We start from the raw sequence: 113097 nt of genomic DNA on the forward strand, positions 1-113097 counted from the left end.
GACAACACAATAAGAAAGCCTATTGAAGATATTGGGTTAGAATCTTTATCTGGAATACCATTTTTAAAACCAGAAATACAACTTCTTTATAAAGGTGGAAGTTCTGTCATTAGAGAGAAAGATGTTATCGATTTAGGAAATATATTACCTAAATTAAATGCTAGCAACCGTGATTGGTTAAAAGAGTCCTTGAATATACAGTACCCTCAGGGACATGAATGGATTGAACTAATAGATTCTTATGCAAAAGTTTGAAATTAGGTAAGGTGAATATGCTTGAATAAAGTTATTGATAAACTTAAAGAAATAGATACCGGAGAAATAGGAATCATATTATTTTCCAGCAAAGAGCAAAGGTATGATACTGCTTTAAATAGTGAACTCACAGTCCCCCTTGCATCAGCAGCAAAAGTGGCAATAGCATTTTGTGTAGCAAAATGGGTAGAGGAAAATACATATAATTGGGAAGACCTAGTTAATGAGATTTCATTTAATCCAGAAGAAGATAGCAAGGAACTTTATCCTCATCTACAAAATAGAAAATCGCTTCCTTTAAGGGAGGCGGTTGAAGTAATGATTGCTTGTCATGATAGCTATGTTGCTAAAAGTATTGTGAATTTTTGTGGTGGATGGAAAAAGTTAAACAATTCTATCCAATCTTATTTTCCGACAATAAGTGTTACTGAAAGCCCAAGAGATATTGAAAACAAAGGACAGCTAAATCAATTACTTGAAATAGTAATCCAAATCTTTCAGGGCTACAAAACACAACCTCTCCTTTGGACACCAATTATTAATGGCCTGGTTAGACAAAAAGGAAATGTAAACCATATTCCAACACACCATCTAAATCATATGACAGGTGGCTTAGACAATGTTGTGATTGATATTGGCATAATCGGTGACTTCAATAAAGATCCTTTCATTTTTGCAGTAGGGGCTATTAATTTACCTAATAGATTCACAAATCAGGCTGCTGATAAAATAATTATGGAAGCTATGAATCTGCTTTATGATGAATATTTAAAGAAACTAGACAGCCGTACTTAATTATAAAGAGTGAGAAGCTTTGTACATGTTCAAGAATAGGGCAGGATTGTCAAATAAGGTTTGACTGAAAATCGATAAAAAGAGAGGAGACTAACTATTGGGATATATTGAAGATTTAAGAGGAATTGTGGGTCATAGACCTTTAATTTTTGTAGGTTCGGTTACTATTATTGTTGATGAACTTGGGAGATTATTATTGCAACAAAGAAAGTTCCCACTTGGATCGTGGGGCATAACAGGTGGTCTAATGGAATTAGGAGAGTCTACTGAAGATGTAGCGAAACGTGAGGCTTTTGAAGAGACTGGTCTAATTGTAGATAAACTAAACCTTATCAATGTTTATTCAGGTTCTCAGAACTATATAAAAGCTGAAAATGGAGATGAGTTTTATGTTGTAACAGTTGCATACTATTCAGATGCTTTTGAAGGAGAGTTAAGAGTTGATGAGGCTGAATCTATTAAATTTGAGTTCTTTTATCCCGATGGACTGCCTAAGAACATAGTGAAAAGCCACAAAATTATACTTGATGAATTTTTATCAAAACATTATAAGAAAAAAATTACGACTTGATATTATAATTTTCAACAAAAGGGTGCTTTCCTGTAACAAGGTCAGCGCTCGTTTTTATGTTGGCAAGAGAAATATTTTATTGAAGGAATTTTTGGATTATGAAATAATTGGAATTAAACAAACGGGCAGGATTGTTCAATAAGGTATTTTAATTTTAAGTATTTCATTTGAGTTAGGTATAGAATTGGGGAGCACTTTTATGAATTGTAAAGTTAAAATGGGTAATATTTTTTATGAAGTTATTGGTGAAGGGTTTCCGATAATAATTCTTCATTCTATTGGAACTGATCACCGTTCCATGAAAGAGTGGATAGAGCCAATTTTCAAGAAGATTAATGGGTACCAAAGGGTCTATATAGATTTACCAGCCCATGGAAATAGTGATATTGATATAAATCTAAAATCAACAGATGATATGCTTACAAATATTTTAGATTTTATAGATACATCATTTCTTGGGATGAAATTTTCATTGATAGGTTCTTCATTTGGAGGTTATTTAGCTCAGGGAATTTTGCACTTTAGGCAAAACCATGTAAAGAGTATATGTTTACTTGCACCCGTTCTTCATTTAATAGAAAGGACGCTACCTGAAAAAGTGGTCATAGAAAAGGATGGAAATTTACTAAGTGCATTGGACTCGGATTTAAGGAGTGCATTTGAAACACTATTTGTTTATCAAAATAAAGAAAGTCTCGACTGTTTTTTGAGTGAAATTCAACCTGGGCGTATATTAGCTAACAAAGATTTCTTAACATCAGACTGGAGAGAAAAGGGGTACTTTTTCTCTGAAGAACCTTTTCAAGGTGTATCAAGTTTGAGGCAACAAGCATTAATAATTCTTGGAAAACAAGACAACATCTGCGGATATAAAGATTATGATTATTTACTTAATAAATTTCCTTCTTCAACATATGTTATTTTAAATAAAGCAGGACACATGCTTCATATTGAAAAACGTCAGGTAGTACAACAACTAGTTGAAGACTGGTTATGTGAATGAGTTTGTTCTTCCACAATCGGGAGCTAATCTTGAATAACACCAGGCATTGATCCAAGCAGGGTCAATGCCTATTTTTGTAGAAGTATAGAGGTAGGTTACTTTAATAATATAGTATTGGAGGAAAGGTATGAAATTTGAAAGAAGTAATGTTCAAAATATAAAAATTAGACCTTTAATCATAGATGATTTTGAATATATTTTAGAATGGAGTAAAGATGATACATTTTGTTCAGCAAATGATTGGGAAAAAAATAGAGACGTGCAAGAATTATATAGATGGTGGCAACACTGTGTAAATAATGTATCTGAAGATTTTATTCGGTTGGGAATTGAATTGGATAATAAGTTAATTGGATATGCAGACCTGGCTTGTATTAGAGTAAATACAGCGGAATTAGGCATTGCAATTGGTGAAAGTATACTATGGGGAAAAGGAATCGGATTTAATGCTAGTATATGTATGATGGATTATGCTTCTAAGCAATTAGACATTACAGTTTTTAATGCAGAGACACACGAAACGAATACTCGTTCAAGAAAAATGCTTGAGAGAATAGGGTTTAAGGAAGTTAGTAGAAATGGAAGCGAACAATACTTAGGAACGGAAAGCCAACTAATACAATACAGGCTTTCATTATAGAAAAGTTTGTTTATTGAAGTAAACCAGCTAATAGAAGCTACTCAGTTATTCCATTAAAGGGCGCTTATCAGTAAAAAGATAAGTGCTTTTTAAGTAGAAAAAAATTGAATTTGTCTAATTGTTTTGAAATAGCTGGTACTAAACAATCGGTTAACTTTATAATAAAAAGGATATTTAGATAACCAAATAGAATATAGTGGAAAACAAATTTTAAAGATAAGTGGTGGTGTATTGAAAAAGATTCTACCTAATAGAATACATATTATAGGTTCAGTTGGAAGTGGAAAGACAACATTAGCAAGAGAATTATCTTCTCAATTTAATATTCCTTTTTATGAATTAGATAATGTTGTTTGGAAAAGGCATGGAGGGCATGGGGAAGTACGAAGAACTGAAAAAGAAAGAGAAGATTATTTAAATACCCTAATTGCTTCTGATAGTTGGATTGTAGAAGGCGTTCATAATGAGGAATGGGTGTCTAATAGTTTTCGAAATGCCGAAATAATAATTTTCTTAGATATAAATTATTCGGTTAGAACTTACCGAATTATAAAGAGATTTATTTTACAAAAACTTAGATTAGAAAAATCTAATTATAAACCAACATTAAAGATATTCTTCAAGATGTTTAAATGGAATAGATATTTGAAGAGGTGGGTAAACCGAATTTCTACAATAAATTTGGGAAGTATGGTGATAAAATATTAGTTGTAACTAGTAAGAAAGAGATTGAAAGTTACTTCAACTAACGGGCGCGATCCAGGAACAAGGATCAGCGTCAGTTTTTATATTGCCCAAAAAGATATAATTGAAGCAATTATCAGAGTATGAAATAATTGGTATTAAATAATAGGGAAGGTTTGTGAAGTAAGAAGTAAGCTGCACGGTTTAAATTTACAGTTATGATAATTTGGAAGAGGTGAATTGATGAGGCAAATTATAGCTTTGGGTGGAGGAGGTTTTTCAATGGAACCTGAGAACCCACTACTTGATGAATACATTTTATCACAGGCAAAAAAAGATTTACCCAAAGTATGTTTTGTTCCAACCGCTAGCGGAGACCAATCAAATTACATAGAGAGATTTCATAATGCATTTAACCTACTTCCTTGTCAACCTTCTCACATATCTTTATTTGAGCCTGAATTTAATAACTTAGAAAAGTTTGTTCTTGAGCAAGATGTTATATATGTAGGAGGAGGAAATACCAGGAATATGCTTCTTTTATGGAAGGAATGGGGATTAGATAAAGTATTAAAAAAGGCTTATGAACAAGGTGTTATACTAGCTGGTTTAAGTGCTGGAGCAATTTGTTGGTTTGAAGAAGGATTAACTGATCCATTAAATGCACCGTTGTATAAACTAGATTGTTTAGGCTTTTTGAAGGGAAGTAATTGTCCCCATTATGATGGAGAGAACAAAAGAAAGCCTTCATATCACAAATTAATCCTAGAAGCTCAAATGAAAGAAGGATACGCAGTAGACGACGGAGCAGCTCTTCATTTTGTTAATGAAATACTATCAAAGTCTGTTAGTTCAAGACCAAAAGCAAAGTCTTACTTTATTAAATTAATAAATGGTGAAATTACTGAAAATGAGATTAATACAACCTATTTAAGCATTTGATAGCCAATGCCTTAATCAAGAATCTAGGGCTATAGTTGAATAAGCAATTAGAAAAAACAATAGATATATATTTGCTGCGCAGTACAAGGATACTCTGCAATAGAATATATTCTTCCACAAAAACGGGCGCAATCCTGTAACAAGGATTAGCGCTCATTTTTTTGCTAGGATGAAAAATAACTTATTGTAGGAATTTTTAGAATATGAAATAATTGGTATTAAAACAATATGGTAGCAATCAAGTTGAAGAATGCACTAAATTAAAAGGGGGGATAAACAAAATGATAGTACTTTTGGGGTACATAGTACCAACAATAGTAGCAGCATTTTTTATTGGATTTTTCGCACCTTTAGTTGGAATTGTAGTGGGTTTTTTAATTCATATAATCGTATTACAAATAAGAATTTCAAATAAAATAGACCGACTTATAGATAGGTTAGATGCTAGTGAAAAGATTAATCCTTAGATTCATCTTTAGGTAACTGGAGCTATAAATGTATTCTTTGGTGAAAGAGGAGTTTTCCGGAGTGTAAACAGGGAGGGGATTTTTTTGAAATACTACTTTGAAAAAATAACGGATCATGTGTATGGCTTTCTCTTATGGGATGAATCGTGGAATTCCTATAATAACTGTTATTTGGTTATGGGAGATAATGGCTACACACTTATTGATTCTGGTAAAGAGGAGCACTTTGATTACCTAGAAGCCTCCATGAAAGAAATCAATCTAAATAAAGAGGAGATTTTCGCATTCATAGCTACGCACGGTCATAAAGACCACATCGGCGGACTTTCCTTTTTAGAAAACATAAAAAGTTATATTCATAGTGAAGATCTCAGCCTAGTGCCGGAAAAACTGAAAACCAATCTTACAGGAACGCTCCCTGAAAATGGTGCAGCTTTCAACGGGTTGGAGTGTATCCTCTTAGGTCATCATACTCCAGGCTCTGTTGCTCTTTTTCATCAAGAAAGTGGTGCGCTATTTTGTGGCGACCACCTTTGTTTCTTTGGTGAGCCTTTGCCAAATGAAAAAGTTGCGGGCAATGGGAAAGAAATGAAGGATAAATATGTAAAGTTCATCTCGGACTGGGCAAAAAACGAGGAGATGAGAAGTAAGCACCATTTTGAGTTGTTTATGGAAGGGCTTAAGAAACTTAGGGAGATCAGGCCAAGTATCCTCTGTACAGGGCATGGGGTTGTAATTAGGGATGATGTGGATTCTTTCTTATCAGGCCTCATCCAGAGCCAGTTTGTATAGTTGAAGAAATGTATAATTATCTTGAAATCGAGTCTTCAATAATCGGGCGCATTTCTGTAATAAGAAATGTGTCTTTCTATATTTAATCGTATTGTTCCTGGATCTGGGACTAGAGAATACATAAGAAAATCACTTTGTAACATTATTGTAATGTTTGTAACATTATATTGATGCTGTTAATATTCGAGGCGTGTTTAAATGTGCCTTACGCCTATTTAGAGCTTATTTCATGAAAGTGTGTACAGTCCCTTTGAAAGATATTTTTAAAGGGATTTAGGTATGTTAGTAAAGCTTTAATAGGTAATTAAAATCTACTTCTAGGTTTGTTTTAATATTATTAATAATCTGATTTTAATAGTTCTTTAACAAAGAAGAAGGGAAATGTTGGTATAATTAGGCGTAATCACAAATTTTGTTAAAAAGGGGACTGTTTTAATGGAATCTATTTATAATAATGATGATTTGTTGAAAATGCTAGATCAATTACTAATTGAAAATTCTAGTTTTAACTGGGATAACTTTTATACCGATCGTGATAGGAATGTCCCTTTCTTTGCTAATTATCCTGATGAAAACCTTGTAGAATACTTTGAGAAAGGTCTATTCCAACCAGGGAAAAGAGTTTTAGAATTAGGTTGTGGACCAGGACGGAATGCAATTTTCTTTGCTGAAAATGGATGTGTTGTTGATGCTGTTGATTTATCAGAAGAAGCATTGGAGTGGGGAAGGCAACGTGCAGAAAAGAAGAACTTGACGGTGAATTTTAGTAAGGACAATATATTTAATTTAAACAAAAATGAAGAAAGTTACGATATAGTTTATGATTCAGGATGCTTCCATCATATTGCACCCCACAGAAGAATGAGTTATTTGAATTTAGTTAGAAAAGCATTAAAGCCTAATGGCCTATTTGGCATTACTTGTTTTAAGCAAGGTGGTAAATTTGGAGGAAGCGATATTTCAGATTGGGATGTTTATAGATTGCGAAGTCTTCAGGGAGGTTTAGGTTTTACAGGGGAAAAATTAAGGAGTATTTTTAATGATTTTAGAGAAGTAGAAGTGCGTGATATGAAAGAAATAGATATGTCCAAAAAAATTTTTGGTGTATCAGGTTTGTTAACTGGTGTTTTTCGAAAATATTAATAAATTTAACGGATGTGTATTCTTCACCATTATTGGATTTATACGGAGTAGAAACAGAAGGAGAAGGAAGGAGATGGTAGAAAGTAATGAGCCTTACGAAGGAAAGAATTGAAATTTTGCAAAAAAGAATCTTGTTGGTTTTGAATAAACAAGATAATTGGAACGTTAAAATGATTAAGTTTCTAAACAATGGTGTTGTAAATGCAGTATTTATTTTGAAAGAGGAGAGTCGAGGAATCTTGATTGCCAGAACTCCATGGAGGCTGGACGAGTCAATTGGAAATCTCCATTCGAATGAAGATGTAGCTTCGCTAAATAAAGAAGCAACTATCGCAAAACATTGTTTCAATCATGGTTTAAAAGTCCCCAGAGTAATTTATCTTCACTTGAGCAAAGAAATTAACTTTCTTGTTTCAGAATATATACACGGTGATGAAAGTACGATCTCTGCAGCTGATATCGGAAATCTCGTCTCAGCTATACATAAAACACCGCTTAAAGGCTTGAGCATAATTGATCAGGAAAACCGTTCCTTTTATAATATTGTGTCAAGCAGGATTGTGGAAAGAGTCAGCACATTAAATAAACTCCTATCAACTAATTTAACTGTACCATCCATAAAAGAAATTGAGGAAACTTTGGTTATGACAAAAACAGACCATTGCCTCATTCACCTTGATATAAGAACTCCAAATATTATTAGATACAAAGGGGAAATAAAAGCAGTCATAGATTGGGATAATGCATTTATAGGTGATCCGTTAATGGAGTTAATGAGAATTTTAGAAACGCGTGAAATAGACATCTTGGAATTTCAAAAAGGGTATAATAATGATAATATACTAATTTCTTCTTCACTGCCAAATAGTACTTTATATCGACTTGATACGGCTTTAATGCTTGCAATTTTATTTACAACCTACATTAAAGATAATGTTAAAGGACAGTATTACCTTCAAAGGTCTTATTATTTAAGTAACTCATTAAAAAGAAGTCTATAAAAATCCGGTAATATTTCTAGTTGTTTATAGTGGAATAATCTTCCGCAATCGGGCGCGATCCAGGAACAAGGATCAGCGCTCGTTTTTATATTGGCCAAAGAAAATATCTTATTGAAGGAATTTTTAGATTATGAAATAATTGGAATTAAGCAAACGGGCAGGATTGTTTAGAAAATCGTCTGAATTAAAGGACCAAAAAAGAGGTATGAATTTGAATTTTATTAATGGAGGGGAATAACTTGTATTATGAAAGTATCACTTCTGCACTATACACAATTATTTTTTGGTGGCTAATATTTCTCATATTCCAAAGAATAAACAACCGTTACCCAGAAAGGAACTCTTGGAAAAAAGATATTACAATCACTTTTTTTCAAAGCGTAATTATTTCCTTATTAGTAGCACCTATTGCTTTCTTACTTATTAAATAAGTAAAAAAGCCACACGTTGTACTATTCAATTAAATAGGGCGATTGTTAAATAGTGAATTGCTCCTTTCTTACCTATTGGTGCAGGATTGTTTAGTAAGGGATATGAATAGTTTAAGATAATATTATGAAATTAAGGAGTTGATAATTTGAAAAAATATGTACTTCTTCTGATAGTTACTCTGTTTTTGGGAGGATGTAACAATGCTAATTCAATGGAAGATGTATTTCATAAAGAAATGAAAAGTCTTGAAGATGTTGATGATTATAGTTTGATTAAGAAAGTAGAAGAGGATAATATCATTCTTTTCACTTCCTATATTCAAGAAGATGAGGAAAACAACAATCAAATAAAGATTGGGCATTTCAATAAAACCGATAGTGGATGGGTTTGGGACAAAACCGCTAATTGTAATGGCAAGTGGTCAGGTACATTAGAAAATATGCCATATCTTTGGTGCGGAACGTTAACGGAACCAAGACACGAAAAAGTGTATGTTGGTGATACTGAAGCGAAAATGATTGAAGTAGATGGGGGAGTTAAACGAGTTTGGTATCATCTAAGTGAAAACGAAAACGAGGAGATTAAAGTAGTTTTTACAGATGGTTCAGAGGAATGGCTTAAGGAAGTGATAAAATAATTTTATTGTGCTAAAGGGCGCTATTGTTGAAAAAGCAATTAGAAAAAACAATAGATATATATTTGCTGCGCAGTACAACGATACTATTCAATAGAAAAAAGAAATAATAGCCGGAGCTTATTTGGAATAAGCACCTTATTTTAAACAGGTAAACACCACTACATCAAAGAATTGTCTGCGATCACAACTCAAGCCACGTCGAATGTGTCAGCCATTTAATTTTAAAATAAATTTGTCAATCTCTCCATAAGGAGCATGTGTATGAGCACAAGTTTAAATGACTTTGTACAAAAGACAGTGGAAGCTATGGACCACTTTGATAAAAACAATATGGACTGCGTCAAAGATGTAGTAAGAGACGCCATTAACTTCTATAAGCTAAACTCTTATGAAGAAGTAGAAGAAACGAATGAAGGTACCACGAGATCTTTGTATATACACTCAATGGTAGAGGAAAATCTTCTATCTAAGGTAGTAGAACTCTCTGTAGGAACCGATAGAGACTTATATTTAGAAGAAGTCTATCAAAGTTTTGTAATAAGACAATATTAGGTGGGACTAACGGTACATTACAGCACTTTTCTGAGAAGGATGAGAGCTGCTGTAATGTGCTTTTTGTTGTCTTTCGAAATGTCCCAGATATTATTACTGTTGGAAACCAAAGGGACTGTTCTAGCGCTTCCTTCGGGTTTCGAAGGATCATTTGAATGCTAACATGGAAAATACGAAAAAAACCTTCCATCTTATCCAGGAAAGGTTTTTTGCTATGATCATTTTTTTACTTATATCATCAAATAACATATATGATTTCAGCCTTTCCGTTTACTGTATGTTTTCTTTAAATCCAGTATTCTTTTGACATTTTATGTACAAGATAATGTAGATAAAATAAAAATGGTGGCTGATATGAAAACATTGTGGTTTTTTCTAATTTTAGCGATATTATCCTTTATTTCCCTATACATACTGATGAAGAAAATGAACGTCACTAACGTCTTGGGCTGTTATTTTTTCTCCAATATTCTTATTACAAATACAGGTCTAATCATTAATTTAAATTTAGAACTTACAAAACAAGAGCCAGGTCAGTTAATTTTTTGGGCACAAAAAATTCCTGAGTTGTCACTTAAGCCAGCGCTACTTTTATGGATTATTTATATGTTGTTCTCAAATAGAACTATTTTTAGTAAATTTATTCATCTTCTCATCTTCTTAACAGCACTCATTTCAATTGAACTGCTTTTTGTTCATATTGGATATTTGAAGTGGGTGGATTGGAATGTATTTTATTCATATTTAAGGTACACTCTGATTATTTTATTATTGGCTATTTACTCATTTTATTTTGAAAAACTTATTTGTAGAGGCAAAGAGGTGAATACGTCATGATGTTACCTCTTCCTGAGAAATTTGATTCAAATGAAATATTTATTATTTTTTCCACAGTACTTTCTTGGACGCTCATGTTTATATTACCTAGACGCTTGCCTGCTGTTACCATCACTATTATTTGGACATTCAATGTTTTTCTTGCTGTGTTAGCTGATATTACCCTTAGTGTAAAACCATATGAATTATACTTTACGATTGATCATAAAAAGCATGAATTATTTGATGTATTATTGCACTTTGTCACTTACCCTACGCTTTCTTACTTTGTAGTAAACTTCTATCAATATAACAAGCCCAAAGGCCTGAAGTATCTATTTTATATAATTTTTTGGGCAGGGATAGCGATTTCTTTAGAATGGATTTCAGTAAAGTTTCATGTTTTTACGTATACAGGTTGGAAATTGTATTTATCCTTTATCACTTATTTGTTTGTTTTTGCTGCTACTATTTGGCTTGCGAACTTTGTTGAAAAGAAAGGATAGTTACGTACGAGAAATATAGTAAGTTTTTTGTAATGAGGTCATTCTCGTTAAAATGGATACTTTTCTTTTAAAATACTATTTCTACTGTTAGAGGAAACCCATATATATAAGGTAAAAGCTAACAGGAGTAGGATAATATGGACAAACAAAATAGTAATTTCAGATGGGTTATATTTACTTCTGTATTGTTTACATACTTAATAATGTCGAGTCAACGAACGGCTCCAGGATTAATTACAGACCAATTAATGAACGATTTTAGTGTAACAGCAGCAACGGTTGGATTAGTGACAAGTATTCAGTTTTTTGTATACACCGGTCTGCAAATTCCTATGGGCATTTTAGCTGATCGTTATGGACCTAATTTTCTTCTAATTTTAGGGGCAACTCTTACAGGCATAGGTACCATGATTTATAGTTTTAGCACACATGAATTGGTCCTGTTTGTTGCCAGAATCCTAACGGGAATAGGCGATGCGACCATATGGGTAAACATGGTGTTGATTTTAAGCCTATGGTTTAATAAAAAAGAATTTACTCGATTAATTGGGTTTGCAGGAATGACAGGAAGCCTAGGTTTCCTTTTGGCAACTGTTCCTTTCTCTGTATTGGTAGCCTTACTTGGTTGGAGGGGAGCATTTCTTATAGCTGGGATACTCTTATGCTTATTAAGTATTTTCCTTTATTATGTGCTTGTTAAAAAATCACAGCAATCGTTAATTGCAGCCCCAAAAATACAACGTGAAAAAACATCGGTTATAATGCGGAGAATACTTTCGGATCGGCAGGCATGGGCCCTGTTTTTTTGTCACTTTGGGATTGTTGGAGGGTATATAGGGTTTATCGGTTCGTGGGCAGTGCCATATGTAATGGATGTGTATGGAATGACACGCATAGTTGCAAGTCAGCTTATTATGATTAGTCTCATTGGGGCACTCATTGGGGCACCACTAATTGGTTGGATTTCAAGTTGTTTAGAAACTATAAAACGGCCATATATTGTTTTTCATATTACGGTTTTATTGTGTTGGTCCATTTTTCTTTTATTTAAAGAGCATCCACCTTTTTACTTACTGATTATCCTTTTCTTTATTATTGGCTTTGGCTTTGGATCAAACTCCTTAACTTTTGCAGTTGTTCGTCAGTCTTTTCCTATAACAGAAACAGGCATTGTTACTGGGTTTGCGAATACTGGTGGATTTTTAAGTGCAGTATTACTACCAAGTATTTTCGGATATCTGTTGGATTATTTTCAGTCAACTTCAGGTAGTATTAGTGGTGGGTACTACTATGGTTTTCTCACTCCAGTCATCTTCTCTATATTTGGCTTAATTGGAGTGATTTTTATGGAGGAAAAGCGTCAAAATGCAGGACGAAGATCAAATGCAACTGGGGTTCCTTTATGATATAGAATATTAAGCTTGAAATAGCAAATAATGACCCTCACGGATGATGGATTTAAACGGATTTGTATTAGCAGAGAACAAAGAACCCATTCTTTTTGGGCAAGAAGAAAAGAAGAAGATTAAAGGAAAAGGATAAGTTTATATCACAGATAGCATTCTGCACATATGAGCTTGAAACTCTTAAAAAGAAGGCAACTAACCCTGATGGGCGTTGCCTTTTTACGTTACTTCTAGTGGAAAGTGGAACTTTTATCATAGAAACTTCCAACCAGAGAAGAAAAGGTATCTACTGGAATTTTGTTTAAATAAATTCCATTCAGGAACGAATTTCGTTAAAATATATATTGTCCATTTTTCGCAAGTTTAAAGTACTTGTATTTGATAAAGAGTAAAGAAACATGATATAAGATATAAGTGTAAATTTTTGATCGGGAATTTTAGTACTTTATATTTTGAGAGGATTTGAGTTTGACATGATAGATAATTTTTGGCGTGAGTTACCGAAACCGTTTTTTGTGTTGGCGCCGATGGAAGATGTGACGGATGTAGTTTTCCGCACGGTGGTAAGGAAAGCCGGAAGACCGGATGTGTTCTTTACAGAGTTCACAAACTCTGACAGCTATTGTCATCCAGAAGGAAAAGACAGTGTGCGCGGTCGTTTACTTTTTACAGAAGAGGAACAGCCGATGGTGGCGCATATTTGGGGCGATAATCCAGAGTATTTCCGTCAGATGAGTATCGGGATGGCGGAGCTAGGTTTTAAAGGAATCGATATTAACATGGGTTGTCCTGTACCGAATGTGGCGACGCGAGGGAAAGGAAGCGGCCTTATCCAACGTCCAGATGTTGCTGCGGAATTGATCCAGGCTGCAAAAGCTGGTGGACTGCCAGTCAGCGTGAAAACACGACTCGGCTTTACGGAAGTAGACGAGTGGAAGGAGTGGTTAAAGCATATTCTAGAACAGGATATTGCGAATCTTTCTATTCATTTACGGACCAGAAAAGAAATGAGCGAAGTGGATGCGCATTGGGAGCTGATTCCGGAGATCAAGGAGCTACGTGACCGGATTGCGCCGGAAACGTTGCTAACCATTAATGGAGACATTCCTAACCGTCAAGTTGGGCAAGAGCTTGCCGAGAAATATGGCATTGACGGCGTGATGATTGGACGAGGTATTTTCAAGAATCCGTTCGCTTTCGAAAAAGAAGCGAAAGAGCACACCAGCAAGGAATACCTAGATCTCTTAAGGTTGCAGCTGGACCTCCAAGATCATTATGCTGAGATAGTACCACGCAACATGTCTAAGCTTCACCGCTTTTTCAAAATCTATGTCAAAGGATTCCGTGGAGCTGGGGAATTAAGAAACCAGTTGATGAACACCAAATCCACGGATGAAGTCCGTGCATTGCTTGATGAGTTTGAAAGTGGGTTGTAGGGACAGGCAACGTGACCCACTGTCCCAAGCATAAAAACGAAGTAAACCCGAGAATACAAGCTATTCTCGGGTTTTTGCGTGTGTGCACATAGAAAACGGGTCAGCGTGCCTGTCCCCTCGACGCCTCTTTCTGATCCAGATAATAACTCAAGAAAGTAAGCAGACTAGCGCATACTGCCACAATGCCGCCGACCCACGTTACATGTATAAGACCGACTTGGTGGTAGACGAGTCCACCGAGGGCAGATCCCATTGCTATTCCGACATTGCTTGCAACCGGCATGAGGGAAGCAGCGAGCCCTGTTGCACTAGGCTGATAGATCTTAGCTAGGTCTATGAGGTAAAGCTGGGTAGATGTAGTTAATAGAATGGCCATTAACGACATCAATCCAATGTTAACAAGCCCCAACCCGAAATGATTAATGGTCCAAAATAAGCTAATCAATACAACCGCCTGCACGAGAAACACAAACCGAAGGCGGCCAATCGGATTATGGCTAGCAATTTTACCTGCTAAGATATTACTGAAAATGGAGATGAATCCGTATATGAAAAGAATCAAACTAATGGAATAGTTAGGTGCTCCCATTCCCTTCAAGATAGGAACAAGGTACGTAAAGACGACATAGGTTGCCCCAAATCCAAGCGCTGGAATGAAAAAGGCAATCAGAATTCGCGGGTTGGTTAAGAGCGAGAACTGATCACGAATCGAGCTTCGAACTTGGCTCAGCTTGCTTGGTAGCACGAAATAAGATGCAAGGAAAGCCACTCCTCCAAGAATAGTTGTTAGCATAAAAGTGGAATTCCATCCGAACCACGAAGCTACGACAGTCCCAATCGGTACTCCCACCACATTCGCAAGGGTGAACCCTCCGAACACAAATGAAATGGCAAGGCCGCGCTTGGCTGCTGGCATCGTCTCACTTGCTACAATCATGGCGAGTGAGATCAGCACACCCGTCACAATTGCCGTCAGGATTCGAAAAGAAAGCAGCATCGTGTAGGATGTTGAAATGGCGCACAACGCATTGAAAATAATGAAAGCACCTATTAAAAACAACATCCATTTCCGCTTAGGAAAATGACTTGTTGCCGACATCACGATAGGTGTGGCGATGGCAAACGTAAGGGCAAATGCAGAAACAAGGGTGCCTGCTTTTGCATTAGACATATCAAGGCTTGAAGAGATCTCCGTCAAGATTCCAACTATAACAAACTCGCTTGTACCAAGGACAAACGTTAATAAAGAAAGGGTTATAATGAGCAACCAATGTTGCCTCGTTAATTTATCAGATTGCATAAATACCTCTTTTCTAAGCTGAATGGAAATGTGTTATGTGGTAAGTAAACAACCTAAATATCATAACATAATGATTCCCATTTTAAGAGGTTTTCTTGCATTCTCTAGTTTTCTTTCATCACAAGCTTTGCAACTTTAGCCGCCGTTCGTCGAGGTAGAAACTTGGCTGCCAATGCCCCAACTTTATTAAATCCTCCAGTTATGACAACACCTTTTCCTTGCATCAAAGCATCATACCCTTTTTTTGCTACAACATCAGAAGGCATGGCATTACTGAACATTTTTGTGTTCTCCACTTTTGCAACAGAGCTGAAGTTTGTTTTGGTTGCACCAGGGCATAGAGTGGTAACCGTTATATTATCTTCTTTCAACTCCTCAGCCAATGCTTCTGAAAAGGATAGAACATAAGACTTTGTTGCATAGTAGACAGCCATGCTAGGTCCTGGTTGGAATGCTGCAGTACTTGCCACGTTTAATATTTTCCCGGATTTACTCTTTTTCAGATCTGGCAGCAAATGATAGGTTAATTCGGTTAATGATGAAACATTGAGGTGAATCATATTTAATTGCTGCTCAATATTGAGACTTTCAAAAGATCCTAATAACCCAAAACCTGCGTTATTTACTAATACATCCACGAAAATTTTCCGTGTTTTCATTTCATCCACAATTTCTTTGATTGCATCAGGCTTGCTTAAGTCTTTAGGAATTACTGTAACATCCACATATGGAAAATCTCTTTTTATTTCTAGAAGCTTTTCTTCATTACGTGCTATTACTACCAAATTATAGCCATCCTTGGCGAAAAGTTTAACAAATTCTAATCCAAGTCCGCTAGACGCTCCTGTTATTACAGCTGTTTTAGTCATATATAAAGTAATTTTAAGGCGTTGTATGAACAGATTTTTGCGGAACCGGCGAGTATTGGCCAGTGGTTGGATGGGGATCCGCCTGAAGAGTGGCTGGGGATCTGTCAGGGTACAATTGAAGCGCTGGCGGAAAATAAACTGATATATGAGGACGCAACACCATTTTTACTTTTAAAAGAATTGATTCTTGGTTTTCAAATAAACAGCTCAATCAAGCATATCGTCGTGGATGAGGCGCAAGATTATTCCCCATTTCAATTTGAGTTCATGAAACGACTTTTCCCTACGGCCAGAATGACCGTGCTGGGCGACTTTAATCAGGCGATCTTTGCCCATGCGAGTGAAGCGGTCAACTTTGACGTGTTGGAGGGTCTCTATGGGCCTGAAAAAACGGAAATTATCAACATTACGAGGAGCTACCGTTCCACAAGGCCAATTATCGAGTTTACGAGAAGGCTTGTTCCAAACGGAGATAAAATCATCCCGTTTGACCGGGACGGCGAGGAGCCGGTGATGACAGAAGTGGCTGATTTTGATAGCTTGCACTCGGGAATCACTGCGCGGGTAGAGAAGCTAAAGGGACGTGGCTATCAAAGTATTGCCATCATCTGCAAATCGAGTGAAGAGAGTGGTCGTGCTTTTGAAGCACTTTCACCTGGGATTGATGATTTGAAACTGTTGAAAAAGAACTCCATGGAGTACGAACAAGGCGTGGTTGTCGTGCCGTCCTACTTGTCAAAAGGCATCGAGTTTGACGCGGTTATTATCTACAATGCATCAGATGAAGTATACGGTGATGAGAGTCTGAGAAGGGTGTTCTATACAGCATGTACCAGAGCCATGCATTACTTGGAGGTTTGTAGTGTAGGGACAGGTTCCTTAACCCGGTTGTGCGTTAATGCGAGAAAGTTTGATTTGTAGGAATACTGTTTTGAGGTCTTCATTTAGAATGAAGACCTCAGTTAGTTCAGAATGGAAGAAAAGATGTCTTCATCGCCTTTATGAAGACATCAGTTGCTTAGGAAAGAGAGAAGAGATGTCTTCATTGTCCTTATGAAGACGTCAGTCACGTAGGAATGGGAGGAGAGAAGTCCTCATCGCCCTGATGAAGACATCAGTAACGTAAGAAACGGGAGGAGAGAAGTCCTCATCCAGCAAACAGTTACCCAAAATAATTATGAAAGCTCCAAACAATAAGCCCCATACTAACTATTCCCCACGCTGTGGCGCTATATATCCACCAAATTATAGATTTAGCTTTTGTTGGACTTTCCTCGCTTTCCTCATTCGCTTTAATAAAAGCGAGCTTACTTTCCATCCCTTTTTTCAAAGAAGCGAGAACAACAAATCCGATTACGATAAAACCGATCGTTATCCAGAGTAATAAATTCACTAGTTTCACCTCACTTTTTTGGTAAAATATATCACTTAAAGAATAGTGAAGCATACTGATATATTGCGTGTGGATTGGCTATTAGTCGTGGGTCGCCGCCCATTGCCTGTCCCCAAGACTCTCCCCACCCCTTCTAGTCACTGAAGTGGTACAAACGCGACAGCCCAGCTACCGTCATTTTCCTGCACCATCTGAAAACCCCATTTTTGACCATAAATATTGGTGTAGCTGATATGGCCATATCCATCTCCGTCGTCATGAAAGGTACCGTCTTGTATGCCAAAGAGGACATCTTTATCAGGAAAGACCATTTCTCTAAAATATTCCTCTTTATCAATTCGTCTTACGTCCTCGTGATCTGTGTAAAGCTCGTATTGTAACTCCCATTCTTTGTCGTTTGTAGCTTGCACAAATAACTTCGCAATGCTGATAGGGGAGAGGTCTAATAGTAGTTGCTGGTTGAAGCCCGTTTTCAACTGTTGATAAACATCGAGTTCCTCGGCAGTTAATTCAAAATTTGCTGCTTCAGGATTTACTTCTTCTAAAACAGGAGAGTTTCCAAATGCAAAAAGCGTATCGATAGAATAGATTATTTGACCATCTCTCGTTAATCCGTGTATTTCAAACATTTCGTCTGGTTTTATATCTGCGAAAGTAAACCAATATCTCTCTCCGCTCTTTGAAACAATTTTCTCGGTCTTAATATCTTGTTTAGTATCAACCTTTCTCAAAAGCACTTCTGAAATATCTGAGCTAATGATTTTTCCGAAAACTAGGGGAAAGGGAGAATCTTCATTAATAGGAGATATAAATTCATGACTTATATAGGTCTGGTCAATTATCGCATGTTCTCCACCCTCTGCAGGGTCCTCCCAACCGTACTTCGTTTGCTTAACGAACATGGCACTTACCATTTCAATATTTATTTCTTTTTTATTATCGTAAGTAAAAAAAACAACCACACCTGACTCTACTTCTTCTATATGAAGTATTTCATAATTATTGTAATGAATGAGCATTTCCTCTAATCTTTCACGAGGAATTTCATCTGCAGGCAATACACTATCACTGGATTTCTCAGGATTATTAATAATCGCCGGTATCAATATAAGCATAAATATCATCGCCGCAGAAGCTAATGCAACATAGTACTTCCGAGGTGTGGAGGTTTTTCTGACCTCAGGCGAACCATTCATTCTAAAATTCATCTGCTCTTGAACTCTTTCGCTTTCCTTGTCACTCATCGTAATTTTTTGGTTTAAGGATTGGAAGTCATTAGATTGCTTCATATCGGAATCCCTCCTTCTCCAATTCTTTTCGCAGGACCTTCAGGGCTCTGAATAAATCCACTTTGACCTTTGCCTCCGAACACCCCAGAATTTCAGCAGTCTCCCCAATCGAAAACTCCTTAATTTTTCGTAAAATAATGACATCCCTAAAGGAAGGTTTGATTTTACTGATAGCTAGATAGAGCTGCTTTTCGGACTCATTTAATATGGCGATGTCCTCTGCTGACATTTCATCATGCCTCCCAAAGGGGAGAAAGCTCAAATAGTTTGCTATTGTTCTATTTTTTCGTATATAGTCAATCGTCAAATTGCGGGCAATCCGAAACAACCAGCTTTTCTCTCGTCCGCCTTGAAAACTTTCAAAATGGTGATAAGCCCGAATAAAAGTATCCTGCACAATATCCAACGCCTGCTCCCGGTCCCCGATCATAAAAAAAGCATAATTAAACACATCATTACTATAAATCTCATACCAATCATTAATCCGCTGCTTCCTCCCAAGATGATCCATTGCCCCACCCCTTACATATCTCTTTACTATTACAACGAACTGGGGGAGGAAAAGTTACAAAAAAGAATCGAGGGGACAGGCACCGTGACCCCTCAAAAAAATGGGTCGGCGTGCCTAGTATAGTAAATAGTCATACAACAATAAAAAAACCACCGTTTTCATTGTAAAATAGAAGGACCTATCACAGAACTTCCAAATTACATTCCCGACCAAAGGAGATGAAAACAGTGGTATATTCAACATTTAATCATATTCAAGGAAAGATTGGAAGTCGATGGGCGCAACTGGTGAGAGAGACTGGACCTGAAAACTTATTGTTAGTGGCGATCGATGCAGCCAAATATACACCTAAAGTTATTATAACTTCGTTCTACGGGGATATATTGGTAAAACCATTTGATATAGATTCCTCTATGTCAGGATTTCATAAGCTTAAATCGCTAATAGAGAGTACAAAGAGTAGTCACAATTTGACGAAAGTGGTTATTGGTATTGAGACTACAGGACACTATTACGAACATCTCGTCTATAAATGCCATTTAGAAGGGTATCACGTTCGAACTGTTAATGCGGCCACTACCGCAAAAGAAAGGGAAACATTATTAAACTGGTCTAAGACTGATAATTTAGATTTGATGGCCATCATACAATCTGTCATCCATGGTAGGGGTACCTCTAACGAGCTACCATCCGGTGATATTCATAACCTTCGGAAGTTGACTAGAGCTAGACGGGAATTAGTCTCGGAGCGTACGAAAACGAAGAACTTAATTCTTATGCATATGGATCATATTTTCCGTGAATTTCAGGGGAAAACGGTGTGGATGAAAGGAAAAAGATATCTATCCAAACCCTTCTCAAAAGTATTTGGGAAAGGCTCTATTTACTTGATGAGGCATCATCCCCATCCTTCTGACATCTTAGAGTTAGGCGTAAAAGGGTTGAGAGAGATTTCTCAACGAGAAAATTTAAAAATTCGTGATAAGACAATTCAAACCTTGATTGAATTTGCCAAGGATTCCATCACTTTACCAAAGGAACAAGTAGAAGCAGATATTTATTTACTAAACCAGAAGTTAGATAGATTGGAGTTCTTAGAGAAGCAAATCAAAAGGTTAGAGATGAAAATAGAGGAGTTATTTGTTACTACGGACGGAGCCGTTATCCTTTCCGTTCAAGGGATTGGGTTAGTAACTGGTGCGGAACTGGCTGCAGAAATGGGAGACATTTCTGATTTTGATCAAGCTGGTCAACTTATTAAGCTCGCTGGAACGAATCCAATCGTAAAACAATCTGGTGGAAACCAACCTGCTTATTATGGGGTTTCTAGACAAGGCAGGAGGCCTTTCAGGAATATTGTCTATCAAGTAGGAAAATCGCTAGCTGTTAATAACCCTGAGATGCATCAACGCTACCTAGCATTGAAAGAAAGAGGAAAGCATTCGCGTCAAGCCTATATTGCCTTAGGCAATAGAATGGTTAGACTTGCATTCTCTATGATCCGCAACCAAACGCTTTACCAAACCAAGGCAGAGAATTACACTCTCTTTGATGAAATAAGCAAGAAAATACGGAAAGCAAATGTAGAGAAATTCTTTAAAGCTCATGTTTTATCCATCCAGTAATTGCGCTAGATAAGAATTAATAAAATGGTTAGCAAGACTAGTTAAAGGAGCTATAAAATGGGGCTTTTCTAGGACGTTAGATTACATTGTATTTCGTGCATGAGGCTATTAGACCTCGCGGGACAGCGTTATGGATCTTGTCCTATAAATACGAATAATACGTGAAATTCTTAGTTTATATTCGCTAGGCGGTATCCCTGTAGGATGAAAAAGCAGGATCCTTTCACGCCCTAGAAAAGCCCTTTATACATTTCTGTGATAGTTGAACCTGAAAAAAATGGAAATTAAGCAGGTTTACTTAAAGTTGGATTTTTTTAATGATATTAACCGTTTGACTTATTTGCCATTATACGCTGTCCCCTCGGCTCCATCCTAAAATACGTCCTTAACATTTTCCCAACCATATACAACTTCCGTAAGTTTCTTCCCCGCAATCTGCACTTCAAGTTCATCTATCTTTTTACCACCTAGTGCTTCATAAAACAAACACGAAGCATTATCTTTCAAGACAAGAACAAGCAGGGAGTTCAATCCCAATCCTTTGAGTTCTTCTATGATTGGTTGAACAAGTGCTTTTCCAATACCTTGACCCTGATACTCCTTTAAAATATAGATGGCGTATAATTCCCCATCATAGCCATCATATTTACCACTTCGTTCTTTCCCGCCGGAAGAAAAACCAACTATCTCACCTTCATTATTTTCAGCTACATATACACCGCCATTAGGAATGCTGTTAATCCATATTTGTTCCCGACTTTCATAAGTTAAATTGTTCAAGTATTCTTCTGGCACAATATGGGCATATGTTGTTTTCCAACTTTCGACGTGTACTTTAGCTATCCCTTTTGAATCTGATAAAATTGCTTTTCTGATTTTAATAGCCTTATTATCCATTTGCTTTCCTCCGTAATTCTAATCGAAAAACTCCATATGTGTTTTCTCTTTTGCGTAGTAATCCAATCTATCCTGTAGTGTACCTGTATGAAACTCAAATTTATGACCATCAGGGTCTGTAAAATAAATGGACTTCTTATCGCGTTCATCTCTTGGACGACCTGATAAAATGTTCACATTCAATCTCATTAGTTTCTCGTAGATTTCATCAAGCTCCTCTTCTTCAATGGAAAATGCAATGTGTGTATAGGATTGGTGTATTTCGTTACGAGGTATATCTTCCTCTACATTGAGAGCTAGCCACATTCCATTTAAATCAAAGTATGCAGTGTTTCTGCCTTTTACCAACAAATTAGCATCAAATACATCTTTATAAAATTTAATAGAATCTTCTAAATCAGAAACGGAAAATAAAAAATGATTAAGTCCTTTTATTTTCATAGTGTCACCTCTATAAAATAGTATCCTTAACATAAGGAATGTGTCGCACGAACTTCTCCAAATCTATCTGGAAATAGTTCTCTAGATCCCTTTTAAGTCTAGCCTCTAGCTCCATTAGCTCGGAAACGGCATAGGATTGATCGAAGACATTATAAATGTCGACTTCCGCCCAAACGGTTGTAATCCTTGCCTTGTCTGCAAAAGGTAGCATGGAAAGAATTGCACCGTCCTCGTAATCGTCATGCTCGATGGAATAGTAATGAAACGCTGGAATGTGGGAAGTGGTCACTTCTTGTTTCCATTTTAATAGAGCCTTATAGAATTCCAGAATAGCAATGTCTGCCTTAAAATAAACTTCATCTATAATTTTAACAGTGAGTGTTGCATCAATAGAGAGGATGGTAGCTACATTCTTAGAATCTCTGTTTGAAATAGCAGTGGGTTCATTTATGATTTCATAGGTAAACTGAAGATTGCTCATTTTTCCTCCTGTATAGTAGTTGCTAGTCATTCTTCCATAGTCTTTGATTACTTTCGACTATACCACACAAGGGTGGGGTGCCTGTTCTCATGATTTACTAGATTGTTTTACTAGCTTCTACGTTCCTTAGGCAATTTAGTTTCACAAAAGTCACGAGATATTGGTAAGATAATACTAAAATATTAAAGAACGGTGAAAAGAATGCAACTAAAAACTTACAAAGATATAGATATAACCAATCCAGCTCCGCCTTACTTTCAAGTAGATGATAGTCAAAGGATACGTTTTGGGTGGACGGTGCTGGAAGAGAACCCAGGAATGCTTAAGAGAATTTTCGAAAGCTTGAAGCTTGAAAAACAAATTGCAGTGGATTGTACCTTTCTTTCCGCCTATGAGTCTGAAGCGTTCAAGCAAAAAGAAAAGCTCCATTTAGGGAGAAAGTTCGTCATCACCAACTGGAAAGAAAACAAAATTTGGAGTGACGATTTAGAATGCACCTGTGTGTATACGACAATCACGAACTTAAACGGGGAAAGTTTATATCGTTACATGATAGGGCTAATGAAAGGTCATCAAAGACAGTTGCATATCTGCTTTTATAATGAATCGTATCTTTTGTATACAAGCTCGGATGTACTTGATATTGTCTCTAGTGATTCAAATATCAGCATTCTTAAAGAAGCTTTCAGGGAGTATTATGATACATATCATGCAGAGTAAAAGGAAATTGGAGGCGATAAACATGACCTACCCCACTAAAGAAACCTACAACATGCTAGCGCAAACCTATCAAAATGATACAGATGAAGGAAGCCCTTATAACGCTTACTACGAACGGCCGGCTATGATGGCTGCTTTGCCGTCTAACTTAAAAGGAAAAAAAGTGTTGGACGCCGGTTGCTCGGCTGGTTGGTACAGTGCTCAATTGGTGCAACGTGGTGCCGAGGTTACAGGAATCGACCTTAGTCCGGACATGATAAAAGCAGCAAAAGGGAGAGTGGGGGACGATGCGACATTTCTTTGTCACGATCTCCAAGAACCACTGCCGTTTGAGGACGATTCCTTTGATGTACTAGTTAGCTCTCTTACACTTCACTATTTAAAGGATTGGACATCCACTATCCGCGAATTCAACCGCGTGTTAAAACCGGGTGGAACATTTTTGTTTTCAGTGCATCACCCATTCATGGACTATACGAGATTCCATTGTGAAGATTACTTTAAAACCAAACTACTAACAGAAACTTGGCAAAAGCCAGCCATTACCATAGAGGTCAGCTTTTACAGGAGGCCAATGGAGGATATCGTCAATGAAACTACTCGATTTTTCATGCTAGATAAGCTAATGGAACCTAAGCCCCACGAAAAGATGAGGGAAGTTAAGGAGGAGGCATATCACTATCTGATGACAAGCCCGCATTTCCTTATTGTGAAAGCAATGTCTAAAAAAGTGCCCAGAGAATAGGATCTCTGGGCACTTTTGTGATAAAGGTCGTCTGTTTAGTGGGAATGGGTTGCAGTGCCTGTCCCCTTAACCCGCATCACCATCTTGCTCTCTGGCAAGCTTGGAATTTGAGACATACTGAAGCTCAAATCTTGTTCTGGTATGTCATATTCTAAATCATTCACTAGGAAGTCCAGGCTGACATTCATAATGTCAACAGTCAGCCATTCGCCGGCGCAGCGGTGACCGATATCGTATTCCCCGCCACCTTGTGGAATAAAATCAAATGGACTTTTATCCCATGTTTTAAAGCGATCGGGCTCAAAGCGGTCTGGATTTTCCCAATCTTCCGGATGATGGTTTGTTCCGTATAAGTCTAAGAGGGTAAGGGTGTCTTTTTCAAACTTATAGCTATTCCAAGTAAAGTCTTCTTTTACTCTTGCGGCGGTAAAGGGGAAGAATGGATAGAAGCGACGGACTTCCTGCACAAATCGTTGGAGACTTGCGGTTTCTCCTTTGTGCAATTTTGCAGCTTCCTCTGGATACTGATGGACAGCCAGCGCGGAAAAGCAAACATAAACAGAGATGGCCACAATCGGACGCAGGAGATTCAATAATTCCACTGCAACAATCTCTTTATCAAGAAGTTCGCCGTTGAGGTCGCGATGCATAGAGAATTGATAGAGGGCTTTGTCTATTGGTACCTCTAATTTCTCTTCCCTAACTTCTTCCACCAGGTCTTCTAACCAGCTCTCTACACTGGAGCGGGATCTGCGTCCTTTCCAATGCTTTAACCCGATTGCAGCAGCGGATTCATACATATCTCCCAGTTGAACAGCGAACTTTTCCACTTTATCTTCCGAGAGAGGGACGCCCGTCCACTCACATGCAACCTGTGTGAGAATTTTCTTTGCTTCTATGTATAAAACAATTTCGTCCTCGCGCTCCCATGTTAGGGCGGCATTTTTCCATGCTTTTCTTGTAAGTACGGTAATCTCCTTTAAACTCTTTTTCGTCATAAGGGACATAAACATTGCTTTTCGGTGGTGGTGCGCTTCACCGTCCATCGCCTGCACGCCACCTTCACCGAAGAGCGTCTTTTGCAAACGTTTAGGAGCTGCACCTTTTCGTTTAAACTTTTCATTATCATAGAAAATTTCTGCAGCTTCTTTACCAGTCAGGCAAATTGCTTTTTCTGCTAGAAGAGTTGTTTCAAAGATATTAGAGTGAAACATATGACGGCGGTTCATAATGAACTGGTATCCTTCTGACAATAATTTCAGACTGTGATCCAGTCCTTCTTCCTTAGGCATGGAATGATTACTTTTCAAACAAATCCCTCCTTAATGTATATATACTTTGTATATTTACTTCTTTCTTCCAACCTAAACGTAAGACATGGAGGGGGATTAATAAGGAGTCAACTAGGTGGATGTGGAGCACCAGGTGGACTGTATTTCGGGGGAACCCTTAACCATCCCCTGGACTTCATTAAATTCTTCAGTGGTGCGGCAAACTTCATTAGATGAACCTGTATGGAAAAGAACAAAAGGCCAACATCGGTTCGAACCGTTTTGGACATTGCTTGGGCACAAAAGGTAATGGAAGTGGCAACTTTAGCTGCAATAAGATTTGCAATCTCATCTTCGGTCAATTTTACCCCCTCGGGAACAGCGCTTGGTTCGGATACAGGCTTATTGGGATTAACAAGGGGTAATGGGACGCCTTCTTTGACGAGGAAATCTTCTATCCGTTTTGTATCAGACAGGCTGCCGTCCAAAGCATCTTCCAAAATGGCTTTCAAGTCTCTATCAATGGTGCTGTTGAGTGCAACCTGATAAAGAGTATGCGATTCCTTAAACGCTGTAAAGGCCGTCCAAAGATCCATTACTTCCCCAACATGTAAAGGTAGTTTAGGCTCTTCATCTGTGAAATTTTTTAAGATGGCTGCTATAGTTTCTATTGCACTAGTCATGATGAAACCTCCAAAATCTAATTTTGTATATTTTTACCGTAAGACTAGTAAATATTCCTCTCTACTCTTCATTTAACAGTTTCAAGTAACTCTAAAGGTTGGTTCTTTCTCAGTGCTACATAAAAGAAGAAGGATGAGGGAACATACGGATAATAGGCTTTTTCAAAGGAGAACAACATGGAGAATTTTAGTAATGACAACACAGCAAGAAGGTATAGAGCGCATGTCAGTATACTGGGAACAACTCAACTACATCTTAGAAATCCTTATATCATGGCTTGGTGGAGTGCTGCTTTTCCTGGATTCGGACATCTGCTTTTGTCCAAATATCTTCGGGGATTTGTGCTGTTTATCTGGGAAGTGTTAATCAATATCAAATCACATGTTAATTTAGCCATGATCTATTCTTTTCAAGGAGACATCGATAAAGCTAAAGATATTCTAGATACACAATGGTTATTAATTTATATTCCAGTCTATATATTTGCAATCTGGGATAGCTATCGTACAACGGTTGATATGAATAGAGTCTTTGTGTTGGCAGAGCGGGAAGAGCATAAATTTAATTCCTATAGTATAGGTGCACTTGAAATAAATTATTTAGATAAAAGAAGCCCTGTTATGGCAGTCCTTTGGTCTCTTTTTATTCCAGGATTAGGGCAACTTTACTTACATAGAATTGTGACCGCATTTTTCGTTATCGTTTGGGTGATTGTCTTTTTTTATTTCTCTGACGGCCTGGAAGCTGTATCTCTATTGTTCTTAGGGGAAATCGAAAAGGCTACGTCGGTTATTGATCCAGAGTGGCTCCTTTTCTTTCCATCACTTTATGGTTTTGCGATTTTTGATTCATATATTAACACGGTTGAAAATAATAAATTATATGATAAAGAACAACGTGGCTTTTTTAAGAAAACGTACCAATCTTCATCCTTTCGGGTATTAAAAGGGCAAAAGGTGGACTAGACCATGCAAATATATTCTACATTCAAACATTCCATTCATATTGAAATGGCCGTTTCCACTCTTGAGAAGAAAGGTATAGAAAGAGAAAATATATTTATCGTCCCTCTCGATAACAGAAAAGAGGAACATAAACTATTTGATACCATTCATCATTCCGATGGAACTTCTCTTATTGATGTCGGAGCAGCACTTGGGACCGCTTTTGCAGTAATTGGTGCCAGTATAGGTTTTAAATTGGCATGGGGGCCAATATATTGGGGTTTAATAGGTGCATCTGTCGGGTTTGTTTTAGGTTTTGCCATACGTCTCTTTACGGAAAAGATCTTAAAAAAGAAACAACGGTTGTTAAAAGGCGCCCACTCGGAATTGATTATGATTGTTGATTGTGAAGAGGCTCAGGGAGAACTTATTGAAAACATTTTGTTTGACCACTTTGCATTCGGAGTGGCGAAAATAAAGTGAACGAACATTCTGCTTCTATTTAATAAGGTGATTGGAAAAAGAGGATAGGTGGGGAAAGTGCTCTTGAAATTCCCTCCCCTTGCCCCAATGTTGGATGGTAGAGAATGCCCTCTCCTCAAAAACCAAACTGATCCTTGATGACCTGAGCCACTTCCTTTGCACTCATGTCAGTATTATTGATCTTGATATAGTTAGGGAAAGTAATCTCCCCATCCATTGAATTCAATCGATGTTTCTCTAATGTTTGCATCAAATCATTTTCAGACCACTCCAAATCTCGTTTTTTCGGCTTGTGTTCCAGGCGGTTTGGCGTTTTGTTTCGCTCCAACCGCTCGCCTAGATCTGCTTCTAATTCCACGTAGTAAACCGTCGCCCCTCTGGATTCAAACAGTTGAGTGAGGTTCCTCACATACTCCCAATCTGACTCCATATCAAACATCCACACATACGTGAAGATCATGCCATACAGGTCACTTTTAGAAACCTCTTCAAATATCTCCTGGCGGAACAAATTCACTAACCGCTTGGCTTCCTTCGTGCTGTAATCAAAAAAATTCCCAACCAAATCAATCGTCATATGGTTATGGAAAAGCTTCAAATCTGTTATTTTCGCTAATTCTTGGCCAACTGTCATCTTTCCAACTGCTTGTGGGCCAAATATGTGTACAAATTTCATAGAGATCTCTCCTTGGTGGTCTAAAAGGACAGACACCGTGACCCACAATTTAAGTGGGTCAACGTGCCCCTCAGCCCTGCAAAATAATTAGGATAATTTTAACATGAACTCAATATGTGTAGTCAGAAAAATGATTTATTTCTGAAAATAACTTTATTGTTTGGGATAATCTGTTAAATTAATGATAAGAGGAATGGCGGAGGGGGAGTCAGAGTGCTATTTGGAAACTTTGGTGCATTAATTTACGGATTTTTGATTTGGTGGGCGATACTACTTGCTTTTAGTCGGTTTCCAAGTAAATATCCTAAAAATAATACTTGGAAAAAAGATATCATCATAACGTTTGTTCAAAGTGTAATTTTGTTTGCTGTTTTTCAAGGTATTCAATATTTTAGTAGCTAAACATATTGAGGAGATGTGAAGTTAGATGGACAATTTCAAATGGTTCAAGGTTAGTGCTATTTTGTTGGGTTTGGTTTTCCTTATATATGGGTGGACGCAATCTTGGGTAGTTGGGGGAGAGTATTCGGGAGGGATGGATTATACCTACGTAGAACGTACTGTCCGAACCTATGCTTTTATTATAAGTGGAATAATTTTTTTGTTTATTGGAGTTTTTATATCAGCATTAGAAAAGCGATTACGGATGCTCGAGGCTCTTATTTATGAAAATCGTAAGAATCTGCGATGAAGCTTACGAATGTTTTATTTATAAGTTTTTTTATACTCATGGTTGGTTGTGCGCAAACAGAAGAAAAATCATGGGAATCCAGCTTGATCATCGACGCTGTAATACTTGAGGTTAAAGATGGAAGAATGTTAGTTGCAGAAGATGTAACTAGTAGTGAGTATGCTGAGATTAGTAATAAAACCATTCAAGAACTAGATAAAGAAAGAATTTCGCTAATCTATTTAAGCTATGATAAATTGGCTGATGTAAAAGCGGGAGATGAAGTAAAAATCTGGATTGACGGTGGATTGGATCACTCCTATCCCGCCCAAGGTCATGCGAAAAAGGTAGAATTGAAAGAAGAATGAATGACAGTATTCAGTGGCGCCGACCTGTTACAAGGGTATGCGCTACTTTTATTTTAAAGGAAGCTGTTGATTTAAAACCCTATTATTCTTACAAAAACTATGGAAAGTTATGTTATTTTAATAGTAGAGGTGACATCAATGAAAAGAGAGCCGATTTATGTAGAAATTCCGATTGAGGCTGGTATAGATGAGGTGTGGGAGAAGACGCAGGATCCTAGGCTTCATGAGCAGTGGGATTTGCGTTTTTCTTCTATTACCTATTTACCGAAGGAGTCAGAGGATTCTCCGCAGTCTTTTTTATATGAAACGAATATAGGGTGTGGACTGAAGGTTGCTGGTTGGGGTAAAAGTATTGGTTCGCATGATAAGAAGGATGGGTCGAAAACTTCTTCTCTTCATTTTGGTACAGATCAAAAGATTTCTCCTATTAGCGAAGGGAAAGGTTATTGGCGATACATACCCAAGGAGAACGGAATTACTTTCTTAACCCAATATGACTATGAGATTCGTTATGGAGTATTTGGGCGGTTTTTAGATTTATTTTTCCGACCTGTCATGGGTTGGGCCACGGCTCTAAGTTTTGATGTGTTGAAGCGTTGGGTAGAAAAGGGGGAAGCGCCGCGAACACAGTATGTGCGTTTCTTTAGTACCGCATTAATTTCGGTCCTCTTTTTCTTTGTATGGTTTTATCAAGGGTTAGGTCCAAAGTTGATCGCGAAACATCCCGAGGAAGTGTCCTTGTTTTCTAGTTTAAGTTCCATAGAAGGAGCTGCTGCGGTAAAGGCTGTGGGAATAATAGGCTTACTCGAAATCTTATTTGCGGGACTGTGGATTCTGTATCGTAAAAAAAGGCATCTACACGTATTGCAGATATTCGTTTTTCCTATCTTAACGGCAAGTGCCTTGGTTGCCAGTCCTTCGATTGCGACGCACCCATTTAATCCTGTTACGTTTAATTTAAGTCTCTGGGTGCTTTCCATAATCGGCTTTTTACTAGCAAAGGACCTGCCAACAGCAACAAGTTGTAAGCGCACAAGAAAGGGCGATTCCCAATGACCATCTATCAAGAATTATTAGGAGAGGATTTTCATCGACTTCATCCAAAACTTCAAGAGCGTTATGCGCTTCCAATGGGCAAGCCCTTTTATGCGGTCGGTACGATGAAAAAGATAGAAAGCGGCGCATTATGGCTTAAGCCTTTTTTAACACTATCCACACGTTGGCAATTTCTTTTTCCCGAGAGCGGAAAAGATGTGCCATTTACAATCAAGAATACCTGTCGCTCCCTGCCGTCCGGTGAGACGGAAATATATTGGGAGCGAACCTTTCATTTTAAAAAAATTACCCGGAACTTCAACGCATTCATGACGATTGACCCGATGCGGAGGGTGGTCAAGGATTACTTAGGAGAGCCAAGCTTATTCTATTCGGATTTATCGGTGAGGGTGACACCGGAAGGCCGAATGCAAATAAGCTCTGGATCTCAACGGTTTCTATTAGGTAAACGAGAAGTCCCCATTCCTCAGATACTTGAAGGAGTAGTAACTGTGGAGGAAGGGTACGATGATACCCGCGAAGTGTTCACGATTCAAGTGGATATCAGAAATCGAATCGTCGGGAGGGTAATGGCTTATGAAGGCGAATTTAACTCGGCGTCTATTTAACTCCATTACTCTTGCAGGCATGTTCTTTTTCCTAGCAAGCAGCCTGTTCATAGCTGAGCCCTACCTGTTAATGTTGACAGCTGCCCAGTTGATTTTCGTTCCTCTCATGCTTCAGTTGCTAGTGGAAGTTAAAAAGAAACATATTGTTATCACTTGGATTGCTATGCTTTCTGTCTTTTTGTTACAAGTGGTTACGTCGGGCGCAGGACAAGTGGCATTAGCTTTTATCTATTTGATTTTCACTTTTTTTGTGGCGTTATATGGGGCGAAACGTTTTTTCAAACGTGGCTTTACCAATTGGGCGGAGATTTCGATTGATATTGGGTTGATGTACTTATTTGTTGGCGGACTTTGGTTCTTCGCGTACATTGCGGGAATCGACACAGGTTTTAGTCCGCTCATTACCTGGTTAACAGCCATTCATTTTCACTACTCCGCCTTTTTATTTCCGGTATCGTTAGGATTCTTTGGGCGGTTACACAATTCAAAATGGTATCCCTTCATTGTCTGCGGTGTTTTAGCCGGTCCGATGCTTGTTGCCATTGGGATTACCTTTTGGCCGCTATTGGAATTTATTTCGGTACTCGTGTACATTTTTGCCATCTATAGCTTAATCTTTCTGACTTTTCGAACCCGATTTGCGTCCAAGCTGCAGGCAATGTTAATAAGGATTTCTTATAGTGCGCTGGGCATCACGATCATCTTTTCCTTGTTTTATGCGGCCAATAGCGCGTTTGGAAGCTGGTTTGTTAGCATTGATTTTATGCTGCTTTTCCATGGCTTTTTTAATTGTGTGGTCTTCGGGTTGTTAGGGGTTCTTGGCTGGGTGATGGCGTCGCCTCTATCTAAGCAAAAGGTGTGGGATTTTCCTGTGAGCCGAATTCGTGGAAAGGTAAAAGGAACAGGTGAGCCGCGTCCGGGGTTAGTAGACAATATGGCTGATTTTGTAGATGTAAAAGTTTTACCTGAAACCATCGTTCAATTTTATGAGCAAACAGAACGGTACCAACTAGTTGCATCTGTAAAATGGTCGACTTGGTTTAAACCATTGGCTTGGTGTTACAAATGGGTGAGCACGCAATTGCAACAATTAAATCTGCCAATCTCCAGTAAACCTACTGAAATGACGTATACGATACGTGCGGTAGATCCAGTGCTTGATGGTAGGAAAAGTCCACGTGCCTGGATTCGCAAGGTGAAAAACAACACGGTATTTGTGGCCATCTATTCACAGCACAAGACAGAAGGGAGAACCTATATGAATATAGCGCTTCCTCTTCCTTTTTCTAGTATGATAGGCATTTTGCAGCTTGATGTTGTGAATGGTAAGTTGGTTCTCTCGAGTGATGGTGATCAGGATTCAGGCATTTATTTAGCGGTGGGCAGCACTATTTTTAAGCTACCACTATCGGAGTACTTTGTTATTAGTGAACAAAGTAGAGGGGTGCTCACTGCTGAGCATAAAATGAAGATATTTGGGGTGCCTTTTTTGAGGGTGGATTATAGGATTGGTGAGAAAGAACTGTGAACAAGGGGAAATTGGAATGGAAGTGGGAGGGGGGGAATGGGTCGGCGTGCCTGTCCCCTCAACCCACCCCTCCCCAAATCAATTCCAGTTTACAGGTGGCTTATCCAGTTGCGCTTTTAGTCCAAGCTCTTCTGCGGCGGCCAAGATGAGTTCTTTTCGGAAGAAGTAGCTTTGGTGGCTTACTATTTTTCCGTTTTCGATTTCTTGAATTTGTATGTCATGGATTTCGCCATTGGCTAGCACGATAATGACGGGTTTATTCCATAGAATGAATTCTTGAGCGGTATGGCCGGGTAACCCGAATTTAAGAGAGCCTTTCAGCATTTCGGATTTAGAAAATTCCTGGAAGCCGAAGAACGCTTCGTTTTGTGCTTGATCACTGAATAGTCTCAGCATACTATCCAAATCTCCATTATTAAAAGCTTGTAAGTATGCTTGAATGGTTGGGTTTTGGACTTTTGTATCCCGTTGCGTCTTGGATTGTGAAAAATCCAAAGATGCTATTTTTCTTCTCGCCCGTTGCACAGCTGAATAGATACCGCCAGGAGTGCTATGGACAATCCCGGCTATTTCTTCTGCACTAAATTGAAAAATGTCCAATAGCAGGAATGCAGCTGTTTGTTTTGGGGTCAAATTCGATTCCAACGATGTTAGAATTTCTTCTAGTCTTAGATGATCAGAGAAATCAAGATTAGCTTCAGCTGTTTCTTCTAACGTTCCTACTTCCCGTTTTTGCTTCCTGCACTGATCAAGCCACGTATTTGTTGCCACTCTAAAAAGATAATATTTCTTATCCGTAATATCACTCCATCTCTGGGGTAGTAACCCAAAAGCTTTAATCATCGTCTCTTGGAAAAGGTCTTCGCCATCCCAAGGAGAACCTGTGACATACTTACAATAATTCCACAAATCTGTTGAATAGACAGAAACTATATCTTCAAATTCATTTCTTAATTTCCGCGCTTCTTCCACCAATCCCTTGCTTATGGTACTTGCCTGTTCCATATTAGTTCCCTCCTAAAGTGCTACACTATAAAGACGTTTCCATTTATAATAATTATACGGATAATTTTAAATTTATTAAAATTATAAAGGAGCTGACTTTATGGAATTGGGTGTTGGTAGTGTAGAGGGTGTTCTGGAAACTTACAAACTGGCTATCTATGAAAAAGATGTGGAGAGATTCCTGTCTGTCTATGATGCTGACGTACATATTTATGACTGCTGGGGAAAGTGGGAGAGTAAGGGTATTGCTTCTTGGAGAGAAAACGTAGTGAACTGGTTTAATGGTATGAGGGAAGAAGGCGAAATACTGAAAGTGGAATTTAATGATGTAACCATTGAGGAAAATTCGAATCTTGCATTTGTTCATTGTGCGGTGACATTCGCTGCATATAGTGGGAAATCGGAAGAGAAACTTCGTCAAATCACCAACCGTTTTACATTTGGGTTGAAGAAAGTGAATGAATCTTGGATGATAACCCATGAACATTCCTCTTTGCCAATCGATATGGAGACTGGAAAAGGGATGTTTGAATAAGCTGGAGGGAAAAGTAGTTAGTAGTATGCTTGACCCATTCATCTAAAATAAAATTATTGCTCAGAGATTAGATCTCTGGGTATTTTTATGTTCTTTTGAAAGTTTCTTGAAATAACGATATTTAAACAATCGTTTGTTTAAAGGGGAATTCCGTATTGTTGTATAAGGGGTAAAATTCGTTCGTGATTTTTCAACCATTTTCGCAAGGTATATCAGGATAAAAAAACGTTGTAAAGACTCCTTACCTCTAAAAAAACAAATGGTAAATTATACATTAATAGTGTAAAATTACACAAAAGGAAAAGGGGGATATTTATGACAATGCTAACAATTGCTATATGTCTCATACTTGGTGTTTTCATGTTCATGTTAGTTGCCAGCTACGCCTTTATGAAAAACGGCGCCGGCGAGGAATCAATGAACTACAAAATCCTTGCATGTTTAGTTCTGCCCGTACTTAATATAACCTTTGGCGTATCCTTAAACTTCCTGAATTCTTTTGTAGGTGAACCGGCAACATTAACTAACCTCCTTGTAACCTGTGTTCACTTAGCTGTCTGGATCATCTGTTTTGTACTCGCTTTTCAAGTGGAAAGCAAGGGTGTGGTGAAGGTATACGCAATTTTTTGGGCCCTAACTTTAGCAATCGCTGGATTAACGGCTTACATTATCTCTGTGGAAACTACCGTTGATTTTGCTTGGGCCATGCCGCTTGCAATGTTACTATTGCCGCAATGGTATGGATTTGATTATTTCGTGGACGGTGATTTTGTCTTTTTAGTAATTATTATGGTCATATCTTTGGTGATGGTTAGTGCATCGGTTTGGAGATGGAGAAGGTTAGTAAAATAAAATGGGTCGGCGTGCTTTTCCCAGGTTATTGAAAATCTAACAGAAAAAAATGGAACCCTCCTAAATTTGAAATAAATGAATCGACCAAGAAATCAATAATTCAAAGAAGGAAGGTTTCTTTTTGCCACTTATTAAATCAATTTATGTTCTTTTAAAAATTCTTCGAGTAGTTCGGCTGCCTTTTGTTCGGTTAGGTCTTCTGTTTTTAGGAAGTAGATTCCTACCATTAGGCCGAAGTTTTGTAGGGTTGGGTAGGGACCTCGTGGGAGGTTCAGTTGGTAAAAATCGTTTTCAAAAAACATGCACCAAACGTTTTGGTATTTCACTTTCAAAAGGATGGCTTCCAGATCGTGGCCGTCCTTGTAGTAGCCTGCATGCAGGTGGTAGTTGTTATCAAAAAGCATGTTTGCCTCACTCCTTTATTTAGAATACTTTATAATGATTCTTTAAGTTAGGTTGAATGTGGTAGTGCAATACATTCGGACCGCCCGTTTTGATAGGAAAATAGTCTAATCTGAAAACGACGGCTCCAGTTTTTCTTAAGCGGACTTGTATAATTCTTCCGCCTCCACCAGCACCTTCTAGGATGTAGGTGTTTGGAGCTTTGATAGCCTTATCCACATACGGCCTTGCTAAAGCCCAGCCCTTTGTCATCCCTTCCCTGCCAACTTTAGAGGTTAATAACCGAATGGCCGCTGCTGCAATTGGGACCCATTGTCCTTGGACAGATGTTTCTAAATTGTCTACATCTTGCCCTGACAATAACAAATGTTCTTCAAATTGACGGAAAACCGGATCCTGTAATAAAAAATCAAAATCCTCTTCAAAGGTTTGTAAATTTACATCAGAGACATCAACATCAGTAGTCGCACTAACTTCCTCAAGTATTTTTTGAGAAACTGCACCTTCTTCTTTTTCGATGGCTGATGAAATAGATGGACTAATCGTAGAAAAGATCAGCACAATCGATAATAATAAAAGTATACTTTTTTTCATTCTCTTTTGTCTCCTTCATATAATAATTGAACAGGATCAACGATATGAACCCCTTCCATTTGTTGACTTTGATTTTTTAGTTCCTCTAATAAACTATCAAAATCAAATTCTTCCTTTTTATTCCTTTCAAGGTAGAGAGCAAGCACTCCAGCCATATAGGCAGAGGAAATGGAGGTCCCGCTACTTAAGAGAAAATCGCCTGACAAGGAGTAGCTGTTAATGTGTTGACCTGGTAGTAAGAAATCCAATTCCTCCCCCATGGTTGTCCCCTTCCAAATGTCCCCTTCATTATTCAGCGCACCTACCGCAATGACATTGTCGTACTTAGCAGGATAGGTAATGTCAGCATTCTCCTGCAACCCATAATTGCCAACCGATGAAACAACGATAATTTTATGGGAGATAGCTAAATCAATGGCTTTCTTTAAATCAGCAGAGTCATAAAACGTGCCAAAAGGCATCAGAATAATATCAACCTTTTGCGAGATGGACCATTCTATCGATTTGACAATGTTGGAGATATCCCCCTGAAGATTGCCATCCAAAGCTTTTACAATATAGAGCTCTGAATCAGGGGCAATTCCCAATTGTTTGGACCCTAAAACACCTGCTAAATGTGTACCATGACCATGATCATCTTGAAAGTTAGTGGAGTCATCTAGGACATTGATGCCTTTTACAACATTGATATGTAAGGATGGGGATACTCCGGTATCTATTAAAGCTATTTTTACTTTTTTTCCTGTTAAGCCATACTTATGATGGAGGGTCTCAATTTGTAGAAGTTGATATCCCCAATTCTTCTGATAGAACGCTTCCGTTGATTTTTTTTCGTACATAAAATACAGACTAAAAATAATTAGCACACACATAAGGCTTGATACTAATTTAATTAATTTCATCGCTTTTCCCTCATCTGCCCCCATACACCATTTTTACCGAACCTTATTTATTGTATAGAAGAAACGTTAATGGAAGCTTAACTAAACCTTAAATACTCCTTAAATAATGGTACTTAGGGATTGTTCCCTACACCACCCCTGCTAGCTAGGCATTCGCACATCTTTCTGGGTACAAGTTTATAGACTCCTGTCCCTTGAATAGGATGTATGGAATAACTTGAGGGAGTGTAGTCTAGTGAACTTTAATTATAATGATCAAAGAAGAATCGTTGGTCGCCCTGGCTTTGGTTTAGGTGGATTCGGTTCTGGCTTTGGAGTTCGTCCGGGTCTAGGGTTCGGCCGTCCTGGCTTTGGCTTCGGTGGTGTTGGTTTCGGTCTTCCATTTGTAACAGGTTTGGCAGCCGGAGCGCTATTAACACCGCGACCGTATCCGTACTATCCATACCCGCCTTACCCGTATCCGCCGTATCCATATTATTAATCTATTAGAATGAAACATTCCACTCCCTCACGACGTATACAAAGTCAGAGGAGTGGTTTTTATGTGTTTTACTTTTGAAAGTGGGGCGGGGTGCGTGTCCCCACGGCTTGTTGATCCTTCTTGTTGATGAATGTTGAGAAAATGCCTTGTTTTTAATGAAAAAACCACTGTTTTTGTTGGTGGAATTTAGGTTCGGACACTTTACTTATATCTTAGGTCAAAATATGTTGAAATAACGAGAGGTTCGGTCAAAGTACTTAAGGGTTTGGACAACTTTTAACAGGTGTTCGGTCAATTGAAAATTTGGTTCGGTCAAAATTAGGAAATCTTAGGTCAACTTCTCGGAAACTTTGGTGAAGAATGCAAAATCTTCGGTCAACTTTGCGAAAACTTCGGACATTGTAATGACTGACCAACAAACAACAGTATCATACCTACATAAAATTGTAGCAACAAGGAGGATTTGATGATGAAAATATTGAAAGTTTTTATACCTTTACTTCTCGTAATCCTATTGCTGGCCTTCCTTAGCGGATATAGATTTACAGCATTAAGTGCTGCTAAGAGTCATGCATTTCTTACGAAAGATGCGGAGTTGATGGATCAGTACGAAATAGGATCTACGGGTGTATTTTTGTTTAAAAGTGATGTTGAACAGGAATTTCGAACAGTTTTGACCCAAAAGTCTGGGGTGTTTTTTAGCAGTAGGGCATCTATGTACATTCCATATAGTACAGATGAAATTCAAACAGTTGGCGGGGCTAGCTTTAACTACGAAAACGATGCTGGTAGTTTTATAAGCGTTGTATCGAACGATGAGGAAGTTGCCTACATAGAGGCTGGTGTAGAGCCTAATATTGAGAGAAAAGAAATAAAGAAGGGGGAACGGATTTCTTTCTTCTTTCCATTCAGTGAGCAAATAGAATTTCTGTATCCTACTGCCTATGATGAAGACGGAAACGAGTTATATTACTATGGATACCCAAGGGAAACAAATGTATTTCATCACGAGGAATTTAAGTGGCATAAAACAGGTGAACAATAAAAGGAGGAACTCTTCATGTTATTCATGCTAATCGTCAAAGCCTCAACAAATTCGGAAACAGGAAACCGCCCGAACCCAGAACTCAATGAAGCCATGTCCAATTACAATGAAGAATTAGTAGCGGCAGGAGTACGCGTGATGGCGAAGGGACTGCACCCAAGTTCAAATGGAATGCGTATTTCTTTTCCGGAGCCAGGAGGAGAGCGGGTGGTGACAGAAGGTCCATTTGCTGAACCGGACACCCTGGTTGCGGGATTCATTTTGATTGATGTAGAGTCGAAGGAAGAAGCCGTAAAGTGGGCGATGAGGATGCCGGACCCGCAAGGATATGGGGAAGGGCAGATTGAATTGCGGCAAGTGTTTGAGTTTTAAGGTGGAGTATGAGTATGGTGGAGGGAAAGGAGCGGTGACTTGTGAAAAAATGGGTCACCGTGCCTAGTATAGTAAATAGTCATACAACAATAAAAAAACCACCGTTTTCATTGTAAAATAGAAGGACCTATCACAGAACTTCCAAATTACATTCCCGACCAAAGGAGATGAAAACAGTGGTATATTCAACATTTAATCATATTCAAGGAAAGATTGGAAGTCGATGGGCGCAACTGGTGAGAGAGACTGGACCTGAAAACTTATTGTTAGTGGCGATCGATGCAGCCAAATATACACCTAAAGTTATTATAACTTCGTTCTACGGGGATATATTGGTAAAACCATTTGATATAGATTCCTCTATGTCAGGATTTCATAAGCTTAAATCGCTAATAGAGAGTACAAAGAGTAGTCACAATTTGACGAAAGTGGTTATTGGTATTGAGACTACAGGACACTATTACGAACATCTCGTCTATAAATGCCATTTAGAAGGGTATCACGTTCGAACTGTTAATGCGGCCACTACCGCAAAAGAAAGGGAAACATTATTAAACTGGTCTAAGACTGATAATTTAGATTTGATGGCCATCATACAATCTGTCATCCATGGTAGGGGTACCTCTAACGAGCTACCATCCGGTGATATTCATAACCTTCGGAAGTTGACTAGAGCTAGACGGGAATTAGTCTCGGAGCGTACGAAAACGAAGAACTTAATTCTTATGCATATGGATCATATTTTCCGTGAATTTCAGGGGAAAACGGTGTGGATGAAAGGAAAAAGATATCTATCCAAACCCTTCTCAAAAGTATTTGGGAAAGGCTCTATTTACTTGATGAGGCATCATCCCCATCCTTCTGACATCTTAGAGTTAGGCGTAAAAGGGTTGAGAGAGATTTCTCAACGAGAAAATTTAAAAATTCGTGATAAGACAATTCAAACCTTGATTGAATTTGCCAAGGATTCCATCACTTTACCAAAGGAACAAGTAGAAGCAGATATTTATTTACTAAACCAGAAGTTAGATAGATTGGAGTTCTTAGAGAAGCAAATCAAAAGGTTAGAGGTGAAAATAGAGGAGTTATTTGTTACTACGGACGGAGCCGTTATCCTTTCCGTTCAAGGGATTGGGTTAGTAACTGGTGCGGAACTGGCTGCAGAAATGGGAGACATTTCTGATTTTGATCAAGCTGGTCAACTTATTAAGCTCGCTGGAACGAATCCAATCGTAAAACAATCTGGTGGAAACCAACCTGCTTATTATGGGGTTTCTAGACAAGGCAGGAGGCCTTTCAGGAATATTGTCTATCAAGTAGGAAAATCGCTAGCTGTTAATAACCCTGAGATGCATCAACGCTACCTAGCATTGAAAGAAAGAGGAAAGCATTCGCGTCAAGCCTATATTGCCTTAGGCAATAGAATGGTTAGACTTGCATTCTCTATGATCCGCAACCAAACGCTTTACCAAACCAAGGCAGAGAATTACACTCTCTTTGATGAAATAAGCAAGAAAATACGGAAAGCAAATGTAGAGAAATTCTTTAAAGCTCATGTTTTATCCATCCAGTAATTGCGCTAGATAAGAATTAATAAAATGGTTAGCAAGACTAGTTAAAGGAGCTATAAAATGGGGCTTTTCTAGGACGTTAGATTACATTGTATTTCGTGCATGAGGCTATTAGACCTCGCGGGACAGCGTTATGGATCTTGTCCTATAAATACGAATAATACGTGAAATTCTTAGTTTATATTCGCTAGGCGGTATCCCTGTAGGATGAAAAAGCAGGATCCTTTCACGCCCTAGAAAAGCCCTTTATACATTTCTGTGATAGTTGAACCTGAAAAAAATGGAAATTAAGCAGGTTTACTTAAAGTTGGATTTTTTTAATGATATTAACCGTTTGACTTATTTGCCATTATACGCTGTCCCCTCGACTCACCCTCGCCTCAAAAATAAACGAGATAGATAACCAATGCCAGTACAATGCGGTAAATGGCAAATGGCATCAGCTTGATTTTATTGATTAATTGTAAAAAGAATTTTATTGATATTAGTGCGAAAATAAAGGATGTGATAAAACCGGCAGCGAAAAATGGTAGAGCTTCGATAGAGAAATACTGCCAATTTTTCAATAAGGATAATCCACTTGCTCCAACCATGATCGGCACAGCCATAATGAATGTGAAGTCTGCGGCGGCACGATGGCTCATGCCAAGCAGAACTCCTCCTGAGATGGTGGAACCGGATCTAGAAAATCCAGGCCATAGTGATAAGCACTGAATCAACCCGATGGAAAAGGCCTGCTTGTAGGTCATTTGATCAACACTCTGCATTTTCGGTTCTTTTGGACCGAATATGTCTGCGATAATCATCAAAACAGCCCCAATGACCAGCCCAATCAAAACAGTCTCCAAGGAAAATAAGTGTTCATCAATATAATCCTCAAATAACACTCCCAAGACACCAGCGGGAATAAGACCGACAATAACGTGGGAAAGTTTAAGTTGCTTCGAACCTTGTGAGACAGATTCTCCACGTAGCTTTTTCAACCCAAGCAATTCAATAAAACGGTCCTTGAAAATCACGATTACTGCCAGGATCGAGCCCAGTTGTATGACGATTTTAAATGTGTTGGCTACATATTTACCCAGAAATTCCTCAGATTGAAGAAGCATATCGTCCACAATGATCATATGCCCTGTGGATGAAACTGGCGCGAACTCCGTCAATCCCTCGACAATTCCTAAAATGACTGCCTTTAAAATGATTAAAAAATCCATGATCTAAGCTCCTTTACATTTAACCGATAACTTAATTACTATATTACAATTTAATTGTTTTGAAAATGCGAAAGATTACCAATAATGGACAGAGTTGAGGGGATTAAGTAAAGAGGCGTGCCTGGATTATCATGAAGCAAGCAATAGTGGGAAGTGATGAGGTTGACAGAGCTGAGGTTTAGAATAAGAAAAGCTGGGATAGACACGGTGACCTTTTTGAGAAAATGGGTCATCGTGCCTGTCCCCTCAGCCCTCCATTACCCCCGGTTGACCGAATCGTTCAACTTCTTCCGATACTTGTCTTTATATGTTTCTGTATCCTTCACAAGCTCATCACAAAAAGCTGCGACGTCTTCTCCTGTGAGATCTGTTACTTTTTTGCCTTCTGCTGCACCTTGCTCGAAAAGTTCTAGAATGCCCCCGAAAATACGACTGCATTCCCTCCAGTCAGTCGGTCCTCCAGCGGTCCACATATACTTTTGGATCGCATAGTATGCGTTGCGGTACTCAGTAGGAAGTGCCTTTGCGCGCGCCTCCATTTCTCTCCATTCTCGTTTGTCGTTTAAACTTCCAATGATTTTCTCTAAAAAGCTCATAGTATCTCTCCTTTTGATATGTCTTTCGTTTTGAGTTCGGAAATTTTGCTTGAAACGAATTCCCATTTACCCCAAAACGTTTTAAGGTGCTCTTGGCCTTTTGCGTTAAGTGTGTAAAACTTTCTCGGCGGACCCATGGTGGAAGGCTTCTTCTCAATGTTCACCAGATTGTTTTTCTCAAGGCGCATCGTAATAGTATACACAGTGCCTTCCACCACATCTGTGAAGCCAAGTGCCCGCAGTTGTTGCGTAATCTCATAGCCGTATGTTTCTCCGCGGCTGATGATCTCAAGCACACAACCCTCCAGCACTCCCTTCAGCATTTCCGTAATATTTTCCAAAATTATCCCTCAATTCAGGTGGTATTCTGTATTACTTATTACTAGTATATAGTATTACATAGTAGTGGTGCAAGATAAAATTACAAGATAGGTAATTTGCAGGGACAGGTTCCGCAACCCATTTTCCTCTCATTTCTTAACAGAACATTAATAATCGCACTTCATAATGGGTGTAAAGGAGTGAGTGAGATGAGTGATGTTGGTGTTATCTTTTCGTTGTTTGCGGGGACGTTGTCTTTTTTTTCGCCGTGTGTTTTTCCGTTGTTGCCTGCGTACATAACGCATTTGACAGGTGGTAAGATGGAGGATAATAAAATCATGGTGGACCGGAAAAAGGTGGTTTTGCGCTCGGTTGGGTTTATTATCGGCTTTAGTATGATTTTTATTTCTTTAGGTGCTTCTGCAAGTTTTGTGGGGAAGCTGTTAATGGAATATAGGATTGCTCTGATGCAGATAGCAGGGTTGTTGATTATTATTTTTGGATTGCAGATGGCGGGATTCTTGAAATTTAAGTTTCTTATGAAAGAAAAGAAGTTTGAGTACAGTAATAAATCTAAGAGTATGTTTGGTTCTGTCCTTTTGGGAATGGCGTTTGCGAGTGGGTGGTCTCCGTGTGTGAGTCTCGCGCTATCCTCGATTTTACTGTTGGCAAGTTCAACCGACACTCTGAACCAAGGTATCCTGTTATTAGGGTTCTATTCAATTGGAATGGCGATTCCTTTTCTGGTGATTTCGCTTGTTCTTGTTTATTCTTTAAAGGTAATCAGGAAAATCAACAAGTACCTATCCAAGCTGTCATTCATTAATGGAGTGGTCATGATTGCCCTTGGATTTCTTGTTTTAACAGGCCAAATGCAGAAAATAAGTGCATGGCTTTCTATTTATAATTTATTTCCGCAATGACATAACGAAATGAGTGAGTCCGGTGATACAAGAGAAATTGATTGGTAAAACGGTGTTGATTGTTGAGAGTGATCAAGAAATACGCAACCTCCTTAGAACCAATCTGGAGAGGGAGGGATATGAGGTGCTCGAAGCTCCAGATGGAAAACGGGCGATGAAAATGATTCCGCAACTGGACCCGTGTATCCTCCTATTAGACCTTTCTCTTCCTAAAATTAGCGGGGAAGAAATTTGCAGGTGGGTCCGAAATGATTTGAAAAGCTTGATGCCCATTATTATCATCTCGGAAAAAACGGAAGAAAGTGATATTATCAAAGGTTTCAAGCTTGGCGCGGATGATTATGTGATCAAGCCGTTCCGCCCAGCAGAGTTGATGGTGAGGATCGAAGCAGTTCTAAGAAGGACGGCAGCTCGCTGTGGGAAACTCAGCTTTACCGGTTTTACATTGAAACCTGCTAAAGGGGAAGCTTTAATAAATGGAAGTCCGCTGAATCTCACTAAATTTGAATTTAAGCTTTTACATTTTTTTATGCAAAATTCGGACCAAGTGCTGACAAGGGAACAAATCTTGAACTCGATTTATGAGCATCATGAAAAAATGGTGTCGGATCGGACGATTGATGTCCATATCAAGCATTTGCGCGAGAAAATAAAGATGTATACGCCTAAAGATTATATTCAAACGGTGAGAGGAATGGGCTACAAATTTGTCGGCCAATAAATTTGCGGGATTTCTTAATCAACCCTTAACAAACTGATTCCATACTAGATGGAAAAGGGGGAATCAGTAGATGAAATTTTTAATTGAATCGGACCGGGTAATCGCAGAATTGCCCTCGGGTCAAATGGTCATATCACCCACGCCAGGTGTTGGGGTCAGACCCTATGAACTCTTCATATCATCCCTAATAGGCTGCGGTGGGACCTTGCTTAAAACAATTTTGGAAAAGAAAAGAATTCCTTACGGAAAATTAGAAATGGAAGCAGATTCGATTCGAAATCCGAGTCAGGCTAATCGCATCGAAAGGATCACAATTAAAGCGAATATCTTTTCTAAGGATGAACTGACACTTGCCCAACGTGAAAAAATCTCTTCCTTGGTGATGAAAAATTGCGGCATGATCCAATCCGTTTTACCTACAATCCAAGTGGATGTTTTGATAAATATGATTCATAACAATGGAGAGCAGGAGTGAGCTACATTACCTTTGGGAGCATGACGATTTCTGCAAGTCTAGCCGTCATGGTTATCGCTTTAATGGTGCTGCCCCTTATTTATAAACTTTTAACAGGGCGGGCGATTCCTTCTTTCTTTTGGGACAATATCTTTCTCTATTTTGTCATTTGGAAGCTTAGCTACATAGTGATACATCCTAAGTTATTTTTGGATATGCCCATGTCTATTCTTTATTTTCATGGTGGAAGTACGGGGAAAGTATTGGGTTTGTTTTTTGTATTTTTAAACATCCTAATGAGTAGGAATTTATTGGAGCAAAGGAGGAGTATGGAACATGAATAAGAACCTTTTATCCATTGCCATCATTTTGTTAGCGGTCGCCATCATTTTCGTGAATGTGTGGGACAAGCCAGCTTCAGAGGGAATGGGTGATGCGGATAGTGTGGATATCACAAAAGATGAAAGCATTCCAGGAGTAGATTTAGGGGAAGTGCAAGAAGGGAACCAAGCCCCGGATTTTACGTTGACGACACTCGACGGGGCGGAATTAAAGCTCTCTGATTACAGAGGCAAAAAGGTCATTTTGAATTTCTGGGCGACCTGGTGTCCACCGTGTAAAGCGGAAATGCCACATATGCAAAGTTTCTACGAAGAAAACCACGAAGAAGTCGAGGTCATCGCAGTTAATCTCACCAATATGGACAAAGGGGAAGAAGCGATCAATACCTTTGTAAAAGATTACGAACTCACCTTCGCCATCCCACTTGATGAAGCAGGCGACATCGGCATGCAATACCAAGCCTTCACCATCCCCACAAGCTATGCCATCGATGAAGACGGAATCATTCAGAAAAAGATTATAGGCCCAATGGATGAGGCAATGATGAAGAGTATTGTGGACGGAATGGAGTAAAGGGCTGAGGGGACAGGCACCGTGGCATTGTAAGCATTGAGAGGAGCTAATGGTTAGCAGAATGTGGTAAAATCATTTGAAGGGCTTATTAAAATAGAAGGATTTGCCCAATCATTAGGAGGGGATGAAATGTTTATGTCAGTTAATGATTTCTTAAATGAATGGAAACAAGAAGCAGCTGTTACACAAAAATTGTTGGATGTGCTGACAAATGAATCGTTGGATCAGGAAGTTTCCCCAGGATTATACAGCGTTGGAAGCCTTGCTTGGCATATTACAGGATCCGCTTACTACTTTCCTGCTCAAGTTGGTATAAAATTTGAGGTTCCTGATCTTCAAAAAGAGACCCCAAAATCTGCTGCTGAAATCAGCGAGACTTACAAAACAGTAAGTCAGCGCTTTACACAAGCATTTTCTGAACAAATTACAGATGAAACGATGAATAAAATGGTCAATTTATTTGGTGGAGACATGCCACTTCAGGCTGTTTTTCGTCTGCTTATCCAACATCAGGCACATCACCGCGGTCAATTGACGGTCCTTATGAGACAGGCAGACTTGAAAGTTCCTGGAGTGTATGGTCCTAGTAAAGAAGAATGGGAAGCGATGAATGCTCAAAAGAGCTGATATTAACAAAAAAGCCGGCGCCTGCCGGTTTTTTTATTTGTATAAAGGGTTTGTTTACAGGTTAGCGAAGTTAATAAGGAACAGGAACAACAAGGATAATGGAGGAGATAAAATGAAGGTTATTGGTCTTATTGGCGGAATGAGTTGGGAATCTTCTGTGGAGTATTATCGGATAATCAATCAAGAGGTTAAGAGAAGATTGGGGGGATTACATTCAGCGAAATGTCTATTATACAGTGTCGATTTTCATGAAATAGAACGGTACCAATCAGGAGGCGCCTGGGATAAGGCCGGGGAAGTGTTAGGTGATGCTGCGCGTTCTTTAGAAATGGGGGGAGCGGACTTTATTGTCATTTGTACCAATACGATGCACAAAGTTGTAAATGAGATCCAATCAAAAATAACTATCCCCCTATTGCATATAGCAGATGCAACCGCAGCACAAATTAAAGAGAAAGGAATTAATTCGGTTGGATTACTAGGCACAAGGTATACAATGGAACAAGACTTTTATAAATCACGTTTGGAGATGAACGGCATAAAAGTTATTGTACCAAGTGAACAGGAAAGAGAGATTATAAACAAAGTCATTTATGAAGAGTTATGTTTGGGTAAGATTCAAGAAAAATCAAGAGATTACTATAAAAAAGTTATCCATGGCTTAATCGAATCTGGTGCCAAAGGGATTATCTTAGGCTGTACCGAAATTGGATTATTGGTAAAACCGGGGGATTCAGATGTTCCTCTATTTGACACGGCTTACATCCATGCTTTGGAAGCGGTGAATATGTCATTAGAATGAGAAATTAGGGGTGGAAGAAATGAAAAAAATGACGTTATGGGGAAGAGATGAACATGACGATAGATTGGTTTTAGAAGTCATTAGAGGAAAGAAAACTGCAACATGTACACCAAAAGTTTGGTATTATGATTCCCCAGAAGAACCACCCACAGAAGTAGGTGATTACGTAGCGGTATATGATCAACAGGGGAAACACAGGTGTACCATCTTGATTACCGAAAATTATGAGATACGTTTTGGAGATGTGGACGAGAAGATTGCGAAAGCAGAAAACACTAATTCAATAGAGGAGTTTCGCAAAGACCACGTCGTTAGCTGGGAAGATGCGTTACGACAAGAGGGTAATGGATTAGATGATAATACGGTTATTGTAGTAGAGCACTTTGAGTTAGTGGAGAAATTGTAGGGACAGGAACCGTGACCCATTCTTGGTTCGTCAAGGCATTATTTATCATGCTTTAGTTAAAGGGTAATAGGCACGAGATTAATGAAAAAGTGGGTCGTCGTGCCTGTCCCCTCAGCACCTCTAAACCATCAAATAGTCAAAGGAAATACCAAATAGAATGATCGCAGCACCCAAACTAAAGTGAACCTTTTTTTCATTTACTCTTGTCTTCTCTAGTAGTGTAAAGATGATAACAATTAGGCCAATAAAAATAACACTATTAATGAGATAAGGAATGTTCACAAAAAAGAGGTGATGGAAAGTTTGAACAAATCCAGAGATAATTCCAAAACTACACAAGAGAAGAGGGATTCTTAATTTCCAATACATATTATCACCTAACTTTCTTGAGGCTTGGGGGACAGGCACCGCGACCCATTTTTATTCCTCTACGCCTCCTGAAATCGACAGAAAAGACGCCTCATTTCCATTTTGAAAAAGCTTAACTTTATCATATTCTTTGTTAAGATTTACTTTATAAAAGAGGCTATAATCCGATGACGAATCTGAAAAATCAGTTGTTTCTTCACTCTTATACATTAACTTTAGAATGTCCTCTTCGCTATCTACGTCAAAACCAGTGAAAGTTTCGGCTTTCTCACCTTGAACTATATTTTCTCCATTTAGGTAAACTACCATGGAGTCATTCTCTTCATCAAAATACAGATGAGCTCCGTTTTCCTTTTTCACACTCTGAAAATATGACTGTGTTTCCTCGCTTAAATCCTCTTCACTTAACTCTGAATAGGTCAAAGAAGAAGAATTATTATTACATCCAGTCAAAACCAAGGTGCCAAACAGTAAAAGTCGTAGTTTATTCAACGTGTTATTCCCCCAGTCCCCAAAAATCCATACACCAATATATTAACATAAAATCCCATGAAATCTTTATGTAAAACTAAGCCCTTGCTAATAAAAATAGGTCACCGTGCCTGTCCACTCGACTCCACTTCCACTAAAAAAATGTTTACCCTTCATCCCCTTAACAAATACTATCCAAGTACATAAAGAATAGGAGTGTTTAAGATGTCTCAAGATATGAACTATAGCGATGACAACAAATTTATCCCAGTGACCTCCATCGCCTCACATAGTGGGAAACATGTCACCTTGGATTTGTATTACTATACGAACCAAGTGGTGAATATTTGCATCTATGGAAACTCGGAGGGCTGGGTGCTGATTGATACAGGCATGCCGAAGTCTGCCGGAGAGATTCTTTCTGTGGTGGAGAACTATTTAGGAAAAGGTGCCCGCCCGAAAGCAATCATCTTAACGCACGGTCATTTCGATCATGTTGGGGCATCGGTGGAGTTGGTGCGGCATTGGGGAGTTCCGGTGTATGCGCATGAGCTGGAGCTTCCTTACCTGACCGGCAAAAGCGATTATCCTGAGCCGGACCCGAGTGTAGAAGGTGGACTCGTTGCGAAAGTGTCCTCCTATTTTCCCAACGAATCAACGGATCTTAGCGGACATATCCAGGCGCTGCCTGCGGATGGGACTGTACCGGGTATGGAGGGTTGGCGCTGGGTTCACACGCCAGGTCACTCGCCCGGGCACGTCTCCCTGTTCCGCGAGTCAGACCACATCCTCATCGCAGGGGATGCCTTTGTCACGGTGAGGCAGGACTCGCTCTATAAAGTGCTTGTGCAGCAACAGGAAGTATGCGGGCCGCCCAGGTATTTTACAACGGATTGGCACGCGGCATTGGAATCGGTGAAAAAATTAGAATCATTAAATCCGCAAGTTGCTGTCACTGGTCATGGACCTGCTATGGAAGGGGAAGAGTTGGCCAATGGACTCACAAAACTTGTACAAGACTTTGAATCAGTCGCCATCCCGGACTATGGAAAATATGTATAACAAAAGGAGAACATCATGAAAGCAGTCACTTACCAAGGGAAAAACACAGTAGTCGTAAAAACAGTAGAAGCCCCGAAAATTCAAGACCGTGAAGACGTGATTATTAGGATAACGTCCACGGCCATCTGTGGATCAGATTTGCACCTGTATCAAGGGAACTTTCCGTTGCCAATCGGCTATATTATCGGGCACGAACCGATGGGGATTGTGGAGGAAGTGGGCCCGGATGTGACAAAGGTGAAAAAGGGCGACCGCGTTGTCATCCCATTTACCGTCGCGTGCGGGAGATGCCATTATTGCGAACAAGAGTTGGAAAGCCAATGTGATAACTCTAATCCGCACTATGACTCTGGAGGCTATTTCGGCTATTCCGAGAAATTCGGAAATCACCCAGGAGGACAAGCAGAATACCTGCGGGTGCCGTTTGGCAACTTTACCCCATTCCTGATCCCGGAGGACTGTGAGCTGGAGGATGAATCACTCCTCCTTTTATCGGACGTTTTGCCAACTGCCTACTGGAGCGTGGTGAATGCAGGTGTGAAAGAGGGAGACACGGTCATTGTCCTAGGCTGTGGACCAGTAGGACTCATGGCTCAGCAATTTGCCTGGCAACAAGGCGCCAAACGAGTCATCGCCGTTGATTATATCGGCAACAGGCTCCAGCATTCCAAGCAACACATGCAAACAGAAGTCTTCGATTTCACCCAATACGACGACATGGGCGAAACCCTTAAGGAACTGACCAAAGGCGGAGCAGACGTTGTTATCGACTGTGTTGGGATGGACGGGAAAAAGTCTCCACTAGAGTGGGTGGAGCAAAAAATGAAACTCCAAGGCGGGACACTTGGACCGATTCAAATCGCAACCAAAGCGGTGAGAAAAGCAGGGACTCTGCAAATTACTGGTGTGTATGGTGGATTGTACAACATGTTCCCGCTAGGGCCGTTTTTCAGCCGGAACATCAATATCAGAATGGGGCAGGCGCCGGCGCGTCACTTTATGCCTCACCTATATGATCAAATTAAGAGTGGGAAGATTGATCCGACTAAGATCATTACACATAAAATGTCGCTAGATGAAGCAGCACACGGATACGACATTTTTAACAAAAAAGAAGATGACTGTATTAAGGTGATTTTGAAGCCTTGATTATTTTCGGTAAAGGTGAAGTGGGTTGAGGGGAGAGGTTCCTTGACCCATTTTTTTGTTATCTGTGTGGTAGTATAGGTAGGTTCTTCTTACGAATCATCGAAAAATGCACTTTTTTTCGAAAAAATAGCCATTTTTGGTAAGGAATTTTAGGTTCGGACAACTTTTCACAGGTTGAATTTTTGGTTCGGTCAACTTTGGAAAAACTTCGGTCAAAATTGCGAAATCTTCGGACATTTACCTAAAAGGCATGCAAGTGACCACATAGATTACCTTTATTTCATCTATCACTCTGTTATTTTGAAATAACAAAAATTAAACAAACGTTGGTATAACCGAAAATTCATCTTTTAAATAATTGATTTTAAATCCATTCGTCAAAGCTCAACCATTTTTGCAATCTATACTAAAATAACATTCGTCAATCCATTCAAACAACTCCTTTCAAAACTGGGCCACCGTGCCTGTCTCCTCAACCCAAAAAACCCCTTGCACAATTATGTCACACCGTGATATAGTCAAACTACGACATATGTCACAACGCGACACACTCGAAGAACAGAGGTGACCACATTGGATTTATCCAAAATTATAAAAAAGTACATACCCATGACAGAAACGGCGTTCTATATTTTGTTGTCATTGACAGAGCCGCGACATGGCTATGGCATTATCAAGCATGTTGAGGAAATCTCGTCCGGCCGAATCCGTTTAGGATCTGGAACCATCTATGGAACGCTGACAAAAATGCAAAAGGACGGCGTCATCACCGTATTTGCAGATGCCGAGCGAAAGACGGTGTACGAAATCACCGATAGCGGAAAAGAGCTGATCACAGCAGAAATAGAGAGGCTAAAGGAGCTTCACGGAAACGCATTGAAGTACGAGGGGGAATTCCTATGAAATCAATCATTAAACCACTATGGAGTTATGATGTGCAAAAAACAGAACAATGGCTCACCGACCAAGCGAAGGAAGGTTATCACCTAAAAGAACTGCGCCGCTTCAAACGACGCTTCACATTCGAAAAGTCCCTACCCAAAGACGTTACCTACCGAATCGGTTATGACAAAATAAAACCCGCAACCCTGTCCAACACCATGCGCAACGACGGCTGGGAAAAAGTGACAAAAACCGGCAAGTGGTATGTCATCGCAAACGAGAGACCAGAGGGAAAAGTGACCACTTCCACTAGTCGCGACGCCATCATCAAACGAAACAACTTTATTTTTTACGGATTCATGGCTATACTCATCTACATAACAGGTGCAATGCTGATGAACCTCGCCCTCTTTACAACAATCTATTTCGCAAGCAACGGAAATGTGGAAAGAGTGGAAAGTCCTTTTTGGATCATCACCTACATTGGCTCAGCGCTAGCAACCGCCTTCTACTTTTTCATGATCTACTCCGTCTGGAAAATAAAGAGGGCAAACAAAGCACTATCACAAGAGAGTCAAACAACCTATGCCCCACACCACACCCTAGAAAAGAAAAACCTTACCAAAGCAGAAGAAAAACAACTAAAACGGGAGGGATTGATCATCAAACGCCGTAAGTTCGGTTGGATGTACTCGCCGGACAAACTTGAAAAATGGCTAGAGCAACAAGCTACTGAAGGAAACCGCCTTCACCGCGTCAACAAACTAGGCACCACATTCTATTTTAGAAAAGGCGAACCGCAACACATCAAATACAGTGCCGACTATCAAAACCTCTCGAACGATACCTATTTCGAGATTCATAGACAAGCAGGTTGGAAGGATATATTCAGCTCCAAGGGTGCCATCCAAAAATGGACCATCTGGAGCAAGGAATATGAAGAAGGCGAAACACCACCAGCCTTATACAGCGACAAAACACACAAGCTCAAACAGGCAAAGAAAGTCGCCCTTTCCTATACCGTTCTATTCCTGCCATTGGTGCTAATGTACCTCTTCATTGCCAGTATGAACATTAGCTACATGTTCCGAAAAGAAGAGGCCTGGACCTTACATGATACAAATACCATTATGTTTTTCATCTGTATCCTCGTGTTTGGAACATTCATCACGAAGACTTGGATGTATTATATGAGGTTGAGGAGAGCTTGAAAATAGAGGAAGAAAAAATGGCCATTAGAACCCACACGGTTTTAATGGTCATTTTAATAGGTGCTATTCCTTTTTCATGATCCCTGCTGCCTGAAGCTTCGCCAATAACTCGTTAAAATCTGCGACTAACTCAGGTAGGGTGGTTGCCGTAGAGTTTGCTTGGTGCTCAATTTGAAAACTAACCTCATCTGGTACGATTTTAACTAGGGTACCCAAACCTGGTATCAACTTTTTCGCCTCGTGTGCCATCGTGGTCTCCTCCTTTTTTTATCAAAATTCTTCACTGCTTTTTTCCGGTGTCAATGCAAATATTATCCCAATGGTGTTTGGTGGAACGCTGGCAAGCAGGAACCACCAGTTGCCGGTAGTAATAGATAGGATTGCAAAACAAATAACGGACAAGGCAACAATGAAAATACCGAATTTGACTTTAGAGGGTTTCAACGGCTCTGACATATTCATATTGATGGACAAAATCATGCCTGTAAAGCCCCAACTCGTCATATGAACAACCATAATGACAGCAAGAACGATGGCGGGACTTAATTCCATACCGAACATGATCAACGTAAATAATAAATAAATGGAAGCGAGCGTGAAGAACCAAGAAATTCCCCGAGCCTTTTGCCAAATATGAGCATGCAGTTCATCCAAACCACGTTGCTTTTTGGCCATACGGCGTCCAAACCACCAAGCTATAATACCTATCACAGCCCCCCCATATAATCCGACCAATCCACCAATTTGTACCTCCATCATTCCTCTCCCCCTTCTTCTAAAATAAAGACCTCTTCAATGATGCAATCGAATACCTTTGAAATGTTATATGCTAGTTCAAGTGATGGATTGTACTTTCCCGATTCAATCGCGATGATGGACTGTCTCGAGACGCCTACCTGTACAGCTAAGTCCTCTTGCGTCATCTTCGCAGCTTTGCGCAGATCTTTAATCCGATTTTTCAACTTTTCTACACCTCAATTATTTTTGTAAAGCTAGCTTTACAATCGGTTGTAAGTAAAGCGTACTTTACATTTGATTAAATGTCAAGGTCGCTTTACAAAATAGATGATTTAGAAAGAGCTGAGGGGACAGGTTCCTCGACCTACTTTTCAGGAGAGATTAAGTTTATCAACCGATTTGTGAGGTTAAAATAAAGGCAAAAATGTATGAAGGTTTGATTAGCAATGGAAGAAAGAATCAAGGAGCTAACACTCTTTTATTACTGTAATTAACATCGTGGGAAGAAAAGAATATAGGAGAAATGAGACGAAGTTGGAAAGGGTACGACTTTGATGCCTTAAACCAATTAAGCGAACAGGACCTTCTCCGTGGAGGAACCCGTTCGAAATCCGTGTATCTAACAGAAGCGGGGATAGAAGAGGCAGAAAAATTAGTGAAAAAGTATATTGGACAAATAGACAGCAACTAAACGGAAACAGGGGCGGAGGAACTCACCACCGCCCCTGTCTTTATGTAAAATCTATGGGCCGCCGTGCCTGTCCCTTAGCCCATTTCTTAAAAATACATTAGCATAAGTTTCCATTTTGATATACCATTAATACATAATATTTACAGATACATAGAATAAAAGGGGGCTTTACATTGTACTTATTACTATCCATTTTTTTAGCACTAATTTTAGGGTATGCATTACTCCTGATGGGACCAATGGTTGGGGGATTCTTTGCATTCGCAATAATCACCGGCACCTTATTTAGAGGACTGTATCTCCTAAATGACATCCACAGAAGGATCACTAAAGATATTCCCAAGCCTGATCCAGTCAAAGAAGCTTACGAAAACTATTTGAAAGAGAAAGAAAGTAAAGTTCAAGGATAGGAGGATTCACCGCAAAAATGGGTCGCGGTGCCTGTCCCCATGGAGGGGTCTATGAAAAAAATCGGTTTGTTCTTTGTTACATTCTTCATTTTAGCTTACATAGTGTTAGTTGTATTAGGAATCGGAGAAACTTTCACAAAAGGTCTCCATGTTTTCATCTTATCTGCTATTGTCACCACCATTCACTGGATGTGTAATAGTTTTAACACACTAACAAAACAGAAAAGGTGAGAGTAATGTACAACAAAAATCGGTCGCGGTGCCTGTCCCCATGGACCAAAGGAGGACGATTGTATTGAGGAAAACCAACATTCAACCATGGACCAAAGAATGGGAAATCGCATATGACCGAGAACAAAAGCTGTTAAAAGAAATACTAAAAGATGAATTAGTAAACATCTTTCACATCGGAAGTACATCTTTACCGGCAATCGGTTATGCCAAACCCATCATTGATATGTTGATAGTGGTAAAAGATATTGAAAAAGTTGATCGGTACAATGAAGCGTTACGAAAAGTGGGGTATGAACCGAAAGGCGAGAATGGGATCGCAGGGAGAAGGTACTTCCCAAAAGGCAAGCCAAATAGAACACACCATGTACATATCTTTCAGGTCGGTAATGAACATATACAAACACATCTGGATTTCAAAATGTATCTAATGGCACACCCTGAAGACGCAAAAGCATATGGAGAATTGAAACTTAAATTAGCAAGGCAGTTTCCTGAAGACCATCATAAGTATCAAGAGGGGAAGCAGGAGTTTGTGAATGGGTTGGTCGAGAAGGCAAGGAGTTGGGGTGCGAGTAGATGAATGGGTAGTTACAAAGTATACGAATACCTGAAGACATAACCCTCTGATCGGGCAAAAGCATCATCAGCTACTGTATAGAAGTAAACCCGTTAATGTATTCTAGCAGGTTTATATATTTGGATAATACAGTAGTAATCTTATCTAAGGAGAATGACTATGGCTCAAATATCAATTCAAGAATTAACGACGAAAAACATGTATAAATGCCTAAAACTAAAGTTAGCGGAGGATCAAGTTAATCGAATTGCACCTAATGTATATTCAATAGCAGAGTCTAAGGTGAATCCCAATTTTACACCGTACGCAATACATTTGGATGAGGAAGTTATAGGTTTTGTGATGACGGATTATGATCCAAACGAGATTGAAGAGAGGAAGTATTGGATTCCTAGGTTTATGATTGATGTCTCTTATCAAAGTAGGGGACACGGGAAAGAGGCGATGCAACAAGTCGTAGAAATGTTCAAAAAGAATGATGATTGTCATTATATCGGCCTCTCAACAGAGCCAGATAATTATTCGGCACTTCGATTCTATGAGTCACTTGGATTCGTAAACACAGGCGAGATGTTAGAGGAAAGTGAAGTTATTTTACTATTAAAAGTTTAAATTCATTAATAGGGAAAACCACCAAAAACTAAACTACTTACATAAGAACTGTCCAGGAAAGCCAAATAACAAGGTAGTTATTATTGTTAAAAAGGAAGTGGTACTTTGTCTGAAATCTTCATGATTGGAAGAAAAGTCATAGCAGCATTAACTTCTGGAATATTAATGATTGCGATGTATTCGATTTTTGGTGGAATCGGTACAGGAGTTTTCTATGGTATGTATCTGCTTCCAATTATTTTTGTTTATGGCATACCAAGTTCTATGTTATCTGACTACGCTACCAAAAGCCTGACGGGAACAAAGCGAATAGTCGCCTCCTTCCTCATTCACCTTTTCTTAGCAGCATTGTTCGTGCCAATCCCAAGTTTGATTTCAGGATACAAAATAGACACGTGGTTCACAGGGGTAACTGGTTTGCTAGATACTTTCTTCTTGATTAATGCATCGATAGCAGCCTTACTACTTTGGCTAACAGACGAATTAATGAAAAATAAAACCTGTCAAACAAAACGAAGAAAGTGTTTAAATTGGATTGGGGGTTTAAGGATATAACGATTAGTTAATCCGCATGAGAATTAATAGCTTATTTTAGGGATTTATAGATTATGAAATAATTGGTATTAAATAATTAAATGAGATGAGAAAGAATTTAAATGGGGGTCTGGTTATGTGGATAGGCATAGTTTTAGCTTTTATCGGCGGAGGTTTAACGCTATGGTTGGAGGGATTTGGGGGATTATTTATTACAAATATTATGCTGGGGTTCTTAACTGGAATATTTCTTAATTTCTATCTGAACTATGTGGACGAAAACTTACAATAGCTATTCAACTATTATAGGGCGATAGCTGAAAAGTAATAAATTAATATATTGGGGCTGCTGTATGGAAAAAACCGATAAAATTATTAATGTTTTAGAAAATGAAGGGTTGTTAGGGGACGCTGATATAGAGTTAATAAGGATGAATAGTGGTACTACCAGTGGAGTCTTATATACTCTTTTATTAGATAAAACTCCTGCGTATGTTATCAAAATGGATGATCCGAAAATCATAAGTTCAACTAAAGATTTCCTGCGGGCATACAAAGAAATAAGTATATTACCTGATGTGGTTTATGCGGATGAAAATGATAAATACTTGGTTTACACATACACCCTTGGAGAAACTCACAACAACCGAGGTTCTAAATTAGAATGGATGACCATTTTAACACGAGAATTATTTACTAAATATTACAAGGTAAATGATGATATTTCGTGGGGCAGGGTTAATGGAAAACATAGAAATACATGGTCAGATTTTAACAACATTAGTTTCCAGCTTGCTCGAGAAAGCATAGGAAATCACCTACCTTTTGATGACCATAAAAGAGTCGAAGGGTTAGTAGAAAAACTAAGAGAATATCATCACGAAGAAGAAAAGTATTATCTTCACGGAGACACAGGGGTCCACAATTTTGTCTATTCATCAAATAATCTAATTGGGGTTATAGATCCGTCACCTTTGATTGGTCCTAAAATTTATGATTTTACGTATGCATTTTGCTCATCTCCAGATAGCCTGGATATAGAAACGCTTCTGCCATTATTTGCGCTTTGGAAGGGTAATACTCCCTTCGCTGAAGAACGCCTTATAGATGAAGTGATTTTTCAACTGTATACCCGTATAGGTGTGTGTATAAAAGTACACCCACAGGACTTAAGGAGCTATATGAAAGTATGGAGTGAATGGCGAGAGTATATTAATTGACCAAAAATCGGAGATGAGGAAAGTTAGCCTCTGGCACAAATGCCTACACTGAAAAGGAGAAGGTATGAATAGAAAAGTTGGTCTTTTTTTATTGGTTTTCTTTTGTTATTTAATATGGCTGTATCTTGCAATATATGAATCTTCGGTAAATGACTGGTGGACCGTTAATGAGATAAAAGAGAGAACGGAAGATACTATTGGGATAGGTGTATCAAATGTGAAGGTTATTGTTGGTACGGTGATTTTCATTATAGGTGGAGCGGTTCTCTACTTGTTGACAAGGAAAAGGAAGTAGATATTGATCCTGTTAAACCAAGAGCGATTGCAGTAAAGTGGCCCGCTCATGACATAAGAATTAATCAGGGAAAAATGAAAAATGGAGGTAATATAATTGGATTTTGTCTACTTAGCATCAATCACTGTCGCAGTTTTTTGTATGTTCGTAGTTGTCTTTCAGGTGTTACTGTCACTTGGCTACCCTTTTGGTGAATTTGCAATGGGGGGACACTTTAAAGTATTACCTAAAAGGTTACGAATTGTGAGTGCGCTAAATGCGTTAATTCTCGTATTTATGGGCTTGGTTTTTCTGCAGCATACGAATGTTTTAACTAGTTTAGATTTTTTATCTACACATATATTAGTATGGATCATTACAATTTTCTTGGGATTTAATACATTAGCAAACCTAGTATCTCGAAGTAAAAAAGAGAGACTTTTTATGACACCGTTATCGGGTTTTATTTTCATACTATGTTTATTTATTTCTTTAGCATAAGAATGACAGAAGTTTAAAAGAAAGTAATTTAACTGAATGTGGGAAGTTTCAACATACCAGCAAAATAGAGAAGGTCTATATCATGCATCGTCAAAGTGGGTCACGGTGCCTGTCCCCATGGACCAGAGGAGGAGTGTTTACATGGTTGATCCATATCAAATGAGTACTGGTGGAGACCCTATGTTTCAGTTTGTACCAATTTTTATTGGCATTATTTTTGTGATTGTTATCGGTAGTATCTTGATTTCGGTTTTCAAGGGCGTTGGGGAGTGGCAGAAAAATGAGCAATCTCCAAGGCTAAGTGTACCTGCTGTTGTTACATCAAAACGGATGGATGTTACGAAAAGGTCCAATATGCATCATCACAACGATACCCATCATCACCATTCTTCCAGCACCCATACAAAGTATTTTGTGACGTTCGAGTTTGAAAGTGGAGACCGTTCGGAGTTTCATGTTTCTGGTAAGGAGTATGGTTTACTCTCCGAAGATGACAATGGAGTATTAAGTTTTCAGGGGACGCGATATTTAGGCTTTGAGAGGAAAAAAGTGAGTATTTCGGGAGGAGAGGAGTATCAAGATGACTACAAGTGAAAAAGACATTCTACTGATGAATAGTGACCAAAACTTTCATAGATTACTTGAAATTATTGAATCCGTACCTAGTAGAAAAAGAGGCCTTTCCATTGAAACGCTAGAAAGAGATAAGAATTTCCGTGATGTAGTCATGCACTTGTATGAATGGCATGCCATGCTGGAGAGATGGTATAGAGAAGGAATGAATGGGGATACCCCATTTATGCCAGCACCAGGTTATAAGTGGCGTAATATCGGGCTACTCAATATGCGAACATGGGAAAACTACCAAGATGTAACATTAAATCAAGCGATAAAGAAATTAAAGTTAAGTCATGAGAGAGTAATGGACCTGATTAGATTACATACCAATGGAGAAATCATGACAAAAAAACACTATAAATGGACAAAAACAAGTAATCTATACAGCTATTTTGCAGCAAACACTTCCGACCATTACATTTGGGCGATAAAAAAATGTGAGGTTATTGAGAAGTCAATCAAAGGAGGGGAAGAGAAGCAGTTTGTAGACTAATGGATTCACACTATCGCTTTTCTTCCATATTATCGTTTAGAAATAGAAGGAGTTTATCATGAAGATTAATATGAAGGAATTTTATGTTCGTAATTTACGTTATATTATAAGATCAGCTAACGAGAAAGATGCAAAGGATTTGGCTGAAATAAGAGTGCAAATAGATGGCGAATCGGAAAATATGGATAGAGAAAAAGGCGAAGGATACATAGATGAGTTAGGATTCAAACAATTGATTAAGATAGATAATGAAACTTCACATAATCTTTTCTTAGTTTGCGAAATGAATGGAAGCGTTATTGGGTTTTCAAGGTGTGAAGGCAATCAGTTGAAAAGGATGGCTCATAAAGCTGAGTTTGGTGTTGGTGTTTTAAAGGATTTTTGGGGATATGGCATTGGTACCAATTTATTAAAAGAAACAATAACATGGGCTGACACGAACGACATGATGAAATTGACGCTGAGTGTGCTTGAAACCAATGAAAAAGCAATAATGCTATATAAGAATTATGGTTTCCAGGAAGAAGGAGTATTAAAAAAAGATAAACTGCTTTCAGATGGAAAATATTATAATACGGTATTAATGGCAAGGTTCAAGGAATAATGGCTACTTCTAATTGATTGGTAAAGTATGTTAAAATATCACAGTATAATTTATCTGAATTTTTCAAACAAAGGAGACAAGTCCAATGGTGAAAAAATAATCCGAGAGAATCTATTAGAGTTAACGGAGCGTGTAGATTTTCTCATCTCTTAACTAATGAAAATAAAGGAAGAGGAGAACAAACATGCTAAATAAAGTTACGCCGGCTGTTTATTATTTATCAAATGACGATAGTAAAGAAAGACCAACTTTGGGGTTGGTTTGTGGAGATAAATTCAGTCTTATCATAGACTCTGGAAATTCAGTCCAGCATGCACAAGATTTTTTAAAGGAAATAGAGGCTCTAAATGTGCCTCCGGTAAAATATTTGGTTGTGACCCATGGGCATTGGGACCATATCTTAGGGATGAACGAATTTGGGGCTACCATCATCGTTAATAGCCTTACCAATCAAATACTAGAAGAGTGGCAAAACTATTCTTTTGATGATGAATCCCTTCAGAAGTATGTCGAGTCTAATAAAATGTCTTCTAAATGTATGGAAATCATAAAAAATGAAATACCTTTCAGAGACTCGTTTAAGTTAAACGCTGCCGATATAATTTTTGAAAAATCCTTAACGATTGACCTAGGAAACAAGCTTTGTGTGTTGGAAACTATAAAGAGCACGCACAGTGATGATTCAACCATTGTTTATGTTCCTGACGATAAAGTCCTTTTTTTAGGTGATAGTGCATACGGAACAACCACAAATTCTTTATTCCATTATAAACAATCGCTACTATTGCCTATGATCGAAGAGATTCAAAAGTATGATACCACTTCCTTCATACTTGGACATGAATCGCTTTGTGACGTAGAAGAAATGAATCTGTACTGGAAGGAACTTATTTCTACCAGCAAAGCCAGAGATTCTACCTCTTTAGATAGAGCCATTGAATGTTTTGAGAGGGAGAATAATAGAACTCCCAATTCAAATGAAGATTTCTTTTTGAAAGCCTTTGTGAATGATCAAATAATTAGATCACAGCAGAGTTAATAGTAATAATTTTTGAAAGCGATTCTTCTATATGGGGGATCGCTGATTTTTATATTGAATAAGGTCATACTATCATTTTATTGTAATGGAGAAAGATTCGTAAGATTATTGTTTTATAGAGGAGCTATTTATGACTTATAAGTTTGAAATTATGACTCAGGCACAAGCGGAAGAGATTGCTCATAACTGGCACTATGATGGAGAATATTCTTTTTATGATATGGTAGCGGATGAAGAAGACTTAGCGGAATTTCTGGATTGTAAAGCAAGAGATAACTCTATGTTTGCGGTAATGATGGACACTGAGTTGATTGGTTTCTTCAGTGTGAGCCAAGCTGCTGCTAATGTATACGATATAGGATTAGGAATGAGACCGGATTTAACTGGTAATGGCAGAGGGACGGAATTTCTACATGTCGGTATGGAGTTTGTCCAAGCAAGATTTACAGTAGATAAATTTACGTTATCCGTGGCAACTTTCAATCAAAGAGCGATAAAAGTATATAGAAAAGTAGGGTTTAGGGATATGGATACTTTTATGCAGGATACTAATGGGGATACATATGAGTTTTTGAGGATGGTGTATGAGTGTGAGTAACTCAGTTCGTTGTGAGTTGGATTTTCTTATATAGAAAAACAAGATTGATAGATTAAAAGTAAAATTGCAAAATAGAGGTCCAGCTCAACTTTCCTTATATATTAGGCCGAACGGTTTCTATTCAACTAATTCTTTCTAAATGGTAATATTGTTATATGTTTCCATGAAACAGGGATAGATACTAGCAGAAGTGAGGGATAAGTATGTTTGAATTTAAAATGTGTGAAGACGAAATGAATTTTGAGAATGAACAATATTTTACTAGAATGATTGTTAATGCTAAAGGGGAAGGTCATGATAAAGGAGAACCTAGACTTAGGTGTGCAGTATCAATTACCCTACTGGTTAAAGAAAACCAAAAAGATCTAAATTTAAGAGCGAATATATATTGGGATGCCAAATACCCTAAAACCCACCCCATCTTTACTGGTGGCAGCTTGGTGAATTTTATTCAAGAACAAGGACACAACTATGATGAATTTAAAAAGTACTGGGATAAGGTTAAACGTCTAGCATCTAACGTTTTTACAGATGAAGAAATTCTTGAGTATCAGAAAAAGATGCAGGTAATAGCATAACCTTTATAGCCTTGTATTATAAAGAAGGTCAAGGAACTAAGTGTCCTTGACCTTTCTATATTAAGAAATAAAGATAGTTTTTCTATATGTTTTCAAATATTAAACTACATGCAGGGCTTCCTCTTGAATACTTTGGCTTTGGCGATACTCTTCGGCAAGCAAGGTGGTTGTAAACTCAACTGTTGGATCAATATCTTGTACCAACTCTTGTAAACTTGCCACATCTGCATAAAAGAATTCTTTTCTTAAGTTGATTTTATTTACTCGCTTTTCTGCTAGTCGCTCATGTATTGCTTGCTCCAAGCCTACTGCATTATCACTAAATACCATGGCGTGGATGTCAAATCTGAACGGGACAGATGCATTTCCTAATTCATCTATTCGGTCTTGCGGATTTAAACGGCGGGTCATACCCACTTTAAACATTTGATTCCCAAAAGAACCGAGATTGGAAATTACATAGACATAACCAGCACGACCATTTGCTCGTTTTACAATTTCCTCTTTTTGCTCCTCAAGTTGGTTTACTTGTTGTGTTAATTCTTCTAATCGCTCCGCTAGAGCCATTCGTTTTTCAGGGTCAGCTTCTTTCTCTAATAACTCTCGATTTTTAGCTAACTCTTGTTGATATTTTTCTGCTTCTTTCTCTAATTTTTTCTTTTCTTCTTCTAATATACGGCGCTCTTCTGCTTCTAGTTTCATTTGTTCTCTAATCAAACGTTGCTCTTCTTTTTCTTTTTCTTTTTGCACATAATACTTATATTCTATTTGAATTGCATTATAGAATAAGGGTTCTAATTCGGTTAGGAACTTTGTGATAGTTGGAAGAATACTCGCATTTCCTTCCCCGCAAATGGTTAAGTATTTATCAATTAAAGCTTTTGCCTCAGACTCCATCTGGGTTAAGTTAGTGTATTTTAATTTATGCAGTATATTTTGTAATTCTGCTTTAAGCCCAATGACCATCAAGTGGTAGATGGTTTTATTTGCTTTCGTATTATATCTTCCTTCATATGCTTTTAGAAGCTTTGTAATTTCACGGTTGTTGGCTGTCATTTCTTTCTTTAATAACTTAGAATCTTGATGGTGCAAATTTAACTGTACTAATGTTTCTAGAACTCCTTCTCCTAAGGCACTCTCTAGAATTGATAATTCTTCTGCAATTAAATCGTAGTTTACTGCATTTGGAAACTTATCTATTAGTGTTTTAATTCCTACGCTATCTGCTTTAAATTTTTTCGCAGCGTTTGTTAGCTTCGTAACTTTCTTTTCAACGGAACTAAGATTATCCATGGTTTCAGAAAGCTTTGAGTCAGCGGCAACCCTTTGTTGCACTAATAAATCCAACTCAGATTGAATAGAAGCCTTTGCTTCTAGCTTAATAGATTCCACCAACTGCTCTTTTTGATTTAGTGTTTGTTCTAATTCTATTAAAAGGCGCTTTTTTTCCTCTAGTGAACGTTCTAAATGAAACCATTCTTTAATTTTTTTAAACATTCGTGTCCCTCCTGTGCTCCCATAAACTGTAAAACCTTTATTACTATATCATATAATTGTTTAATATATGTCTGTTTTTTGAAATGCATATAATGGTAATGTCTTAGAGGCTTATAGAGTATTAGTTGAAAAATATTGAGTTTTTTGTAACTTTATGTAAAAACCCCAGTTCTTTTGCTATAATAAAAGTAATATTTTGTCGGTAGGTGAAAAGGATGGCTGTTACGGTTCCGGAAACAATTAGGAGCAGTGCTACTTCTGGGGAGAGGATTTTGTTCCGCACTTTGAAGGAGTATTTGCCGGATGACTATATAGTTTATTTTGAACCGGAAATCCAGGGGACTAGGCCGGACTTTGTGGTTATTGGTCCCGATCTGGGACTGATTGTGCTCGAGGTAAAGGATTATACAAGAAATACGTTGTATCAATTGAATAAGGATGAGTGGACGATCAGAGATACTGGTGGAAATCTACATAGTGTGAAGAGTCCACTTAAGCAGGCAAGAGATTACGTGTTTAAGATAAATGATGTGTTGAAGAAGGATAAGAATTTGATTCAAACGGAAGGGAAGCATCAGTTTAAATTAAAATTCCCTTATGGCTATGGCGTTGTTTTTACACGCCTTAACCAAAAGCAGGTTCTAGAGGACGGGATCTATTCTATCATTGATCCGGACAGCATGCTTACACGGGAAGAGATAGATCCTGATTACGAGGAGTTCTCGGAGGAAGTGCTTGCAGAGAAATTAATTAATATGTTCCAAGTACCTTTCAGGTTAAGAGAGCCGCTTACATATGAAGAAATTAATACGATTAGGTACTATCTATTTCCTGAGGTCCGAATTGGGGCTGAGTTTAAAGAGCCTGTTCCTTACCAGGATCAACTGCTACTATCTTTAAGGGATATCAAAACAATGGATTTCCATCAAGAAAACATGGCCAAACAAATTGGCGATAAAAATAGGCTTATTCGAGGAGTGGCAGGCAGCGGGAAGACCATTATTCTGGCGAGTAGAGCAAAGATGCTTGCGAAAGAGAATCCTAATTGGAGAATCTTGATTTTGTGCTATAACATATCACTCTCCCAAAATATCGCGCAAATAGTAAGAGCTATGGCGTTGGAGCCTGATAATCTATTTGACTTTCATTTTGGTGATGGAGAAATACAGATCCAGCCAACTCCTAGGAATATTGAAGTGAGAAACTTTCATCAGTGGTTGAAAAATGACTTAAAGATGAGTGAGGGAATCATCGATACATACATTGAGAAGTTAGAGAAGGGAGAAGCAATTGCTCCTAAATATGACGCTATCCTTATTGACGAAGGACAAGACTTTGAAGCAAGCTGGCTTCATCTCGTTAGCTTATGTCTAAACCCTGAAACCAAAGCTCTACTTCTTGTAGAAGACCGTGCACAAACTATTTATCCAAGAAAAAGAAGCTATCTCAAAGACACAGGACTGGATTTCCGTGGTAGATCGAAAATATTAAATATAAACTACAGAAACACATCACAAATCGTCAACTGTGCCTGGGACTTCTTCCAAAAGAATTCCTCGCTACAAAACAAGGTGGTAGTGGGCGAAACGGAAGGCGTAGAAATTATCTCTCCTAAAAGCACAAAACGCAAAGGTCCAGAACCAGCCATCTTGAAAGCAGAAAGCTTTGCAAAAGAAATGCATATTATCGCAAGGCAAATACAACAGCTACACCAAGTGCGGAAAGTTCCGTACTCTGAAATGCTTATTCTATATCGAGTTAAACGCACGCATAAAGCAGATATTATTGGTACCATACAAAAAGCGCTCCAAAAAGAAGGCATCCCTGCAACATGGATAACTGAAAATGAAGCTAGCAAAAGAGCTTTTAATAGAGAAGAAGAGACCGTCAAGATAAGTACAATAGACAGTAGCAAAGGGCTGGACTTCCAAGCGGTGTTTATTGTGAAAGCGGATACCATGCCATTCCCGCTTGAGAAGGATAAAGAGCGCGAAGTATCGTTGATGTATATTGGGATGACTAGGGCGAAGGAGTATTTGTGTATTTCGTATTCTGGGGAGTCGGAGTTTACTTCTTATTTTGAAGAGTGGAAAGAAGAATTATTAACTAGTACACGAGAGAAAAAAGCTATTAATCGAAAGTAAGCGTTAGTTCAATATAAGATTACTCAAGGTTGCAATGAGGTGATACTTTGCCAAAAAAACTGAAAAAGAAATATTATGTTGTTTGGTCTGGGAAACAAACTGGAGTCTTTCGTACCTGGGAAGAGTGTAAGAGGCAAGTGCATGGTATACCAGGATCGAGATTTAGGTCATATCCAACAGAAGAAGAGGCTCAACAAGCTTATGGGTCTGGTGGTCCAAAAGGTAGAATACGAGATGCGAATGCTATACCCAAACATAAAGAACAACTTGATTTCTTTTCTAATGAAGTTAAATTACCAACTTTCGAAGAGGAGAGTATAAGCGTAGATGCTGCATGTAGTGGTAACCCTGGTATTATGGAATATCAAGGTGTATATACCAAGAATGGAAAGCAAATTTTTCACTTTGGACCAATCGGTCATGCAACTAATAACATTGGAGAATTCCTAGCAATTGTTCATGCTCTAGCACTACTTAAAGAAAAACAAAGCGATCTCCCAATCTATACAGATTCATTAACAGCGTTAAGCTGGGTTCGAAACAAAAAGGTAAAGACAAATATCCAACAAATTGCCGCTACAAAACGGTTATGGTCTCTAATAAAAAGGGCAGAAAACTGGCTTCAAACAAATGATTATCCAAATAAAATTCTAAAGTGGGAGACAAAGGTTTGGGGGGAGATTAAGGCGGATTTTGGGAGGAAAGGTTGAGGTGTAATAGAAATATTGAATAATAAAGACATTTCTAGTTAAATCTTCTTAAAAACTTGATGGGGACTCTTATTGAAAATGTGGATTACTATTATAGATACTTGGGAGATGGTTTAATGAAATATGAGTACGGTAGTGTCTTACTTTCTTTTGAAGATATATATGAAAGTTTACCAAAGCGACTAGATGAATTAATTAGTGCGCCTAAATATGAAATAAAAAATTTAACAGAAGGTACTATTAAGAAGCTTTTTGGAAAAGATAATTCACCAATAGAAGGTGTCTTTCTTATTACTAACCATACCGATAAAAAAATGCTCTATGTTGGCCGTTCTAGAAATCTAGCTACACGAATAGGTGTAGATTTACGAGCAACATCCAGAGAACAAGCAACTATCTCCTATAAACTAACTACATTAACAGATGATTATCCTGACTTGGAAACAATTAGAGATGCTAGAGAGTTTATGTATAAACACTATTCTGTGCAAATGATTAAAGTACCAAATGAAAATGAACGCGCGATTTTTCAAATATATGCAGCTATGAAATTGGATACGATAAATGTATTTAATAGCTTTAGAGAAACTTAATATCCTAATAGATAGTGGGGAGAAAGGTAGTAGAAATAAGCATGAGTTATAACAGAGAATCTGAATTTAAAAAACGTTTTAACCAATTCATCTGTTCGAAAATTACCGGTGAGAATAATGATTATTATTCAAAGTTATCAATAGAAGATTTTGTGGACATCAAAAGCACATTAAGTGATATTAACAATATAATTACATATAAGACTACAATTAGTTTTATGGATTGGTTAAGAGACCGCTTTTCGAATGTAGAAGAGAATTATCAACTTTATTTGGAAGGTGTTTTAAAAGTAAAACCAAGTGTTAATGGTTACGATATTATGGTCACTGGAAAGGAAAATATTTTAGCAGAAATTAAATGCAATAAACCAATTAATAATGGGTATAAGTTTGGTTCTGCACAAAAGAACGGTCTAATTAAAGACATTCAGGGTTTATTAGAGGGGAAAACAAAAGTGAAGTTTGATCCGATTCATGCTTACAAGTTCCTTGTAATGTATGATTTTGGAGACCATACGTTAAAAGCAACTGAACATTTAATAAAAAATATTCCTTCAATTTATAAAGGGAAAGTTGAGATATTCAAGGACCATACCCAATTGAAGAAAGATAAAATATATGTAGTTTTTATTAAATAGAGTTATGTAGTGCCAAAGTCGATTCTTGAAAATATAAGAGAATCGACTTTGTTATTATTGTAAAATGTTCCTTATACCAGAAGTGTCTTTTAGCAGGGAAATGCTGGTTTTTTGTCGAAAATGATAAGAAGAGAAAAATAGTAGAAGGAGATTACTTAATTGCTCACAAAAATATTACTTGAACTATTAAATAAAGTTAATACAATCCACACATTAACCTCCAATCGACCAAATAAAATAGTCCGAACCGATTCTAACGGAATTTATGTAGAATCCGAAGCTTCCAGAAGAAAGTTTGAAAATAATGAAACAACTAATCCTCATGCATACATCCCCTTCGAGTTTTTAACCACAGCATGGGAAGAATTTATTCAACAAAGAATGGTTTCAGCTAATGATTTCACCAAAACTAGAGGTAGATCATCTTTTATAATGGCTTTGTTTGCAAAACTTCCATATATAGAAGTAGTGAATGAACCAGCTGGAACAAAGATAAAGCTTAAAGAATTCAAAACGGATCAGCTTCCATGTGAACAGTTTCATAAGGTACTACCATTTTTAGATCAGGTCACCGAGGGTACCTATGACCCTCCAACTTTAAGCAAACAAGCAAAAAATGATAACGAATATAGAATCCTTTCTAGAGCTAGGCAGGACTTAAGGCTTCTCGGTTTGTTAAATGATGTAAATCAAAAAAGTGAGAAATTCCATGCCTATGAGGCCTCGCCTAATAAACTAGCATTTATTAGAGACCTTGTACTTGAAAAAGAATATTTTCAGATAGCTCTTTTTGTTCTGCAATTATTAGAAGCATATCCTAAAAGCGAAAAGAAAGTTGCTCTTATTGAGTTAGGTATGCTAATTGTCCGTAACTCTCAAGGCGAAAATTTGATGGTGGAGTCGGTTGCTAAGGAACGTACACATAATCTATTAATGTGGCTAGAAAAATTAGAAGTAATTGATAGTAGTTGGTCACCTATAGAAGAGATAATTATGGAGGAAAACACAGTGAGTACTAGATTAAGAGATCAATTCTTACATATCATGAACCATTACCCACAAGCCAAAACCCAACCTTTTGGAGGTCATGAATTAGGTTCCTTCGTACGGAACGATGTTACAGACGAGCTAAAAAAGCTGCCGTTTGTTAATGGACAATATGTAGTAACTGGCTCCGTGGGCCAAGGAAACTGGGCTAGTGTTCCTTGGATTGCCATAATGAATAAGGAGGTCACTACCTCTACACAAAGAGGGTATTACATAGTTTACTTGTTTAGTGAAGATATGCAGGAGCTCTACTTGACGTTTGCGCAAGGTGTTACAGAAACGTCAAAGGAAGAGATGCAGAGAATTAAAGAGGCAATTAGAAGTGAAATTGGGATGGATGACCGGTTTCAAAAGGACGATAACATCTATCTTGGACCTTCCAAACGAGCAAGAGACTATGCTGCCTCAACTGCGGTGTATGTGAAATATAAACTGGAGGATTTCCCTTCTGAAGACGTATTAGTAGGAGACCTGGAAAAAATGGTGAGGTACTATGAGGAGTTTATTACCTTAAATGAAGGTGTTAACTATAAACCAACTGAACCACCTAAGGTTGTCTCCATGCCAAAGGCTGATTATATGAGCAATCAGGCACTCGTGGAACATATTTACCAATACATAAAAAGTAAGGGATTCTTTTATGAAAAGGAAGAAATAACAAATCTTTTCCTATCATTAAAGACAAAGCCCTTTGTCATTATTTCTGGTATTTCAGGAACAGGAAAAACAAAAATTATTGAGTGGTTTGCTGAAAGTGTTGGGGCGACGGAAGAAAATGGGCAGTTCGCCTTGATTCCTGTGAGACCGGACTGGAGCGATGGCTCTGATTTGATTGGCTACAAGGATATTAAGGGTGACTTTGTGGAAGGACCTTTAACGAAAATAATGCAAAAGGCTCTCGATAATCCAACCAAACCTCATTTTGTTCTTTTGGATGAAATGAACCTTGCTCGTGTGGAGTATTACTTTAGTGATCTGCTTAGTGTGATGGAGAGTAGGAACTGGAGGGATGGGAAGATTGTTTCCTCTGAGATTTTGGACAGTTCCATGGTAGGAAGGTCTATTGGTTTTCCGGAGAACATGTACATTGTTGGTACGGTTAATATGGATGAGACAACACACCCTTTTAGCAAAAAGGTATTAGATCGTGCGAACACCATTGAATTTAATCGTGTGCAGTTGGATTATTTGGATTTCCTGCAAGGGGCCACTGAAGCTATGGAACCGAAGTATATTGAAAATGGCATGCTTCGAGCTGACTATCTTTATCTAAAGGACCTAGCCTCCAAGCACATGGAATTAATCAAGGAGACCTCTTTAACGCTAGTTGGCATAAATGAAGCTCTAAAACCACTTGGTGCACAGGTTGGGTATCGAGTACGAGATGAAATATGCATGTATCTTGCCTATAACCAGGAAGGAAAGTTATTTTCCAAGGAGGATGCTTTTGATTATTGCTTAGTTCAGAAGATCTTACCGCGAATATCTGGTAGTGACAGTAGAGTAGAACACACGATAAAGGAATTATTTAAGCTCCTTACCAATCAAGAATTATCAGAGGATATAGAGGATTATTCTGCGTACATTAAGCTCTCTAAGTACCCACGCAGCACAGAAAAGCTGGTGGAGATGCATAGGAGGTTAATGCATGATGGCTTTACCTCTTTCTGGATTAGCTAAAGGTGATGTGGAACTGGTCAAAATTGAAACAGCAGACTTTTCTTTGGTGATAAAAGGGAAGCCATATCATGAGAGGTATATAGGATTACAGCAATACCGCAATCTTGATTTCCACGATGAAATGCGGTTCAGTGTAGTAGGGGACCATGAGGAGGTAAAGGTTTTTGATGTCGAATCTTTGGAACAGGTAGACCTTCACACCCATCGACCGATCTTCTTCGAAAATGGTGTGTACACGGTTATGGTGTCTCCTAAAAACGGTAAGGAATTGACTTTCTATCATGAGCATCCAGTTTTTCGGAACGCTATTGGCCGCGTGGAATTTGGGCAGTCTTACGTACTGCTCGGAAATTTACATTTTCAGAATGAAATCGGCTATTCTACTTTTGAGATTAGAGAAGGGAAACGGACGTTGCTAGAGGTAACAATAGAGGTTTTCCCAACAAAGCTCAACTACAAGGAGGACTATCGAAAGCTTTTAGATGAAGTAAACGATGAGATCTATAATTTGGCGTTTCACTTTTTAAAGAAAACGTTCCTTAGTGCGCAAACGAAATTAGAAGGTTCGCCGTCTTCTGCTGAATTTTTCCGTTTGATCACTGTTTATTTTAGCGCTTTCCTAAAAGCTGTCGAACAAATTGAGCGACAGCCACATCATAAGCTAGTCAAGACTCATGAGATAGTCAGAGGGGATCGAATTAAACTGCTCGATGCAAAAGGACGAAATTATTTGCGGAAGAACAGCCACCTTTTCCAAGAAGTAAGCCACGGCATCCCAATTGGGGACAAACAATTTATGTCGAGTAAGGGAATGACCGTCAATAAGCAAATCACCTTTCATACCCTTGAAAATCGTTTTGTGAAATGGATGATGACGCGTCTTGCTAGTAAACTAGAAGACTTACTTTCAAGGTTTAATAACAATCGCTGGAATAAGGCAGACCAAGATCCTGAGTTATTGAGCTCCATTGAAGGAATGAAACGAGCGCTTACTAGGAAGCTTAGCAACCCTTTCTGGCGAGAGCTTTCCTTACCAGATAGAACCGTTCAAAGTCTCGTGATGCAGCTAGCACCTGGCTACCGGGATGCCTATCAGATCTTCCTAACCGTTTCCAAAGGGTTAGCCCTTCAAAACGGCATGTACAAAATGTCAGTGAAGGACGTAGCCACCCTTTACGAGTATTGGACTTATTTAAAATTAGGGCAAATCCTAAACAAGAAATACGAGATGATTAGCCAGGACATCATTAAGGTGGACCGAAAAGGTCTTCATGTAAGTATGGAAGCAAATCGCCGCGCCACTCGTGTTTATAAGCATCCCGTTACGAAAGAGAAAATCACCTTAACCTATCAGAAATACGTGAGTAAGCTCCCAACCACCGCGCAAGTTCCGGATACCATGCTCAGCATTGAGAAAAAAGGAGAAAGCTACACCTTCAACTATGTCTTTGATGCAAAATATAGAATTGACTTCGCGCTTGAAGGAAGTTATTACGGGAATAAATACCAAGCCCCAGGTCCTATGGAAGATGACATAAACACTATGCACCGTTACCGAGATTCCATCGTAGCCGAACAAAACGGTCCTTACGAGCGAACCGCATTCGGTGCATACGTTCTTTTCCCATGGAACGAAGAACAGATCTATCAGGATCATCACTTTTACAAAAGTATAGGAAAAGTAAATATTGGAGCACTCCCATTCCTACCGAATGCTACCGACCTTGTGGAACGATTTATTGAGAATCTCATTGATAAGAGTCCTGAGGATATTCAGAAGGAAGGCATTTTACCGAGGGGGTCTCTGCAAAACTGGCAAGAGAGCGTGGAGGAGAAAGTGCTGGTTGGAGTGGTTTCATCAGAAGAACAATATAGGGGAGCTATGAGATCAGCCAAATACACGCTGTCAGCTTCCGTGTTGAGAAAAGGTTGGCAGGAAGCTCAGTATGTAGCACTCTATCTGACAAAAGAAGTTGGCATGGAAAACGGCGTTGTTTGTTTTGGTAAGTTGCGCGCTGTGGAGGTTTCAGGCGATACAGTAACATTTTCAGTAGAACATTGGTCGAGATTGAAGAAAGTAATCGTTCCTGTAGGATACGGGTTTGCTCATTATATGATGACGACCTTGCGAAGTTTAGAAAACTCCACGGAGTTACCGGAGTTATTCATGAAATCTGAAGAAGAGAAGATTGTTTGGCAGATGCTGAGGCGGGTGTCTGATCGGATTCATATAGAGCTGGATAATCAGAAAATGGATCAGGCAGAGCGAGTTGAGAAATATACCATAAAAAATGCGACGGTTAATTTTGATAGGGAAAGTGAAGTTGTGGAGATAGATAAGGCAGGCACTGTGCAGACAGTAACTTTTGAGGAATTTAAAAGTGACCGCGTGAAATTATTTAGGTATTTGGTTGATTGACTGATGTTTAGGAGGAATGCTAATGCCGGTTTACAACAAGCTAGTCCGGGACAAAATTCCACAGATAATAGAAGGAACAGGGAAGAGGTATACCTCTAAAGTTTTGAGTGATGAAGATTACATAAAGTATCTCAAGTTGAAGAGCTATGAGGAACTTGATGAGTACTGTGCAGCGGAGACGAATGAGGAAGCTGTAGAGGAACTCGCGGATCTTTTGGAAATTGTTCGGGCGCTTGCAGGTTACCACGGATCTTCTATGGAAGAAATTGAGGAGGTTCGTAGGGAAAAAGCAGAGAAGCGTGGTGGATTTGAGGAGAAGGTATTTTTGGTTGAGGTGGAAAATTAGTTTGGTAGTAAAAAGGCATGTATAGGGCATGTCTTTTTATTGTGGAAATTAAAGGATGTTGTAGGTTTTTGTAGAATTTTTAATATAGAGAAGTAAAACATGAAGAAAATCGCGAAAGAAAGAATTGCAGTTCATCATAAAGTGGATATAAAAGCTGTATTGATAAAGAGGGTGAAAGAATACTTCACCTAACAAAAACAGTATAAGTATAGAAGGTAGTGACGAAATCACTTTATCATCTGGTACGATTTGATTCAAGTTTTGACGAGGAGGAACAAAATGAAAAAAATAATTGGTATTATTATTGCTTGTATTCTCATTACATTAGTGGGGTGTGCTGGAGATTCAGGACATGAAGGTGAAGCAAAAACACCGTCAGGTTCAAGTGTACAAGAAGGTAGAGATTACCAAGAGGTTGTTGATGAATTTAAAGAAAAAGGATTCAATAACATTAAAACAGAAAAGCTGGAAGATTTAATAACAGGTTGGTTGACAAAAGATGGCGAAGTTGAATCTGTTTCGGTTGATGGAGATAAAGACTATTCTCCAGATGTATGGTACTCTAACGATGTAGAAGTAGTCATTACATATCACACCTTCCCAGAAAAAGAAAAAAGTGACAAAGAATCTTCCGAAGAAGAAAGTTCTGAAGAAGAACAATCAACGAATGATACAACTGAGGAAGATGAACAATCAGCTAATGATACAACTGAGGAAGATGAACAATCAACCAATGATAAGACTGAGGAAAGCAACGAGGAAATATTAACGGTAGAAAATAATAAAGACCTAGCTGCTCTCTTGGCAGTAAAGAATGAAAATGATCCAACTGTTGGTGAATTTGCAAAAAAATATGCTGGTAGAACCATTGAATTTGATGGAAATATTGCACATATGATGCCACATGGTAGTTATAAAACAAGATATGACATTCTAATTTTTGCTGGTGATTATAGTGAAACCACTTTTAGTGGACCTAATTTTAAGTTCGAAGATGTCAATATTATTAATGATTTAAATCTTACTGGTTCTAACATACCAGACACCATTGGAATGGGTCAAAATCTTCATATTACTGCTGTAGTAGAAGAGTATGATGAAAATTCTGGACTTTTCTTCCTTGAACCAATTTCTACTGAAATTAGATAAGGTCTATGAAAATCATTTTGCTATTTTGTTATCACTAAAGAAACTACTCAAAAAGACATGTTATGCATGTCTTTTTGTTGTGGAAAATAAAGGATGTTGTAGGTTTTTGTAGAATTTAAATAATATAGAAACAATTTTTATTATAGGGGAAGTAAATGGCTTTAATTAAAGGGAGTATGAAAAAAATTATGAAGGAAAGAAATACAGTTCATAATGAAGTGGATAATACATATACGAGTTTTATAGACAAAGAAGGGAATAGAATTCTTCAGATAGATACATATGGATCGAACCAAAGAGAATTTCGTGGGAAGATAAGTCAATCTATTCAATTTGATAAGGATTCAGCTCAAGAGTTCTTGAAAGTAATAAAGAAAGAATTTAACATTTAATTTTAACTAGAAGGGTTTGAATAATATGAATAAACCACACCTTAACCTCATGCAGTTCTTTGATGGGTTTGTAATAAACTATAGGAAATTAAACTTAAATACGCAACATAACAGGTCCATGTTTACGCAGAAAGAAATTAATTATTTTGCAGATTTAGGGGAGATGCTGGGGTTTGATAGCTATATAGAAGATTCAAAGTTTGATAAGTCAAAGAATCGTTCGCGTCCGATGGATCTGGCTTGGTGGAAGTGGGACAAGCGAGAGGATCCGGAGAATTATCACTATCTTGCACTTCATCTAGAAAGAGAAAGTCTTCCAATGAAGGATGAAGAAACAATTGAAAAGCTGTTTTCTGAAACGGAAGAAGGCTGTATTCCTAATGACGTCGTGGGAATTCAATATGTTGATTCGGATGAACGTATATCCTTTTTAAACAAACTGGTCTTACATAAGAATAAGCAACAGAAATCTAATGCGCTAATGGTGTATAGGTTTTTTGATGAAAGCTTACAGGTGCAGAAAGTATTGGCGTATCACTTTTCAGCTGAGGGAATGGTGGTAGAAAGGAAAGCGATTTGTAAGGAAGATGAATTTGGTTATTTTAGTATGATTTTTGAGGAAGAGTTTGCAGCGAGTGGAGTAGAGATGAGTTGCATTAATAGCAAATGAGTTTTCAATAAAAGGGGCATTTCGATGAAAATTATCACCTGGAACTGTGCGATGTGCTTTAGAGAGAAGATAGACCATGTACTTCCTTTGAATGCTGATATTCTAGTCATTCCTGAGTGTGAGTCGCCTGCAAAGTGGAAGGGGAAAGATAAGGTGAAGGGGATACATGATTTTCTTTGGGAGGATGATAGGTATAATTTCAACAAAGGGCTTGGCGTTTTCAGTATGAACAGTTCTTTCCATATTGAACGTTATGATCCGGTTAATGAAGACTTCAGATATATAGTTCCTTATAAAGTAACCGGGAAAGAAAATTTCATACTCCTTGCAGTTTGGGCACAGCGAGCATCAACGAGGTATGAGAGTTATATAGGGCAGGTTTTTCATGCCATAGAATATTATAAAGATTTGTTCAAACAACCATGTATCATTGTGGGGGATTGGAACAGCAACCAAAAGTTCGATTACATAAAAAGAGTAGGCAACCATACTACAGTTGTGAACATGCTTCAAACTGATGAGATAGAAAGTGGGTATCATCATTTTTTTAATGAAGAACATGGGATGGAAACAAAGCCAACTCACTATTTTTGGCGGAAGAAAGAGAGGCCGTTTCATTTGGACTATCTATTTGCCTCTCGCTCCTTCTTGGAAAGAATGAAGCATTTTGAAGTGGGAAGGTATGAGGATTGGATAAAGCTAAGTGATCATATGCCAGTTATAGCGGAATTCGATGTATGGAGAAAGAGGACTTGATGGAGAAGCGGTTTGATCGGGTGAGATTTACGTTGCAGTGTTTTTAATATAGAAATTCTATGTAAAAGAAACACAGGAGGGGAATGAATGCTTACACAATCAGAGCGTGATTCATTATTGGACACTTTGTCAGAGAATCAAAAAGAGTTTATCGTGCACTTTATGAAGAGAGGAAAGAGGACACAATTCTCTAACCTTATTGCTAAATGGAAAGCCGAATCGAAAAGTGAAGAGGGTACTGAGGATACAGCGAGTAATTGGGAGTTAATTGATTATATCGATGCAGGACCAGATTGGAGCGCGGCAGGATTGCAATGCGAATGTGGGAGAAAGCTCCGGAGGCAATATATTGTATCTAACAAAATAACTGGGGTAACGCATAAATTTGGCAGAGATCATTTTCAGGATCACACAAATATATCACCTGAATTAGCGAAGTCCATCATAAAGGGCTTCGACAAAATTGATTTTGAAATGGATGAAATTTTAATAAAGATATTGGATGGTTGGTCATTAGAGAATGAGTGGTTGCCATCTATTCCAGATAATATGGTCTTTCCGAAGGACATTGCAGAGCATTTGGAGAATGATATTCCTTTGCTTGAAAGACAAGTAAATAGGCTCCGTGATGAAATTAGAAAACATTTAAAAGAACGCGAAGATAATGAGCAAGCTAAAAGATTCAGGGAGCAAAAGAGATTAAAGGCTATAAAACGTGTACCTATAGAAAATATCTTAAGTGAAGTTACGCAAGAAAACCCGTATGAACATAGTGAAAAAGGACAAGCAGAACAACCTATACCTAATCGCAACATGAAATCAGTAGACTTCAATAAAATGAGACTCTCCCTTCCCAAAGAACATCAAGATGCTGTCAGAAACATTATTAACAAGTGGCCTTCAAACGACATAAGCACGCTCGCTATCTGCTGGGAATTAATAAATAACTATGGTGCCAATAGCGAAATGTATGCAACAAACAAGAAGCCAAAAATTTATATGGATGTTCAGTTAATGATGAATAGATTAGTAGAGGAAGGTGTACTTCAACTAACTTCTAAAAGTCTGGATAATTGCTTGTACTCTATTCTATCAGCTGTTAAGTCTGTGGAAGATCAGCAATTAAATTTGTTTTGAGGAGGAGTAATGTGTTGAGAGTTTTAGAAAAAGAGAATTTTGAAAAGTTGAAAGACGCTGGAGAAGGTTACATCGTAATAACTGATAAACCTACAAAACAACAAGAAAAATGCAGTGTCAGAAACGAATGCTGATGAATGCTTAGTTTGTATCGAATAATATGATTAGAACAGGAGGAATGGTCTATTAGGCTACTTCTCTCTTTTTTTGAAAAGGAAAAAACAGGCTTAATGCAAGTTGTGTCGAAAGGTGAAATATAGAATCCCAATAAAGAGGTGCAAAGTGATTACATACATCGGAACACCACAGATTGAAACAAATCGATTACTCTTAGAGAAGTTTGTGCTCAGTGATGCCCAGAAGGTGTTTGATCACTGGATTTCAGATGAGCGGGTGACAGACAATCGAGTGAGTGCGGCGCATACAGATGTTTCGCAGACGGTGGAGAGAGTGGCGGGTATTGTGTCGCAATATGAGAAGGAAGATTTTTGTTATTGGGCAGTGAAGTTGAAGGATAGTGGAGAGCTGATTGGCGAGATTGATTTGTATGACTTTGATGAGGCGACCGGAAATTGCGAGGTGAGTTATTCCCTCGGTTACCGGTGGTGGAATCAGGGGTATGGCACGGAAGCGCTGCGAGCTGTGATTGAATTTGGCTTTCGGCACATGAATCTTCATAAGGTTGCTGCTGCACACAACACCGACAACCCAGCGTCCGGCCGCATCATGAGCAAGGTAGGGATGGTGCAAGAGGGGATTGTGAGAGATATGATCCGGAATTCCAAAGGGCAGTATAAGGATTGTGCGATTTATGGGATTTTGGAGGGGGAGTATTTTAGTAAGGGGGATGGATTTTAATGTGGGAACAAAGATTTATAGATACAGAACGAGGTACCTTTGAATATTTCACTGCGGGGCAAGGAGATCCATTAGCTATAACACATTTATATATGGCATTTGATGATCGTGGCAGTTTGTTAGCTAACCCGTACACGAAGCATTATAAAGTTTACTTAATTAATACGAGAGGTGCGGGTAATTCTGTAAAAGCTGAAGTGAAAAGTCAGCTTAGTATGAAAGAAGCTGTAAAAGATTTAGAGGCTATCCGGACAGCATTAAGATTGAAGCAATGGGCTTTTGCGGGACATTCAACAGGGGGAATGTTGGCATTGCAATATGGAATTGATGCCCCGCACTCATTAACAAAATTAATTGCAGGTTGTGCCGCAGCAAGTAATGAATACGGTGCTCACAAAGATAGTATTTATTGCACAGAAAACAAGCATTTTCAACGAATCGTGGAAATAATGGACGCATTGAACGATCCCAATACCCCGCAAGAAGAACGTCAAAAACTAGGTTATGAATGGGCATTGATGTCCTATTATTCAGAGGACAAATTAAAAGAGGCTATTAATCGTCCAAACAGTGGCCGAACTGTTGGAGAAAACCTTGATTATTTTAGAAAAGTTGAAGTAAAGAACTTTGACCTTCGCACTCAGTTAAAGAACATAAATGTACCTAGTCACATATATGCAGGCAGACACGATGCCCAATGTCCAGTGGATTTTAGTATGGAAATGGCGGAACTTATTCCGCAATCAAAACTATTTATTTTCGAGGAATCAAACCACAATCCATTCATCGAGGAAGAAGAAAAGTTTAAAGAGTTTGTGAAATTAACTTTATGAGGTGTCCAGCATGCAAGCGAAAAAAGACTGCCTAGGCTGCCGATTAGCCAACAAAAACGAAACCATCTATATGGTCTACGAAGATGACTATGTCACATGCTTCCTAGACCATGACCCGTTTAACGAGGGTCATACCTTAATCCTGCCGAAACAACATTTCCTAGATGCCGACGAACTCGATGAGGAGACCGCCAATGCTATTATGAGAGCTTCTATTTTAATATCCAAAGTGTTGAAGAGCCTATATCAACCGGATGGCATTACCATTAATCAAAATGGTGGGGTATTTAATGAGTTGAATCATTACCATATGCATGTGGTGCCGAGGTATGAGGGGCAATGGTTTGGAGAGTTTTATAGGGAGGAAGATGTGGGGGAAGTGGATGTTAGGGAGTTGGAGCGGGTAAGGGAGAGGATGGTGGAGGCTGTGAATGAGCTAATGATATAGAAAGTTCTTGAAGAGATTATGATTTTCTATGACATAACAAACTAGCTTTCTGTGAAAGAAATTCATATTAATTGCCGTAGCTCAAAATATGATTAGCTATGGTTTTTTATGGAACTTTTCAACTTCTAAACCGTATATTATCCAAATCACTTCAGTTCTTTGAGTTTCGATTTAGTAATGTTGCATTCATTACAAGCATTGTCGCTGCGTTTATCACGTATAGTGGTGGACCTTCTAAATTTGGTGATGCCACTGTGGCAGTAAAGACGTTAGGCAAATTTGTTCCGTCCTCTAATGATGACAAAATGAGTTACATAAACCCCTTTTTCTTTTATTAAATCCATACCAAAACAGAAACAAGCATGAGGCGACTTAAGCCTCATGCTTGTTGCTTGCAACCTCAGATATTTACCCTTTTCGTCGCGATTTTTTCCTGAAACGTTTGGTCATGCTCGACAAAAATCATGGTTGGCTGGAAGGTCTGAATCAGTTCTTCGATTTGCATACGGGAGTATACATCAATGAAGTTTAATGGTTCATCCCAAATATATAGGTGAGCTTTTTCGCATAAGCTCTTTGCGATAAGCAGCTTCTTTTTCTGCCCGCCTGAATAATGGCTGATATCTTTTTCGAACTGTATCCGATCGAAATCCATTTTTCGCAGAACGGATTTGAATAAAGTCTCATCGAGCTGATGTTCCTCGATGAAATCCGCAAGGTCTCCCTTTAAGTGGGAGGTGTCTTGCTGAACATAGGAAATGATGAGATTGGACCCGGCATGAAGGGTGCCTGTATATTGTATGTCATCGCCTAGGATCAGTTTCAATATACTGCTTTTTCCACTGCCATTCTTCCCATCCAATACGATTCGATCTCCTTGTTCCACCTTGAAGCTTATCGGTTCATTTACTGTTTGTCCGTCATACATAATGGAAACGTCAGTCAATTGAAGCAGTTCCTTTGTTTTCGGTTCCACTTGCGTTAATTGTAACGAATCCATTTTTTCCACGTTCTTTAATAGCTTTGATTTTTCCTCGATCGCTTTTTGCTGTCTGGTCTCAAGGTTCTTAGAGCGCTTCATCATTTTTGCGGCTTTATGCCCGACAAAGCCTATGTCTAATTTCGATCCGGAGTTGGTTGTTCCGTTCTTGGAGGCTTCCACTCGATTCGACCAGCCTGCTGATTGTTTGGATGCCTGCTTTAACCGGCCGATATCCTTTTGCAAGCGTTCGTTTGTCGCTTCTTCATGCTCTTGCTGACGGTCAAAGTTCAATTTCCACGAAGAATAATTTCCACTTTGTACCTCGATATTGGCCTTGTTTATCGATAAAATATGATCCACGCAGCCATCCAAGAAGTTACGGTCATGGGATATTAAAATAAATCCTTTTTTCTTCTTCAAATAACTAGAAACCAGCTTTCGTGCTTCCGTATCTAAATGGTTCGTTGGCTCATCGATTAATAAAAATTGTCCTTCGTTTAAGAATAGCGCAGCAAGCAGCACCTTCGTTTGTTCGCCATTGGATAAGGTGTCAAATGGACGATACATGGCCTCTGCCTCTACCTCTAAATACGCAATCTCCCGAAGAAACTCCCAATCCTCAGCCTGCGGGCAAATTTCCTCGAGCACCTCATGGGTATTTTTACTTTTATCCTGTACCGGATATGGGAAGTAATTAAACTCGACGGCACTCGAGATCTTCCCGCTATATTCAAACTTTCCCAATAACAAGTTAAAGAAGGTGGTTTTCCCGCGGCCATTCCTGCCGATGAAGCCCAGCTTCCAATCTGTATCAATCTGAAAGCTTACATCCTCAAAAATAGGATCAAAGCTGCTTGGATAAGAAAAAGTTAATTGTTGTACTTGTATCATTGACATGTTTCATTCCTCCTTTGTATATCACTCGCATCATACAAAGTCGGTATATCCATCTCGTCTACTCTGCTCCGTATAAGTGTGATGGAGTATAACGACCTATACGGAGTACTTCATGCGTAACCTCCAGCTCCATAGACATACTATCTCCCCCTTTCCTGAAAAATAAAAATCCCTCCACACAATGATGGAAGGATGTAGTAAATCATATTTAAAGTCGCCAATATTAATAAACATCGAACCGACTTGTAAAAATGACCAGACTAATCCTATCCCCTATAAAACCGCAAAATATTAACATGCATAGGTTAAGAATTAGAGAATCATTAGTATAAGGTCAGTCCTTTCTTAATCGTCATATATTTCTACTAAAGGATAACATGAATACCCACCATTTGCATCTCCCTAATTTTAGGAGGTTAGGTTGAGGGGAAGTGGTGGCCACTGAAAAAAGACTTTAGTAATCAGTTTCATGGTGTTGAAGATATCCGCAAACGGCTTCGAATATCTCCTTTATACATCCTCAATCACCAACATATTCGATTCATCGAACTCCCAAAACTCCCCGTAGGCAACTTCCCAGTAGTAACCGTCAAGATCGGTAAAGTACCCGCTATAGCCGCCCCAGTCCGTTTTCTGTGGCTTTTTCTGAATGGTCGCTCCTGCTGACTCCGCTTTCTTCATGACTTCATCCACTTCATCTATGGATTTTGTATTATAAGCGAGGGTGATTCCGGGAAAACCTTTTTCGGTCTCAGGAGGTTGCTGCTCGTTCACGTCTTTCGCTAATTCATCTACCGGATAAAGCGCGATGCGTGTGCCTTCATTTTTAAAGAAGATAATGGCTGGTGCGGATTCTGGTCCTCTGATGGACGTGTCAAAGCCTAAGTCTCTGTAAAACTGATGTGCCTTCATGATGTCCTTTGTGCCAAGTGTGATGATATTTAATCGGTTCATTGTAGTTCCTCCTTTGTGGTCCCAATAAGTGAACTATTCTACATAGAAGTGGGAAACCCTTTTTGGGATAAAGGGTAGACGACATTTTCTCTTACAATAGCGCTTTTCTTTAGGTCAAATCTCTCATTTTGCAATTCTATGCAGGAATTTCTCCAAACAGGTCGAAACGTGATAGTTATGTATATACAGTATTTGTAAAATGATAGCGAGAGGAGGGGAATGATGAAGGTTTTAGATGTGTCATCTCTGTATGAGGGGATAAGAGGGATGACCCAGCAACTGTCGCAATTAGAAAAACAATTAAATGGCGTGGAAAATAGCATTCGGTCTTTTGTAGCTTCAAAGGATTCCTTTCGTGGAAAGGGTGCCAACGCGATTAGACGGTTTTATGAATACGCGCATCTCCCATTTTTATAGTTCTTCCAATCGTTTCTCACAAATTTTCAATCGAAGCTTCAACAGCTTCAATTTGAGATGGAAGGGCTGGAGGGAGATTCCCGCGGATTTATCGATGAATCCTACCTGACGAGTGAACTGGAGGACGGCTTGAACCAAATCAACCGGATGGTGGCAGAACTGACAGGGGAGGCGAACGCCCAACTCAGTCGTGTGAGTGATATCGTTTATCTGCCAAGGTTGCAGGATTACCAGTTCCACGAAGGCATCCAGCAAGCCAAACAGTCAGCAAGGAAAACAGTGGACATGCTACACCAGTTCGATCACCAACAAACCCAGTCGTTTACTGCTTTGTTCGAGGACTTAACGTTAATCAAGCATTACATAGAGGAAATGAACCAGCAGTTTGAATCTGGTAAGATTAATGTGAAGAGCTTTTCACCGGTGATGTTACAGGATTTGGAGACGTATGGGGAGTTGCAGACGCGGCTGTATAATCAGACGGTGATGCAGCGGTGGAATAGTCAGCACTATCCGGAGCTTGGGGTGTTTTATCCGGTGGGGCATGCGGCGTCGTTTGATAAGTGGGTGAATCCTAGTTGTGCGAGGCCGGAGCCGAAAGGTGTAGTGGAATCTGGCATAGATTTTACTAAAGGTCTTTTTAAAGGTGGATTTGCTGTCCTCAAGGAAACGGTAGAATTTGCAGGAAGAGTTCTAACCGAACCAGAAGAAGTACTTATTGAAACAATAGATTTTGTGGCAGCTGTTAAAGACGACCCTAAAATACTCCTGGAAATTACTCAATCTTTAGTAGATTCATTCAATGATCAAGTTATTTACGGAACTGCGGAGACGCGTGGAGAATGGTTTGGCTACGCCCTTGCTAGTGTGGCGGGAGGAAAAGGGATTACTTCCATTCCCAAAATAGCGAAAGCTGGAAAGCTAGGGAAGCTCGGAGGCGGTCCTGGAAGGCAAATGCAACATAAAGTGCAGCTGATGATAGAGAGTCAGAAAGCCAAACTCAAAGAATTTTCTACCTCAGTGAAACGCACTATTGATACCCAGCAAGCAGCTATTAAAGGCGCTGCCACAGCCCTTAAAACTACAGGGATAAATAAAGTACGTGAACTTATGAAGGATTTCCTTCCTCCTAACAACCAATCGCAACTAGCACTTGCTGGGGTGCCATATAATGCGATTGATGGTCCGAGTGTTAGGAATCAACTTGAAGAATTTAAGAATAAAACTTTAAATAGGATAGAAGTTGAAGGTGGGAACTATAACCAGCATTTCACCAAAATTAAGGGAAAGAAAGTATTAAAACCCAATATAGAATATAAAACAAAAGAAGGTTACCATTATAAGACGGATAGTGATGGAAGAATATCAAATGTAGAAGCAACGTTACAACTTGGGAAAGCAGACCGCAATAATTATGCACAAAGAATAGTTGGTGGAGTAGATAGATTACCAAATGATGATGGTGGTCATTTAATAGCTTCTATTTTCAAAGGTTCAGGTGAAATTGACAACTTAGTACCAATGAACTCCACTCTTAACAGGAAAGAATACAAATTATTAGAGAATTCGTGGAAAAAGGCTTTAAATGAGGGTAAAACAGTTGAGGTTAATATCGAACCTATTTATAAAGGAAATTCATCTCGTCCAGCAAAGTTTGAAGTAGAGTACAAGATAAATGGTAAGAAGTATGAAGTGAATTTAATTAATTATGATGGAGGAAGTTAAAATTGGAGACAAAAAACATGGAAATCATTTATCAGAAAGTAGCAAATATTTTAGTTGAGATGATACCAGAAGAATGGGAAAAGGTATTATTATACGCTGAAGTCAGGGAAGGTTTTTCTCAAGTTTTCTTCTATTATTTTCCATTAAATCAACAACAACCAGTATATAGTTTGGATATTGTAGATAGTTTTAATGTAGAGAAAACCTCCCATAAAAAATTAAAACAAGAACTTTATGAATGCTTTGAAAACCTTTGGAATGAATTTAAGATTCAAGACCAAGAACAATGGACAAACTTAACATATTTATTGGATAATTCCGGTCGAATGAAACTTAACCACGGGTATGACGATATATCAGAATTAAGTCCTGATGAAAAACAAGACAAATGGGAAGCTGAATACTTAAAATTAAAACAGTAGAATGTTAGGAGAAATATAGGTAAATTTCCCATTAAAACAAATGAGTGAATTTTAAGATTCACTAAAGGTGGGACAACAAAGCCTAGAATGGATTGAATATTAATGAGGTTGTACTTTCTGGAACCAGAAGTTTCTGGTGGCCATGGTGAACAAACAATATATGGAACCGAAGAAAATGTGAGAAATGATGGCATATCCGGTCAGGTTGAATTTTTGCATTATGAGTTTGAAGGCTGGCTAGGAGACGACCTTATAGAGTCCACACCTACTTTCATAATTTCTAATAATCTAAAAAATAAACTATTAAAGAGCGATTTTAGGGACTATAAGCTGGAAGATTGTTTAGTAACAACCTCAGATGAATTTGAGGAATTGTATCCTAATAAAAAGCTACCTTCTTTTTCTAGATTTATTCCACTTGGAACAATAGAAATTGAAGGGAAGAGCTTTAAAAATTGGTCAGGACATCATTTTTCTCTATCACTAAAAGGAGAATTAGTGGTTACACAAAAGGCTTTGGATTTTTTAGAGAAATTCTCAATAGAAAATTGTGATATTACTAGACTGAAAAAATCATAAGAGTAGAATTGTGACATCTTATAAATTAGAAGAATTTAAAAAGGAGCGCAATCCGCACTCCTTTAATTTCTATATTAACAGTTTAATCAGCCATACAATATTGCAAGTACTAGTGTGCTTCCCTTTTTTCCTGTTGCCATCTACGGTATAGGCGAATACAATCTACTATCCCGATAGTGGTTACAACGCCGAATACGAAAAATCCAAAAGGATCCATCTGATCTGTCAAGTACATCACTAGTAGCAATAAACCTAAGAAAATTGGCGCCATCCACAAGTTGCGTATTAATTTTCTACGTGTGCTAAGTTTGTGGTAGACAAGTGCCATGCCTTTGTCTACTTTCGGTTGGTTTCGGTATTTTCGATATATCACGATGTTGAGGATGATTGCTAATCCCAACAAAAGAATACTACCGATTAACAGTTGTGGTATGGTTATTGTCGCTATCCATTCTTTCATAATAAATCCCCCCTGATTAAGCATAAAGGAAGCAGAGGCGTAAATTCAAGAATTTTCCTGTGGGTGCCACCTTTTTAAAGACACATGCAAAGAAACCATTTCGTGGAGAAACATGAGATGGTTTTCTTCTTTTCTATGAGTAGTGCTTAAAACTATTGGTGGGTCGCCGTGCCTGTCCCCTCAACCCACCCTCAACCCACCAAAGACGAACATTAAAATAGGTATTTATAATTAATATTCGGATTTTCGTTGATATTCCAATGTGCATTTGTTATATTAGGATAGTAGTAAAATTAAATATATTTACTCGTATATACTCGGTAATATGGTCTGAGTGTCTCTACCCGGTTCCCATGAAAGAACTGGACTACGATTGAAAGTATAGGGAAATTCCGCTTTTTTGCTGATTCCAACTTTTGATGCAGGGCTATTTCTCTGCGTCGTTATTTATACTTGAACTCGTAGGTGTAGAGGGTAGAAATTATTCTATTTTCTAGGCCTTTTTCTTTTGACCAGAGCAGCAAAAAAATACTACTTAGGAGAGATTATGTATGAAAAACATCATGGTAAGAAAATTCGTTTCATTAACATTGATTGCGGTACTGTTAGTGTCGGTATTTGCAGGCTGCAGTTCTACGACCGAATCAGCAGGTAAGGAAAAGGAAACGCAAAGGCCAATCATGGTTCAAGGGCCGATGCCAATTGAAGCAGAAAAATTTGCAGATAGACTTGAGAACGTGAAGGAAGAAAAATCAGGATCGTTTGTTTTTTACATAGGGACTTTAGATAACTACCCGGTCATCGTTGCAAAAACCGGTAAAGGGATGGAAAATACGGCAGCAGCTACTGCAGTTGCCATTGAGCGATACAATCCGATTGCCATCATCAACCAAGGAACATCTGGCGGACATGATGCGGATCTAAATGTTTTTGATATCGTCTTAGGGGAAAGAACGACCAACCTTGGTTCGTTAAAGACAGCGGACAAGGATGAAAACCAAGGGATTGATCCAACTGTATGGAAACCGATGGACTTAATGGCTTCTGAAGGAAGTGCAGGGGAAGATCCTAATGCCGAAAAGATTCGCTACTATGAGGGAGACAAAGAACTGCTCGCAGCTGCCAACGCCGTGATAGATACGTACACGGAAGGGAAAATTGTTCAGGGGACAATCGGCTCTGCAGATGTCTGGAATAATGAAGTAGATCGGATCAAATGGTTCCATGAAAAATACGGCACATCCGTAGAAGAAATGGAAGGAGCCGCAGCTGCTCAAATCGCCGAAGCATATGACATAGCTTTTTTAGGCATAAGAATACTATCTAACAACAAAGTGAACGGAGGCAAATACAACCCGGAAACAGCAGCAGCCAACCAAGGATATGTGTATGAAGTGGTGAAAGAGTACATCGGCACGTTGGGTGGTAATGAGGAATAAACGGATGATCAAGAGCTATACTTGTAAAAGGCCTCCATTTAATGGGGGCCATTTTATGTATGTGGAAGTTCTCTTCGTGCGAGGGGACATGTCACTCCATCCATGAAGCGGATAGTTCTCAGTCCTTAGTCAAATGTCCGAAGATTTTCGATTTTTGACCGAAGATTTCGAAAAGTTGGCCGAAGTTTCAGCAGAGTTGACCGAAGATTGACGGTAATTGACCGAACGAAATTTTAGGGTGTCCAAAGGTGGTCAAAAGTTGACCGAATGTCGCGTTGATTTGTCCAAACTCCTCATTATTTACCTTCTTAATTGTCCGAAGCATGAGGATAATTGTCCGAACCAAATTTTACTCACAAAAAAAGAGTCATTTTCTTTAAAAAAGTTGTATTTTACTAACAGAAAAGCAGTGGAAGCGAAGGAGGTACCTTGACTGCACAAACGCAAGTCTCTAATAAAAAAAGAACAGAACCCCTAAAGAGTTCCGTCCCTCTACACCCCCCTACCAAATCATCTCCGCAAATTCTGGGTGGTCGATGAATGGATTGCGGTTTCCTTGATAGTTTTCGAATATAATGTTGTTGCGGCGGATTTCTCTTGCGTCCACTGGGTCTTCTGCATGCCATTGCAGCAGGACGGACAGTTTGCCGTGGTAAGGGGCACTACCGTTATTTACTAAGTTATTAATTTCTAAATCTAGCTCCCCGCTGTCTCCCTCATAGCGAACCGCCATATAGAAGATCATGCGGGCTACGTCGCCTTTTACTTCATCACGTGGTTCCCAAGAATCATTGTCATAATAGTTTCCTGGTGCTTCTCCATGCTGGCTTCCACCGTTATCAAAGTCGAGATTTCCTCTGGAGGAGTTAACGGTCACATCCGTTGGGCGAAGGTGGTGAAGGTCTGTTCCAGGGCCTTGTGATGTACCGAAGTCTCCGTGGGATTTTGCCCAAACGTGCTCGCGGTTCCAGTCATTTACTCCGCCACCGTTTGTGGTCTTAGATTGAGAACGGCCGGAATAGAGTAAAAGAACATTATTGGTGTTTGCTGGATCTTCATCTGTATTTCGCAACGCATCCCACACTGCACTATAGGAGAGTGTCTGGTGATCGTCGATGATGTTATGGAGTGCTATTTTCAATGCGGATCCTGTTTTACCTTCTGCAGAACTGTAATACTCATCGTAGCTTGGTGGTGGGTCTGTAGGATCAGTAGGGTCCGTTTGTCCTCCATCCACTACCTCAAAAGCAGAAGCATCTTTAACACCTGAATGAGAGAAGTAGGCTGTTAAAGAACCAGTAACCTTCAATTTTTCCCCCATTAGATCTGAGTTGCTCTTCAATCCATAGTCCGAACGGAAGGAAGATGGAATCTGGACATAAATCATATTGGATGTGTTTGTTTCAGACGGGCTGTCTGCTAACGCTAATGCGTAGTCATTAGGAAAATTGCTCGTAACAACTGTATTGGTTGCGGTCGGTTGCCCCACTACATAGCCTTCGACAGTCTGAGTTGAACCGTTTTGATTGGAGTTTGCTTGACTGACAGTAAACGGAGAGCTCCAAGTACCAGAACCTGCAGCGCTCATCGTATCAGGTACGGCATGGGAGCATGCTAGGGTAAAAGCAAATAGAAAAATAAATAAGCCGCTAACTTTTTTGTTTAATCGATTCAAACCGTTTCTCCTCCTCATGGTTGCTTGCTTACATAAATAGCGTACAACACGAGGTTTAGAAATTGTGTAAAAATTGTGTAAAAGGCGGTAAATGAGGCTTTTAGCATGGGGGAGTCGTGGGGACAGGCACCGTGACCCATTTTTGTCGGGTGAATTACGATTAGTGGGTCGAGGAACCTGTCCCTTCTAACCTCCTCAACCTTTCCTCTAGTGCCTTCATACTTTTTTCCAGGTCCGTCACTTTTTTTCTTAATGTGTCCATGTCGTCGACGGACCCTATTAGGCTGTCTTTCGATTTTACTTCAAAGTAGATCTCGTATGTCTGTCCTGTGATGACCTTCACTGTATGGAAAATAAGATCTATATATTGCTTTTCAAGCCAATCGCGTTGATATTCGTTATCGCAGTAAATGATTAGATCATCCTCATTAATGGCAGCCAGCGTATTCTCAATCCAGGTTTTATATGATTGTTTTTCCATCTCTTCTCTAAGTCGCTCTTTAACGCTTGTCCAGATTTGTGACATGATATCACTCCTTATAACAATTCCTCTAGTGTGAAAAGCTCGCTTTCTAGCTTAGGTTGGTTTTTAATTATAAGTATTACTTTAGTTGGTTGCAAGGGGACAGACATGGCGACCTAATTTTACCTGTTAAGGAAACATAAAGAGACATGTCGATTTAACATGTCTCTTTGTGTTAGTAGGTAGAGGAACTGAAACCTATATTCACCATAACAAAACTACAATCCGACTTCATCCACCGCATAAGTAGCATCCTCATTACTGAATCCTTCAAATTCTAGCTGTTGGATTAAGCCGCTTCTTGAGAATGCAGTGTAATCAAGGTAGTCTTGTGCCATTATAACTGCTTGGGCTCTCCAGTCTACTTGGAGATTATCTACTGCATAAGTAGCATCTGCATTGCTGAACCCTTCAAACTCAAGCTGTTGGATCAAGCCAGTTCTTGAGAATGCACTGTAGTCCAGGTAATCTTGAGCTGTTTGGACTGCTTGGGCTTGCCAGTCTACTTGAAGCTTATCAACGGCATAAGTAGCATCAGCATTACCGAACCCCTCATATTCTAACTGAGCAATTAAGCCGGGTCTTGAAAATGATGTATAGTTAAGGTAATCTTGTGCCATTTGAACTGCTTGGGTTTGTGACATTGTTTCTGCATTTCTTGCTGCTTCCTCGGCCTCTTTTTTAGCTTGTTCTTCTGCCTCTTTCTTGGCCTGTTCTTCGGCTTCAATCTTAGCTTGCTCTTCTGCCTCTATCTTGGCCTGCTCTTCGGCCTCTTTCTTGGCTTGTTCTTCCGCATCTATCTTAGCTTGCTCTTCTGCCTCTTTCTTGGCTTGTTCTTCCGCATCTATCTTAGCTTGCTCTTCGGCCTCATTCTTAGCTTCTTCTTCAGCTTGTTCCTCTGTCTCTATTACTTCGCTCTTTACTGCAATCTCCTTTGTGGGTGGTGTGGTTATTCCAAATAAAATGAAAAATGCTACTGTTGCAGTTCCAAAATAAATCACCACATACTTTCTTTTTCTTTTGGCTTCGGGAGACCACGATAAAACTATACCGGGCTTAATCATGCCAATAACAAATGCTAAGAATGAAATAAGAGATAAAATTAAGAAGAAATCATCCATCCGTTCCCCTCCTAACGATTAATATATATACCAATATACGTTAATGTCTTTCGGGATATGAAAAGACGGGTAGAGGGGACAGGCACGCCGGCCCATTTTTTTATCTTGAACGATATACGAAAGAGACATAGGGGGCAACTTGTCTCTTTCGTGCGGTGAGGGATAGAGGGTATTCCCTCGATTGCTGGATATTTGTGGGTCGAGGAATCTGTCCCCTCTACACAAGTTCTAAATTATAGTGGTAAAACTCCTCATCTCTCTTGTATCCATTTTTCTCATATAAGCGCTGAGCTGCTTCATTATCAGGTGTTGTTTCCAACGTTATACTTTTAGCACCTGTCTCACTAGCAAACTCCTTTGCTTTCTGTAAAAGTTGTTCCCCGACTCCTTGTTTTCTCGCCTTAGCATCTACAAACATGTCATTTAAGATCCACGCTCGTTTCATTGAAATGGATGAAAAGGTGGGATAGAGTTGGGTGAACCCGACGTATTCGTGGTTAGATTTTGCTATGAATATAACGGAATCCTCGTTTTCTAAGCGACTCTTTATAAAAGCCTTCGCTCCATCTAGATCAGTTGTTTGTTGATAGAAAGTGCGATACCTATTAAATAATTGGGCAACAGCTTCTAAATCTTTTATGGTAGCTTGATAGATCTCCATTTTTTGTTATCTCCCTTGCTTTAGATTAGTTCTATTTTATCGATTTGGTGGCGATATTTACATAATCATTTGAAGGTATTTCATTCAATTGGCTTGTAATTTTATTATAATAATAGAATATTACTTTAATTTTAAAAGGTAGGATGGGAAGTAGCATGGATGAGATAGATCAAAGTATTCTTCGTCATCTTCAAGAAAATGCTAGAATGTCGATGACAGAACTGGGTAAGAGGGTTGGGCTTTCCACGCCGGCAACCAATGAACGGGTGAAAAAGCTTGAAGATAAAGAGGTGATAATGGGGTACAGAGCGATTGTGGATCCCGAGAAACTTGATAAGAATGTGACAGCCTTTATTCTCTTTGATACCAAACAAGGGAAGAAGTTTAGAGACCTTTGCAGGGAGCATCCGGTTGTGGTGGAGTGCCATCGACTGGCAGGTCAGTATAGTTATTTGGTGAAAGTAGTGGGGGAATCGGTTAAAGAGCTCGAGGAATTCATTGATGCGACTTTGCCGTTTGGTGAGCCGTCTACTTTGATTAAGTTGTCTTCTGTGGTGGAGTTTAAACCGGTGGTGTAGATGGGGACAGGTTCCATGACCTGTTTATAGTGTACGTTTCACTTCTCTCTCATCTATTGTTGTTTTATGGAAGTCTAGCTAAAAGGATATTTGGTAGGGGAGATGGATTATTTATTGGAAAAAGGGATTAGTAGAAGTATTTATTACTAGTATTTTCGGATAAAATAGAATGGTATACAATAAATACTAGGGGTGAAGAGTTTGTCTGTAGATGTTTATCTTGTATTTGATGGGAATTGTAGAGAAGCGGTTGAATTTTATGCAAAGGTATTTCAAGCAGAGGCACCGCAGATTATGACTTTTGGCGAAAGCCCGCAACATCCGGATTATCCTCTTCCAGAGGAGGCGAAAGAACGCATCATGCATACCCGTCTCTCTATAGATGGAAGCAATGTGATGTTCTCCGATACCTTCCCAGGGCAAGAATATATTCAAGGCAACAATGTTACACTGGCTTTGGTAAGTCACAACACAGATGACTTAACTTCATGGTTTGAACAATTGAAAGAAGGCGGCAAAGTAGACATGGAACTGCAAGAAACCTTCTGGAGCAAGCTTTACGGGCAAGTCACAGATAAATTTGGCGTGCACTGGCAATTGAATTATGAAAATTAATATTTAATAGAATGTCTTCGTAATCTGAAGGCATTTTTTTGTTGTGGAAACATTCCAGGTGCCTTTCCCTATAATTCTTTCCCTTGACAATAAAAACCAGTTGTTTATAATTTAATTAGTTAAGTAATTACTTAAATACTTAAGGTGGAGGTCAAGTAGTTGGGCATCAATGGATTGTTTAAAGCGTTATCTGATGAAAACAGAAGAAAAATATTGGATCTTTTGAAGGAGGGAGATTTAACTGCAGGTGAGATTGCAGACCATTTTGAGATGAGTAAAGCTGGGATTTCGCAGCATTTGTCTGTACTTAAAAATGCAGATTTAGTTTACGCAGTGAAAAGGGGGCAGTATGTGTACTATTCGTTAAATGCAACTGTATTTCAAGAGGTGCTGAAGTGGGTTGTTCAATTTCAGTCACCATCAAAGGGGGAAAATGAAAGATGAAAAAGCTGGGTATGTTTATGTTAGTTGTCGTTTCTTTTGCTGTGAGCATTTTTGTATTGTTTAGTGGTGGAATGGATGCAGCGGCTGAAGGGATGGTTGTTACCTTATTTAGCATTCCATTTGCGATGGGTTTGGTTATCATCAGCTTTTTGGCAATACCTAAACAGAGTGAATTTGAACGGTATCGAAAAGGATTGGAAAGTATATTTTTTGTATTGATTCTTGTTCTGACCATCATTCATAGTGGCTTGGTATTTTATCTCATGGATAGTGGATTTCCTATCATGATGCTTGTTCCACTTGGTGTGGGACTTGTACTAATTGCCACTGCCAATACACTTCCAAGATTTCAACTAGAGACTCCTCCTGCATCCTCGGAATACACACAATCAACTCATAACGTTTGGAACAAAGGATTGCGACCTTTCTCGCGTCCGCTAATTATTGGGGGACTTGCGATGTTATTGTGCACTTTCCTTCCGCAGCATCTCATTTTGATTGGGTTTTTGACTGTTTTGGCTTGTACGTTACTTACAGCGGTATACTTTGCGATTCGGACTTCATAAAAAAGAGTTAAAGGGACAGGTTGCTCGACTCGTTTATAGTAGGACGAAACGCCTGGCCCTTCTGCTTAAGCAAAATGGGTCAGCGTGCCTGTCCCCTCAGCCCTTTAGTTTGGTTCCACATGTACATGCACATCATGAACACTATGTTCCTTCATTAAAATTGTTTCCACACGAGTTGCAATATCATGTGCCTCGACAATATCCAGGGTGGATTTTACCAGAATGACGACGTCTATCACTTCGTTGTTTCCGTAGTTACGTCCTCGGATTTCTTTCACACCTTTTACCCCGTCAAGTTGTAGGATGATAGTTCGGTAGTGTTGAATCTTCTCTTCATCAAACCCATCAGATAGCTCATGGGAAGCTTCACGAAAAATTCCCCATGCAGTTTGGCAGATCAACAAACCAACAATAATGGCAGTCACCGTGTCTAACCAAGGCATATTTAGTTGAGAGCCGACTATCCCAATCGCAGCCCCTATACTAACCCACGCGTCGGAGATATTATCTTTTGCCGCGGCCATCACGGACTTACTTTGAATTTTTAAAGCAAGCTTCTTGTTATAGCGGTATACCAAGTACATGACAACAGCGGAAAAAACAGCAACATATGCTGCCATCACATCTGGGGCTTCATTGCCTCCTTCAAACATAGTGCGAAAAGCATCTAAGACCACTTGAATTCCGACTGCTGCCATAATAAAAGAAGCAATCATAGCGGCAATGGTCTCACTTTTCCAATGGCCATAACCATGATCTTTATCTGGAGGTCTTTGTGAGAGTTTAAGTCCTATGAGAACTGCAAGAGATGCGATGATATCGGTTGTATTGTTAAGTCCATCTGCTTTTAAGGCAGCGGAGTTCGTCATAAACCCAACCGCCAACTTCAAAATGGACAAACATATGTATGCAATAATGCTGATGATAGCTCCGCGTTCACCTAGTTTAAGATTATTATATTTTTCTTGTTCCATTGGTTTTCCTCCCTGATTTGCACTTACATATAATAGCAAGCGGGAATCGAGTGGGTCTAGAGCAACCTTTTTGCCCTGCGGTATATGAATGGGAGGATTGCAAATAAGTTGAATGAGGGAAAAATTTGGGGTGTAGGGACAGGCACGCTGACCCACTCGTGGGTCGCCGTGCCTGTCCCTACTAACTCATCAGTACCTTAACGGTTGTTCCGCAACCAAGCTCACTTGTTATGGTGACTTTTCCGCCATGTGCTTCGACGATATCTCTTGCGATGGCCATTCCGAGTCCGGTGCCACGAATGTTTTGGGTGTTTGTACCGCGGTAATATCGCTCAAAAATATGCTCTAAGTCGTGTGATGGGATTCCTTTTCCGGTATCGGAAATCAGGATGCCGTCTGACATAACTTGTATGCTCACTTCAATATCATCTTCATTATGAATGAGGGCATTATAAATAAAGTTAAGTATCGCCCTCTTCATTAAATGGCGATCCATTTTCCAGTTTGATTCTGGTGAACTACTCTCAAAAGAAATATGGTATTTGCTGAATTGAGGGTCATTCAATAGGTCAATTACAATCTCTCTTACAAAGCTCTCGATCCGTGTTTCCTCTAAATCTAGAGGCATCTCTTGATTCCTCAGTCTTGTTGTGAGATTAAAGTCATCAAGCAAATCCTTCATATAGATGGATTGACGTTCGATTACTTCTGCATATTCCAACCGCTCTTCTGGTGTTAAATCCTGATAGCGGAGTAATTCTGCATAACCTCTTATGGAAGCAAGTGGTGTTTTTAAATCATGAGAAACGTTGCTGATCCAATCATCTCTCAATTTCTCGAGCTTTGTTCGTTCATTTTCATGGGCTTGGAGAGTCTTGGATACATCATTCAGGTTGGTGAATACAGGCTTGAAAATCCCCATTTTCTTCATTTCCCATACGGAAAAATTGCGCTTTTTCAGTTGTGTTATACGGTCGATCAGTCTTGTTATAGGCTTTGTTAATATAGAACTGAACAGTAACCCTACAATAGATGCAATGATCAGGTCAACAATAAGAATGACAAGTAAGGATTTAGAAAGAAAAGCGAAAATAGATTCAGCTTCAAGCATGAAGACGACACGTTGCTCTTTAGAGTCTGGAACTCCGACTAGATAGTCATAGGGTTCAAACTCACCAATAAAATATGTGACAAACTCATTATCCATGTATTTATAAATATGAATAAGTTCCAAGGGACTATAGTGTTCAGGCGCATTTTCGGGAGCTAAGGCAGAGGTGACGACATGCCCGTTGGTATCAAGGATTTGAATCCATGCACCAAAAGATTGCAAAGCTTCAATCCCTTCTTCCGATACGGCAGGCTGCCCGTTTTCCATCACTAAGTACTTATTGAAATGACGGGAAAACACCTCTCCGGAATCGCTTGAAACATCATCCATTCCTTGACCTTGTTGCTGAATGAACATCCCAATAAGAATGACGGTGTTAATGATTATTACAATAAAGACAATGATGAGTACAGATACTAAATAACGTCCGGTCAGTTTCCATTTCACAAGTGCTCACCTACTTTGGGATGAATCGATAACCAAGCCCTTTTACAGTAATGATATAAGTTGGCTTGGACGGTGTATCCTCTATTTTTTCACGTAAACGTCTGATATGTACCGTTAATGTATTGTCTGCACCGTAAAATTCTTCCCCCCACACTTTATTAAAAAGTGTCTCTTTACTAATAATATGATTTGGATTTCTCATGAAGCATGCCATTAACCCAACTTCCTTGGCGGTCAATTCTAGCATCTTCCCATCTTTCATCACTTCTGTTTCCTCCTGATTGATGGAAAAGAAACCAACGGAAATCACCTTTTCATTTTTGTTGGAAGTTGATGCACCAACCGTGCTGTAGCCTGCACGTCGAAGCTGAGCCTTTACTCGAAACGCCACTTCCTTTGGGCTGAATGGTTTTGAAATATAATCATCGCCGCCAATTGCAAGCCCCAAAATTTTATCGACTTCTTCTGTTTTGGCTGATAAAAATAACACAGGTACCCGCGAAATCTCCCGTATTTTTTTGCATAAATCATACCCCTCACCATCAGGTAACATGACATCCAGAATGACGATGTTAGGATGGAAGTCGTTGAACTCGTTCCACCCCTGATTAACCGTCCCAGCTATTCTTATTTCAGAAAATCCTTCTTTTATCAGAGCAGTTTTAATTAATGTACATAAATCCTTTTCATCATCCACTATTAATATTCGTGGTTTGTCCATTATGCCAGTCACCTCCTTTAACTTTTATTGATCCACCAATCTCATTTCTACTAGTATAAATCAATGCCTGAACTAAATGTATGTCTTTTCCACCTGTTTTACCTAATTTAAGGATTTTGTAAGGTACCGTTGATTTTGATGTAAGGTTGGCCCGGTATAGTATGGACATACGAAAGAAAGAGGTGCATATAAATGGAACCATTATTAGTGGTAGATAAAGTACAAAAAATATATGGCAAGGGAACAAATACCTTTAACGCGCTTCAGGATATCTCATTTGAGATTCATCCTGGGGAGTTTGTTGGGGTGATGGGTCCGTCTGGTGCTGGGAAATCCACATTGTTAAACGTCTTGGCGACAATTGATTCTCCGACCAAGGGAGATATCTTCCTTGGAGAAGAAAATATTTCAAAGCTGAAGGATGAATCACTAGCCGATTTCCGTCGTGATCATCTGGGGTTCATTTTTCAGGACTACCATCTGCTTGATTCCCTAACAGTAAAGGAAAATATTTTGCTGCCATTAGCGATTGCAAAAAAGCCGGTAGCCGAAATAAAGAAAAGGGTAGAGGCGATGGCAGATACATTTGGTATTTCTTCCTTATTAGATAAATATCCTTATCAGCTGTCAGGCGGGCAAAAGCAAAGGACTGCCGCAAGTCGTGCTCTTGTGACAAATCCTAAGCTAATCTTTGCAGATGAACCAACAGGTGCGCTTGATTCCAAGTCTGCTTCGGATTTACTCACAAGCTTAAGTAATCTGAATGAAGAACAGGAGACGACTATCATGATGGTGACGCATGATGCGTATGCAGCCAGCTATTGTCGCAGAATTTTGTTCATAAAAGATGGTGAATTGTCTAAGGAGCTATATCGCGGTACGAAGTCGCGTAAGGAGTTTTTTCAACATATATTAAGCGAGCTCGCTACATTAGGCGGTGACGTCCATGACGTTATTTGATTTAGCATTAAAGAATATCCAACGCAATGTAAAGAGCTATGCCCTTTATATTGGTACCACCATCTTTTCCATCGTCATCTACTTTACATTTGTGACGCTTAAATATAGCGGGGACATTAGTGCCCTTGCAGAAACATCAAAGCAAATCCAAGGAATCATGAGTGCCTCAGCATTTGTCTTGATGATATTTGTGGCCATCTTTATTATTTATTCCAATTCATTTTTTATGAAAAAGAGAAAAAAGGAAGTAGCCCTCTATTCATTATTGGGTGTACGCAAACGTTCAATTGGATTTTTGCTCTTTTTTGAAAACATGGTGATAGGCGTATTGTCGCTAGTAGTCGGAATCGGACTCGGCTTTTTACTTTCCCGTGTCCTGCTGTCGATTTTGATGAAATTAATGAATACGGACATGTTTGTCGGTTTCGCGTTTTCGATGGATGCTGTACTGAACACGTTGTTGGTGTTCTTCGTTATTTTTCTATTTACATCGTTGCAAGGATATCGTGTTATGTATCAATTTAAACTTATTGATCTCTTTCATGCTGAAAAAAAGGGAGAGGAGATACCAAAGGCACGAATTATTCCAGCAATATTGGGAATTGGTGCTTTAGCTGGAGCGTACTGGCTTGCTCTTCAGGATCTTATGACATCAGAAGCATGGCGTACTCTTGGACTAGCAATGCCGATCGTTATTATCGCTTTGACCGTCATTGGGTCTGGTCTTATTTTCCATAGTGTCCTGGTGTATATATTATCCTTCTTACAAAAGAGGGAGTCTTGGGCTTGGAAAGGGCTTAATCTGATGACTGTCTCACAGCTGCTCTACAGAATCCGTGGAAATGCCAAGACTCTTACGATCATCGCCATATTAAGTGCCACCACCATTACTGCAGGTGGAGCGGTCTTTGGCATTTACTATAATGCGGAAAAAAGCGTCCTGGAAAATGCACCGTTCACCTTTATGTGGGAGGGTGATCCAATTTCGATTGATGCCGGTGTAATCGAGCATGAAGATACCATCACAATTAAAGCGATACGTGTAACAGAGGACGGGTATGAAAGGGAATATTCGGTCATCAATCAGTCTACGTTTGAAAAGGTTGCAGGCTATCTTGAGTGGAGCGACCTGCATACCATCAAGGAAGGCGAAATCCTGATGATTGACGCCTTTTATGATGAAAGGTGGTCCATCAAACAAGAATCGGTTGTCATTGATGAAAAAAAGCATACAATCGTCAAGCAATACGACAAAGCATTATTAAATACCTTTTCCTTTGGAAGCATTACTATTGTAGTAACAGATGAAGAGTATAGTAGCATCGACTCTGATGAGCGAACTTTTCAAGCGGTGCAGGTTGAGGATTACAAAAATCAACTAGCTTTGTCAGAGAAATTAGAGGCTTCAGCTGTTTCCGGAAATTTCTCTAGTGCCACAAAGGATTATAAAGAGTCAATTGAAGCATTTGGCTCGCTCCTGTTTGTAGGAAGCTTTTTAGGATTGGTATTCCTAGTAGCGACAGGAAGTATCATCTTTTTCAAAATGATGACAGAGGCAGAAGAAGATAAAGAAAAGTATGCGATGCTTCATAAGCTTGGGGTTTCAACCCGGGAACGAAAACGCACCGTTCGCAATCAAGTGGCGGTTATCTTTACGGCACCGCTCGTGTTAGGTCTGCTCCACGGTGGGGTTGCCCTGGCGGCATTTTCCAAGCTGTTCATGATGGATCTGCGGGTTCCTGTTGTCCTTTGGATGCTTGCATACACCGCCATCTATACCATTTACTATTTTGTGACTGTTAGAGGCTTTAATAAAACTATTCAACAACACTATATGGGGGAATCTTGATGAAAAAATTCATAATTTTTGTTAGTGGTATGTTCGTTCTTCTTGTTGGAATCGTCCTTGTCTTGTCAAACATTGATTTCAATAGACTAGCAAAAGATAATGCATATGTTCAAATTACAAAGCCCACTTCTGTGGAGGAAATGAAGTTGGATTCCGGTGAAATTATGACAACCTACTGGTACACATTGCCCGCATATCATGAAGACGGAAGGATGATAGAAGTAGAATTCTCCGCTAGTAAGGAACTGCGTGAAGAAGCCTACCTCATGCTATACCTAACAAATGAAGACAACGTAACCTCATACGACGAAGTTACCTATGAGGTCTACCAGAGAGCTGTTGGGGGAGGGGCGTGAGTGGACAGTAAAAGAAGTGACGGTACTTCGCTCCATGGAAGACATGGATGCGGAGGTACCGTCTTTTTTTGTGGTGAAGGGGATGGATGTGGGTCATGGTGACCCAGTTCGGTGCGGCGTGCCTTTCCCTATGACACCTTAAATGCTTCGAAATTGGAGCTGAATCCGAAGTTTGGAATTTCGATGTCGGGTTCGATGTCACCGTCGGTAGTGCTTTGGCCGAAAATTTCAACGAGGTCTCCAGCTTGCAGTTGGAGGACGGCTGAAACATTGACGACGTTAAGGTTTGTTAGTTGATCCCAGTAATCATTATCGACTTGAACGGTGATGCCGTTTACGACAATGTCTGCTCTTGTTCGATACGGAACATTTTCTTCTGGTGCAAAGGTAAAGCTTGCTGCTACATAATAGACTCCACTTTCACGAGGTACAAACGTAGAGTTAGTAGAGTTGTAGATGTTACCGATATCGAACTGCTCTTCTTCAAACGTGATTTTACTTGATTGACCTGCTACTAGTGGTTGAATGCCTGTTTTTAGTGCGCGGAATGCTGGTGTCATGCGGTCTCGACCACCTTCACCGCATTTTACGTTGATGGTAATGTCTTTAGAGTCTTTTTTATGATGGTGGAAAGAAGCAGTAGCGGGCGTTTCATCACTCTTGTAATGATAGTATTTCAATTTTCTCACCTCCTTATCGTTTCTATTAATATATGCATGCGGTGATAGATTTGATTGGGTTGAGGGTATAGACACCGCTGTTGATTTCCGCAAATGGCTTCGCTTTCCGCTGGGAACTTTGAGCCTCCTCGGGCTGCGCCCTGCGGGGTCTTAACATTGTCGTTACTCCCCCGCTGGAGTCTTCGCCATTTGCTCCAATCCACAGCTCGAAATCAACAAGCACTATATGAAATCAGTTTTTCAGTGGCCACGGACAAGCACGCTGCCCCATTTTGAATGGTAGGGAAGTGGGGCGGGGTGCCTGTCCCTACGACGTCGGTATAATTTCTCTTATCTTTTTCATACTAAGATCGAAAACGAAAAAAGGAGGGATACTTACCATGGCGAAAAGAAACGGCAAAACAGATGCGGAACAAAAGAATAAAAAAGGCTTTGACGCAAGCCAAACAGACGCTGAATTTTCTAAGGAATTAGGAAGTGCGGCAGCTAACCAAGCTCATAAAGAGAAAGCCAAAAAAGAAAAGTCCTCTAAGAATCAAGGGGAATGGAACGGAATGAATTAATGGCCGTTCCTTTGTAAGAAGAAAAGCTTTCATTCCTAGTTCGTTTAGGAATGAAAGCTTTTTCCTTAATTAGCGTTCTTATAATAAACTAAATGGTCGGTCCACTCGTCATTCTCATATATAAAGCCTTTCCGAACACATTCAAATTCCATGCCAACACTTTCTGCTAATTTTACAGAAGGAGTATTATCCAAGTTAATGTGGGCTTCTATCCGGTGGAAGTTCAATTGTTGAAAAGCGATGGATAGGGCTGCATTTACTGCTTCTCTGCCGTAACCTAATCTCCAATACTGATTATGTATCGTATATCCTATCCTTCCCCAATGGAAATCATCTCTTGCAAGAGTGGAAAAATCAATCATACCTATGTGCGTCCCATCATTTTTTCTAAACACACCAAATATATGAGCACTGTCTGATACGCCCAACTCTTGATGCTTATCAACAAGGTTGTGAAACCATTCCATTGTACAAATACTCATATCCAATTTTCCTTCATCATGACGATGTTGGGAGGGTAACCGGTTTTCATATTCATTTAACCAGTTTTGATAGTCGTTTTTGTTTAACGGTCTTATTAATAATCTATCAGTTTCTGAAAAACACTCGAATCTTCCCTCTTTTGTGGTCAATGTAACATCTCCTCAGGGTGCTTTATCTATTTTATAGTCCAAGTTTTTGATTTATAATCCAACTTTTTGTTTTATAGTCCAAGTTTTTGATTTATAAGCCACTTTTTCATTATATAGTCCATTTGGGGTCATATAAATGCCATTTGACAAAATATGATGGGAAAATTTAGAGTTTCAGCTTTTCATAAATTGGGAATGTGAAAAAAAGGAAGTATACTAGAGCGAATGTTGTGTGAAAACGTGGAATTCCGTGTATTGAGATGGGAGAAAAGTTACAGATTTTGGAGTAGGAGCTTGCTATCTAGATAAAACATAAACCATAACACCTATTCTAAACAAGTTGGCAAATTGGTAAAATTAAACTAACTGTTTATAAATGAACGTGGGTGGTGATTGCGAAATGAAAATTTTAGAAGTAGAATCGCTTCATATGGAACTTCAGTCCATGCTTGAAAAGTTGGAGTTGCAGAAGGAAGCAGTGGAAAAGATACATAATGATGTCATGGGGATAGTTGGTCTGGAAGATGCCTTGAAGGGGCAAGGTGGACAGGCAATTCGAGCATTTTATCAGGACTGCCATATTCCATTTTTGACCTACTATCTATCCGTGCTTGATGAATTCAAGAACACGTTAAATGGAATGAAAAGTGCTCTCCAGTCGGTTGAACCATCAAGTTCAGGCTATATTAATGAAAGCTTTTTGCAAAACGATTTGCCGCGCGCACTGGATAATGCAAGGCGAATGACAACAGATTTAGCAAATGAAACAAATCAGGTTCTCTATTCTGTAAGCGACATTGTTTCCTTGCCAAACTTAAGGGAAGATGGTTTTGTCGATCAGGTCCGGGTGGCCGAAAAGGATGTTGATCAAACGCTCGAGAAACTGCATGTATTTGATCAGGAGCAAACCAGGAAACTAGATGCTGTTTCAGAGAGTAGCCAGGTTGCATCCGGTTATATTGAGCAGATTAATTCCATGTTCACTGCGAAAAAAATCAGCATTAGCGGGTACGAATCGGGTTCGTTGCTGGAGAAGTTGGCGAATGAAGCGGTGGGGGCTGGGGTGAATGCACCTGGTAGTGCTTCGGGTACGGCGCTGAATGGGAATTCGATTAGCGAACGTGCACTGAATTTATTGTTGTCGCATGAAAGTAATATGAGTGCGGATGGACCGGGTACGGAAGGTGAGTCTAAAAGCCTTTTCCATGCCATTAAGGATGGCGCCTTTGATTCCTTCGCTCCTCTTGCGGTGTTAGTGGCAGCGCATAAGTCTAATCTTCTTCGTATTGAATACACCAAGAAGAAGAATCATTATACGTTTAAGTATAATAGGAAGGTTTTGCACTTTCTTAAAGGGAAAATTGGGCCTGAATGGACAAGGAAGCTCATTCAAAAGTTTAATAGAACATCGAAAAGCTATAGAAATATAGAGAAAACACTAAAAGCTCAAAAGGCGAGTGTTTTAAAGCGCAAGGAATTTAAGGATCCTAGAACTGCGAGTCAGAAGGTAAAGGGCGGTGTTTGGAAGTTAGCAACGCAAAACCGGTCTCTCCATGAAAATGTTAAAAATAAGATAGTTAAACACTCCTCACGAGAAATGGTCATTCCAAAGGAAGCCTTTAAGAAAGTGGCGGCAAAGGCCTCAGGTGTCGGAGCTGCAATAGTTGGCACCTACTCTGCGGTTACTAGTATAAGCGACAGGTGGAGCGAAGGAGACGGCTTGCAAGGTAAGGAAAAATATAATGTACGCGGACGAGTGGTTGCAGAAGAGGTTAACAAAGTAGCAGGTAATGTAACTGGCGCAGCTGTCGGGGCTTACGCTGGGGCAGCAATTGGAGGTCTACTTTCTGGTCCGTTTGCACCATTTGGAGCTGCAGCAGGAGCTGTAATCGGTAGTGCCATAGGGGCCACAGTCGGCGAATGGGCCTCAAAGTACACTAATAAATGGGCAAGTGATGCTGGTGCTGCCGTTGGCGAAAAAATTCATGATGTTAAGGAAAAAGCCAAAGATGCACTGGATGGAGCAAAAAATGCACTAAGTGATGCAAAAGATTCATTGTTCGGTTGGATGGGTTAAACTAATTATAAAAATATAAAAAGGTAGTGTTAAGGGATGCTAGATACGTAATGGGAGTTATTGCAACTATTTTTGGGATACTAGGAACATTTTTATTATTTAATTTCCTTTTTGCCCTCTTATATACACTTAGCAAAAAAGCAGGAAACGGCTTTTATCGCTGGATTACTCATGACCTTGAGTTCCTGATGATCCTATCTGCTCCTCTATTTGGGTTGACTCAGTTAATTGCCAGCAGCACATATGGGCGATTTAATTGGTTTGTAGCAAGGGTGCTACTATTCTTATACGCCATTTTAGTATTTGTTTTAGCAATTGTTTGCTTTATAGCATTTGGGCATTTTGCGGATATGCAGTGATTGAGTATACAAAGTTAGTCTTTAAGGGTGTTAGAAGATAATGCAAATTCTTGCGGTTTCTTTTGGTTCTCTGGGGGCATTTATATTATTAAATTTTATCTTTGCTCTCTTATATATACTAAGTAGATCAGCAGGAAATGGATTATACCGTTGGATTACTTTTAGTTTAGATTTTTTGGTGGTTTCCTTTGCCCCGTTATTTGGGTTAACTCAATGGGCGGCTAATAGTTTATATGAGCGATATAATTGGTTTGTGGCAAGAGTTTTCATGGTTTTTTATGCCATATTTATATTAATTCTTTCATTACTTTGCTTTAGCATGTTTGGTTATTTTACAGATCGGATGTAATTAAAGTTTAGATATTTTGAAAAATTAATAGCTGATAGCAAAAATTCATAAAGGTAGCGTTGTGGGGTGATTAAAAACCAGTGGAACTAATTGGAACTATCTTATTTGCCCTCGCTGCATTTTTATTATTTAATGTCCTGTTTGCCCTCTTATATATACTTAGCAAATCTGCAGGAATTGGCTTTTATCGATGGATTACTCATGACGGCCTTCTGGATATCTTATCTTTTCCTATAATAGGTTTGACTCAATGGGCGGCAAGCAGTATATATGAGCGGTATAATTGGTTTATTGCCAGAGTGCTATTAATCTTATACACAATATTAATATTTATGTTATCAATCGTTAGCTTTATAGTGTTTGGTTATTTAGAGGATATTAGGTAATTGAGTTTGGATTCGTTAAATGAAAACTATTCAACGAGCCTGAAAAAGAAAGGAGTTACTCATATGACGTATACTCTAACTGCGGAAGAATACATATTATCGCTTTTATTGCTTGATGGGGCGGAAGTGGCAGCTTCAATCAAGGATGAGGTGTTCGGTGATATTTCCGATCAACTATTGGAGTGTCGGCTGGATAGTGCGACAAGCGGCCTGATCTCCAAAGGGTTATTGTTGGTGGACGGTAGTCAAGAAAAGGTGGATGAACAGTTCCAGAACTTTTTGATGGGCCTGACAAAGGTTAAACGTATTATTCGCTGTCAAATTGCTACTGATGAAGGTGCCAGTACGGTGTCGTTATTTTGTGATAAGGATTTTACTGTTCAACAATCATTGTATGATAATCGTGTCTTCAAGTTGTTTGGTGAGTCGGATGAGCAGAAACTGGGCAGGTTGATGGACCTGAGTTTTAATCGAGTGGAAGGTCAGGCATTTTCTGTGAAGGAGCCACAGTTTGAAAAGGTTGTGGACAAATTGTTGGCTGGTAGGGAGCTTACTGCAGAAGAGTCCAGTTTGTTTGATCCGCATTTTTTAGACGTGCTTGTGGCGAAGAAAGGCAAGTTGAATTCGTTGTATGATTATCGTCTTGGGGAGCAGGTAGCCATTGGTGCCCTGTTGTATATTAGTAGTGGGGAGCAGACATGGTTTATCGAAAACAATGAGGATAATTTGATCATTGCACCGTTTTCGTTTGGGGATTTGTTTGAATAATGAGTTTTAGGGACAGGTACGCCGACCCGGTTGGGGGCTGGCGTGTCTGTCTCTATCACTAAGTGCGACTCCGTAGATTTTTAGGCGGGGTCGTTTTTTGTTGGTTTTTGTCGCTTCGCTTGTATTGGGGGGAGTTTGGACAGTAAAGTGGGGTTAACGGACAGTATTTTCATTTTTGCGACAGTATTGTGGTGATTTCCGACAGTAAAGGGGTGTGTTTGGACAGTAAGTGGAATCAGACGGTATAAGCTGAGATGAAAAATTGCAAGAAGCCCCCAATCTACATCTAAAGTCGCACCTCCGCCATCACAAAGCAGTACTTGAACTTCCTTCCTTTGCTGAATGTTGCCAAATTCTTCTTCCTTTATGATAAAAGTATCAAAGATGAAGAGGGAGATCAGCAATGAACAGTTTATATAAAGATAGCAGGTTTCAGTATATCATTTTAGCAAATGTGGCCTCAGCTATTGGGAGCGGGATCACCATGATCGCAATTCCGTGGCTGTTGGTGACGAGCGATAATGGCAATGAAGTGTTTGGTTATGTGGCAATTTGTATGACTATCATCAATTTTATCTTGACGCCGTACTTAGGGTATTTGATTGATAAAATTTCTAGGAAGAGAATGCTTGTAAGCAGTAAGGTGGTCAGTCTCCTTGCATTGGCTTTATTTTCGGGAGCCGGTTTTCTTGGAGTGGATTATGAGCTGTGGCACTACATTGTCATCTTCATGATTGGCAGCTTGTACTACACCATTTTCTATCCGACGATGTTTGCTTTAAATCAGGAGTTGTTTTCTAAAGATCAATTTAAGGTATTGAACGGAACAATGGAGGTGCAGGGGCAGTTATCAAGCATGCTGGCTGGAGCGATTGCGAGTGTACTTCTTTTAAAGTGGGACCTTCATTACATTTTGCTTTTGGATGTGTGTACGTACGCGCTTGCGATTTACTTTTTTGTGAAGATTCCTTATGTGAGGAAGCGTGCAGGGGGAGGAGTTTCCGAGGGTTCAAAGAGAAGCGCATTTGCGGCCATTGATTTTATGAAAAGGGAGCCAGCGATGTTCCTGTTTTTGATGGCCTCGACCTTGCCGTTCATTGGGGTGATGCTCACAAACTATCTTTTTCCTGTTTACTTGGCGGATGTGTTGAAAGTGGAGGGGGATATTTATGGCATTCAGGGGATGGTGTATGGTTTGGGTGCCGTATTAGCTGGGATTTTCGTTCCGGTTGCGGCGCGGAAGTTTGGAGATGAAAAGCTAGTTGCAGCGACGATGGTACTTTTTACGGTGGCGATTTCGGTCATGGTGTATCTACCTGTTGGCGGCTATCTGTTCATGATGCTGTTGATCGCGCTTGGTAACGGTGGGGCAAGGGTTGCGCGGAATGCCTTCATGATGGAGCGGATTCCGAATGAGATTATAGGTAGGGTCGATGGCTTGCTGAGGGCAGTGGGGCTGTTGTTGCGGATTGTGTTGTTGGGAATGTTCACGGGGCTTGTTTCCATGGGGCAGATATTGATGTGTTTTACTATTTTGGCAGGGATTCTGGTGGTCGCTTCGAGTTTTGTGGTCGTTTTTTCGCGGAAAAGTGTTGGAATGGCTGGGCGGGAGGTCGTTAAAGTGTAAAAGGAGCCGAAATGCATGGCTCCTTTGGTTTTGATTGGGGTGGCGTGGTGATTTATCAACCAACTCTTGAATTTATCAACCACTTTTTTAGGTTTATCAACCAACTTTCAAAAATATCAACCACTTTGGGCAATTTAAATGCCATTCGGCAAATACCGACAAATATAACACCTAATTTTAATGGAACTCCCTACCACCTGGGTCGGCGTGCCTGTCCCCTCAGCCCACCCCGAAACTAGTTGTTGAACCCTTGTCCATCGATGACTTATGATAGAAAGGTAAGTAATGAAAGCATTTTATCCAATAGGAGGGGTACGATGGGGAGATTAGTTCATTTTGAAATTCATGTGGATGACATGGAGCGTGCGAAGGGGTTTTATGGAGAGGTGTTTGGTTGGTCGTTTCAAGATTGGAGCGAATATGCTGGGACGCCGTATTTCGGTGCTGTGACAGGTGACGAAGGGGAGCCTGGAATTAATGGTGCCTTGATGCAACGAAAAGGTGCTGCGCCTGAGGCCAATCAGCCTTTAAATGGATTTGCCTGCACGATGGGTGTGGAAGAGTACGATGCCACGGAAAAGTTGATCCTTGAGCATGGCGGAAAAGTGGCCGTGCCAAAATATGCGTTGCCTGGAATGGCGTGGCAAGGATATTATGTGGACACCGAAGGCAATGTATTTGGTATCCACCAGCCAGATCAGCATGCGAAATAGATAGATTGCGAGACAAGACCTGACGTGCGGGTCTTGTTTTTTCTTTATGAGCTAGAAATTTTTGAGAATCAGCGAGTTTGCTAGTTTAGGCGGGAAATTAAGGCACAAATTGATGACGAGCTCCCGGAATCGAGGAGGATATGGTCCGTTCGGGCGAATTATTTTCCGGTCACGTGATTTTATTTCCCGTTAGCCCCAATTTGTTTTCCAAACTTACCGATATATTTTCCGTTACGCCCGTTTTATTTTCCAAAGTCACCAATTTATTTTCCGTTACACCAAATTTACCTTCCATTCTTCCTAAAACAAACAAACCGGGTCACCGCACCTGTCCCCTCAGCCCACGGTTTAAAAACTCATTCAACAACCCCGCCATCTCCTTGGGCGTTTTGTTCATCCCACTCTCCAACCAATTTTTAATCATATAAATACTCCCGCTAACAAAGAATATACTTAGGTATTCAAAGGTTTCAGCGTCGACTTGTTTATGAGGAATGAAATTTTTAAGTATATATTCCTTCGCGATCATCATGCCTTTTTTTTGAAACTGCACTTCGGTGTTTTCGCTCAATAAAATCCTGCAAATGTCACTCTTAGAGGCGATGTATTCGAAGATTTTCTCGGTCATTTGGTATGCCTCGTCTTCTTTTGAGAAATTATATTGGTTAAGCGTTTTGACCATGTCTTCGGTGAATTCGTCGTCAATAGAATCGAGCAGGTCGTATTGACTGGAATAGTGGGCGTAAAAGGTGGAGCGGTTAATATCGGCTTTTGTACATATTTCTTTTATCGTAATGCTAGCTATGGATTTTTCTTTTAACAAATCTAACAAACTTTCCTTTAGCACCATGCGTGTGTATTGCTTTCTTCTATCCATTTTTTCGCTCATCTTCCTCACTGCCTTTCTTAAAAAACAACACAATAGAATGATTTGTTGTCTAACTAACATACGGAACACAACTGTTTGTTGTATACCCAACACTGTGTCTAATATAATAATAAGATGAAAAGGGGTACGACACAAGAGAGGATGAACAACGATAAATATTGCATCACGTATTATAAAACATAAAAAAGCTGTTTTAGTTGTGTTTGCGTTGGTGACCATCATCTCGACCGTGGCGCAGTTTTTTGTCTCGGTCAATTATAATATGGTAGATTATTTGCCAGATGATGCCCAGTCGACAAAGGCAATGGAGATCATGGAAAAAGAATTTACGGGCTCTGTACCGGATACGCGGGTAATGATTTCCGATGTGACGATACAGGAAGCCATTACGAATAAAGAAAAACTAGAAGCCATTGATGGAGTGGCAGAGGTAATTTGGCTCGATGATGTGGTCGACTTGAAAACGCCGCTTGAAATAGCGGATCAAGAGATGGTCGAAAGCTACTACAAGGATGGCAATGCCTTGTTTTCCATCAGCGTCCGCAGCGGGGATGAGGTAGCTATTACGGATGCTGTTTATGAATTGATTGGGGAAAATGGTGCGATTGCTGGGGAAGCAATCAATACGGCAACCTCGCAAAAAATGGCGGGGAACGAATCGATGTATGCTGCCATGCTGCTTGTGCCGATCATCATTTTCATTCTGATCATCTCCACCACCTCATGGGTGGAGCCGATTTTCTTCCTGACAGCGATTGGAGTTTCAGTGCTGATCAACTTAGGAACCAATATTTTTATTGGTGAGGTATCCTTTGTGACTCAATCGGTTGCGCCGATCCTGCAGCTTGCCGTGTCACTTGATTATGCGGTGTTCCTGCTACACAGTTTCTCCGACTATCGAAAAAAAACAAACAATCCTGAAGAGGCCATGGAGCTAGCGATGAAGAAGTCGTTCCCGGCCATCACGGCAAGTGCGGCGACAACGTTTTTCGGATTTATAGCCCTTACTTTTATGGAATTTGAGATCGGTTCTGACCTTGGGTTGAACTTGGTTAAGGGGATTGTCCTTAGTTTCATAAGTGTCATGGTGTTTTTACCAGCATTGACATTGTTCTTTTATAAATGGATGGATAAGACACAGCATAAGAGTTTTATTCCAAGCTTTGAAGGTATTGGGAACTTCGTGGTGAAGTTAAGGGTTCCAAGTTTACTAATTGTGCTTGCTCTACTTGTACCAGCGTTCCTTGCGCAGTCCAACACCTCTTTTACATATGGGTTTGGCGAACTGCCAGATCATACGAGAGCTGGAGCGGACTATAATAAAATCAATGAATCGTTTGGGGAAATCACACCGATTGTGCTCCTTGTGCCAAAGGGCGAGGTGGCAAAAGAAGAGGAGCTAGTGGAAGAGCTTGAATCCATGGATTATGTCACAAGTGTTGTGTCCTACGTGAACATGGTGGATCCTGTGATTCCTCCAGAGTATTTAGATGAAGAAGTAAGAAATGAATTCTACTCAGAAAATTATAGCCGAATAGTTATCAACACCAACCAGGCGACAGAAGGGGACATTCCGTTTGCGATTGTGGAAAATGTGGATAAAGCCGCATCCGCGTATTACGGAGATTCTGCGCTCAGCCTTGGAGAGAGTGTGACGTTGTATGATATTAAAAATACGGTGACGAAGGATAATATCTTGGTTAATGTGTTAACAGTTGTGACCATTGCCATTGTGTTACTGATTGGTTTCCGCTCGATTTCGATACCGGTTGTATTGTTACTGGCAATTCAGTCCTCTGTGTGGATTAACTTGTCGATTCCCTATTTCTCAGAAACTTCGCTCGTGTTTGTCGGATACCTAATCATCAGTACGGTGCAGTTAGCGGCTACGGTCGATTATGGAATTTTGTTTACAGAGGCTTACACGCACCACCGCAAGGAAATGTCTGCGAGAAAAGCAATCGTGAAAACATTGGACGAAAAAACCTTCTCTATTTCCATTTCAGCAGCCATTCTATCAAGTGTTGGGTTTATTTTATGGATTACGTCTTCTAACCCGATTGTCGGTTCGATTGGACTGTTGTTAGGAAGAGGGGCGCTGCTGGCGTTTATCATGGTACTATTCTTCCTGCCGGCGATGTTACTTGTGTGTGATAAATTCATCAAGAAAACGACCTATAAGTCCAATTTTAAAGAGGAGAAGTGATGATGAGAAAGAAAAAACTACTATATGTTACACTTGCCGGAATGATTTTCTTGCCTTCATTTCTTGGCAATGCGAGTGGCGTTTACGCTGAGGAACAACGGAATGTCCGCACTAAGGAAGAGGTTGTCTATGCCACGCTGAAAGCCAATGGTGACCTTGGACCGATCTATGTCGTGAATACTCTTGAGGTTGCGAAAGCTGGGGAAATCCTAGATTTCGGTGATTATAAAACGGTTAAAAATTTAACGGATATGACAGAGCTTAAGCAAGACGGTGAGCGTGTGGTGGCCGATGTGGAACAGGAAGGGAAGTTCTACTACCAAGGGGACTTGGAAGAAGGAACGGAACTGCCTTGGGATGTGACGGTTACGTACCTTTTAGATGGACGTGAGATAGATCCTGCTGAGCTTGCAGGGGAAAGCGGACATGTAGAGATACAAGTTGAGACAGCGGCCAACAACAACGTTGCATCTGTCTTTTATGAAAATTACTTGCTGCAAGTTTCCCTGACTATGCCGAATACGTATCAGAATATCGAAGCACCCTCTGGTGGCATGCAGGCGAATGTCGGGAAAAATAAACAGATTACCTTTACCGTGATGCCTGGAAAAGAAGAGCAGCTACGAGTGGAGGCAGATGTGGAAAACTTTGAATTTAATGGTGTCGAGATTGCCGCAGTCCCATCCAGCCTTCCGATTGATACAACCGGAACGGAAGGGATGACCGATGATATGGTGGAGCTGTCTGATGCCATCGGGCAATTGAATGATGGTGTTGGCCAGTTGCAGGACGGTGTTTCGGAGTTGAATGGCGGTGCCGGGAAGCTTCGAGATGGTTCTGCACAATATAAAAATGGCATCAATCAGCTGAATGGATCCTCATCTGAGTTGGTTGGAGCATCTGCATCGATAAAAGAAGCGCTAGAAACGATTAACCGTGAGCTTTCCGGTGGTGCGGCTGAGGCTGATTTGAGCAGTTTGACTGAGTTACCTGCAGGTTTGCGTGAGCTTGCGAAAGGTTTGAATGATACGGCAGATGGCCTCGGGAAATTGCAGGAAAACTACGGAGCGGCTTATGCTGCACTAGATGGTGCGATTACTGAGATTCCTGCGGGGGACCTTACTGAAGAAGAGATTGCTGCATTATATGAAAGCGGGGCAGACCCTGCCGTTGTGGATAAGTTGGCAGCTAACTATGCCGCTGCGCAAAAAGTGAAAGGTACTTATGCACAGGTTAGGGAAGCATTTGCGGCAGTGGAGCCATCCTTGAAGCAAGTCGATGGAGCAGTAAGAGGGATAAGTGGCACGTTGACGACAATTGCGGATGAGCTATCGGCTTCACTAGAGGAAACAGATTTGAGCGGGTTGGCAGAGCTGACAAAAGGATTGGAAACGTTGGCAGCCAACTATAATCAGTTCCACTCAGGGCTTGTAAGTTACACGAATGGTGTTGGCGAGCTATCCACATCCTATTCACAACTTCACACAGGCTTGATTGGTTTGACAGATGGTACGAGTGAATTGTCTACAGGTGTGGATGAGTTGTCTGAAGGAACAGAGGAATTGTACGCTGAAACCAAAGACCTTCCTGCGAAAATGCAAGCCGAGATCGACAAGATGAGTCAAGAATACGATAAATCGGACTTCAAACCAGTGTCGTTTGTATCTGAAGAAAATGAGAAAGTAACTTCTGTTCAGTTTGTTATTAAAACGGAAGCTATCAAGATGGAAGAGAAGAAGACGAAGGAAGCGGAGCCGGAGAAGAAGAAGGGGTTCTGGACTTTGTTGAAAGAGTTGTTTAAGTAATAAAATGAGG

At 39.4% G+C, this 113097-nt stretch carries 133 protein-coding genes, 2 pseudogenes and 1 riboswitch (1 of these 136 cut by a window edge); of the genes and pseudogenes, 98 read left to right on the top strand and 37 right to left on the bottom strand.

The annotated features are described in order from the left end of the window. From B4U37_RS03045 to B4U37_RS03130, 17 genes are all read left to right on the top strand, one after another. A protein-coding gene (locus B4U37_RS03045) for a nucleotidyltransferase domain-containing protein (protein ID WP_088017016.1) crosses the window boundary here: on the top strand, positions 1–255 show its final stretch. 369 nt of this gene lie to the left of the window's left edge; only the last 255 of its 624 coding nucleotides appear in the window; its start codon lies beyond the left edge, outside the window; it ends in the stop codon at positions 253–255. 21 nt (positions 256–276) lie between these two features. Then, the gene (locus B4U37_RS03050; RefSeq protein WP_088017017.1) at positions 277–1050 is read left to right on the top strand and encodes a serine hydrolase; all 774 of its coding nucleotides are present in this window, start codon (positions 277–279) and stop codon (positions 1048–1050) included. Between the two features lie 97 nt (positions 1051–1147). Beyond that, positions 1148–1621: an NUDIX hydrolase gene (locus B4U37_RS03055; RefSeq protein ID WP_088017018.1), complete on the top strand. Its 474-nt coding sequence runs from the start codon at positions 1148–1150 to the stop codon at positions 1619–1621. Between the two features lie 199 nt (positions 1622–1820). After that, on the top strand, positions 1821–2624 hold the full coding sequence (locus tag B4U37_RS03060) for an alpha/beta fold hydrolase (protein WP_088017019.1): 804 nt from the start codon (positions 1821–1823) through the stop codon (positions 2622–2624). 127 nt (positions 2625–2751) lie between these two features. Further along, positions 2752–3264, top strand: coding sequence for a GNAT family N-acetyltransferase (locus tag B4U37_RS03065; protein WP_088017020.1), 513 nt, complete (start codon positions 2752–2754; stop codon positions 3262–3264). A gap of 231 nt (positions 3265–3495) precedes the next feature. Continuing rightward, the gene (locus B4U37_RS03070; protein WP_425444097.1) at positions 3496–3972 is read left to right on the top strand and encodes an AAA family ATPase; all 477 of its coding nucleotides are present in this window, start codon (positions 3496–3498) and stop codon (positions 3970–3972) included. 219 nt (positions 3973–4191) lie between these two features. Continuing rightward, entirely contained in the window at positions 4192–4890 is a 699-nt protein-coding gene (locus B4U37_RS03075) for a Type 1 glutamine amidotransferase-like domain-containing protein (RefSeq protein WP_088017021.1), read from the top strand. Between the two features lie 281 nt (positions 4891–5171). Continuing rightward, a complete protein-coding gene (locus B4U37_RS03080) occupies positions 5172–5357 on the top strand; it encodes a hypothetical protein (RefSeq protein WP_088017022.1) in 186 nt (61 codons plus the stop codon). 84 nt (positions 5358–5441) lie between these two features. Further along, entirely contained in the window at positions 5442–6149 is a 708-nt protein-coding gene (locus tag B4U37_RS03085) for an MBL fold metallo-hydrolase (RefSeq protein ID WP_088017023.1), read from the top strand. Positions 6150–6584: 435 nt separating this feature from the next. Then, positions 6585–7292 carry a class I SAM-dependent methyltransferase gene (locus B4U37_RS03090; RefSeq protein ID WP_088017024.1) on the top strand — a complete coding sequence of 236 codons (708 nt, stop codon included), beginning with the start codon at positions 6585–6587 and terminating at the stop codon, positions 7290–7292. A gap of 86 nt (positions 7293–7378) precedes the next feature. Continuing rightward, positions 7379–8293: a phosphotransferase family protein gene (locus B4U37_RS03095; protein WP_088017025.1), complete on the top strand. Its 915-nt coding sequence runs from the start codon at positions 7379–7381 to the stop codon at positions 8291–8293. Between the two features lie 643 nt (positions 8294–8936). Then, the gene (locus B4U37_RS03105; protein WP_245840044.1) at positions 8937–9362 is read left to right on the top strand and encodes a hypothetical protein; all 426 of its coding nucleotides are present in this window, start codon (positions 8937–8939) and stop codon (positions 9360–9362) included. Between the two features lie 261 nt (positions 9363–9623). Next, positions 9624–9914, top strand: a complete 291-nt coding sequence (locus tag B4U37_RS03110) for a DUF6407 family protein (RefSeq protein ID WP_088017028.1) — start codon at positions 9624–9626, stop codon at positions 9912–9914. Positions 9915–10268: 354 nt separating this feature from the next. Continuing rightward, positions 10269–10751: a hypothetical protein gene (locus tag B4U37_RS03115; RefSeq protein ID WP_088017029.1), complete on the top strand. Its 483-nt coding sequence runs from the start codon at positions 10269–10271 to the stop codon at positions 10749–10751. After that, positions 10748–11236: a hypothetical protein gene (locus B4U37_RS03120; protein WP_088017030.1), complete on the top strand. Its 489-nt coding sequence runs from the start codon at positions 10748–10750 to the stop codon at positions 11234–11236. The genes B4U37_RS03115 and B4U37_RS03120 overlap by 4 nt, the downstream gene beginning before the upstream one ends. A gap of 137 nt (positions 11237–11373) precedes the next feature. Further along, complete coding sequence (locus B4U37_RS03125; RefSeq protein ID WP_088017031.1) at positions 11374–12642, top strand: MFS transporter; 1269 nt, start codon at positions 11374–11376, stop codon at positions 12640–12642. A 452-nt stretch (positions 12643–13094) separates the two neighbouring features. Then, on the top strand, positions 13095–14078 hold the full coding sequence (locus B4U37_RS03130; protein WP_088017032.1) for a tRNA dihydrouridine synthase: 984 nt from the start codon (positions 13095–13097) through the stop codon (positions 14076–14078). A gap of 100 nt (positions 14079–14178) precedes the next feature. Here B4U37_RS03130 and B4U37_RS03135 read toward each other — a convergent pair whose 3' ends face one another. Further along, positions 14179–15378 carry an MFS transporter gene (locus tag B4U37_RS03135; protein ID WP_088017033.1) on the bottom strand — a complete coding sequence of 400 codons (1200 nt, stop codon included), beginning with the start codon at positions 15376–15378 and terminating at the stop codon, positions 14179–14181. 104 nt (positions 15379–15482) lie between these two features. After that, complete coding sequence (locus B4U37_RS03140) at positions 15483–16247, bottom strand: SDR family NAD(P)-dependent oxidoreductase (protein WP_088017034.1); 765 nt, start codon at positions 16245–16247, stop codon at positions 15483–15485. A 9-nt stretch (positions 16248–16256) separates the two neighbouring features. Between B4U37_RS03140 and B4U37_RS03145 the strand changes: the two are divergent. Continuing rightward, positions 16257–17168 (top strand): annotated as a pseudogene (locus tag B4U37_RS03145) (UvrD-helicase domain-containing protein); the annotation flags it as partial. A gap of 241 nt (positions 17169–17409) precedes the next feature. Here B4U37_RS03145 and B4U37_RS03150 read toward each other — a convergent pair. From B4U37_RS03150 to B4U37_RS03160, 3 genes are all read right to left on the bottom strand, one after another. Beyond that, positions 17410–17640 carry a hypothetical protein gene (locus B4U37_RS03150; RefSeq protein WP_088017035.1) on the bottom strand — a complete coding sequence of 77 codons (231 nt, stop codon included), beginning with the start codon at positions 17638–17640 and terminating at the stop codon, positions 17410–17412. A gap of 137 nt (positions 17641–17777) precedes the next feature. Then, a complete protein-coding gene (locus B4U37_RS03155; protein WP_088017036.1) occupies positions 17778–18929 on the bottom strand; it encodes a hypothetical protein in 1152 nt (383 codons plus the stop codon). Further along, entirely contained in the window at positions 18916–19440 is a 525-nt protein-coding gene (locus B4U37_RS03160) for an RNA polymerase sigma factor (RefSeq protein WP_088017037.1), read from the bottom strand. The genes B4U37_RS03155 and B4U37_RS03160 overlap by 14 nt, the downstream gene beginning before the upstream one ends. A gap of 227 nt (positions 19441–19667) precedes the next feature. Between B4U37_RS03160 and B4U37_RS03165 the strand changes: the two genes are divergently transcribed. Continuing rightward, a complete protein-coding gene (locus B4U37_RS03165) occupies positions 19668–21065 on the top strand; it encodes an IS110 family RNA-guided transposase (protein WP_088016984.1) in 1398 nt (465 codons plus the stop codon). 372 nt (positions 21066–21437) lie between these two features. On the opposite strand, the gene B4U37_RS03170 is transcribed toward B4U37_RS03165, so the two are convergent. The 3 genes from B4U37_RS03170 to B4U37_RS03180 are packed head-to-tail and all read right to left on the bottom strand — an operon-like array spanning position 21438 to position 22884. Continuing rightward, positions 21438–21962 carry a GNAT family N-acetyltransferase gene (locus B4U37_RS03170; protein WP_088017038.1) on the bottom strand — a complete coding sequence of 175 codons (525 nt, stop codon included), beginning with the start codon at positions 21960–21962 and terminating at the stop codon, positions 21438–21440. A gap of 18 nt (positions 21963–21980) precedes the next feature. After that, entirely contained in the window at positions 21981–22403 is a 423-nt protein-coding gene (fosM, locus tag B4U37_RS03175; protein ID WP_088017039.1) for a FosM family fosfomycin resistance protein, read from the bottom strand. A gap of 10 nt (positions 22404–22413) precedes the next feature. Continuing rightward, entirely contained in the window at positions 22414–22884 is a 471-nt protein-coding gene (locus B4U37_RS03180) for a DUF7878 domain-containing protein (protein WP_088017040.1), read from the bottom strand. 201 nt (positions 22885–23085) lie between these two features. Here B4U37_RS03180 and B4U37_RS03185 point away from each other — a divergent pair, with 201 nt between their 5' ends. Both B4U37_RS03185 and B4U37_RS03190 read left to right on the top strand, forming a co-directional pair. After that, the gene (locus B4U37_RS03185; RefSeq protein WP_088017041.1) at positions 23086–23604 is read left to right on the top strand and encodes a hypothetical protein; all 519 of its coding nucleotides are present in this window, start codon (positions 23086–23088) and stop codon (positions 23602–23604) included. Between the two features lie 22 nt (positions 23605–23626). Beyond that, a complete protein-coding gene (locus tag B4U37_RS03190) occupies positions 23627–24349 on the top strand; it encodes a class I SAM-dependent methyltransferase (RefSeq protein ID WP_088017042.1) in 723 nt (240 codons plus the stop codon). 35 nt (positions 24350–24384) lie between these two features. Here B4U37_RS03190 and cypC read toward each other — a convergent pair whose 3' ends face one another. Both cypC and B4U37_RS03200 read right to left on the bottom strand, forming a co-directional pair. After that, entirely contained in the window at positions 24385–25659 is a 1275-nt protein-coding gene (gene cypC / locus B4U37_RS03195) for a CYP152 family fatty-acid peroxygenase CypC (protein ID WP_198317074.1), read from the bottom strand. 89 nt (positions 25660–25748) lie between these two features. After that, a complete protein-coding gene (locus B4U37_RS03200) occupies positions 25749–26303 on the bottom strand; it encodes a DUF3231 family protein (RefSeq protein WP_088017043.1) in 555 nt (184 codons plus the stop codon). Positions 26304–26480: 177 nt separating this feature from the next. Here B4U37_RS03200 and B4U37_RS03205 point away from each other — a divergent pair, with 177 nt between their 5' ends. Then, positions 26481–27269, top strand: a complete 789-nt coding sequence (locus B4U37_RS03205) for a hypothetical protein (protein ID WP_088017044.1) — start codon at positions 26481–26483, stop codon at positions 27267–27269. Positions 27270–27272: 3 nt separating this feature from the next. Further along, positions 27273–27731 (top strand): Z-ring associated ZapG family protein, encoded by a 459-nt coding sequence (locus tag B4U37_RS03210; protein WP_088017045.1) that lies wholly within the window; start codon positions 27273–27275, stop codon positions 27729–27731. 115 nt (positions 27732–27846) lie between these two features. Here the strand turns inward: B4U37_RS03210 and B4U37_RS03215 are convergent, their stop codons facing one another. Then, a complete protein-coding gene (locus B4U37_RS03215) occupies positions 27847–28407 on the bottom strand; it encodes an AAA family ATPase (protein ID WP_088017046.1) in 561 nt (186 codons plus the stop codon). 213 nt (positions 28408–28620) lie between these two features. Between B4U37_RS03215 and B4U37_RS03220 the strand changes: the two genes are divergently transcribed. From B4U37_RS03220 to B4U37_RS03245, 5 genes are all read left to right on the top strand, one after another. After that, positions 28621–28809 (top strand): hypothetical protein, encoded by a 189-nt coding sequence (locus B4U37_RS03220; protein ID WP_088017047.1) that lies wholly within the window; start codon positions 28621–28623, stop codon positions 28807–28809. A 285-nt stretch (positions 28810–29094) separates the two neighbouring features. Beyond that, the gene (locus B4U37_RS03230; RefSeq protein ID WP_088017049.1) at positions 29095–29445 is read left to right on the top strand and encodes a DUF3221 domain-containing protein; all 351 of its coding nucleotides are present in this window, start codon (positions 29095–29097) and stop codon (positions 29443–29445) included. A 138-nt stretch (positions 29446–29583) separates the two neighbouring features. Beyond that, positions 29584–30501: a DoxX-like family protein gene (locus tag B4U37_RS03235; RefSeq protein ID WP_088017050.1), complete on the top strand. Its 918-nt coding sequence runs from the start codon at positions 29584–29586 to the stop codon at positions 30499–30501. After that, positions 30498–31109 carry a DUF4166 domain-containing protein gene (locus B4U37_RS03240; protein WP_088017051.1) on the top strand — a complete coding sequence of 204 codons (612 nt, stop codon included), beginning with the start codon at positions 30498–30500 and terminating at the stop codon, positions 31107–31109. The genes B4U37_RS03235 and B4U37_RS03240 overlap by 4 nt, the downstream gene beginning before the upstream one ends. Further along, positions 31078–32637 (top strand): YndJ family protein, encoded by a 1560-nt coding sequence (locus B4U37_RS03245; RefSeq protein ID WP_088017052.1) that lies wholly within the window; start codon positions 31078–31080, stop codon positions 32635–32637. Before B4U37_RS03240 ends, B4U37_RS03245 begins: the two co-directional genes overlap by 32 nt. 78 nt (positions 32638–32715) lie before the next feature. Here the strand turns inward: B4U37_RS03245 and B4U37_RS03250 are convergent, their stop codons facing one another. Next, complete coding sequence (locus B4U37_RS03250; RefSeq protein WP_088017053.1) at positions 32716–33642, bottom strand: RNA polymerase sigma factor; 927 nt, start codon at positions 33640–33642, stop codon at positions 32716–32718. Positions 33643–33742: 100 nt separating this feature from the next. Between B4U37_RS03250 and B4U37_RS03255 the strand changes: the two genes are divergently transcribed. Beyond that, the gene (locus B4U37_RS03255; protein ID WP_088017054.1) at positions 33743–34177 is read left to right on the top strand and encodes a YybH family protein; all 435 of its coding nucleotides are present in this window, start codon (positions 33743–33745) and stop codon (positions 34175–34177) included. Positions 34178–34492: 315 nt separating this feature from the next. Beyond that, positions 34493–35029 (top strand): hypothetical protein, encoded by a 537-nt coding sequence (locus tag B4U37_RS03260; RefSeq protein WP_088017055.1) that lies wholly within the window; start codon positions 34493–34495, stop codon positions 35027–35029. Positions 35030–35160: 131 nt separating this feature from the next. On the opposite strand, the gene B4U37_RS03265 is transcribed toward B4U37_RS03260, so the two are convergent. The 3 genes from B4U37_RS03265 to B4U37_RS03275 are packed head-to-tail and all read right to left on the bottom strand — an operon-like array spanning position 35161 to position 36927. After that, positions 35161–35433: a DUF3986 family protein gene (locus tag B4U37_RS03265; RefSeq protein ID WP_088017056.1), complete on the bottom strand. Its 273-nt coding sequence runs from the start codon at positions 35431–35433 to the stop codon at positions 35161–35163. 19 nt (positions 35434–35452) lie between these two features. Then, complete coding sequence (locus B4U37_RS21805) at positions 35453–36025, bottom strand: hypothetical protein (RefSeq protein WP_157663696.1); 573 nt, start codon at positions 36023–36025, stop codon at positions 35453–35455. Further along, positions 36022–36927 carry a S8 family serine peptidase gene (locus B4U37_RS03275; RefSeq protein WP_157663697.1) on the bottom strand — a complete coding sequence of 302 codons (906 nt, stop codon included), beginning with the start codon at positions 36925–36927 and terminating at the stop codon, positions 36022–36024. The genes B4U37_RS21805 and B4U37_RS03275 overlap by 4 nt, the downstream gene beginning before the upstream one ends. A gap of 235 nt (positions 36928–37162) precedes the next feature. On the opposite strand from B4U37_RS03275, the gene B4U37_RS03280 reads away from it, so the two are divergent. The 4 genes from B4U37_RS03280 to B4U37_RS03295 all read left to right on the top strand — a co-directional run bounded on the left by B4U37_RS03280 (position 37163) and on the right by B4U37_RS03295 (position 40399). Next, positions 37163–37408 carry a spore coat protein gene (locus tag B4U37_RS03280; protein ID WP_088017058.1) on the top strand — a complete coding sequence of 82 codons (246 nt, stop codon included), beginning with the start codon at positions 37163–37165 and terminating at the stop codon, positions 37406–37408. A gap of 466 nt (positions 37409–37874) precedes the next feature. Further along, entirely contained in the window at positions 37875–38453 is a 579-nt protein-coding gene (locus tag B4U37_RS03285; RefSeq protein WP_245840045.1) for a hypothetical protein, read from the top strand. 15 nt (positions 38454–38468) lie between these two features. Beyond that, the gene (locus B4U37_RS03290; protein ID WP_088017060.1) at positions 38469–38825 is read left to right on the top strand and encodes a YciI family protein; all 357 of its coding nucleotides are present in this window, start codon (positions 38469–38471) and stop codon (positions 38823–38825) included. A gap of 176 nt (positions 38826–39001) precedes the next feature. After that, positions 39002–40399: an IS110 family RNA-guided transposase gene (locus B4U37_RS03295; protein ID WP_088017061.1), complete on the top strand. Its 1398-nt coding sequence runs from the start codon at positions 39002–39004 to the stop codon at positions 40397–40399. A 377-nt stretch (positions 40400–40776) separates the two neighbouring features. Here B4U37_RS03295 and B4U37_RS03300 read toward each other — a convergent pair whose 3' ends face one another. From B4U37_RS03300 to B4U37_RS03310, 3 genes are all read right to left on the bottom strand, one after another. Continuing rightward, entirely contained in the window at positions 40777–41610 is an 834-nt protein-coding gene (locus B4U37_RS03300; protein WP_088017062.1) for an undecaprenyl-diphosphate phosphatase, read from the bottom strand. Between the two features lie 257 nt (positions 41611–41867). Then, positions 41868–42206, bottom strand: coding sequence for a DUF1048 domain-containing protein (locus B4U37_RS03305; RefSeq protein ID WP_010199810.1), 339 nt, complete (start codon positions 42204–42206; stop codon positions 41868–41870). Then, positions 42203–42547 carry a PadR family transcriptional regulator gene (locus tag B4U37_RS03310; RefSeq protein WP_088017063.1) on the bottom strand — a complete coding sequence of 115 codons (345 nt, stop codon included), beginning with the start codon at positions 42545–42547 and terminating at the stop codon, positions 42203–42205. The genes B4U37_RS03305 and B4U37_RS03310 overlap by 4 nt, the downstream gene beginning before the upstream one ends. A 189-nt stretch (positions 42548–42736) precedes the next feature. On the opposite strand from B4U37_RS03310, the gene B4U37_RS03315 reads away from it, so the two are divergent. The 8 genes from B4U37_RS03315 to B4U37_RS03350 all read left to right on the top strand — a co-directional run bounded on the left by B4U37_RS03315 (position 42737) and on the right by B4U37_RS03350 (position 47375). Continuing rightward, complete coding sequence (locus B4U37_RS03315) at positions 42737–43450, top strand: cytochrome c biogenesis CcdA family protein (protein ID WP_088017064.1); 714 nt, start codon at positions 42737–42739, stop codon at positions 43448–43450. 22 nt (positions 43451–43472) lie between these two features. Continuing rightward, positions 43473–44171 carry a response regulator transcription factor gene (locus tag B4U37_RS03320; protein ID WP_088017065.1) on the top strand — a complete coding sequence of 233 codons (699 nt, stop codon included), beginning with the start codon at positions 43473–43475 and terminating at the stop codon, positions 44169–44171. 70 nt (positions 44172–44241) lie between these two features. Beyond that, positions 44242–44646 (top strand): OsmC family protein, encoded by a 405-nt coding sequence (locus B4U37_RS03325; protein WP_088017066.1) that lies wholly within the window; start codon positions 44242–44244, stop codon positions 44644–44646. Between the two features lie 20 nt (positions 44647–44666). Next, positions 44667–44969, top strand: coding sequence for a hypothetical protein (locus tag B4U37_RS03330; protein ID WP_157663698.1), 303 nt, complete (start codon positions 44667–44669; stop codon positions 44967–44969). Continuing rightward, positions 44962–45540, top strand: coding sequence for a redoxin domain-containing protein (locus tag B4U37_RS03335; RefSeq protein WP_088017068.1), 579 nt, complete (start codon positions 44962–44964; stop codon positions 45538–45540). Before B4U37_RS03330 ends, B4U37_RS03335 begins: the two co-directional genes overlap by 8 nt. A gap of 63 nt (positions 45541–45603) precedes the next feature. Beyond that, complete coding sequence (locus B4U37_RS03340) at positions 45604–46167, top strand: DinB family protein (RefSeq protein ID WP_245840046.1); 564 nt, start codon at positions 45604–45606, stop codon at positions 46165–46167. A 112-nt stretch (positions 46168–46279) separates the two neighbouring features. Further along, complete coding sequence (locus B4U37_RS03345) at positions 46280–46969, top strand: aspartate/glutamate racemase family protein (protein WP_088017070.1); 690 nt, start codon at positions 46280–46282, stop codon at positions 46967–46969. A 19-nt stretch (positions 46970–46988) separates the two neighbouring features. Next, positions 46989–47375 carry an ASCH domain-containing protein gene (locus B4U37_RS03350; protein ID WP_088017071.1) on the top strand — a complete coding sequence of 129 codons (387 nt, stop codon included), beginning with the start codon at positions 46989–46991 and terminating at the stop codon, positions 47373–47375. A gap of 420 nt (positions 47376–47795) precedes the next feature. On the opposite strand, the gene B4U37_RS03360 is transcribed toward B4U37_RS03350, so the two are convergent. Next, on the bottom strand, positions 47796–48236 hold the full coding sequence (locus B4U37_RS03360) for a hypothetical protein (protein ID WP_088017072.1): 441 nt from the start codon (positions 48234–48236) through the stop codon (positions 47796–47798). A 204-nt stretch (positions 48237–48440) separates the two neighbouring features. Between B4U37_RS03360 and B4U37_RS03365 the strand changes: the two genes are divergently transcribed. The 4 genes from B4U37_RS03365 to B4U37_RS03380 all read left to right on the top strand — a co-directional run bounded on the left by B4U37_RS03365 (position 48441) and on the right by B4U37_RS03380 (position 52519). Next, entirely contained in the window at positions 48441–49277 is an 837-nt protein-coding gene (locus tag B4U37_RS03365; protein ID WP_088017073.1) for an MBL fold metallo-hydrolase, read from the top strand. 15 nt (positions 49278–49292) lie between these two features. Next, positions 49293–50426, top strand: a complete 1134-nt coding sequence (locus B4U37_RS03370) for a zinc-dependent alcohol dehydrogenase (protein WP_088017074.1) — start codon at positions 49293–49295, stop codon at positions 50424–50426. A gap of 609 nt (positions 50427–51035) precedes the next feature. Next, complete coding sequence (locus B4U37_RS03375; protein WP_088020115.1) at positions 51036–51329, top strand: PadR family transcriptional regulator; 294 nt, start codon at positions 51036–51038, stop codon at positions 51327–51329. Next, positions 51326–52519 carry a DUF2812 domain-containing protein gene (locus tag B4U37_RS03380; RefSeq protein WP_088017075.1) on the top strand — a complete coding sequence of 398 codons (1194 nt, stop codon included), beginning with the start codon at positions 51326–51328 and terminating at the stop codon, positions 52517–52519. Before B4U37_RS03375 ends, B4U37_RS03380 begins: the two co-directional genes overlap by 4 nt. Positions 52520–52582: 63 nt before the next feature. Here B4U37_RS03380 and B4U37_RS03385 read toward each other — a convergent pair whose 3' ends face one another. From B4U37_RS03385 to B4U37_RS03395, 3 genes are read right to left on the bottom strand one after another with little or no spacing between them, the layout of a single operon-like run. Continuing rightward, positions 52583–52768, bottom strand: coding sequence for a hypothetical protein (locus B4U37_RS03385; RefSeq protein WP_088017076.1), 186 nt, complete (start codon positions 52766–52768; stop codon positions 52583–52585). A 21-nt stretch (positions 52769–52789) separates the two neighbouring features. Continuing rightward, on the bottom strand, positions 52790–53278 hold the full coding sequence (locus B4U37_RS03390; RefSeq protein WP_245840047.1) for a hypothetical protein: 489 nt from the start codon (positions 53276–53278) through the stop codon (positions 52790–52792). Further along, complete coding sequence (locus B4U37_RS03395; RefSeq protein WP_010199850.1) at positions 53275–53481, bottom strand: helix-turn-helix transcriptional regulator; 207 nt, start codon at positions 53479–53481, stop codon at positions 53275–53277. Before B4U37_RS03395 ends, B4U37_RS03390 begins: the two co-directional genes overlap by 4 nt. Before the next feature lie 299 nt (positions 53482–53780). Here B4U37_RS03395 and B4U37_RS22315 point away from each other — a divergent pair, with 299 nt between their 5' ends. The 16 genes from B4U37_RS22315 to B4U37_RS03470 all read left to right on the top strand — a co-directional run bounded on the left by B4U37_RS22315 (position 53781) and on the right by B4U37_RS03470 (position 62240). Continuing rightward, positions 53781–53948 (top strand): DUF6429 family protein, encoded by a 168-nt coding sequence (locus B4U37_RS22315; RefSeq protein ID WP_245840048.1) that lies wholly within the window; start codon positions 53781–53783, stop codon positions 53946–53948. 173 nt (positions 53949–54121) lie between these two features. Further along, positions 54122–54358: a hypothetical protein gene (locus B4U37_RS03405; protein WP_088017077.1), complete on the top strand. Its 237-nt coding sequence runs from the start codon at positions 54122–54124 to the stop codon at positions 54356–54358. Between the two features lie 51 nt (positions 54359–54409). Beyond that, positions 54410–54589, top strand: a complete 180-nt coding sequence (locus B4U37_RS03410) for a hypothetical protein (RefSeq protein WP_088017078.1) — start codon at positions 54410–54412, stop codon at positions 54587–54589. A gap of 64 nt (positions 54590–54653) precedes the next feature. Continuing rightward, positions 54654–55172, top strand: a complete 519-nt coding sequence (locus B4U37_RS03415) for a GrpB family protein (protein ID WP_088017079.1) — start codon at positions 54654–54656, stop codon at positions 55170–55172. 156 nt (positions 55173–55328) lie between these two features. Further along, on the top strand, positions 55329–55781 hold the full coding sequence (locus B4U37_RS03420) for a GNAT family N-acetyltransferase (protein ID WP_157663699.1): 453 nt from the start codon (positions 55329–55331) through the stop codon (positions 55779–55781). Positions 55782–55901: 120 nt separating this feature from the next. Next, positions 55902–56336: a hypothetical protein gene (locus tag B4U37_RS03425; RefSeq protein WP_157663700.1), complete on the top strand. Its 435-nt coding sequence runs from the start codon at positions 55902–55904 to the stop codon at positions 56334–56336. Between the two features lie 115 nt (positions 56337–56451). Continuing rightward, entirely contained in the window at positions 56452–56607 is a 156-nt protein-coding gene (locus B4U37_RS22170) for a hypothetical protein (RefSeq protein ID WP_198317076.1), read from the top strand. Positions 56608–56668: 61 nt separating this feature from the next. Next, positions 56669–57535 (top strand): hypothetical protein, encoded by an 867-nt coding sequence (locus tag B4U37_RS03430; RefSeq protein ID WP_088017082.1) that lies wholly within the window; start codon positions 56669–56671, stop codon positions 57533–57535. Positions 57536–57599: 64 nt separating this feature from the next. Beyond that, positions 57600–57830, top strand: coding sequence for a hypothetical protein (locus B4U37_RS03435; RefSeq protein WP_088017083.1), 231 nt, complete (start codon positions 57600–57602; stop codon positions 57828–57830). A 96-nt stretch (positions 57831–57926) separates the two neighbouring features. Then, positions 57927–58310: a hypothetical protein gene (locus tag B4U37_RS03440; RefSeq protein WP_088017084.1), complete on the top strand. Its 384-nt coding sequence runs from the start codon at positions 57927–57929 to the stop codon at positions 58308–58310. A gap of 141 nt (positions 58311–58451) precedes the next feature. Continuing rightward, positions 58452–58904 carry a DUF2500 domain-containing protein gene (locus B4U37_RS03445; RefSeq protein WP_088017085.1) on the top strand — a complete coding sequence of 151 codons (453 nt, stop codon included), beginning with the start codon at positions 58452–58454 and terminating at the stop codon, positions 58902–58904. After that, positions 58891–59421, top strand: coding sequence for a ClbS/DfsB family four-helix bundle protein (locus B4U37_RS03450; RefSeq protein ID WP_088017086.1), 531 nt, complete (start codon positions 58891–58893; stop codon positions 59419–59421). Before B4U37_RS03445 ends, B4U37_RS03450 begins: the two co-directional genes overlap by 14 nt. Positions 59422–59479: 58 nt before the next feature. After that, the gene (locus B4U37_RS03455) at positions 59480–60025 is read left to right on the top strand and encodes a GNAT family N-acetyltransferase (RefSeq protein ID WP_088017087.1); all 546 of its coding nucleotides are present in this window, start codon (positions 59480–59482) and stop codon (positions 60023–60025) included. 184 nt (positions 60026–60209) lie between these two features. Then, positions 60210–61064: an MBL fold metallo-hydrolase gene (locus B4U37_RS03460; protein WP_088017088.1), complete on the top strand. Its 855-nt coding sequence runs from the start codon at positions 60210–60212 to the stop codon at positions 61062–61064. A gap of 130 nt (positions 61065–61194) precedes the next feature. Continuing rightward, on the top strand, positions 61195–61662 hold the full coding sequence (locus tag B4U37_RS03465; RefSeq protein WP_088017089.1) for a GNAT family N-acetyltransferase: 468 nt from the start codon (positions 61195–61197) through the stop codon (positions 61660–61662). Positions 61663–61865: 203 nt separating this feature from the next. Next, a complete protein-coding gene (locus B4U37_RS03470; RefSeq protein WP_088017090.1) occupies positions 61866–62240 on the top strand; it encodes a hypothetical protein in 375 nt (124 codons plus the stop codon). A 99-nt stretch (positions 62241–62339) separates the two neighbouring features. Here B4U37_RS03470 and B4U37_RS03475 read toward each other — a convergent pair whose 3' ends face one another. Beyond that, a complete protein-coding gene (locus B4U37_RS03475) occupies positions 62340–63737 on the bottom strand; it encodes a GIY-YIG nuclease family protein (protein ID WP_088017091.1) in 1398 nt (465 codons plus the stop codon). Positions 63738–63952: 215 nt separating this feature from the next. On the opposite strand from B4U37_RS03475, the gene B4U37_RS03480 reads away from it, so the two are divergent. The 15 genes from B4U37_RS03480 to B4U37_RS03550 all read left to right on the top strand — a co-directional run bounded on the left by B4U37_RS03480 (position 63953) and on the right by B4U37_RS03550 (position 79557). Beyond that, complete coding sequence (locus tag B4U37_RS03480) at positions 63953–65881, top strand: 3'-5' exonuclease (protein WP_088017092.1); 1929 nt, start codon at positions 63953–63955, stop codon at positions 65879–65881. Between the two features lie 47 nt (positions 65882–65928). Further along, positions 65929–66591 (top strand): ribonuclease H1 domain-containing protein, encoded by a 663-nt coding sequence (locus B4U37_RS03485; RefSeq protein ID WP_245840049.1) that lies wholly within the window; start codon positions 65929–65931, stop codon positions 66589–66591. A 116-nt stretch (positions 66592–66707) separates the two neighbouring features. Then, positions 66708–67184: a hypothetical protein gene (locus B4U37_RS03490; protein ID WP_088017093.1), complete on the top strand. Its 477-nt coding sequence runs from the start codon at positions 66708–66710 to the stop codon at positions 67182–67184. Positions 67185–67225: 41 nt separating this feature from the next. Beyond that, positions 67226–67822: a hypothetical protein gene (locus B4U37_RS03495; RefSeq protein WP_088017094.1), complete on the top strand. Its 597-nt coding sequence runs from the start codon at positions 67226–67228 to the stop codon at positions 67820–67822. Between the two features lie 159 nt (positions 67823–67981). Then, complete coding sequence (locus tag B4U37_RS03500) at positions 67982–70549, top strand: MrcB family domain-containing protein (protein ID WP_088017095.1); 2568 nt, start codon at positions 67982–67984, stop codon at positions 70547–70549. Further along, entirely contained in the window at positions 70521–72968 is a 2448-nt protein-coding gene (locus tag B4U37_RS03505) for a restriction endonuclease-like protein (protein ID WP_088020119.1), read from the top strand. Before B4U37_RS03500 ends, B4U37_RS03505 begins: the two co-directional genes overlap by 29 nt. A gap of 22 nt (positions 72969–72990) precedes the next feature. After that, positions 72991–73314, top strand: coding sequence for a nucleoside triphosphate pyrophosphohydrolase (locus B4U37_RS03510; protein WP_088017096.1), 324 nt, complete (start codon positions 72991–72993; stop codon positions 73312–73314). Between the two features lie 279 nt (positions 73315–73593). Beyond that, positions 73594–74463: a DUF4839 domain-containing protein gene (locus tag B4U37_RS03515; protein WP_088017097.1), complete on the top strand. Its 870-nt coding sequence runs from the start codon at positions 73594–73596 to the stop codon at positions 74461–74463. Positions 74464–74651: 188 nt separating this feature from the next. Next, positions 74652–74855, top strand: coding sequence for a hypothetical protein (locus B4U37_RS03520; RefSeq protein ID WP_198317077.1), 204 nt, complete (start codon positions 74652–74654; stop codon positions 74853–74855). Positions 74856–74880: 25 nt separating this feature from the next. After that, positions 74881–75525, top strand: a complete 645-nt coding sequence (locus B4U37_RS03525; RefSeq protein WP_088017099.1) for a hypothetical protein — start codon at positions 74881–74883, stop codon at positions 75523–75525. A gap of 24 nt (positions 75526–75549) precedes the next feature. Beyond that, positions 75550–76281, top strand: a complete 732-nt coding sequence (locus tag B4U37_RS03530; protein ID WP_088017100.1) for an endonuclease/exonuclease/phosphatase family protein — start codon at positions 75550–75552, stop codon at positions 76279–76281. Positions 76282–76368: 87 nt separating this feature from the next. Next, complete coding sequence (locus tag B4U37_RS03535; protein WP_088017101.1) at positions 76369–77418, top strand: DUF3895 domain-containing protein; 1050 nt, start codon at positions 76369–76371, stop codon at positions 77416–77418. A 249-nt stretch (positions 77419–77667) separates the two neighbouring features. Further along, positions 77668–78276 carry a GNAT family N-acetyltransferase gene (locus B4U37_RS03540; RefSeq protein ID WP_245840051.1) on the top strand — a complete coding sequence of 203 codons (609 nt, stop codon included), beginning with the start codon at positions 77668–77670 and terminating at the stop codon, positions 78274–78276. Continuing rightward, positions 78276–79109 (top strand): alpha/beta fold hydrolase, encoded by an 834-nt coding sequence (locus B4U37_RS03545; RefSeq protein WP_088017103.1) that lies wholly within the window; start codon positions 78276–78278, stop codon positions 79107–79109. Before B4U37_RS03540 ends, B4U37_RS03545 begins: the two co-directional genes overlap by 1 nt. Positions 79110–79119: 10 nt before the next feature. Beyond that, positions 79120–79557, top strand: a complete 438-nt coding sequence (locus B4U37_RS03550; RefSeq protein ID WP_088017104.1) for an HIT family protein — start codon at positions 79120–79122, stop codon at positions 79555–79557. Positions 79558–79708: 151 nt separating this feature from the next. Here the strand turns inward: B4U37_RS03550 and B4U37_RS21810 are convergent, their stop codons facing one another. From B4U37_RS21810 to B4U37_RS03560, 3 genes are all read right to left on the bottom strand, one after another. Then, the gene (locus B4U37_RS21810) at positions 79709–79861 is read right to left on the bottom strand and encodes a hypothetical protein (RefSeq protein WP_157663701.1); all 153 of its coding nucleotides are present in this window, start codon (positions 79859–79861) and stop codon (positions 79709–79711) included. Between the two features lie 96 nt (positions 79862–79957). Next, on the bottom strand, positions 79958–81436 hold the full coding sequence (locus B4U37_RS03555; RefSeq protein WP_088017105.1) for an Lsa family ABC-F type ribosomal protection protein: 1479 nt from the start codon (positions 81434–81436) through the stop codon (positions 79958–79960). Positions 81437–81946: 510 nt separating this feature from the next. Beyond that, entirely contained in the window at positions 81947–82390 is a 444-nt protein-coding gene (locus B4U37_RS03560; RefSeq protein WP_088017106.1) for a VOC family protein, read from the bottom strand. A 267-nt stretch (positions 82391–82657) separates the two neighbouring features. Here B4U37_RS03560 and B4U37_RS22320 point away from each other — a divergent pair. The 4 genes and pseudogenes from B4U37_RS22320 to B4U37_RS03580 all read left to right on the top strand — a co-directional run. Next, positions 82658–83155, top strand: a pseudogene (locus B4U37_RS22320) (T7SS effector LXG polymorphic toxin); the annotation flags it as partial. 762 nt (positions 83156–83917) lie between these two features. Then, positions 83918–84532 carry a DNA/RNA non-specific endonuclease gene (locus tag B4U37_RS22325; RefSeq protein WP_245840081.1) on the top strand — a complete coding sequence of 205 codons (615 nt, stop codon included), beginning with the start codon at positions 83918–83920 and terminating at the stop codon, positions 84530–84532. A gap of 17 nt (positions 84533–84549) precedes the next feature. Next, a complete protein-coding gene (locus tag B4U37_RS03575; RefSeq protein WP_245840052.1) occupies positions 84550–84954 on the top strand; it encodes an immunity protein YezG family protein in 405 nt (134 codons plus the stop codon). A 102-nt stretch (positions 84955–85056) separates the two neighbouring features. Further along, positions 85057–85533: a hypothetical protein gene (locus B4U37_RS03580; RefSeq protein WP_088017110.1), complete on the top strand. Its 477-nt coding sequence runs from the start codon at positions 85057–85059 to the stop codon at positions 85531–85533. Positions 85534–85642: 109 nt separating this feature from the next. Here B4U37_RS03580 and B4U37_RS03585 read toward each other — a convergent pair whose 3' ends face one another. Next, positions 85643–85993 (bottom strand): hypothetical protein, encoded by a 351-nt coding sequence (locus tag B4U37_RS03585; RefSeq protein ID WP_088017111.1) that lies wholly within the window; start codon positions 85991–85993, stop codon positions 85643–85645. A 287-nt stretch (positions 85994–86280) separates the two neighbouring features. After that, positions 86281–86383, top strand: a riboswitch (purine riboswitch). Between the two features lie 161 nt (positions 86384–86544). Between B4U37_RS03585 and B4U37_RS03590 the strand changes: the two genes are divergently transcribed. Beyond that, positions 86545–87432 carry a 5'-methylthioadenosine/S-adenosylhomocysteine nucleosidase gene (locus B4U37_RS03590; RefSeq protein ID WP_088017112.1) on the top strand — a complete coding sequence of 296 codons (888 nt, stop codon included), beginning with the start codon at positions 86545–86547 and terminating at the stop codon, positions 87430–87432. Between the two features lie 502 nt (positions 87433–87934). Here the strand turns inward: B4U37_RS03590 and B4U37_RS03595 are convergent. The 4 genes from B4U37_RS03595 to B4U37_RS03610 all read right to left on the bottom strand — a co-directional run bounded on the left by B4U37_RS03595 (position 87935) and on the right by B4U37_RS03610 (position 91412). Beyond that, entirely contained in the window at positions 87935–89020 is a 1086-nt protein-coding gene (locus tag B4U37_RS03595) for an endonuclease (protein ID WP_245840082.1), read from the bottom strand. A gap of 247 nt (positions 89021–89267) precedes the next feature. Then, a complete protein-coding gene (locus tag B4U37_RS03600) occupies positions 89268–89633 on the bottom strand; it encodes a DnaA N-terminal domain-containing protein (RefSeq protein WP_088017114.1) in 366 nt (121 codons plus the stop codon). A gap of 215 nt (positions 89634–89848) precedes the next feature. Beyond that, on the bottom strand, positions 89849–90751 hold the full coding sequence (locus B4U37_RS03605) for an Ltp family lipoprotein (RefSeq protein ID WP_088017115.1): 903 nt from the start codon (positions 90749–90751) through the stop codon (positions 89849–89851). 217 nt (positions 90752–90968) lie between these two features. Next, a complete protein-coding gene (locus B4U37_RS03610) occupies positions 90969–91412 on the bottom strand; it encodes a GNAT family N-acetyltransferase (protein WP_088017116.1) in 444 nt (147 codons plus the stop codon). Between the two features lie 155 nt (positions 91413–91567). On the opposite strand from B4U37_RS03610, the gene B4U37_RS03615 reads away from it, so the two are divergent. The 4 genes from B4U37_RS03615 (at position 91568) to B4U37_RS03630 (ending at position 93615) form a co-directional block, all read left to right on the top strand. Continuing rightward, entirely contained in the window at positions 91568–91990 is a 423-nt protein-coding gene (locus tag B4U37_RS03615; RefSeq protein ID WP_088017117.1) for an Lrp/AsnC family transcriptional regulator, read from the top strand. Between the two features lie 201 nt (positions 91991–92191). After that, positions 92192–92605, top strand: a complete 414-nt coding sequence (locus tag B4U37_RS03620) for a VOC family protein (protein WP_088017118.1) — start codon at positions 92192–92194, stop codon at positions 92603–92605. Positions 92606–92770: 165 nt separating this feature from the next. Further along, entirely contained in the window at positions 92771–93049 is a 279-nt protein-coding gene (locus B4U37_RS03625; protein WP_187442453.1) for an autorepressor SdpR family transcription factor, read from the top strand. Next, complete coding sequence (locus B4U37_RS03630; RefSeq protein ID WP_088017120.1) at positions 93046–93615, top strand: SdpI family protein; 570 nt, start codon at positions 93046–93048, stop codon at positions 93613–93615. Before B4U37_RS03625 ends, B4U37_RS03630 begins: the two co-directional genes overlap by 4 nt. 104 nt (positions 93616–93719) lie before the next feature. Here the strand turns inward: B4U37_RS03630 and B4U37_RS03635 are convergent, their stop codons facing one another. The 3 genes from B4U37_RS03635 to B4U37_RS03645 all read right to left on the bottom strand — a co-directional run bounded on the left by B4U37_RS03635 (position 93720) and on the right by B4U37_RS03645 (position 96868). Further along, a complete protein-coding gene (locus B4U37_RS03635) occupies positions 93720–94589 on the bottom strand; it encodes a cation diffusion facilitator family transporter (RefSeq protein ID WP_088017121.1) in 870 nt (289 codons plus the stop codon). A 181-nt stretch (positions 94590–94770) separates the two neighbouring features. Continuing rightward, a complete protein-coding gene (locus tag B4U37_RS03640) occupies positions 94771–96147 on the bottom strand; it encodes a sensor histidine kinase (protein ID WP_088017122.1) in 1377 nt (458 codons plus the stop codon). Positions 96148–96157: 10 nt separating this feature from the next. Next, entirely contained in the window at positions 96158–96868 is a 711-nt protein-coding gene (locus B4U37_RS03645; protein ID WP_088017123.1) for a response regulator transcription factor, read from the bottom strand. Positions 96869–97060: 192 nt separating this feature from the next. Between B4U37_RS03645 and B4U37_RS03650 the strand changes: the two genes are divergently transcribed. From B4U37_RS03650 to B4U37_RS03660, 3 genes are read left to right on the top strand one after another with little or no spacing between them, the layout of a single operon-like run. Then, the gene (locus B4U37_RS03650; RefSeq protein ID WP_088017124.1) at positions 97061–97828 is read left to right on the top strand and encodes an ABC transporter ATP-binding protein; all 768 of its coding nucleotides are present in this window, start codon (positions 97061–97063) and stop codon (positions 97826–97828) included. Then, positions 97815–99677, top strand: coding sequence for an ABC transporter permease (locus B4U37_RS03655; protein WP_088017125.1), 1863 nt, complete (start codon positions 97815–97817; stop codon positions 99675–99677). The genes B4U37_RS03650 and B4U37_RS03655 overlap by 14 nt, the downstream gene beginning before the upstream one ends. Beyond that, positions 99677–100033 carry a YxeA family protein gene (locus B4U37_RS03660; RefSeq protein ID WP_088017126.1) on the top strand — a complete coding sequence of 119 codons (357 nt, stop codon included), beginning with the start codon at positions 99677–99679 and terminating at the stop codon, positions 100031–100033. Before B4U37_RS03655 ends, B4U37_RS03660 begins: the two co-directional genes overlap by 1 nt. A 128-nt stretch (positions 100034–100161) precedes the next feature. On the opposite strand, the gene B4U37_RS03665 is transcribed toward B4U37_RS03660, so the two are convergent. After that, positions 100162–100713: a C1q-like domain-containing protein gene (locus tag B4U37_RS03665; protein WP_148966082.1), complete on the bottom strand. Its 552-nt coding sequence runs from the start codon at positions 100711–100713 to the stop codon at positions 100162–100164. Positions 100714–101093: 380 nt separating this feature from the next. On the opposite strand from B4U37_RS03665, the gene B4U37_RS03670 reads away from it, so the two are divergent. Further along, positions 101094–101276 (top strand): hypothetical protein, encoded by a 183-nt coding sequence (locus tag B4U37_RS03670; protein ID WP_088017127.1) that lies wholly within the window; start codon positions 101094–101096, stop codon positions 101274–101276. Between the two features lie 65 nt (positions 101277–101341). Here B4U37_RS03670 and B4U37_RS03675 read toward each other — a convergent pair whose 3' ends face one another. Then, entirely contained in the window at positions 101342–101908 is a 567-nt protein-coding gene (locus tag B4U37_RS03675; RefSeq protein ID WP_088017128.1) for a GNAT family N-acetyltransferase, read from the bottom strand. 400 nt (positions 101909–102308) lie between these two features. Here B4U37_RS03675 and B4U37_RS03680 point away from each other — a divergent pair, with 400 nt between their 5' ends. The 6 genes from B4U37_RS03680 to B4U37_RS03715 all read left to right on the top strand — a co-directional run bounded on the left by B4U37_RS03680 (position 102309) and on the right by B4U37_RS03715 (position 108187). Continuing rightward, positions 102309–103985 carry a ribonuclease YeeF family protein gene (locus B4U37_RS03680; RefSeq protein WP_198317078.1) on the top strand — a complete coding sequence of 559 codons (1677 nt, stop codon included), beginning with the start codon at positions 102309–102311 and terminating at the stop codon, positions 103983–103985. A 50-nt stretch (positions 103986–104035) separates the two neighbouring features. Then, positions 104036–104344, top strand: coding sequence for a hypothetical protein (locus tag B4U37_RS03685; protein ID WP_088017130.1), 309 nt, complete (start codon positions 104036–104038; stop codon positions 104342–104344). A gap of 40 nt (positions 104345–104384) precedes the next feature. Continuing rightward, on the top strand, positions 104385–104693 hold the full coding sequence (locus tag B4U37_RS03690) for a hypothetical protein (RefSeq protein WP_088017131.1): 309 nt from the start codon (positions 104385–104387) through the stop codon (positions 104691–104693). Between the two features lie 449 nt (positions 104694–105142). Next, positions 105143–105847: a hypothetical protein gene (locus tag B4U37_RS03700; protein WP_088017133.1), complete on the top strand. Its 705-nt coding sequence runs from the start codon at positions 105143–105145 to the stop codon at positions 105845–105847. Between the two features lie 403 nt (positions 105848–106250). Further along, the gene (locus B4U37_RS03710) at positions 106251–107474 is read left to right on the top strand and encodes an MFS transporter (RefSeq protein WP_088017135.1); all 1224 of its coding nucleotides are present in this window, start codon (positions 106251–106253) and stop codon (positions 107472–107474) included. 317 nt (positions 107475–107791) lie between these two features. Then, on the top strand, positions 107792–108187 hold the full coding sequence (locus tag B4U37_RS03715) for a VOC family protein (RefSeq protein WP_088017136.1): 396 nt from the start codon (positions 107792–107794) through the stop codon (positions 108185–108187). A 319-nt stretch (positions 108188–108506) separates the two neighbouring features. Here the strand turns inward: B4U37_RS03715 and B4U37_RS03720 are convergent, their stop codons facing one another. Continuing rightward, positions 108507–109064, bottom strand: a complete 558-nt coding sequence (locus tag B4U37_RS03720) for a TetR/AcrR family transcriptional regulator (RefSeq protein WP_342746490.1) — start codon at positions 109062–109064, stop codon at positions 108507–108509. Positions 109065–109338: 274 nt separating this feature from the next. On the opposite strand from B4U37_RS03720, the gene B4U37_RS03725 reads away from it, so the two are divergent. Both B4U37_RS03725 and B4U37_RS03730 read left to right on the top strand, forming a co-directional pair. After that, on the top strand, positions 109339–111282 hold the full coding sequence (locus B4U37_RS03725) for an efflux RND transporter permease subunit (RefSeq protein WP_245840083.1): 1944 nt from the start codon (positions 109339–109341) through the stop codon (positions 111280–111282). Beyond that, positions 111282–113087 carry a hypothetical protein gene (locus B4U37_RS03730; RefSeq protein ID WP_088017139.1) on the top strand — a complete coding sequence of 602 codons (1806 nt, stop codon included), beginning with the start codon at positions 111282–111284 and terminating at the stop codon, positions 113085–113087. The genes B4U37_RS03725 and B4U37_RS03730 overlap by 1 nt, the downstream gene beginning before the upstream one ends. Positions 113088–113097 lie beyond the last annotated feature (10 nt).

The organism is Sutcliffiella horikoshii (assembly GCF_002157855.1).
Lineage (GTDB): Bacteria > Bacillota > Bacilli > Bacillales > Bacillaceae_I > Sutcliffiella_A > Sutcliffiella_A horikoshii_C.

Bases quoted from the DNA above. Each gene is read 5' to 3' on its own strand.
- B4U37_RS03305 (WP_010199810.1), bottom strand. From the start codon at position 42,206: ATGAGCTTTTTAGAGAAAATCATTGGAAGTTTAAACGACAAACGAGAA.
- B4U37_RS03240 (WP_088017051.1), top strand. From the start codon at position 30,498: ATGACCATCTATCAAGAATTATTAGGAGAGGATTTTCATCGACTTCAT.
- B4U37_RS03350 (WP_088017071.1), top strand. From the start codon at position 46,989: ATGAAAAAAATGACGTTATGGGGAAGAGATGAACATGACGATAGATTG.
- B4U37_RS03260 (WP_088017055.1), top strand. From the start codon at position 34,493: ATGACAATGCTAACAATTGCTATATGTCTCATACTTGGTGTTTTCATG.
- B4U37_RS03650 (WP_088017124.1), top strand. From the start codon at position 97,061: ATGGAACCATTATTAGTGGTAGATAAAGTACAAAAAATATATGGCAAG.
- B4U37_RS03720 (WP_342746490.1), bottom strand. From the start codon at position 109,064: ATGGATAGAAGAAAGCAATACACACGCATGGTGCTAAAGGAAAGTTTG.
- B4U37_RS03660 (WP_088017126.1), top strand. From the start codon at position 99,677: ATGAAAAAATTCATAATTTTTGTTAGTGGTATGTTCGTTCTTCTTGTT.
- B4U37_RS03575 (WP_245840052.1), top strand. From the start codon at position 84,550: ATGGAAATCATTTATCAGAAAGTAGCAAATATTTTAGTTGAGATGATA.
- B4U37_RS03370 (WP_088017074.1), top strand. From the start codon at position 49,293: ATGAAAGCAGTCACTTACCAAGGGAAAAACACAGTAGTCGTAAAAACA.
- B4U37_RS03630 (WP_088017120.1), top strand. From the start codon at position 93,046: ATGAAAAAGCTGGGTATGTTTATGTTAGTTGTCGTTTCTTTTGCTGTG.
- B4U37_RS03505 (WP_088020119.1), top strand. From the start codon at position 70,521: ATGGCTTTACCTCTTTCTGGATTAGCTAAAGGTGATGTGGAACTGGTC.
- B4U37_RS03390 (WP_245840047.1), bottom strand. From the start codon at position 53,278: ATGATGGAGGTACAAATTGGTGGATTGGTCGGATTATATGGGGGGGCT.
- B4U37_RS03255 (WP_088017054.1), top strand. From the start codon at position 33,743: ATGGAATTGGGTGTTGGTAGTGTAGAGGGTGTTCTGGAAACTTACAAA.
- B4U37_RS03530 (WP_088017100.1), top strand. From the start codon at position 75,550: ATGAAAATTATCACCTGGAACTGTGCGATGTGCTTTAGAGAGAAGATA.
- fosM (WP_088017039.1), bottom strand. From the start codon at position 22,403: ATGAAAATAAAAGGACTTAATCATTTTTTATTTTCCGTTTCTGATTTA.
- B4U37_RS03375 (WP_088020115.1), top strand. From the start codon at position 51,036: ATGACAGAAACGGCGTTCTATATTTTGTTGTCATTGACAGAGCCGCGA.
- B4U37_RS03205 (WP_088017044.1), top strand. From the start codon at position 26,481: ATGGAGAATTTTAGTAATGACAACACAGCAAGAAGGTATAGAGCGCAT.
- B4U37_RS03700 (WP_088017133.1), top strand. From the start codon at position 105,143: ATGACGTATACTCTAACTGCGGAAGAATACATATTATCGCTTTTATTG.
- B4U37_RS03300 (WP_088017062.1), bottom strand. From the start codon at position 41,610: ATGGATTTTTTAATCATTTTAAAGGCAGTCATTTTAGGAATTGTCGAG.
- B4U37_RS03445 (WP_088017085.1), top strand. From the start codon at position 58,452: ATGGTTGATCCATATCAAATGAGTACTGGTGGAGACCCTATGTTTCAG.
- B4U37_RS03190 (WP_088017042.1), top strand. From the start codon at position 23,627: ATGACCTACCCCACTAAAGAAACCTACAACATGCTAGCGCAAACCTAT.
- B4U37_RS03455 (WP_088017087.1), top strand. From the start codon at position 59,480: ATGAAGATTAATATGAAGGAATTTTATGTTCGTAATTTACGTTATATT.
- B4U37_RS03210 (WP_088017045.1), top strand. From the start codon at position 27,273: ATGCAAATATATTCTACATTCAAACATTCCATTCATATTGAAATGGCC.
- B4U37_RS03450 (WP_088017086.1), top strand. From the start codon at position 58,891: ATGACTACAAGTGAAAAAGACATTCTACTGATGAATAGTGACCAAAAC.
- B4U37_RS03135 (WP_088017033.1), bottom strand. From the start codon at position 15,378: ATGCAATCTGATAAATTAACGAGGCAACATTGGTTGCTCATTATAACC.
- B4U37_RS03605 (WP_088017115.1), bottom strand. From the start codon at position 90,751: ATGGATGATTTCTTCTTAATTTTATCTCTTATTTCATTCTTAGCATTT.
- B4U37_RS03160 (WP_088017037.1), bottom strand. From the start codon at position 19,440: ATGGATCATCTTGGGAGGAAGCAGCGGATTAATGATTGGTATGAGATT.
- B4U37_RS03155 (WP_088017036.1), bottom strand. From the start codon at position 18,929: ATGAAGCAATCTAATGACTTCCAATCCTTAAACCAAAAAATTACGATG.
- B4U37_RS03245 (WP_088017052.1), top strand. From the start codon at position 31,078: ATGAAGGCGAATTTAACTCGGCGTCTATTTAACTCCATTACTCTTGCA.
- B4U37_RS03285 (WP_245840045.1), top strand. From the start codon at position 37,875: ATGATGAAAATATTGAAAGTTTTTATACCTTTACTTCTCGTAATCCTA.
- B4U37_RS03315 (WP_088017064.1), top strand. From the start codon at position 42,737: ATGAGTGATGTTGGTGTTATCTTTTCGTTGTTTGCGGGGACGTTGTCT.
- B4U37_RS03170 (WP_088017038.1), bottom strand. From the start codon at position 21,962: ATGGATAATAAGGCTATTAAAATCAGAAAAGCAATTTTATCAGATTCA.
- B4U37_RS03410 (WP_088017078.1), top strand. From the start codon at position 54,410: ATGAAAAAAATCGGTTTGTTCTTTGTTACATTCTTCATTTTAGCTTAC.
- B4U37_RS03215 (WP_088017046.1), bottom strand. From the start codon at position 28,407: ATGAAATTTGTACACATATTTGGCCCACAAGCAGTTGGAAAGATGACA.
- B4U37_RS03585 (WP_088017111.1), bottom strand. From the start codon at position 85,993: ATGAAAGAATGGATAGCGACAATAACCATACCACAACTGTTAATCGGT.
- B4U37_RS03335 (WP_088017068.1), top strand. From the start codon at position 44,962: ATGAATAAGAACCTTTTATCCATTGCCATCATTTTGTTAGCGGTCGCC.
- B4U37_RS03555 (WP_088017105.1), bottom strand. From the start codon at position 81,436: ATGTCAATGATACAAGTACAACAATTAACTTTTTCTTATCCAAGCAGC.
- B4U37_RS03275 (WP_157663697.1), bottom strand. From the start codon at position 36,927: ATGAAATTAATTAAATTAGTATCAAGCCTTATGTGTGTGCTAATTATT.
- B4U37_RS03060 (WP_088017019.1), top strand. From the start codon at position 1,821: ATGAATTGTAAAGTTAAAATGGGTAATATTTTTTATGAAGTTATTGGT.
- B4U37_RS03495 (WP_088017094.1), top strand. From the start codon at position 67,226: ATGAGTTATAACAGAGAATCTGAATTTAAAAAACGTTTTAACCAATTC.
- B4U37_RS03690 (WP_088017131.1), top strand. From the start codon at position 104,385: ATGCAAATTCTTGCGGTTTCTTTTGGTTCTCTGGGGGCATTTATATTA.
- B4U37_RS03380 (WP_088017075.1), top strand. From the start codon at position 51,326: ATGAAATCAATCATTAAACCACTATGGAGTTATGATGTGCAAAAAACA.
- B4U37_RS22325 (WP_245840081.1), top strand. From the start codon at position 83,918: ATGAAGGATTTCCTTCCTCCTAACAACCAATCGCAACTAGCACTTGCT.
- B4U37_RS03510 (WP_088017096.1), top strand. From the start codon at position 72,991: ATGCCGGTTTACAACAAGCTAGTCCGGGACAAAATTCCACAGATAATA.
- B4U37_RS03520 (WP_198317077.1), top strand. From the start codon at position 74,652: ATGAAGGAAAGAAATACAGTTCATAATGAAGTGGATAATACATATACG.
- B4U37_RS03345 (WP_088017070.1), top strand. From the start codon at position 46,280: ATGAAGGTTATTGGTCTTATTGGCGGAATGAGTTGGGAATCTTCTGTG.
- B4U37_RS03265 (WP_088017056.1), bottom strand. From the start codon at position 35,433: ATGCTTTTTGATAACAACTACCACCTGCATGCAGGCTACTACAAGGAC.
- B4U37_RS03385 (WP_088017076.1), bottom strand. From the start codon at position 52,768: ATGGCACACGAGGCGAAAAAGTTGATACCAGGTTTGGGTACCCTAGTT.
- B4U37_RS03515 (WP_088017097.1), top strand. From the start codon at position 73,594: ATGAAAAAAATAATTGGTATTATTATTGCTTGTATTCTCATTACATTA.
- B4U37_RS03460 (WP_088017088.1), top strand. From the start codon at position 60,210: ATGCTAAATAAAGTTACGCCGGCTGTTTATTATTTATCAAATGACGAT.
- B4U37_RS03430 (WP_088017082.1), top strand. From the start codon at position 56,669: ATGGAAAAAACCGATAAAATTATTAATGTTTTAGAAAATGAAGGGTTG.
- B4U37_RS03435 (WP_088017083.1), top strand. From the start codon at position 57,600: ATGAATAGAAAAGTTGGTCTTTTTTTATTGGTTTTCTTTTGTTATTTA.
- B4U37_RS03095 (WP_088017025.1), top strand. From the start codon at position 7,379: ATGAGCCTTACGAAGGAAAGAATTGAAATTTTGCAAAAAAGAATCTTG.
- B4U37_RS03635 (WP_088017121.1), bottom strand. From the start codon at position 94,589: ATGGAACAAGAAAAATATAATAATCTTAAACTAGGTGAACGCGGAGCT.
- B4U37_RS03105 (WP_245840044.1), top strand. From the start codon at position 8,937: ATGGAAGATGTATTTCATAAAGAAATGAAAAGTCTTGAAGATGTTGAT.
- B4U37_RS03725 (WP_245840083.1), top strand. From the start codon at position 109,339: ATGGTAGATTATTTGCCAGATGATGCCCAGTCGACAAAGGCAATGGAG.
- B4U37_RS03480 (WP_088017092.1), top strand. From the start codon at position 63,953: ATGGCTGTTACGGTTCCGGAAACAATTAGGAGCAGTGCTACTTCTGGG.
- B4U37_RS03610 (WP_088017116.1), bottom strand. From the start codon at position 91,412: ATGGAGATCTATCAAGCTACCATAAAAGATTTAGAAGCTGTTGCCCAA.
- B4U37_RS03730 (WP_088017139.1), top strand. From the start codon at position 111,282: ATGATGAGAAAGAAAAAACTACTATATGTTACACTTGCCGGAATGATT.
- B4U37_RS03180 (WP_088017040.1), bottom strand. From the start codon at position 22,884: ATGAGCAATCTTCAGTTTACCTATGAAATCATAAATGAACCCACTGCT.
- B4U37_RS22315 (WP_245840048.1), top strand. From the start codon at position 53,781: ATGAGACGAAGTTGGAAAGGGTACGACTTTGATGCCTTAAACCAATTA.
- B4U37_RS03115 (WP_088017029.1), top strand. From the start codon at position 10,269: ATGAAAACATTGTGGTTTTTTCTAATTTTAGCGATATTATCCTTTATT.
- B4U37_RS03590 (WP_088017112.1), top strand. From the start codon at position 86,545: ATGAAAAACATCATGGTAAGAAAATTCGTTTCATTAACATTGATTGCG.
- B4U37_RS03600 (WP_088017114.1), bottom strand. From the start codon at position 89,633: ATGTCACAAATCTGGACAAGCGTTAAAGAGCGACTTAGAGAAGAGATG.
- B4U37_RS03125 (WP_088017031.1), top strand. From the start codon at position 11,374: ATGGACAAACAAAATAGTAATTTCAGATGGGTTATATTTACTTCTGTA.
- B4U37_RS03645 (WP_088017123.1), bottom strand. From the start codon at position 96,868: ATGGACAAACCACGAATATTAATAGTGGATGATGAAAAGGATTTATGT.
- B4U37_RS03470 (WP_088017090.1), top strand. From the start codon at position 61,866: ATGTTTGAATTTAAAATGTGTGAAGACGAAATGAATTTTGAGAATGAA.
- B4U37_RS03615 (WP_088017117.1), top strand. From the start codon at position 91,568: ATGGATGAGATAGATCAAAGTATTCTTCGTCATCTTCAAGAAAATGCT.
- B4U37_RS03715 (WP_088017136.1), top strand. From the start codon at position 107,792: ATGGGGAGATTAGTTCATTTTGAAATTCATGTGGATGACATGGAGCGT.
- B4U37_RS03525 (WP_088017099.1), top strand. From the start codon at position 74,881: ATGAATAAACCACACCTTAACCTCATGCAGTTCTTTGATGGGTTTGTA.
- B4U37_RS03330 (WP_157663698.1), top strand. From the start codon at position 44,667: ATGACGATTTCTGCAAGTCTAGCCGTCATGGTTATCGCTTTAATGGTG.
- B4U37_RS03420 (WP_157663699.1), top strand. From the start codon at position 55,329: ATGGCTCAAATATCAATTCAAGAATTAACGACGAAAAACATGTATAAA.
- B4U37_RS03250 (WP_088017053.1), bottom strand. From the start codon at position 33,642: ATGGAACAGGCAAGTACCATAAGCAAGGGATTGGTGGAAGAAGCGCGG.
- B4U37_RS03550 (WP_088017104.1), top strand. From the start codon at position 79,120: ATGCAAGCGAAAAAAGACTGCCTAGGCTGCCGATTAGCCAACAAAAAC.
- B4U37_RS22170 (WP_198317076.1), top strand. From the start codon at position 56,452: ATGTGGATAGGCATAGTTTTAGCTTTTATCGGCGGAGGTTTAACGCTA.
- B4U37_RS03425 (WP_157663700.1), top strand. From the start codon at position 55,902: ATGATTGGAAGAAAAGTCATAGCAGCATTAACTTCTGGAATATTAATG.
- B4U37_RS03365 (WP_088017073.1), top strand. From the start codon at position 48,441: ATGTCTCAAGATATGAACTATAGCGATGACAACAAATTTATCCCAGTG.
- B4U37_RS03325 (WP_088017066.1), top strand. From the start codon at position 44,242: ATGAAATTTTTAATTGAATCGGACCGGGTAATCGCAGAATTGCCCTCG.
- B4U37_RS03685 (WP_088017130.1), top strand. From the start codon at position 104,036: ATGGGAGTTATTGCAACTATTTTTGGGATACTAGGAACATTTTTATTA.
- B4U37_RS03080 (WP_088017022.1), top strand. From the start codon at position 5,172: ATGATAGTACTTTTGGGGTACATAGTACCAACAATAGTAGCAGCATTT.
- B4U37_RS03185 (WP_088017041.1), top strand. From the start codon at position 23,086: ATGCAACTAAAAACTTACAAAGATATAGATATAACCAATCCAGCTCCG.
- B4U37_RS03065 (WP_088017020.1), top strand. From the start codon at position 2,752: ATGAAATTTGAAAGAAGTAATGTTCAAAATATAAAAATTAGACCTTTA.
- B4U37_RS03670 (WP_088017127.1), top strand. From the start codon at position 101,094: ATGGCGAAAAGAAACGGCAAAACAGATGCGGAACAAAAGAATAAAAAA.
- B4U37_RS03090 (WP_088017024.1), top strand. From the start codon at position 6,585: ATGGAATCTATTTATAATAATGATGATTTGTTGAAAATGCTAGATCAA.
- B4U37_RS03655 (WP_088017125.1), top strand. From the start codon at position 97,815: ATGACGTTATTTGATTTAGCATTAAAGAATATCCAACGCAATGTAAAG.
- B4U37_RS03710 (WP_088017135.1), top strand. From the start codon at position 106,251: ATGAACAGTTTATATAAAGATAGCAGGTTTCAGTATATCATTTTAGCA.
- B4U37_RS03595 (WP_245840082.1), bottom strand. From the start codon at position 89,020: ATGAGCGCTGCAGGTTCTGGTACTTGGAGCTCTCCGTTTACTGTCAGT.
- B4U37_RS03490 (WP_088017093.1), top strand. From the start codon at position 66,708: ATGAAATATGAGTACGGTAGTGTCTTACTTTCTTTTGAAGATATATAT.
- B4U37_RS03545 (WP_088017103.1), top strand. From the start codon at position 78,276: ATGTGGGAACAAAGATTTATAGATACAGAACGAGGTACCTTTGAATAT.
- B4U37_RS03140 (WP_088017034.1), bottom strand. From the start codon at position 16,247: ATGACTAAAACAGCTGTAATAACAGGAGCGTCTAGCGGACTTGGATTA.
- B4U37_RS21805 (WP_157663696.1), bottom strand. From the start codon at position 36,025: ATGAAAAAAAGTATACTTTTATTATTATCGATTGTGCTGATCTTTTCT.
- B4U37_RS03560 (WP_088017106.1), bottom strand. From the start codon at position 82,390: ATGAACCGATTAAATATCATCACACTTGGCACAAAGGACATCATGAAG.
- B4U37_RS03120 (WP_088017030.1), top strand. From the start codon at position 10,748: ATGATGTTACCTCTTCCTGAGAAATTTGATTCAAATGAAATATTTATT.
- B4U37_RS03235 (WP_088017050.1), top strand. From the start codon at position 29,584: ATGAAAAGAGAGCCGATTTATGTAGAAATTCCGATTGAGGCTGGTATA.
- B4U37_RS03580 (WP_088017110.1), top strand. From the start codon at position 85,057: ATGAGGTTGTACTTTCTGGAACCAGAAGTTTCTGGTGGCCATGGTGAA.
- B4U37_RS03110 (WP_088017028.1), top strand. From the start codon at position 9,624: ATGAGCACAAGTTTAAATGACTTTGTACAAAAGACAGTGGAAGCTATG.
- B4U37_RS03465 (WP_088017089.1), top strand. From the start codon at position 61,195: ATGACTTATAAGTTTGAAATTATGACTCAGGCACAAGCGGAAGAGATT.
- B4U37_RS03200 (WP_088017043.1), bottom strand. From the start codon at position 26,303: ATGACTAGTGCAATAGAAACTATAGCAGCCATCTTAAAAAATTTCACA.
- B4U37_RS03475 (WP_088017091.1), bottom strand. From the start codon at position 63,737: ATGTTTAAAAAAATTAAAGAATGGTTTCATTTAGAACGTTCACTAGAG.
- B4U37_RS03230 (WP_088017049.1), top strand. From the start codon at position 29,095: ATGAAGCTTACGAATGTTTTATTTATAAGTTTTTTTATACTCATGGTT.
- B4U37_RS03290 (WP_088017060.1), top strand. From the start codon at position 38,469: ATGTTATTCATGCTAATCGTCAAAGCCTCAACAAATTCGGAAACAGGA.
- B4U37_RS03075 (WP_088017021.1), top strand. From the start codon at position 4,192: ATGAGGCAAATTATAGCTTTGGGTGGAGGAGGTTTTTCAATGGAACCT.
- B4U37_RS03535 (WP_088017101.1), top strand. From the start codon at position 76,369: ATGCTTACACAATCAGAGCGTGATTCATTATTGGACACTTTGTCAGAG.
- B4U37_RS03680 (WP_198317078.1), top strand. From the start codon at position 102,309: ATGAAAATTTTAGAAGTAGAATCGCTTCATATGGAACTTCAGTCCATG.